The 111,920-nt window shown below is 72.2% G+C and carries 108 protein-coding genes and 1 pseudogene (1 of these 109 running past the window's edge); 63 read left to right on the top strand and 46 right to left on the bottom strand.

The window, feature by feature from the left end; all coding sequences use genetic code 11:
• A protein-coding gene (locus tag ACFYPH_RS25860) for an AraC family transcriptional regulator (protein WP_355137716.1) crosses the window boundary here: on the top strand, positions 1-417 show its 3' portion. The gene continues 411 nt to the left of window position 1, outside the view; the window shows 417 of its 828 coding nt (coding positions 412-828); its start codon lies off the left edge, out of view; its stop codon occupies positions 415-417.
• Positions 418-502: 85 nt separating this feature from the next.
• On the opposite strand, the gene ACFYPH_RS25855 is transcribed toward ACFYPH_RS25860, so the two are convergent.
• The 5 genes from ACFYPH_RS25855 to ACFYPH_RS25835 are packed head-to-tail and all read right to left on the bottom strand — an operon-like array spanning position 503 to position 4,611.
• The gene (locus tag ACFYPH_RS25855; RefSeq protein WP_354859101.1) at positions 503-1,468 is read right to left on the bottom strand and encodes a zinc-binding alcohol dehydrogenase family protein; all 966 of its coding nucleotides are present in this window, start codon (positions 1,466-1,468) and stop codon (positions 503-505) included.
• Positions 1,465-1,827, bottom strand: a complete 363-nt coding sequence (locus tag ACFYPH_RS25850) for a hypothetical protein (protein WP_354859104.1) — start codon at positions 1,825-1,827, stop codon at positions 1,465-1,467. Before ACFYPH_RS25850 ends, ACFYPH_RS25855 begins: the two co-directional genes overlap by 4 nt.
• Positions 1,824-2,687 carry an extradiol ring-cleavage dioxygenase gene (locus tag ACFYPH_RS25845; RefSeq protein WP_139583672.1) on the bottom strand — a complete coding sequence of 288 codons (864 nt, stop codon included), beginning with the start codon at positions 2,685-2,687 and terminating at the stop codon, positions 1,824-1,826. The genes ACFYPH_RS25850 and ACFYPH_RS25845 overlap by 4 nt, the downstream gene beginning before the upstream one ends.
• 32 nt (positions 2,688-2,719) lie before the next feature.
• Complete coding sequence (locus tag ACFYPH_RS25840) at positions 2,720-3,490, bottom strand: citryl-CoA lyase (protein WP_354859107.1); 771 nt, start codon at positions 3,488-3,490, stop codon at positions 2,720-2,722.
• Positions 3,475-4,611, bottom strand: a complete 1,137-nt coding sequence (locus ACFYPH_RS25835) for a CoA transferase (RefSeq protein ID WP_354859109.1) — start codon at positions 4,609-4,611, stop codon at positions 3,475-3,477. The genes ACFYPH_RS25840 and ACFYPH_RS25835 overlap by 16 nt, the downstream gene beginning before the upstream one ends.
• Positions 4,612-4,806: 195 nt before the next feature.
• On the opposite strand from ACFYPH_RS25835, the gene ACFYPH_RS25830 reads away from it, so the two are divergent.
• The 4 genes from ACFYPH_RS25830 (at position 4,807) to ACFYPH_RS25815 (ending at position 9,073) form a co-directional block, all read left to right on the top strand.
• The gene (locus ACFYPH_RS25830; protein ID WP_354859111.1) at positions 4,807-6,243 is read left to right on the top strand and encodes an amidohydrolase family protein; all 1,437 of its coding nucleotides are present in this window, start codon (positions 4,807-4,809) and stop codon (positions 6,241-6,243) included.
• Positions 6,244-6,246: 3 nt separating this feature from the next.
• Positions 6,247-7,050 carry an IclR family transcriptional regulator C-terminal domain-containing protein gene (locus ACFYPH_RS25825; RefSeq protein WP_354859114.1) on the top strand — a complete coding sequence of 268 codons (804 nt, stop codon included), beginning with the start codon at positions 6,247-6,249 and terminating at the stop codon, positions 7,048-7,050.
• Positions 7,051-7,127: 77 nt separating this feature from the next.
• On the top strand, positions 7,128-7,712 hold the full coding sequence (locus tag ACFYPH_RS25820) for a DinB family protein (RefSeq protein ID WP_387185293.1): 585 nt from the start codon (positions 7,128-7,130) through the stop codon (positions 7,710-7,712).
• A 110-nt stretch (positions 7,713-7,822) separates the two neighbouring features.
• The gene (locus ACFYPH_RS25815) at positions 7,823-9,073 is read left to right on the top strand and encodes a DUF222 domain-containing protein (protein WP_387185290.1); all 1,251 of its coding nucleotides are present in this window, start codon (positions 7,823-7,825) and stop codon (positions 9,071-9,073) included.
• 16 nt (positions 9,074-9,089) lie between these two features.
• On the opposite strand, the gene ACFYPH_RS25810 is transcribed toward ACFYPH_RS25815, so the two are convergent.
• The gene (locus tag ACFYPH_RS25810; protein ID WP_355066479.1) at positions 9,090-9,344 is read right to left on the bottom strand and encodes a hypothetical protein; all 255 of its coding nucleotides are present in this window, start codon (positions 9,342-9,344) and stop codon (positions 9,090-9,092) included.
• A gap of 143 nt (positions 9,345-9,487) precedes the next feature.
• Here ACFYPH_RS25810 and ACFYPH_RS25805 point away from each other — a divergent pair, with 143 nt between their 5' ends.
• Positions 9,488-11,068 carry a DHA2 family efflux MFS transporter permease subunit gene (locus ACFYPH_RS25805; RefSeq protein ID WP_354859121.1) on the top strand — a complete coding sequence of 527 codons (1,581 nt, stop codon included), beginning with the start codon at positions 9,488-9,490 and terminating at the stop codon, positions 11,066-11,068.
• A gap of 54 nt (positions 11,069-11,122) precedes the next feature.
• On the opposite strand, the gene ACFYPH_RS25800 is transcribed toward ACFYPH_RS25805, so the two are convergent.
• Positions 11,123-11,293, bottom strand: coding sequence for a DUF5709 domain-containing protein (locus ACFYPH_RS25800; protein WP_354859124.1), 171 nt, complete (start codon positions 11,291-11,293; stop codon positions 11,123-11,125).
• Between ACFYPH_RS25800 and ACFYPH_RS25795 the strand changes: the two genes are divergently transcribed.
• Positions 11,270-12,013: a YqjF family protein gene (locus ACFYPH_RS25795; RefSeq protein ID WP_387185285.1), complete on the top strand. Its 744-nt coding sequence runs from the start codon at positions 11,270-11,272 to the stop codon at positions 12,011-12,013. The genes ACFYPH_RS25800 and ACFYPH_RS25795 overlap by 24 nt on opposite strands.
• A gap of 19 nt (positions 12,014-12,032) precedes the next feature.
• Here the strand turns inward: ACFYPH_RS25795 and ACFYPH_RS25790 are convergent, their stop codons facing one another.
• The gene (locus tag ACFYPH_RS25790; protein WP_387185282.1) at positions 12,033-13,010 is read right to left on the bottom strand and encodes an aldo/keto reductase; all 978 of its coding nucleotides are present in this window, start codon (positions 13,008-13,010) and stop codon (positions 12,033-12,035) included.
• Here ACFYPH_RS25790 and ACFYPH_RS25785 point away from each other — a divergent pair.
• The 8 genes from ACFYPH_RS25785 (at position 12,936) to ACFYPH_RS25750 (ending at position 24,209) form a co-directional block, all read left to right on the top strand.
• The gene (locus ACFYPH_RS25785; RefSeq protein ID WP_387185402.1) at positions 12,936-13,526 is read left to right on the top strand and encodes a dihydrofolate reductase family protein; all 591 of its coding nucleotides are present in this window, start codon (positions 12,936-12,938) and stop codon (positions 13,524-13,526) included. The genes ACFYPH_RS25790 and ACFYPH_RS25785 overlap by 75 nt on opposite strands.
• 252 nt (positions 13,527-13,778) lie before the next feature.
• Entirely contained in the window at positions 13,779-14,642 is an 864-nt protein-coding gene (locus ACFYPH_RS25780) for a hypothetical protein (RefSeq protein WP_387185279.1), read from the top strand.
• Positions 14,643-14,758: 116 nt separating this feature from the next.
• Positions 14,759-16,174: a cellulase family glycosylhydrolase gene (locus tag ACFYPH_RS25775; RefSeq protein WP_387185276.1), complete on the top strand. Its 1,416-nt coding sequence runs from the start codon at positions 14,759-14,761 to the stop codon at positions 16,172-16,174.
• 468 nt (positions 16,175-16,642) lie between these two features.
• On the top strand, positions 16,643-19,309 hold the full coding sequence (locus ACFYPH_RS25770; RefSeq protein ID WP_387185396.1) for a glutamate--cysteine ligase: 2,667 nt from the start codon (positions 16,643-16,645) through the stop codon (positions 19,307-19,309).
• Positions 19,310-19,408: 99 nt separating this feature from the next.
• A complete protein-coding gene (locus ACFYPH_RS25765; RefSeq protein ID WP_387185273.1) occupies positions 19,409-21,187 on the top strand; it encodes an N-acetylglutaminylglutamine amidotransferase in 1,779 nt (592 codons plus the stop codon).
• Positions 21,188-23,023, top strand: coding sequence for a S9 family peptidase (locus ACFYPH_RS25760; protein ID WP_387185271.1), 1,836 nt, complete (start codon positions 21,188-21,190; stop codon positions 23,021-23,023). It begins immediately after the preceding gene.
• Positions 23,024-23,040: 17 nt separating this feature from the next.
• Positions 23,041-23,583, top strand: coding sequence for a hypothetical protein (locus ACFYPH_RS25755; protein ID WP_354859146.1), 543 nt, complete (start codon positions 23,041-23,043; stop codon positions 23,581-23,583).
• A 71-nt stretch (positions 23,584-23,654) separates the two neighbouring features.
• On the top strand, positions 23,655-24,209 hold the full coding sequence (locus ACFYPH_RS25750) for a dihydrofolate reductase family protein (protein WP_354859149.1): 555 nt from the start codon (positions 23,655-23,657) through the stop codon (positions 24,207-24,209).
• Positions 24,210-24,245: 36 nt separating this feature from the next.
• On the opposite strand, the gene ACFYPH_RS25745 is transcribed toward ACFYPH_RS25750, so the two are convergent.
• Positions 24,246-27,287 (bottom strand): BTAD domain-containing putative transcriptional regulator, encoded by a 3,042-nt coding sequence (locus ACFYPH_RS25745; RefSeq protein WP_387185267.1) that lies wholly within the window; start codon positions 27,285-27,287, stop codon positions 24,246-24,248.
• Between the two features lie 59 nt (positions 27,288-27,346).
• On the opposite strand from ACFYPH_RS25745, the gene ACFYPH_RS25740 reads away from it, so the two are divergent.
• Positions 27,347-28,114: an alpha/beta fold hydrolase gene (locus tag ACFYPH_RS25740; RefSeq protein ID WP_387185264.1), complete on the top strand. Its 768-nt coding sequence runs from the start codon at positions 27,347-27,349 to the stop codon at positions 28,112-28,114.
• 129 nt (positions 28,115-28,243) lie between these two features.
• Here the strand turns inward: ACFYPH_RS25740 and ACFYPH_RS25735 are convergent, their stop codons facing one another.
• Complete coding sequence (locus ACFYPH_RS25735) at positions 28,244-28,432, bottom strand: hypothetical protein (protein ID WP_354859154.1); 189 nt, start codon at positions 28,430-28,432, stop codon at positions 28,244-28,246.
• 137 nt (positions 28,433-28,569) lie between these two features.
• Positions 28,570-29,511: a DJ-1/PfpI family protein gene (locus tag ACFYPH_RS25730; protein ID WP_355066490.1), complete on the bottom strand. Its 942-nt coding sequence runs from the start codon at positions 29,509-29,511 to the stop codon at positions 28,570-28,572.
• Positions 29,512-29,564: 53 nt separating this feature from the next.
• Here ACFYPH_RS25730 and ACFYPH_RS25725 point away from each other — a divergent pair, with 53 nt between their 5' ends.
• Together ACFYPH_RS25725 and ACFYPH_RS25720 are read left to right on the top strand one after the other, a co-directional pair.
• Positions 29,565-30,161 (top strand): DJ-1/PfpI family protein, encoded by a 597-nt coding sequence (locus ACFYPH_RS25725; protein ID WP_387185260.1) that lies wholly within the window; start codon positions 29,565-29,567, stop codon positions 30,159-30,161.
• Positions 30,154-30,390 (top strand): hypothetical protein, encoded by a 237-nt coding sequence (locus ACFYPH_RS25720; protein WP_354859160.1) that lies wholly within the window; start codon positions 30,154-30,156, stop codon positions 30,388-30,390. The genes ACFYPH_RS25725 and ACFYPH_RS25720 overlap by 8 nt, the downstream gene beginning before the upstream one ends.
• A 15-nt stretch (positions 30,391-30,405) precedes the next feature.
• On the opposite strand, the gene ACFYPH_RS25715 is transcribed toward ACFYPH_RS25720, so the two are convergent.
• A complete protein-coding gene (locus tag ACFYPH_RS25715; RefSeq protein ID WP_363936866.1) occupies positions 30,406-31,047 on the bottom strand; it encodes a GNAT family N-acetyltransferase in 642 nt (213 codons plus the stop codon).
• A 171-nt stretch (positions 31,048-31,218) separates the two neighbouring features.
• Between ACFYPH_RS25715 and ACFYPH_RS25710 the strand changes: the two genes are divergently transcribed.
• The gene (locus ACFYPH_RS25710; protein WP_387185256.1) at positions 31,219-33,072 is read left to right on the top strand and encodes an adenylyl cyclase; all 1,854 of its coding nucleotides are present in this window, start codon (positions 31,219-31,221) and stop codon (positions 33,070-33,072) included.
• Between the two features lie 193 nt (positions 33,073-33,265).
• Positions 33,266-35,653 (top strand): discoidin domain-containing protein, encoded by a 2,388-nt coding sequence (locus tag ACFYPH_RS25705; RefSeq protein ID WP_387185253.1) that lies wholly within the window; start codon positions 33,266-33,268, stop codon positions 35,651-35,653.
• A gap of 102 nt (positions 35,654-35,755) precedes the next feature.
• On the opposite strand, the gene ACFYPH_RS25700 is transcribed toward ACFYPH_RS25705, so the two are convergent.
• Together ACFYPH_RS25700 and ACFYPH_RS25695 are read right to left on the bottom strand one after the other, a co-directional pair.
• Positions 35,756-36,133, bottom strand: a complete 378-nt coding sequence (locus tag ACFYPH_RS25700; protein ID WP_387185250.1) for a DUF4265 domain-containing protein — start codon at positions 36,131-36,133, stop codon at positions 35,756-35,758.
• A gap of 260 nt (positions 36,134-36,393) precedes the next feature.
• Positions 36,394-38,043 carry an ATP-binding protein gene (locus ACFYPH_RS25695; protein ID WP_387185247.1) on the bottom strand — a complete coding sequence of 550 codons (1,650 nt, stop codon included), beginning with the start codon at positions 38,041-38,043 and terminating at the stop codon, positions 36,394-36,396.
• 1,225 nt (positions 38,044-39,268) lie between these two features.
• On the opposite strand from ACFYPH_RS25695, the gene ACFYPH_RS25690 reads away from it, so the two are divergent.
• The 4 genes from ACFYPH_RS25690 (at position 39,269) to ACFYPH_RS25675 (ending at position 43,390) form a co-directional block, all read left to right on the top strand.
• Positions 39,269-40,390: a pentapeptide repeat-containing protein gene (locus ACFYPH_RS25690; protein ID WP_387185243.1), complete on the top strand. Its 1,122-nt coding sequence runs from the start codon at positions 39,269-39,271 to the stop codon at positions 40,388-40,390.
• 220 nt (positions 40,391-40,610) lie between these two features.
• On the top strand, positions 40,611-41,921 hold the full coding sequence (locus ACFYPH_RS25685; RefSeq protein WP_387185240.1) for a helix-turn-helix domain-containing protein: 1,311 nt from the start codon (positions 40,611-40,613) through the stop codon (positions 41,919-41,921).
• Positions 41,922-42,069: 148 nt separating this feature from the next.
• Entirely contained in the window at positions 42,070-42,249 is a 180-nt protein-coding gene (locus ACFYPH_RS25680) for a hypothetical protein (RefSeq protein WP_387185237.1), read from the top strand.
• Positions 42,236-43,390: a helix-turn-helix domain-containing protein gene (locus ACFYPH_RS25675; protein WP_363939162.1), complete on the top strand. Its 1,155-nt coding sequence runs from the start codon at positions 42,236-42,238 to the stop codon at positions 43,388-43,390. Before ACFYPH_RS25680 ends, ACFYPH_RS25675 begins: the two co-directional genes overlap by 14 nt.
• Here ACFYPH_RS25675 and ACFYPH_RS25670 read toward each other — a convergent pair.
• The 3 genes from ACFYPH_RS25670 to ACFYPH_RS25660 form a co-directional block, all read right to left on the bottom strand.
• Positions 43,380-44,246, bottom strand: a complete 867-nt coding sequence (locus ACFYPH_RS25670; protein WP_363939161.1) for a metallophosphoesterase — start codon at positions 44,244-44,246, stop codon at positions 43,380-43,382. The two genes, ACFYPH_RS25675 and ACFYPH_RS25670, sit on opposite strands and share 11 nt — an antisense overlap.
• A 67-nt stretch (positions 44,247-44,313) precedes the next feature.
• Positions 44,314-44,580, bottom strand: coding sequence for a hypothetical protein (locus tag ACFYPH_RS25665; protein ID WP_363939159.1), 267 nt, complete (start codon positions 44,578-44,580; stop codon positions 44,314-44,316).
• An 11-nt stretch (positions 44,581-44,591) separates the two neighbouring features.
• The gene (locus ACFYPH_RS25660) at positions 44,592-44,903 is read right to left on the bottom strand and encodes a hypothetical protein (protein ID WP_354860551.1); all 312 of its coding nucleotides are present in this window, start codon (positions 44,901-44,903) and stop codon (positions 44,592-44,594) included.
• A gap of 189 nt (positions 44,904-45,092) precedes the next feature.
• Here ACFYPH_RS25660 and ACFYPH_RS25655 point away from each other — a divergent pair, with 189 nt between their 5' ends.
• Entirely contained in the window at positions 45,093-45,944 is an 852-nt protein-coding gene (locus tag ACFYPH_RS25655; RefSeq protein WP_355137652.1) for an alpha/beta hydrolase, read from the top strand.
• Positions 45,945-46,028: 84 nt separating this feature from the next.
• Here the strand turns inward: ACFYPH_RS25655 and ACFYPH_RS25650 are convergent, their stop codons facing one another.
• From ACFYPH_RS25650 to ACFYPH_RS25625, 6 genes are read right to left on the bottom strand one after another with little or no spacing between them, the layout of a single operon-like run.
• Complete coding sequence (locus tag ACFYPH_RS25650) at positions 46,029-47,045, bottom strand: methyltransferase (protein ID WP_387185233.1); 1,017 nt, start codon at positions 47,043-47,045, stop codon at positions 46,029-46,031.
• Between the two features lie 43 nt (positions 47,046-47,088).
• Entirely contained in the window at positions 47,089-47,718 is a 630-nt protein-coding gene (locus ACFYPH_RS25645) for a hypothetical protein (protein WP_387185230.1), read from the bottom strand.
• Positions 47,715-49,121, bottom strand: coding sequence for a selenium-binding family protein (locus ACFYPH_RS25640; RefSeq protein WP_354860544.1), 1,407 nt, complete (start codon positions 49,119-49,121; stop codon positions 47,715-47,717). The genes ACFYPH_RS25645 and ACFYPH_RS25640 overlap by 4 nt, the downstream gene beginning before the upstream one ends.
• 15 nt (positions 49,122-49,136) lie before the next feature.
• Positions 49,137-49,868 carry an ABC transporter ATP-binding protein gene (locus ACFYPH_RS25635; protein WP_387185227.1) on the bottom strand — a complete coding sequence of 244 codons (732 nt, stop codon included), beginning with the start codon at positions 49,866-49,868 and terminating at the stop codon, positions 49,137-49,139.
• Complete coding sequence (locus ACFYPH_RS25630) at positions 49,841-50,674, bottom strand: ABC transporter permease subunit (RefSeq protein ID WP_355137643.1); 834 nt, start codon at positions 50,672-50,674, stop codon at positions 49,841-49,843. The genes ACFYPH_RS25635 and ACFYPH_RS25630 overlap by 28 nt, the downstream gene beginning before the upstream one ends.
• Complete coding sequence (locus tag ACFYPH_RS25625) at positions 50,671-51,648, bottom strand: aliphatic sulfonate ABC transporter substrate-binding protein (protein ID WP_387185224.1); 978 nt, start codon at positions 51,646-51,648, stop codon at positions 50,671-50,673. Before ACFYPH_RS25625 ends, ACFYPH_RS25630 begins: the two co-directional genes overlap by 4 nt.
• 191 nt (positions 51,649-51,839) lie before the next feature.
• Here ACFYPH_RS25625 and ACFYPH_RS25620 point away from each other — a divergent pair, with 191 nt between their 5' ends.
• Positions 51,840-53,027: an LLM class flavin-dependent oxidoreductase gene (locus tag ACFYPH_RS25620; protein WP_387185221.1), complete on the top strand. Its 1,188-nt coding sequence runs from the start codon at positions 51,840-51,842 to the stop codon at positions 53,025-53,027.
• Positions 53,028-53,122: 95 nt separating this feature from the next.
• Positions 53,123-54,577, top strand: coding sequence for a hypothetical protein (locus tag ACFYPH_RS25615; protein WP_387185218.1), 1,455 nt, complete (start codon positions 53,123-53,125; stop codon positions 54,575-54,577).
• Between the two features lie 35 nt (positions 54,578-54,612).
• On the opposite strand, the gene ACFYPH_RS25610 is transcribed toward ACFYPH_RS25615, so the two are convergent.
• Together ACFYPH_RS25610 and ACFYPH_RS25605 are read right to left on the bottom strand one after the other, a co-directional pair.
• The gene (locus ACFYPH_RS25610) at positions 54,613-55,017 is read right to left on the bottom strand and encodes a hypothetical protein (protein WP_354860535.1); all 405 of its coding nucleotides are present in this window, start codon (positions 55,015-55,017) and stop codon (positions 54,613-54,615) included.
• Positions 55,018-55,082: 65 nt separating this feature from the next.
• Positions 55,083-55,895 carry a hypothetical protein gene (locus ACFYPH_RS25605; RefSeq protein ID WP_387185215.1) on the bottom strand — a complete coding sequence of 271 codons (813 nt, stop codon included), beginning with the start codon at positions 55,893-55,895 and terminating at the stop codon, positions 55,083-55,085.
• 422 nt (positions 55,896-56,317) lie between these two features.
• Here ACFYPH_RS25605 and ACFYPH_RS25600 point away from each other — a divergent pair, with 422 nt between their 5' ends.
• From ACFYPH_RS25600 to ACFYPH_RS25570, 7 genes and pseudogenes are all read left to right on the top strand, one after another.
• Positions 56,318-56,620, top strand: a complete 303-nt coding sequence (locus ACFYPH_RS25600) for an urease subunit gamma (protein WP_354860532.1) — start codon at positions 56,318-56,320, stop codon at positions 56,618-56,620.
• A pseudogene (locus ACFYPH_RS25595) lies at positions 56,617-56,922 on the top strand (urease subunit beta); the annotation flags it as partial. The gene ACFYPH_RS25600 and the pseudogene ACFYPH_RS25595, both read left to right, overlap by 4 nt.
• Before the next feature lie 101 nt (positions 56,923-57,023).
• Positions 57,024-58,727 (top strand): urease subunit alpha, encoded by a 1,704-nt coding sequence (locus ACFYPH_RS25590; RefSeq protein WP_387185211.1) that lies wholly within the window; start codon positions 57,024-57,026, stop codon positions 58,725-58,727.
• Positions 58,727-59,563 (top strand): urease accessory protein UreF, encoded by an 837-nt coding sequence (locus ACFYPH_RS25585; RefSeq protein ID WP_387185208.1) that lies wholly within the window; start codon positions 58,727-58,729, stop codon positions 59,561-59,563. Before ACFYPH_RS25590 ends, ACFYPH_RS25585 begins: the two co-directional genes overlap by 1 nt.
• Positions 59,553-60,326 (top strand): urease accessory protein UreG, encoded by a 774-nt coding sequence (ureG, locus tag ACFYPH_RS25580; protein ID WP_387185205.1) that lies wholly within the window; start codon positions 59,553-59,555, stop codon positions 60,324-60,326. Before ACFYPH_RS25585 ends, ureG begins: the two co-directional genes overlap by 11 nt.
• A complete protein-coding gene (locus tag ACFYPH_RS25575; protein ID WP_354860646.1) occupies positions 60,326-61,042 on the top strand; it encodes an urease accessory protein UreD in 717 nt (238 codons plus the stop codon). The genes ureG and ACFYPH_RS25575 overlap by 1 nt, the downstream gene beginning before the upstream one ends.
• 115 nt (positions 61,043-61,157) lie before the next feature.
• The gene (locus ACFYPH_RS25570) at positions 61,158-61,532 is read left to right on the top strand and encodes a cupin domain-containing protein (RefSeq protein ID WP_387185201.1); all 375 of its coding nucleotides are present in this window, start codon (positions 61,158-61,160) and stop codon (positions 61,530-61,532) included.
• A gap of 15 nt (positions 61,533-61,547) precedes the next feature.
• Here the strand turns inward: ACFYPH_RS25570 and ACFYPH_RS25565 are convergent, their stop codons facing one another.
• Positions 61,548-62,012, bottom strand: a complete 465-nt coding sequence (locus ACFYPH_RS25565) for a MarR family transcriptional regulator (protein WP_355066514.1) — start codon at positions 62,010-62,012, stop codon at positions 61,548-61,550.
• Positions 62,013-62,108: 96 nt separating this feature from the next.
• Here ACFYPH_RS25565 and ACFYPH_RS25560 point away from each other — a divergent pair, with 96 nt between their 5' ends.
• From ACFYPH_RS25560 to urtE, 6 genes are all read left to right on the top strand, one after another.
• A complete protein-coding gene (locus tag ACFYPH_RS25560; RefSeq protein ID WP_354860651.1) occupies positions 62,109-63,191 on the top strand; it encodes a substrate-binding domain-containing protein in 1,083 nt (360 codons plus the stop codon).
• Positions 63,192-63,595: 404 nt separating this feature from the next.
• On the top strand, positions 63,596-64,840 hold the full coding sequence (urtA, locus tag ACFYPH_RS25555) for an urea ABC transporter substrate-binding protein (RefSeq protein WP_354860653.1): 1,245 nt from the start codon (positions 63,596-63,598) through the stop codon (positions 64,838-64,840).
• A gap of 72 nt (positions 64,841-64,912) precedes the next feature.
• Positions 64,913-65,800: an urea ABC transporter permease subunit UrtB gene (gene urtB / locus ACFYPH_RS25550; protein WP_387185196.1), complete on the top strand. Its 888-nt coding sequence runs from the start codon at positions 64,913-64,915 to the stop codon at positions 65,798-65,800.
• A complete protein-coding gene (gene urtC / locus ACFYPH_RS25545; protein ID WP_387185192.1) occupies positions 65,797-66,984 on the top strand; it encodes an urea ABC transporter permease subunit UrtC in 1,188 nt (395 codons plus the stop codon). The genes urtB and urtC overlap by 4 nt, the downstream gene beginning before the upstream one ends.
• Positions 66,981-67,814, top strand: coding sequence for an urea ABC transporter ATP-binding protein UrtD (gene urtD, locus ACFYPH_RS25540; RefSeq protein WP_387185189.1), 834 nt, complete (start codon positions 66,981-66,983; stop codon positions 67,812-67,814). Before urtC ends, urtD begins: the two co-directional genes overlap by 4 nt.
• Complete coding sequence (gene urtE / locus ACFYPH_RS25535; protein ID WP_354860659.1) at positions 67,811-68,506, top strand: urea ABC transporter ATP-binding subunit UrtE; 696 nt, start codon at positions 67,811-67,813, stop codon at positions 68,504-68,506. Before urtD ends, urtE begins: the two co-directional genes overlap by 4 nt.
• An 18-nt stretch (positions 68,507-68,524) precedes the next feature.
• On the opposite strand, the gene ACFYPH_RS25530 is transcribed toward urtE, so the two are convergent.
• Complete coding sequence (locus ACFYPH_RS25530; RefSeq protein WP_387185186.1) at positions 68,525-69,559, bottom strand: LacI family DNA-binding transcriptional regulator; 1,035 nt, start codon at positions 69,557-69,559, stop codon at positions 68,525-68,527.
• A 127-nt stretch (positions 69,560-69,686) separates the two neighbouring features.
• On the opposite strand from ACFYPH_RS25530, the gene ACFYPH_RS25525 reads away from it, so the two are divergent.
• The 3 genes from ACFYPH_RS25525 (at position 69,687) to ACFYPH_RS25515 (ending at position 72,536) form a co-directional block, all read left to right on the top strand.
• Positions 69,687-70,625 carry a LamG-like jellyroll fold domain-containing protein gene (locus ACFYPH_RS25525; RefSeq protein WP_387185183.1) on the top strand — a complete coding sequence of 313 codons (939 nt, stop codon included), beginning with the start codon at positions 69,687-69,689 and terminating at the stop codon, positions 70,623-70,625.
• Between the two features lie 107 nt (positions 70,626-70,732).
• Positions 70,733-71,965 (top strand): PQQ-dependent sugar dehydrogenase, encoded by a 1,233-nt coding sequence (locus ACFYPH_RS25520; RefSeq protein ID WP_387185393.1) that lies wholly within the window; start codon positions 70,733-70,735, stop codon positions 71,963-71,965.
• 100 nt (positions 71,966-72,065) lie between these two features.
• Positions 72,066-72,536: a molybdenum cofactor biosysynthesis protein gene (locus tag ACFYPH_RS25515; protein WP_354860665.1), complete on the top strand. Its 471-nt coding sequence runs from the start codon at positions 72,066-72,068 to the stop codon at positions 72,534-72,536.
• Between the two features lie 88 nt (positions 72,537-72,624).
• On the opposite strand, the gene ACFYPH_RS25510 is transcribed toward ACFYPH_RS25515, so the two are convergent.
• On the bottom strand, positions 72,625-73,002 hold the full coding sequence (locus ACFYPH_RS25510) for a nuclear transport factor 2 family protein (RefSeq protein ID WP_354860666.1): 378 nt from the start codon (positions 73,000-73,002) through the stop codon (positions 72,625-72,627).
• A 190-nt stretch (positions 73,003-73,192) separates the two neighbouring features.
• On the opposite strand from ACFYPH_RS25510, the gene ACFYPH_RS25505 reads away from it, so the two are divergent.
• Entirely contained in the window at positions 73,193-74,737 is a 1,545-nt protein-coding gene (locus tag ACFYPH_RS25505; protein ID WP_387185180.1) for a PP2C family protein-serine/threonine phosphatase, read from the top strand.
• 10 nt (positions 74,738-74,747) lie between these two features.
• Here ACFYPH_RS25505 and ACFYPH_RS25500 read toward each other — a convergent pair whose 3' ends face one another.
• From ACFYPH_RS25500 to ACFYPH_RS25490, 3 genes are all read right to left on the bottom strand, one after another.
• Complete coding sequence (locus ACFYPH_RS25500) at positions 74,748-75,143, bottom strand: ATP-binding protein (RefSeq protein ID WP_354860669.1); 396 nt, start codon at positions 75,141-75,143, stop codon at positions 74,748-74,750.
• A gap of 29 nt (positions 75,144-75,172) precedes the next feature.
• A complete protein-coding gene (locus tag ACFYPH_RS25495) occupies positions 75,173-75,505 on the bottom strand; it encodes an STAS domain-containing protein (RefSeq protein ID WP_355066522.1) in 333 nt (110 codons plus the stop codon).
• A 252-nt stretch (positions 75,506-75,757) separates the two neighbouring features.
• Positions 75,758-76,090, bottom strand: coding sequence for a nuclear transport factor 2 family protein (locus tag ACFYPH_RS25490; RefSeq protein WP_354860672.1), 333 nt, complete (start codon positions 76,088-76,090; stop codon positions 75,758-75,760).
• Positions 76,091-76,269: 179 nt separating this feature from the next.
• Between ACFYPH_RS25490 and ACFYPH_RS25485 the strand changes: the two genes are divergently transcribed.
• Complete coding sequence (locus tag ACFYPH_RS25485; protein WP_354860673.1) at positions 76,270-76,656, top strand: DUF2267 domain-containing protein; 387 nt, start codon at positions 76,270-76,272, stop codon at positions 76,654-76,656.
• Between the two features lie 87 nt (positions 76,657-76,743).
• On the opposite strand, the gene ACFYPH_RS25480 is transcribed toward ACFYPH_RS25485, so the two are convergent.
• A complete protein-coding gene (locus ACFYPH_RS25480) occupies positions 76,744-79,575 on the bottom strand; it encodes a ricin-type beta-trefoil lectin domain protein (RefSeq protein WP_354860675.1) in 2,832 nt (943 codons plus the stop codon).
• 371 nt (positions 79,576-79,946) lie between these two features.
• A complete protein-coding gene (locus ACFYPH_RS25475) occupies positions 79,947-80,774 on the bottom strand; it encodes a copper resistance protein CopC (protein ID WP_387185174.1) in 828 nt (275 codons plus the stop codon).
• Between the two features lie 101 nt (positions 80,775-80,875).
• On the opposite strand from ACFYPH_RS25475, the gene ACFYPH_RS25470 reads away from it, so the two are divergent.
• Genes ACFYPH_RS25470 through ACFYPH_RS25460 form a run of 3 tightly spaced genes read left to right on the top strand, consistent with a single transcriptional unit; the run spans position 80,876 to position 83,573 of the window.
• Entirely contained in the window at positions 80,876-81,358 is a 483-nt protein-coding gene (locus ACFYPH_RS25470) for a hypothetical protein (protein WP_354860679.1), read from the top strand.
• A gap of 5 nt (positions 81,359-81,363) precedes the next feature.
• A complete protein-coding gene (locus ACFYPH_RS25465) occupies positions 81,364-82,749 on the top strand; it encodes a hypothetical protein (RefSeq protein WP_387185171.1) in 1,386 nt (461 codons plus the stop codon).
• Between the two features lie 50 nt (positions 82,750-82,799).
• On the top strand, positions 82,800-83,573 hold the full coding sequence (locus tag ACFYPH_RS25460; RefSeq protein WP_387185169.1) for a nucleotidyltransferase domain-containing protein: 774 nt from the start codon (positions 82,800-82,802) through the stop codon (positions 83,571-83,573).
• Between the two features lie 7 nt (positions 83,574-83,580).
• Here the strand turns inward: ACFYPH_RS25460 and ACFYPH_RS25455 are convergent, their stop codons facing one another.
• From ACFYPH_RS25455 to ACFYPH_RS25440, 4 genes are all read right to left on the bottom strand, one after another.
• Positions 83,581-84,975, bottom strand: a complete 1,395-nt coding sequence (locus ACFYPH_RS25455; RefSeq protein ID WP_387185167.1) for a dihydrolipoyl dehydrogenase family protein — start codon at positions 84,973-84,975, stop codon at positions 83,581-83,583.
• 188 nt (positions 84,976-85,163) lie between these two features.
• Positions 85,164-85,940 carry a methyltransferase domain-containing protein gene (locus ACFYPH_RS25450; RefSeq protein ID WP_387185164.1) on the bottom strand — a complete coding sequence of 259 codons (777 nt, stop codon included), beginning with the start codon at positions 85,938-85,940 and terminating at the stop codon, positions 85,164-85,166.
• Positions 85,941-86,191: 251 nt separating this feature from the next.
• Positions 86,192-87,871 (bottom strand): hypothetical protein, encoded by a 1,680-nt coding sequence (locus ACFYPH_RS25445; protein WP_387185161.1) that lies wholly within the window; start codon positions 87,869-87,871, stop codon positions 86,192-86,194.
• 211 nt (positions 87,872-88,082) lie between these two features.
• A complete protein-coding gene (locus ACFYPH_RS25440; RefSeq protein ID WP_355137595.1) occupies positions 88,083-89,645 on the bottom strand; it encodes a bifunctional NAD(P)/FAD-dependent oxidoreductase/class I SAM-dependent methyltransferase in 1,563 nt (520 codons plus the stop codon).
• Between the two features lie 74 nt (positions 89,646-89,719).
• Here ACFYPH_RS25440 and ACFYPH_RS25435 point away from each other — a divergent pair, with 74 nt between their 5' ends.
• Entirely contained in the window at positions 89,720-90,313 is a 594-nt protein-coding gene (locus tag ACFYPH_RS25435) for a helix-turn-helix domain-containing protein (RefSeq protein WP_387185158.1), read from the top strand.
• A 28-nt stretch (positions 90,314-90,341) separates the two neighbouring features.
• Here the strand turns inward: ACFYPH_RS25435 and ACFYPH_RS25430 are convergent, their stop codons facing one another.
• Entirely contained in the window at positions 90,342-92,087 is a 1,746-nt protein-coding gene (locus tag ACFYPH_RS25430; protein ID WP_387185155.1) for a sulfatase-like hydrolase/transferase, read from the bottom strand.
• On the bottom strand, positions 92,087-92,995 hold the full coding sequence (locus ACFYPH_RS25425; protein ID WP_387185152.1) for a CDP-alcohol phosphatidyltransferase family protein: 909 nt from the start codon (positions 92,993-92,995) through the stop codon (positions 92,087-92,089). Before ACFYPH_RS25425 ends, ACFYPH_RS25430 begins: the two co-directional genes overlap by 1 nt.
• Positions 92,996-93,088: 93 nt before the next feature.
• On the opposite strand from ACFYPH_RS25425, the gene ACFYPH_RS25420 reads away from it, so the two are divergent.
• The 7 genes from ACFYPH_RS25420 (at position 93,089) to ACFYPH_RS25390 (ending at position 98,848) form a co-directional block, all read left to right on the top strand.
• On the top strand, positions 93,089-94,072 hold the full coding sequence (locus tag ACFYPH_RS25420) for an NAD(P)-binding protein (protein WP_354860844.1): 984 nt from the start codon (positions 93,089-93,091) through the stop codon (positions 94,070-94,072).
• Between the two features lie 2 nt (positions 94,073-94,074).
• Positions 94,075-94,473 (top strand): 6-carboxytetrahydropterin synthase, encoded by a 399-nt coding sequence (locus ACFYPH_RS25415; protein ID WP_354860845.1) that lies wholly within the window; start codon positions 94,075-94,077, stop codon positions 94,471-94,473.
• Between the two features lie 62 nt (positions 94,474-94,535).
• The gene (locus tag ACFYPH_RS25410; protein WP_387185390.1) at positions 94,536-95,564 is read left to right on the top strand and encodes a glycosyltransferase family 4 protein; all 1,029 of its coding nucleotides are present in this window, start codon (positions 94,536-94,538) and stop codon (positions 95,562-95,564) included.
• A complete protein-coding gene (locus ACFYPH_RS25405) occupies positions 95,561-96,385 on the top strand; it encodes a class I SAM-dependent methyltransferase (protein WP_363940000.1) in 825 nt (274 codons plus the stop codon). The genes ACFYPH_RS25410 and ACFYPH_RS25405 overlap by 4 nt, the downstream gene beginning before the upstream one ends.
• A 64-nt stretch (positions 96,386-96,449) precedes the next feature.
• On the top strand, positions 96,450-97,388 hold the full coding sequence (locus ACFYPH_RS25400; protein ID WP_363939998.1) for a lysylphosphatidylglycerol synthase transmembrane domain-containing protein: 939 nt from the start codon (positions 96,450-96,452) through the stop codon (positions 97,386-97,388).
• A gap of 57 nt (positions 97,389-97,445) precedes the next feature.
• Positions 97,446-98,159, top strand: a complete 714-nt coding sequence (gene ribA, locus ACFYPH_RS25395; RefSeq protein WP_387185147.1) for a GTP cyclohydrolase II — start codon at positions 97,446-97,448, stop codon at positions 98,157-98,159.
• Positions 98,156-98,848 carry a dihydrofolate reductase family protein gene (locus tag ACFYPH_RS25390; protein WP_354860850.1) on the top strand — a complete coding sequence of 231 codons (693 nt, stop codon included), beginning with the start codon at positions 98,156-98,158 and terminating at the stop codon, positions 98,846-98,848. The genes ribA and ACFYPH_RS25390 overlap by 4 nt, the downstream gene beginning before the upstream one ends.
• Before the next feature lie 10 nt (positions 98,849-98,858).
• On the opposite strand, the gene ACFYPH_RS25385 is transcribed toward ACFYPH_RS25390, so the two are convergent.
• Complete coding sequence (locus ACFYPH_RS25385; protein ID WP_387185144.1) at positions 98,859-99,830, bottom strand: RNA polymerase subunit sigma-70; 972 nt, start codon at positions 99,828-99,830, stop codon at positions 98,859-98,861.
• A gap of 212 nt (positions 99,831-100,042) precedes the next feature.
• On the opposite strand from ACFYPH_RS25385, the gene ACFYPH_RS25380 reads away from it, so the two are divergent.
• A complete protein-coding gene (locus ACFYPH_RS25380; RefSeq protein WP_387185141.1) occupies positions 100,043-100,459 on the top strand; it encodes an SgcJ/EcaC family oxidoreductase in 417 nt (138 codons plus the stop codon).
• Between the two features lie 42 nt (positions 100,460-100,501).
• Here the strand turns inward: ACFYPH_RS25380 and ACFYPH_RS25375 are convergent, their stop codons facing one another.
• Both ACFYPH_RS25375 and ACFYPH_RS25370 read right to left on the bottom strand, forming a co-directional pair.
• Positions 100,502-101,032 (bottom strand): hypothetical protein, encoded by a 531-nt coding sequence (locus ACFYPH_RS25375; RefSeq protein WP_387185138.1) that lies wholly within the window; start codon positions 101,030-101,032, stop codon positions 100,502-100,504.
• Positions 101,025-102,392 carry a molybdopterin-dependent oxidoreductase gene (locus ACFYPH_RS25370; protein ID WP_387185135.1) on the bottom strand — a complete coding sequence of 456 codons (1,368 nt, stop codon included), beginning with the start codon at positions 102,390-102,392 and terminating at the stop codon, positions 101,025-101,027. The genes ACFYPH_RS25375 and ACFYPH_RS25370 overlap by 8 nt, the downstream gene beginning before the upstream one ends.
• Before the next feature lie 237 nt (positions 102,393-102,629).
• On the opposite strand from ACFYPH_RS25370, the gene ACFYPH_RS25365 reads away from it, so the two are divergent.
• Positions 102,630-103,694, top strand: coding sequence for an NAD-dependent epimerase/dehydratase family protein (locus ACFYPH_RS25365; RefSeq protein ID WP_355069211.1), 1,065 nt, complete (start codon positions 102,630-102,632; stop codon positions 103,692-103,694).
• 378 nt (positions 103,695-104,072) lie between these two features.
• Here the strand turns inward: ACFYPH_RS25365 and ACFYPH_RS25360 are convergent, their stop codons facing one another.
• Positions 104,073-105,566 carry a hypothetical protein gene (locus ACFYPH_RS25360; RefSeq protein WP_387185132.1) on the bottom strand — a complete coding sequence of 498 codons (1,494 nt, stop codon included), beginning with the start codon at positions 105,564-105,566 and terminating at the stop codon, positions 104,073-104,075.
• Positions 105,567-105,711: 145 nt separating this feature from the next.
• Between ACFYPH_RS25360 and ACFYPH_RS25355 the strand changes: the two genes are divergently transcribed.
• The 3 genes from ACFYPH_RS25355 to ACFYPH_RS25345 are packed head-to-tail and all read left to right on the top strand — an operon-like array spanning position 105,712 to position 107,794.
• Positions 105,712-106,386 (top strand): glycosyltransferase family 2 protein, encoded by a 675-nt coding sequence (locus tag ACFYPH_RS25355; protein WP_354860861.1) that lies wholly within the window; start codon positions 105,712-105,714, stop codon positions 106,384-106,386.
• Complete coding sequence (locus tag ACFYPH_RS25350) at positions 106,383-107,063, top strand: DUF2064 domain-containing protein (RefSeq protein WP_354860863.1); 681 nt, start codon at positions 106,383-106,385, stop codon at positions 107,061-107,063. Before ACFYPH_RS25355 ends, ACFYPH_RS25350 begins: the two co-directional genes overlap by 4 nt.
• On the top strand, positions 107,060-107,794 hold the full coding sequence (locus tag ACFYPH_RS25345) for a class I SAM-dependent methyltransferase (protein ID WP_387185129.1): 735 nt from the start codon (positions 107,060-107,062) through the stop codon (positions 107,792-107,794). Before ACFYPH_RS25350 ends, ACFYPH_RS25345 begins: the two co-directional genes overlap by 4 nt.
• Before the next feature lie 12 nt (positions 107,795-107,806).
• Here the strand turns inward: ACFYPH_RS25345 and ACFYPH_RS25340 are convergent, their stop codons facing one another.
• The 3 genes from ACFYPH_RS25340 to ACFYPH_RS25330 all read right to left on the bottom strand — a co-directional run bounded on the left by ACFYPH_RS25340 (position 107,807) and on the right by ACFYPH_RS25330 (position 110,344).
• Positions 107,807-108,820, bottom strand: a complete 1,014-nt coding sequence (locus tag ACFYPH_RS25340; protein ID WP_354856116.1) for a HAMP domain-containing sensor histidine kinase — start codon at positions 108,818-108,820, stop codon at positions 107,807-107,809.
• Entirely contained in the window at positions 108,813-109,505 is a 693-nt protein-coding gene (locus ACFYPH_RS25335; protein ID WP_007461060.1) for a response regulator transcription factor, read from the bottom strand. Before ACFYPH_RS25335 ends, ACFYPH_RS25340 begins: the two co-directional genes overlap by 8 nt.
• 68 nt (positions 109,506-109,573) lie before the next feature.
• Positions 109,574-110,344 (bottom strand): HAD family hydrolase, encoded by a 771-nt coding sequence (locus ACFYPH_RS25330; protein WP_355069184.1) that lies wholly within the window; start codon positions 110,342-110,344, stop codon positions 109,574-109,576.
• A gap of 152 nt (positions 110,345-110,496) precedes the next feature.
• Here ACFYPH_RS25330 and ACFYPH_RS25325 point away from each other — a divergent pair, with 152 nt between their 5' ends.
• Together ACFYPH_RS25325 and ACFYPH_RS25320 are read left to right on the top strand one after the other, a co-directional pair.
• A complete protein-coding gene (locus ACFYPH_RS25325) occupies positions 110,497-111,231 on the top strand; it encodes a hypothetical protein (protein ID WP_354856114.1) in 735 nt (244 codons plus the stop codon).
• Between the two features lie 16 nt (positions 111,232-111,247).
• On the top strand, positions 111,248-111,829 hold the full coding sequence (locus ACFYPH_RS25320) for an SLATT domain-containing protein (RefSeq protein ID WP_354856113.1): 582 nt from the start codon (positions 111,248-111,250) through the stop codon (positions 111,827-111,829).
• Positions 111,830-111,920 lie beyond the last annotated feature (91 nt).

Genomic DNA, 111,920 nt, shown 5'->3' with positions numbered 1-111,920 from the left:
GAGAGCCGACTCGCGCTCATCCTGGACCGGCTGCGCACGCAACTCCGCGGACGGGCGCCGGTCAGCACCGCGCCGGGGATGCCCGGCCTCGCCGACCGGCTACGTGAGCTGCTGGACGCCCGGACCGTCGACGGCGTCACACTGCGCGAGGCCGCCGAGCTGCTGCACGCCCACCCGACCCACCTGGTCCGGGCCTTCACACGCGCACACGGGCTGCCACCACACTCGTACCTGACCGGTCGCCGGGTCGAGCTGGCGCGTCGCCTGCTCCTCGCGGGTCAGCGCCCCGCCGAGGCCGCCACCGCCGCCGGGTTCTTCGACCAGGCGCACCTGAGCCGTCACTTCCGGCGTTTCCTGGGCGTCAGCCCGGCCCGCTACCCGGCGGCCCCCGGGCTCAGAGGCGCTGACCGCCGATGACCGCGAGCAGCCGCAGCTTCTCGTTGCTCTCCGAGCCGGGCACGGCGGTGAAGCTCGGCGGGGGTGTCGTGCATCCGGTCGAGGCTCAGAGCGCGAGGACGATGCGGCCGGCGGCGGTGCCGGAGCTCTGGCGTTCCCAGGCATCGGCGACCGAGTCGAACGGCACGATCTCGTGGTCGACGGTGAGCCGGCCGGCTGCGGCGTGCCCGGCCACCAGCGCCAGCGACGCCGCCCGATCGTCGGTCGACAGGCCGTTGTTGGTGTAGCCGACCATGCGCAGCGACCCGCCGCGCAGCACGGCCGACTCGATCGGCGCGGTCGCGTCGGCCGCGCTGCCCAGGTTGACCAGGCGGCCACCGGGGCGCAGCACCCGCAGCGCCGCCGCGGCCGGCACACCGAACACCGGATCGAGGACGAGGTCGACCGGGCCGTCGGCGCCGTCCCGCAGCCGCTCGGCCATCGACGCGACGTCGTCGTCGGGAAGCAGCGGGATCGCGACCGCCGCGCCGAGCTCCTCGGCACGGGACCGCGCCGCCGCCGAGCGGGCCACCGCGACGACCCGGCGGGCCCCGCCGAGCAGGGCCAGCTGGATGGCCGCCTGGCCGACCACACCACCGGCGCCGAGCACGACGACCTGGTTGCCGGCCGCCAGGCCACCGGCGTACGTCAGGGCGGCGTGCGCGGCGACGGCGGAGAGGCCCAGGGCCGCGAGCAGGGTCAGCGGTACGCCGGTCGGCAGCGTCACCACGTCGGCGGCGGGCACCGCGACAGTTGTCGCCATGCTGCCGTCCACCCCGGACCGCATCCCGGCCGACGTGCCGAACCAGACGGGCGTGCCGTCGACGAGACGGCCGACGCCCTGCACACCCGGCACGTACGGGGTGGCCGGCCTGCCGAAGTAGCTGGTGCCGCTGGCACAGAGCACGTCCAGCGGGGTGATCGGCACGGCCTCGACGGTGACCGTCAGCTCGCCGTCGGCCAGCTCGGGGGCCAGTCGCTCGACGACCGTCGGTGGGGCGCCGCAGGTGGTGAGCACTGCCGCGCGGATCACGTCGCGATGTCCGGGTAGGGCATCGAGAAGTGGGCCAGCCGCGCGCCGTACGACTTCTGGTACTCCAGCGGCTCGGTGTTGTCCCGCTCGAAGAGGGCGATGAAGAGCGTCAGGGTGAGGAACGGGTGCGCCCCCAACTCGAAGAGCTTCACGTGGTCGTGGGTGGCCAACGCCTCCCGCTCCGTGTCGTCGAAGCGCAGCCAGGTGCTCGCCTCGCCGGTGTGGCAGTTCAGCACCGTGTTGGCGCACTCGGCCTCCCACCAGGCGACCAGCTCGCGCGCCTCGCTGCGGTAGCGCTCAACCAGGTCGGGGTCCCGGTCGACCATGAACAGGAACTTGTTCAGCAGGTACTTGCTCACGCCGCTGCTCCGTTCGGGTACCAGGTGAAGTACGCCTCCATGGTGTGGAACAGGTCGAGGGTGTCGACGTAGTCGGCCTTCACGCCGGCGCCGGCCACACCCATCATCAGCATGAAGTCCATGAAGCCGTGGGTGGCGTTGCCGGGCGAGTGCAGGCTGTCCAGGGTGACCTCGCGTAGGCACCCGTCGAGGTCCCCGTTGGCGATCCACTCGACGGCCCGCCTGTCGAACTCCGGGTCCGGGCCGTGCGGGCCGAACTGCCGGGGGCCGCCCAGCTCCAGGGAGAGGTGACCGGTGCCGATGACGGCCACCCGCAGGTGCGACGGCCAGGACTCGACGATCTCCCGGATGGCCGCACCGAGCTGGACGAAGCGCTTCGGCTGCGGCAGCGGCGGAGCGAAGATGTTCGTGTAGATCGGCACGATCGGCAGGTCGGCCTCGGGCCGCAGCGTGATGATCGGGCAGGTGATGCTGTGGTCGATGCGCAGCTCGTTGCTGAACGCCAGGTCGAAACCGGAGTCCAGGCCCGCCCGCAGGATGTGCGCGGACAGGTCCTCCTGGCCGGTGAGCAGCATCCGCGGCAGCCCGAACTCGCGCTCCTCGTTGTACCAGTTGGCGTCGTAGAAGGGCGCCTTGCCGACCAGGAACTGCGGCATGTTGTCCAACCAGAGCTGGTGGAAGTGGTCGGAGCCGACCATCACCAGCACGTCGGGTCGGGCCCGGGTCAACGTCTCCCGGAAGGCCAGGATCTTGCGGGTCCACTCGTCGGCGAACGGTGGCCGGTCCTCGCCGGTCGCGGTGCTGGCCCGGTAGTAGAAGGGGTGGTGGGTGGAGGCGATGACCGCGACGATGGAGGCCATTCCCACTCCTTTCGGGGGCGGAAGAGGGGGAGTCAGGGTTCGTAGACGGCGTTGCGGTCCACGGTGCGGTAGATGTCCATGCCGAGCGGCCGTCGGCGCTCCTCGGCGAGGTGCCCGAGCAGCCCCGCCGCGCGGGCCAGCAGGGCGAAGCCGCGCAGCATCTCGACGGGGAGCCCGAGGTCGGCGAGCGCCGCGCCGCACACCCCGGCGCCGTTGAGCGGCAGGGTACGACCGAGCACCTGCGGGTGTACGCGGCCGATCGCCTCGAACAGCCGCAGGTGCTGGCCGTGCAGGCCCTCCTCGGTGGCGATCCGGATCAGCACGGGGGTGCGCGGGTCCTGGTCCTTGTGCACGGGGTGCCCGAGGCCGGGGACCAGCCGGCGCTCCCGCTTCGCCCGGGTGACGGCGTCGAGGGCCAGCGCGTCGTAGTCGGTCACGTCACCGGCCTGCGCGAGCGTGTCGGCGAGGAACCGTCCACAGTCCTCGGTGACGCCGAGGAAGCGGGAGCCGCCGCCGAGCAGCCCGGCGGCGAGCGCGCCCTGCAACGACTCGGGCGCGGACAGATACGTCAGTCGGGCGGCGATGGCCGTCGGGGTGAAGCCGTGGTCGGCGAGCGCCACCAGCACCGCCTCGAAGACCCGTACCTCACCGGGGGTGGGTCGGCGGCCGGCGACCAGCCAGTACGCCAGCTCGCCGAAGCCCACCGTGCCCATCAGGTCGGCGGCCAGGTCCTGCCCGAGCAGGGAGATGGTGGTCGGGTCGGAGGTGCCGATCCCGGTGGGGAAGCTCAGCTCTTCAGCCACGCGCGGATCTCCTCGCCGTGTTCGTCGAGCCCGGGCGGCGGCAGCTCGTACCGGGCCGGGGTGTCGGAGAAGGTGATCGGGTTGCGGACGCCGGGCACGGCGCCGACGGTGACGACCGGGTCGAGCCCAAGCTCCTCGGCGAGGGCCACGCCGCCGTCGATGGTGTTGATCGGCGCGCAGGGGACACCGGCGGCGAGCAGGTCCCGGAACCACTCGTCCTTGGTCCGCTTGGCGAGCCGTTCGACAAGCAGGGGCCGCAGCTCCTCCCGGTTGGCGGTGCGGTCCTGGTTGCGCCCGAAACGCCTGTCGTCCGGCAGGCCGGGCAGGTCGAGCACCTGGCAGAGCTTGCGGAACTGCCCGTCGTTGCCGGCGATGACGATGAGTTCGCCGTCGGCGGTGGGCAGTGGCTCGTACGGGAAGAGGCTGGGGTGCGCGTTGCCCATCCGGAACGGGACGGCGCCGCCGGCGACGTAGCCGCTGGAGTGGTTGACCAGGCCGGACAGCGCCGAGCTGAGCAGGTTGACCTCGACGTGCTGTCCGCGTCCGGTCTCTCCACGATGGTGCAGCGCGGCGAGGATGCCGATGCTCGCGTGCAGCCCCGCCATCACGTCGAAGACCGAGATCCCGGCCCGGTATGGCGAGCCGTCCGGGTCGCCGGTGAGGCTCATCAGGCCGGAGATCGCCTGCACCATCAGGTCGTAGCCGGGGAAGTCCCGCCCGGCGCCGGTGCCGAAGCCGCTGATGCTCGCGTACACGATCTTCTCGTTGTTCGCGGTGACGGTGTCGTAGTCGAGGCCGAACCGGGCGAGGCCGCCGGGCCGGAAGTTCTCGATCAGCACGTCGGCGCGGCGGGCCAGCTCCTGGGCGGCGGCCAGGTCGTCCGGCTGTTTGAGGTCCAGGGCGACCGACCGCTTGTTGCGGTTGATGCCGAGGTAGTACGTCGAAACGCCGTCGCGGGTGGGTGGCATCCAGGTGCGGGTGTCGTCGCCGCCCGGGCTCTCCACTTTGATCACCTGTGCGCCCAGGTCCGCCAGGAGCATCGTCGCGTACGGCCCGGCGAGGATCCGGGAGAAGTCCGCGACGAGCAGGCCGGCCAGCGGCCCGGTCGATTGCTGCACCATGTTTCCGCCCGTTCTACGGACACCTGTCCGCCGAGTCAGCTTGCGGCACCACGCGAGCACTGTCAACGGGCAATTCATCGCGATGAAACACGCTCTTGACACGAATCGTGGCCGGGACCACACTTGCGCCACTCGGGCTGGCCGCACAGCGGACAACAGTCCGGAAAACTCGTACCCGGAGAGGAATGGGTGGCGATGAGCGCAACCGACCGGCCGGTGATCTTCCGCAACGGCCTGGTTCTCACCATGGACGACGCCCACACGGTGCTGCCCGGCGCCGACGTGCTGGTCGTCGGCGACCGGATCGCGGAGGTCGGCGTCGGTCTCACCGCGCCCGACGACGCCCTGGAGATCGACGCGACCGACGGCATCCTCATGCCGGGCATGGTCGACACCCACCGGCACATGTGGCAGACCGCCATGCGCGGGTACGGCGCCGACTGGACGCTGACGCAGTACTTCGTCTGGTACTACCTCGAATCCGGCAAGCTGTTCCGCCCCGAGGACGTGTACGCGGGAAACCTGCTCGGCGCCATCGAGGCGATCGACGCCGGCGTGACCACCACTGTCGACTGGTCACACGGCCTGCAGACGCCCGATCACGCGGACGCGGCCGTCGACGCCCTCGAAGCGGTGCCGGGCCGGTTCGTGCTGGCCTACGGCAACATCCAGCAGGGGCCGTGGGAGTGGGCCACCTCGCCGGAGTTCCGCGACTTCCACCGCCGGCGGATCGACGGCGGCAAGCTGGCCGGCTTCCAGATGGCGTTCGACGTCACCGGCGATCCCGCGTTCCCCGAGCGGGCCGCGTTCGAGGTGGCCCGGGAGTTGGGCGCCGCGGTGACCACGCACGCCGGCGTGTGGGGCGCCACCAACGACGACGGCATCCGGCTCATGCACGAGGGCGGCTTCATGACCCCGTCGACCGTGTACGTGCACGCGGCCACGCTCACCCACGACTCGTACAACCGGATCGCCGCGACCGGCGGCTCCGTCTCCGTCTCCACCGAGAGCGAGCAGAGCGCCGGGCAGGGGTACCCGCCCACCTGGCAGCTGCGCCACCACGACATTCCGGTGTCGCTGTCGATGGACACCAGCGTGTGGTGGAGCGGTGACCTCTTCTCGGCGATGCGGAGCACGCTCGGCGCCGACCGCTCCCGTGAGCACCTGGAGGCGCACGCCAAGCAGGACACGATCACCCACTGCCACCTGCGCGCCGAGCAGGTCGTCGAGTGGGCCACCCGGGGCGGCGCCCGTGCCCTCGGCATGGACTCCACGGTCGGCGCCTTGACCCCCGGCCGGCAGGCCGACATCGTTCTGATCAAGAACGACGCCTCCCCGGTGATGTTCCCGATCCTGAACCCGCACGGTCACGTCGTCTTCCAGGCCCAGCGCGGCGACGTGCACACCGTGCTGGTGGGTGGCCGGGTCGTGAAGCGGGACGGCCGCCTCGTCGGTGTCGACCTGGCCGCCGCGCGGGCCCGGGTGGCGGCGACCATCGACCACCTGCGCGAGACGATGGGGGAGGAGGCGTGGCAGCGTGGCATGAACCCGGACGTCCCGGAGACCGCCATCCTGGAGAACCCGTACCAGTACACCGAGTGGGACGCCGGCTCGGCCCAATGGAAGCATTAGGACATGAGTGACAACGGAAGGGGCGCCGGGCCCGACTTCATCGAGGCTCTCGCCCGTGGCCTCGACGTCCTGCGCTCCTTCCGTCCCGCCTGCCCGTCGATGACGCTCAGCGAGATCGCCGCCGCCACCGGCCTGGCCCGGCCCACCGTCCGACGCATCCTCATCACGCTCGAGTCGCTGGGCTACGTCCGCGCGGTCGGCCGTGGCCACGCCCTCACCCCGCGCGTCCTGGAGCTGGGGATGGCGTACGTCAACGCGCTGAACATGTGGGACGTGGCCCGCCCGCACATGGAGAAGCTCGTCGCGCAGACCAACGAGTCGACCTCGATGGCCCAGCTCGACGGCAGCGACATCGTCTACGTCGCCCGGGTGGCCGTCCCGAAGATCGTCACGCTCGGTGTCACCATCGGCACCCGCTTCCCCGCGCCCGCGACGTCGATGGGCAAGGTGCTGCTCGCGGCGCTGCCACCGGAGACCCTGGCCGCCGTACTCGCTGAGCCGACGCGCTCCGGCATCACGCCACGCTGGCAGCCCTCGCCCGGCGAACTCGACGCGGTGCTGCGGGAGGCTCGGGCGAAGGGCTGGGCACTCGCCGACCAGGACCTGGCCCCGGGAATTCGGTCCGTCGCCACCGGCGTGCGCGACGGCGACGGGCGGGTCGTCGCGGCGATCAACGTGACCGTGCACGCGGCCGAGACCTCCCTGGAGACCCTGCGCGAGGAGCACCTTCCGAGGTTGCTCCGCGCGGCGGCCGACATCGGGCACGACTGGGCGCTGACCGCCGCCGTCCCGGTGGTCACCGCCTAGCTGCGCTTCGGGTGCCCATGAGCTCCGCGGATCGTCCGGGGCAACGCCGACACCCAACAGATGCCATAGTGCCGGCCATGAAGGCAGACCTGCACAGCTACTTGAAGGGCGGCCGCGACTCGCTGCTGTGGAAGCTCGACGGGCTCGGCGAATACGACATTCGGTGGCCGTTGACCCCGACCGCGACCAACCTGCTCGGTCTGGTGAAGCACTCGGCGGCCATGGAGATCCTCTACTTCGGCGTCGTGTTCGGCCGACCGTTCGAGCAGGAGCTGCCGTACATCGGCGATGGTGCGGAGACCAATGCCGACATGTGGGCGAGCGCGGATGAGACCCGCGAGGAGATCGTCGAACTGTATCGCCGCGCGATCGTCCACGCCGACACCACCATTGACGCCCTTGCGCTGGATGAGGTCGGACGCGTGCCGTGGTGGGGCGACGCAGCGGTCACGTTGCACCACGTCCTGGTCCACGTCATCGCGGAAACCCAACGGCACGCCGGCCACGCCGACATCGTGCGCGAACTCATCGACGGCGCGGCCGGGCTGCTGCCCAGCAACGACAACCTGCCCACCGGGGACGAGTCATGGTGGCTGGACCACCGCCGGCGAGTGGAGCAGGCAGCCCTCGACGCCAGCAAACTCCCACCGATGCTGCCCTAGCCGGGCGGTGGGCGCCCTGGTCCGAGCGTTCCGGGATGATGGCGGACTGCCCCCGCGACCAATCGATCATGGTGACTGAAAGTGTCGTACACCCGTTCTAGTCTCGGGTCATGGTCGAGGAGTTGGCGCAGGCAGAGGACGCGATCGCAGCCTGCGCCGACGCCGCCGCCTGGGCTCTGCCCGAGCAGGAGTTGATCGCGGCGCTCGACGCCGCGCACCGCATTGAGCAGCGCCTCGCCGCCGTGACTCTCGCCCTGGTCCGTGAGCTCGACGGCCGCGGCACGGCCCGCACCCAGGGCGCGTCGTCCACCGCGGTGTGGCTGCGCGAACGGCTGCACCTCACCATCCCGGCCGCCCGCCGGCTCGTCGATCTCGCCGCCGCCCTCGCCGCCGCACCGCCCGCCGTGCGGGACGCCCTCGCGGCCGGGACGGTCACCGCCGAGCAGGCCCGCGTCATCACCGACACGATTGGCGCGGCGGCGGCGTCGGCCGGCGCCGAGGCCGCCGACAAAGCCGTCAGTGTTCTGGTGCAGTGGGCCGGGCAGTTCGACCCCACCCTGCTGCGCAAACTCGGCACCCGCATCCTCGACCACGTCGCACCCGAGGCCGCCGACGCGGTCGCCGCCGCGGCACTCAAGGCCGAGACCGACCGGGCTGCGCGCGACCGGCACCTCACCATCTCCGAACGGACCGACGGACGACTGCGGCTCAGCGGCATCCTCGACACCGAAACCGCCGGCCTGCTGCGCGCCGCCATCGACCCGCTGACCGTGCCCACCGGCCCCGACGACGCACGCAACCCCGGCCAACGGCGGCATGACGCCCTGGCCGACGTGTGCCGCCTCGCCCTGCGCACCGGCGAACTACCCGACAACGGCGGCGACCCCGCCCAGATCGTCGTCACCACCAGCTACGACGGGTTGACCCGGCAGTTGGGCAGCGGTTCCCTCGACACCGGCCCGCAACTCACCCCCGAGACGGTGCGTCGGCTCGCCTGCGACGCCGCGATCCTCCCCGCCGTCCTCGGCAGCGCCAGCCAACCACTCGACGTGGGCCGACAACGCCGCCTCATCACCGGACCCCTACGCCGCGCACTCGTCCTGCGCGACCGAGGCTGCGCCTTCCCCGGCTGCGACCGACCACCACGCTGGTGCGACGCCCACCACATCCACCACTGGGCCGACGGCGGCACCACCACCCTCCACAACGCCGTCCTCCTCTGCGGCCACCACCACCGACACCTGCACCACACCGACTGGGTGGTGCGCCTCGGCGGCGACGGCCACCCCGAATTCGTACCACCCGCCTGGCTCGACCCCGACCAGATCCCCCGCCGCAACCAGTACCACCGACGAACGTAACCACCACCACCACCGATCACCCGGAAAAGCAGGCCGACCGAGTGACGCCGATCACGTTGGTCTCCATCGCCGTGCGTCCGACCGCGAGGTCGACCGTGGTGGGTTCCTGCGGCATTCCGCCGGTCACGCCGGCGTTGTTGACGAGCACGTCGAGGCCGCGAGTGTGACGACGGTCAGCCCAACGACCTGATTGCCAGCCCCACGACCTGGTCGCCACCCCGACGACCGGCTGTAAATCCACGGCCATTCGGATGCGCGGCCGGGCGGTCACGAATCCGGCGGCAAATCGTCACCACCGGCGGTTAGTCTTCCTGCGCGCGTCGTCGTCCTGGCACGCCGCGCCCCGCGCCTGGTCGGCGCGGCTTCGCCGCCACCGCCCACCAATGGCCGGCTCAATCGACTTCAGGAGAATTTGTGACACAGCAATCCGTCGCGACATCGGACAAACTCGACGCCGCGGTGCTCAAGGTGGCCGGCGTCGTCGTCCTCGGCGCGATCATGTCGATCCTCGACGTGACGGTGGTCAGCGTGGCGCTGCCCACATTCCAGAACGAGTTCGACGCGTCCTACGCCCGCGTCGCGTGGACGATGACCGGCTACACCCTCGCCCTGGCCACCGTGATCCCGCTCAGTGGCTGGGCCGCCGACCGGTTCGGCACCAAACGGCTCTACATGGTGGCGCTGGCGCTGTTCACGATCGGGTCGGGGCTCTGCGCCACCGCCGACTCGATCGGCGAGCTGATCGGCTACCGCGTGCTGCAGGGCCTCGGCGGTGGCATGCTCATGCCGCTGGGCATGACCATCATGACCCGCGCGGCCGGGCCCCACCGGATCGGCCGGCTGATGGCCGTCCTCGGCATTCCGATGCTGCTCGGGCCGATCGGCGGCCCGATCCTCGGCGGCTGGCTGATCGACACCGCGAGCTGGCACTGGATCTTCCTGATCAACCTGCCGATCGGTGTCGTCGCGCTGATCTACGCACAGTTCGCGCTTCCGAAGGACGCGCCCGAGCCCTCCGAGTCCTTCGACTTCGTCGGCATGCTGATGCTCTCGCCGGGTCTCGCGCTGTTCCTCTACGGCGTCTCGTCGCTGCCGGAGGCGGGCACCTTCGCCGAGGCCAAGGTGTGGGCGCCGATGCTGGTCGGCGGCGCGCTGGTGGTGGCGTTCGTGCTCTACTCGTTCAAGCCCCGGCACCCGCTGCTCGATCTGCGGCTGTTCCGCAACCGCAGCCTGACCATCGCCTCGGTGACGCTGTTCGTGTTCATCATCGCGTTCATGGGCGCCGGCCTGCTGTTCCCGAGCTACTTCCTGCAGGTGCGCGGTGAGTCGACGCTGGCCGCCGGCCTGCTGATGGCCCCGCAGGGCATCGGCGCGATGCTCACCATGCCGATCGCGGGCACGCTTGCCGACCGGGTGCCGATCGGCCGTACCGTTCCGTTCGCGTTGGCGCTCATCGTCGTCGGGTTCTTCAGTTTCACCCAGGTCGACCCGCAGACCTCGTACTGGCTGCTCGGCGGGTCGCTGTTCGTGATGGGTCTGGGCATGGGCGGCACGATGATGCCGATCATGACGTCGGCGCTGCGGACGTTGCAGGCGCAGGAGGTGGCCCGCGGCTCGACGCTGGTCAACATCCTCCAGCAGATCGGCGGCTCGGTCGGCGCCGCCGTCATGTCGGTGATCCTCACCAACGAGCTCAACGGATCCCGGCCGATCCCCGGACTGGTGGACGAGAGCGGCAAGCCGATCACCGAGGCCGGGCTGGCCATCGCCTCCCAGCAGCGGCCGGAGCTGCTGCAGCAGATGCCGGTGGACCCGTCGATCATCGAGCGCGGGCTCGACTTCGCCGCGAAGTCGTTCGCCACCACGTTCTGGGTCGCGTTCGCGCTTGTCGTGCTCACGTTCATCCCGGCCGCGCTGCTGCCGCGCCGGCGTCAGCCGGCGCAGCTCGACGACCCGCAGGGCGAGCAGGTCAAGACGCCCGTCGTCATCCACTGACCGACCCGCCGCGCTCAGCGTCCCTTCCGGATGCTGAGCGCGGCGGGTACGGCGTCAGCGCAGTGGACCGTCGCCGGGTCCGTCCGGGTCCTCGACCAGGTGGATCGCCGCTTCCTCCGCGCTGGCGGCGCCCGTGTCGATCCCGTCCCAGGCGACCGAGTCGGCCTCGTCGTCCTCGCGGACGCCGGGCAGGATGAGGGGGTGGACATCGAACCGGTCGACCACTCACCCCGGCAGGTGTTCCCCTGGTCGATGCTGCGGCAGCGCTGGGAGGACCTCACCTTCCTGCACTGGGCCGTCGACCCGGCACTCGTCGCGCCGCTGCTGCCCGCCGGCACTCGTCCGGACACGCTGGACGGTGTGAGCTACGTCGGCCTGATCGGCTTCCGGATGGTCGGGCTGGGCTTCGGTCGCGGCCCGGGGGTGCCGTACTTCGGCACCTTCGCCGAGACGAACGTCCGGCTCTACTCGGTCGACGACACCGGCCGGCGGGCCGTCGTGTTCCGGTCGCTCGACGCGTCCCGCCTGGTGCCGGTGCTGGTGGCGCGGGCGACGCTGCGTCTGCCGTACCTCTGGTCGTCGATGCGGCTGGACCGCGACGGCGACCGACTCACCTACCGGTGCCGGCGTCGCTGGCCCGGCCCGGCGGGTACGACGAGTCGGATGGCGGTCCGGGTGGGGGAGCCGATCGCCGACCCCGCCCCCCTGGACCATTTCCTCACCGCCCGGTGGGGGCTGCACACCCGGGCGTACGGTCGCCCGCTGCACCTGCCGAACTGGCATCCCCGCTGGCCGCTGCACCGCGCCGAGCTCCTGCACCTGGACGACGGGCTGGTCGCCGCCGCCGGGCTGCCGGCGCCGGTCGGACCGCCGGTCAGCGTGCTCTACTCGCCCGGTGTCGGGGTGCGGTTCGGCCCGCCGGTGACGCTCCGGCGGCCCGGCTGAGCGCCGGGCCGCCGGACGCTCAGTAGCGACCGCCCTCGGGGGCGGGCAGCGCGTCGAGGTCGGCCAGTTCCTCGGCGCCGAGCTGCACGTCGCCGGCCGCGCAGTTGTCCACCAGGTACTTCGGCGTCTTGGTGCCGGGGATCGGGATGACCCGGTCGCCCTGGGCGATCACCCACGCGAGCGCGACCTGCGCGGGAGTGACGCCGGCCCGGTCGGCGATCTCCCGGACCCGGGCGACGATGGCCAGGTTGGCCCGCAGCGCGTCCTGCTGAAAGCGCGGCAGGCCGCGTCGGAAGTCGTCGGCCGGCAGGTCGTCGAACGACGAGAACCGGCCGGTCAGGAAACCCCGGCCCAGCGGGGAGAACGGCAGGAAGGCGATGCCGTGCGCGACGCAGTACGGCAGAACCTCGGCCAGCGGGTCCCGGGTCCACAGGGACAGCTCGGACTGCACCGACGCCACCGGGTGCACGGCCTGGGCCCGCGCGATCTGGTCCACCGTCACCTCGGACAGGCCGATCTGACGGGTCTTGCCCGCCGCGACGACCTCGGCCATCGCGCCCCAGGACTCCTCGATGGGCACCTCGGGGTCGACGCGGTGCAGCTGGTAGAGGTCGACATGGTCGGTGTTGAGGCGGCGCAGGCTGTCGTCGATCGCCGCGCGGATGTGCTCCGGCCGGCCGTTGTTGCCGATCTTCGGCGAGTTGCCGGGGCCTCCGGTCAGGGACGTGGCCACCAGCCCGACCTTGGTCGCCAGGACGGCCCGCTCCCGGTGGCCGTCGGCCAGCGCCCGGCCGACCAGCTCCTCGTTGGTGTACGGCCCGTATACGTCGGACGTGTCGATCAGCGTGGCGCCCAGGTCCAGCGCCTGCCGGATCACCGAGATCGAGGTGTCGTCGTCGCGGGGGCCGGTGATGTCGTATCCGTGGCTCATGCCCATGCACCCGAGACCGATGACGCCGACCTCGGGCCCTGCACTGCCCAGCGTGGTGGTTCTCATGGGCACCACGCTACGACCGTCCTCCGCCTGCCGCCCGGCGGCATCCAGCGGCGGTCCAACCAGGCTCATGGCGGCTTCGAACACCTCTTCCAGTGGTACGGCAGCGGCGACGTCGAGACGCCGACGGCCAACCCCGAGATGACGTTCCGGACGTCCGCCGCGAGCGCGCGCCACCTGCGGGACCTCACCGAACGAACCGGCGCGCTTGTCGTCGGCCGGCGGCTGTTCGACATGACCGGCGGGTGGGGCGGCCGGCACCCGATGGACGTACCCGTCGTGGTCGTCACGCACACCGTGCCGCAGGGCTGGGAGCCGGAGAATGACTCGTTCGTCTTCGTCACCGACGGCATCGCCAGCGCCATCGACCGCGCGAAGGCGCTCGCCGGTGACAAGGAGGTCGGCGTCAACGGCGGCACCATCGCGGCCCAGGTCGTCGCGGCCGGCCTGCTCGACGAGGTGCACGTCGACCTCGTCCCGGTCGTGCTCGGCGCCGGCATACCGTTCTCGCCGGCCTGACGATCGCGCCGCTGCACCTCGACGGCCCCTTCCGCGTCGTCGAGGGCGACGGCGTCACGCACCTGGCCTACCGCGTACGCCCGGCGGCCTGACCACCTCGGGACCGGGCGTCGTGGAGCGAGGAGGTGGACCGCGTACCGAACGCGCCGCCGCAGTGGGCGCGGGGGTGACCATCGGGGCGACCTAGAATCGACGAGTCTCACTGCTTTTGGCGGTGTGGGCTGGGGGCGACCACGAAGGGCGGTGCGCACGATGGGACCGGACGAGCGGCGACGGTTGTTCGAGCAGGCGCGGGAGCGTTCAACGCGACAGGACACCTGGGCGGAGGCGGACCGGTTGTGGGTCCGGGTCATCGAGGCGTACCGGGAGGCTGTGCGCGGTCCGGGTGGGGTCCGCGAGGACCAGCAGCAGTTGGCCCGGGCGCTGTGGCGGCACAGCATGCTGCTCTCGGCGCGCGGCAGGGCCGCCGACGGGATGGCGCCCGGCGGCGAGGCGGTGGTCGTCTTCGAGCGGGTGTACGACGCCGTGGCGGCCGAGGGCGGGAACGTGGCGGCGGCACCCCGGGACGACGCCCTCGCCGAGCTGATCACCGCACTGGTGGACCTGGCCGAGGTCTCGTTCGCCGCCGGTCAGCCCGCCACGCGCAGGGACCTGCTGGAACGGGCCGTGACGGTGGGTCTGACCTCCGCCGGATCTCCGCCGTCCGCCGGGCCCCGCACCCGGGAGGCGATGGGCACGGCCTACCACAACCAGGCGACGGCGCTGCTGCACCGGCACCTCACGCGGCCGTCGTCGGGCGACGGTGCCCAGGAGGCGGCGCTGGCGGCGTCGCGGGCCTGCGAGCTGCGGCAGGGGCTGCTCGACCTGGCGCGTCCGCTGACCTTCTGGGAGATGGCCAACACCTACGGGGTGTACGCCCAGTGCCTGGTCCTGATCGGCGACCTCGACCGGGCGGCCATGGTGCTGGCGATGGGCAACCGCTTCGTGGAGACGCTGGGCCCGGCCGCCGCGGAGCCCGCCCAGAAGCTGCGGGTCGCGGCCGAGATGCTGGCCCGGGAGAAGGGTGGGTCGGGGCACGCGACCGGTTCGCGCCGTTGGGGCTGGCGGCGGGGTTGACCTGCCGAGCGGCGGGCACCGCGTCCCGTCTTGCCGGACATCGTCGTTGATCGATACTGTGCGTGAAGGCGCCGCCCCGCCTCAGACCATCACCGTCGAAGAGAAGCGGGTTCCGCATGCGCACACTGAGACTTGTCACGTCGCTGGCCGTCGCCGGCCTGCTCGCCGGCGCGGTGGCGATGATCGCCACGCCGGCCAGCGCGGCAACCGTCGTGTTCTCCGTGACCAACAACTGGGGCAGTGGCTATCAGGGCCAGGTCACGGTCACCAACGACACCTCCGCGCCGATCAGCAGTTGGCGGGTCGAGTTCGACCTGCCGGCCGGGTCGAGCATCAGCCAGTCGTGGAACGCCCAGCAGGTGACCTCGGGCAACCACTACACCTTCAGCAACGTGTCGTGGAATGGCGCCCTCGGGGCCGGCGCCTCGACGTCGTTCGGCTTCCTCGTCAACGGCTCCGGCACTCCGGTGAACTGCACCGTCAACGGCAACAGCGTGTCCTGCACCGGCGGCACACCGCCCACGACCCGGCCGCCGACCACCCCGCCGCCCACGACCCGGCCGCCGACCACCCCGCCGCCCACGACCCCGCCACCGACCACCCCGCCGCCCACCACACCGCCGCCGACGACCGGCACACCCGTGCAGCGGTACGGGCAGCTGCGGGTCTGCGGCACCACGATGTGCGACAAGTTCGGCGCGCGGGTGCAGCTGCGCGGCGTCAGCAGCATGTGGCTCAACTGGGAGACCGCTCCCTACGCCGAGAACCTGTCCGCGCTGACCTGGATGCGCGACAACTGGAACCTCCAGGTGATCCGCGCGGCGATGGGCGTGGAGCCCGCCGGGGCGTACCTCAGCGATCCGGGCAGGGCGCGGGCGCAGGTGGAGACGATCATCAACAACGCGGTCACCGCCGGGGTGTACGTGATCGTCGACTGGCACGCGCACGAGGCGCAGAACAACCAGTCCCAGGCGGTGGCGTTCTTCGGTGACCTGGCACGTCGCTACGGTCACCTGCCCAACGTGATCTGGGAGACGTGGAACGAGCCGCTGCAGTTCAGCTGGACCGGCGTCATCAAGCCGTACCACCAGGCGGTCGTGTCCGCGATCCGCGCCGCGGATCCGGACAACATCGTCGTGCTCGGGACGCCGACCTGGTCGCAGGACGTGGACGCCGCCGCGGCCAGCCCCGTTGCCGGCACCAACCTCATGTACACGCTGCACTTCTACTCCTGCACCCACGGCGGGTCACTGCGCGCCAAGGGCGACGCGGCGATCCGGGCCGGCCTGGCGCTGTTCGTCACCGAGTGGGGCGCCAGCAACGCCGACGGCGGCCTCGACGGCCGGGCCTGCCTGCCGGAGGCGCAGTCCTGGATCGACTGGATGAAGGCGAACAACATCTCCTGGACCGCCTGGAAGCTCGACGTCGGCACCGACACCACCAACCTGCTCAGCCCCGGCGCACCGGTGACCGGCGGGTGGAACAACTACCTGCACGGCCACGCGCCGTTCGTGGTCGCCAACATGAGGTGACCTGACCGCTTGATCACCTCCAGATCGCCGATGTCGGGGTATCCGGGCCAGTGGGATGCCCCGACATCGGCGATCCCGTGTCGATCACTCACGGGCTGCCCTCGCCGGGGCGGTCGCTTCGGCAAGCGATATACCTGTCAGTCATATTCATACCTCTGAGGTATATCGCTCTCGACCAGATCCGATCCCCGAGCGTCAGTTCAGGGTGTGCAGGCACGCCGGTACGCGGTAGCAGTGGTGGCGAAGGCCCGCTGGAAAATGAGCGCGCAGGTTGGTGCCCGTGACCGAGCCCGGAGAAAGCGCGCTGTCCGAAGAGGATCAGCGGTACACCCCGTGCCGCCGTCGTCGACGCTGAGCCAACCCGGCCAGAACGGCGCGTCACCTTAACGCGCCGGAAACGCCCCCGGTACCAAGCCTGGGAACGCTCGTCGGACAGTCGAGACCACCGAGACGCGAACCGGGGTGACCATGGTCGACAACACCACGAACGCGGCGACGTTCGACGGGCCGGTGGGCCGGTCCGGCAACGGCCGGGCCGTGCCCACGTCCCGTCCCGCCCCGGCGATGGCGGTGCACGACGACCCGGCCGACCTCGCCACCATCGGCGTGGAGGAGGAGTTCCACGTCGTCGACCTGCACACCCGGGAGCTGGTGCCCCGGGCCGGGGAGCTGCTCGACCGGCTGCCGGCCACGTCGTTCACCGCCGAGCTGCACCGCAGCGTGGTGGAGACCAACACCGCGGTCTGCCGCACCCTGGACGAGATCCGCGCCGAGCTGACCCGGCTGCGCCAGTCGGCGGTCCAGGTCGCCGACCGGGCCGGGCTGGGCATCGTGGCGGCCGGCACGGTGCCGCTGCGCGCCGACGGCGACCCGAGCGTCACCCCCACCTCGCGCTACCGACGGATGCTCGACGAGTACCAGATGCTCGCCCGGGAGCAGTTGATCTGCGGCGCGCAGGTGCACGTCGGGGTCTTGGACCGGGACCTGGCGGTGGCCGTCACCCGGCGGGTACAGCCGTGGCTGCCGGTGCTGCTCGCCCTGTCCACCAGCTCGCCGTACTGGATGGGTCAGGACAGCGGCTACGCAAGCGTCCGCTCGCTGGTCTGGCAGCGCTGGCCCACGGCCGGTGACCCGGGCGAGGTGACCAGCGCGGCCGACCACGAGGCCCTCGTAGCCGAGCTGATCTCCTCGGAGACCATCACCGACCCCGCGATGATCTACTTCGACGTTCGGCCGTCGGCGCACGTGCCCACCGTGGAGCTGCGCATCACCGACGCCAACGCCGACGTGGAGACCATCGTCCTGCTCACCGGGCTGTTCCGGGCGCTGGTGCGCCGGGAGGTCGCCGCCCTGCGCGCCGGAGTCGAGCGCACCGCCGTCCGGCCGCCGGTGCTGCGCGCCGCCGTGTGGCGGGCCGCCCGCTCCGGGCTGGAAGGCGACCTGCTCGACCTGCCTCGCTCGGCCCGGCCGGTGCCGGCCGCCGAGGCGGTCGGCCGCCTGGTGACCGACCTGCGCCCACAGTTGGAGGCGACCGGTGACTGGGAGCAGGTCCGCGAGCTGACCCGGTACGCGCTGGAGCGCGGCAGCTCCGCGGCGCGGCAGCGGCGGGCGTACGAGCGGCGGGGCCGGTTGGCCGACGTGGTCGACCTGCTGCTCGACGAGACGCGGGGCCGGGTGCGTACGCCCCTGCCCGGTGTGCCGCCACCGCCCGCGCTGTCCGCGTACGCCGACGCCGGCGACGAGGTCTTCGGCCCGGACGGGCCGGAGCCGACGTTCCGTCCGCTGCTCGCCGCCCTGCGCACCCTCGGCGCCGCTGGCCTGCGCCAACGCGAGCACGACCGGGACGAGGAGCAGCGCGCCCGGGGCGTGACGTTCAGCGTGGCCGGTGAGGCCAGCACCCGGCTCTTCCCGGTCGACCTGGTGCCCCGGGTCGTGCCCGCCGACGACTGGCGGGCGCTGCGGACCGGCCTGGTGCAGCGCGCCCGCGCGCTCGACGCGTTCCTGCGCGACGTGTACGCCGACCGGGCGGTGGTCGCCGACGGGGTCGTCCCGGCCTGGGTGGTGGAGTCCTCGCCGGGGCTGCGCCCGACCGGTGCGCTGATGGGCCGGCGTGGCGCGCGGGCCCAGGTGTCCGGAACCGATCTCGTCCGCGACCCGGCCGGCGGCTGGTACGTGCTGGAGGACAACCTCCGGGTGCCCTCGGGCATCGGCTACGCCGTGCAGAACCGCCGGCTCACTAGGGCGGTGCTGCCCGAGCTGCCGGTGCCCGATGACCTGCTGCCCGCCGACGAGACACCCGCGATGCTGCACCGGGCGCTGCTCGCCGCCGCTCCCGCCGCCGCCGACGACCCCGCCGTGGTGGTGCTCAGCAGCGGTCCGGGCGACCCGGCCTGGTTCGAGCACCGGCTCCTCGCCGACGAGATGGGCGTGCCGCTGACCGAGAGCGGCGACCTGCTGGTGTCCGACGGCCGCGTTCACCTGGTCCGAGAGGGCCGCCGCAGCCAGGTCGACGTGCTCTACCTGCGGATGGACGAGGACGCGTTGCTGCACGCCCCGGGCGCCGACGGCGTGCCGCTGGGCTGGCCGCTGCTGGCCGCGGTGCACGCCGGGCGGCTCACGCTGGCCAACGCGCTGGGCAACGGCGTCGGCGACGACAAGGCGCTGTACGCGTACGTGCCTCGGCTCATCGAGTACTACCTGGGGGAGAAGGCGCTGCTCGGCGACGTGCCGACGTACCTGTGCGGGCTGCCCGAGCAGCGCGCCGAGGTGCTGGGCCGGCTCGACGAGTTGGTGCTCAAGCCGGTCGACGGGTACGGCGGGGACCGCGTGGTGATCGGCCCGCGCGCCGAGGCCGAGGAGCTGGACGCCGTCCGGGAGCAGATCCTCGCCGCGCCGCACCGGTGGATCGCCCAGGAGGTGGTCGCGCTCACCACCCACCCGGTCTTCGACGGTACGGCCCTCGCGCCGCGCCACGTTGACCTGCGGGCGTTCGTGTTCCTCGGCGAGACTGCGGAGGTGGCCCCGGTGGCGCTGACCCGGGTCGCGCCGGCCGGAAGCATGATCGTCAATTCCTCGCGGGGAGGTGGCTCGAAGGACACCTGGCTCCTCGGCGGAGCCGGGGAGCCCCCGGTGTAACCCACGCTTGATGCGGATGTCATCGGGACGCAACCGGGTCCACCAAGCCTGGACCGGTCAGCGGCCCGAGCGGACCCGAGCCGATGAGAGGTGTGTGCCATGTGCGGTATCGGAGGCGAGTTCCGCCTCGACGGGGCGCCACCGGATCTGGCGGCGCTGGAGCGGATGCTCCCCGTCCTGTCCTCCCGGGGCCCGGACGGCGAGGGGCGATGGCAGCACGGCCCAGCGGCGCTGGTGCACCGTCGGCTGCGCATCATCGATCTGTCCGACGCCGGCGCCCAGCCGATGGTCGATCCCGAACTGGGCCTCGCCATGGTCTTCAACGGCTGCATCTACAACTACCGGGAGCTGCGCGACGAGCTGACCGCCGCCGGCTACTCCTTCCGGTCCACCTCGGACACGGAGGTGATCCTCAAGGCGTACCACCGGTGGGGGACGGCCTGCGTCGAGCGGTTCTACGGGATGTTCGCGTTCGCCCTGGTCGAGCTGGCCACGAACACCCTGGTGCTGGCGCGCGACCGGCTCGGCATCAAGCCCCTCTACCTGGCCGAGACGCCGGGCCGGATCCGCTTCGCGTCGACCCTGCCGGCGCTGCTCGCCGCCGGTGACGTGGACACCGATCTCGACCCGGTAGCGCTGCACCACTACATGAGCTTCCACTCGGTGGTGCCACCACCGCGCACCATCCTGGCCGGCGTCCGCAAGCTGCCCCCGGCCACCGTGCGGGTGATCACCGGCGACGGCCGTAGCACCGACACCGTCTACTGGCGGCCGGAGTTCACCCGCGCCGCCGCGCCGGCCATGTCCCCCGACGAGTGGCAGGAACGGATCATGGCGGCGCTGCGCACCGCCGTACGCCGGCGGATGGTCGCCGACGTGCCGGTCGGCGTGCTGCTCTCCGGCGGCCTGGACTCCAGCCTGATCGTCGCCCTGCTCGCCGAGCAGGGCCAGACCGGCCTCGCCACCTTCAGCATCGGCTTCGAGGCGGCGGCGGGGGAGAGCGGCGACGAGTTCCACTACTCCGACCTGGTGGCCCGCGAGTACGACACCGACCACCACCAGATCCGCATCGGCGCGGCCCGGTTCGTGCCGGGAGTGCACGAGGCCATCGCGGCGATGAGCGAGCCGATGGTCAGCCACGACTGCGTGGCGTTCCACCTGCTCTCCGAGGAGGTCTCGCAGCGGATCACTGTGGTGCAGTCCGGGCAGGGCGCCGACGAGATCTTCGCCGGCTACGACTGGTACCCGCCAATGGCCAACGTGGCCCGCGCGGACGCCGTCGAGGCGTACGCCCGGGTGTTCTTCGACCGTCGCCACGACGCGCTCGCCGGGCACCTGGCGCCCGAGTGGATGCTCGACCGCGACGCGAGCCTGGAGTTCGTCACCGCCCACTTCGGCGCGCCCGGGGCGGACACCGCGCTCGACGCGGCGCTGCGCCAGGACAGCCTGGTGATGCTTGTCGACGACCCGGTCAAGCGGGTCGACAACATGACGATGGCGTGGGGGCTGGAGGCCCGGGTGCCGTTCCTCGACCACGAGGTGGTCGAGCTGGCCGCCGCCTGCCCACCGGCGCTCAAGCTGGCCCAGGGTGGCAAGGGCGTGCTCAAGGCCGCGAGCCGGGGCATCGTGCCCGACGAGGTGATCGACCGGCCGAAGGGCTACTTCCCGGTGCCCGCCATCCGGCACCTGTCCGGTCCGCTGCTCGACGACGTCCGTGACGCGCTGACCGCGCGGCCGGCGCGCGAGCGCGGCCTGTTCCGCAAGGACTACCTGGAGGAGTTGCTGGACGCGCCGAACGCCCAGCGGACCACGTTGGGCTCCAACGCGCTCTGGCAGCTCGGGCTGCTGGAGCTCTGGTTGCAGCGGATCGGGGTTTAGATGAGCGTACGGATCGAGGTGCCGCGGCGGGTCCGACCCGTGCGCCACCGGCCGGCGGTGATCCTGCCCCCCGGCGAGGACTTCGCGCCCGCTCCGTCGCCGGACGGCCGACGGGTGGCGTACCTGTCCGACCGGGCCGGAATCCCGGCCGTCTGGGTCCGCGACGTCGACGCGGCCGAGGCCGTCGCGCTGCCCAGCGGCGACGAACCGGTCCTGGCGGTGAGCTGGTCCCCGGACGGGCAGTGGCTGGCCTGCGTCGTCGCGCCCGGCGGCGCACCCCGCACCGAGCTGTGGGTGCTGCGCCCGGACGGCACGCAGCGCCGCCAGGTCGCCGGGTTCGGTCGCCACAGTGCGGCCCTGGCCGGTTGGCTGCCCGACGGCGCGCTGCTGGCGGTCACCGAGACCGCCGAGCGGGGTGCCGCCGTGCTGGTCGACGCGGGCACCGGGCACCGGCGGGTGCTCGCCGAGGGCGACCTGCTCACCCTCCTGGACGTCAGCCCGGACGGCGGGTCCGCCCTGCTGCGTCGCGGTCCGCGTAACGCCCGCTGGCTGGAGCTGCTGGACGTGGCCACCGGCGACCGGGTACGGCTGCTGCCGGACACCGGCCGGGGCAGCACCGACCAGGGCTGCTTCGGCCCCGACGGGACGAGCGTGCTGGCGCGTACCGACGCGTTCTCGGAGCTGGCCGCGCTGGTGCGCGTCGACCTCGCGCGACCGACGCTGGCCCCGACGCGGCTCGCGGCGCGTCCGGACGCCGAGCTGGAGCACGTCGCGCTCTGCGCCGACCGGCGACGTGCCGCGCTGTTGTGGAACACCTACGGCGGGCGCAGCGAGCTGAGCCTGCTGGACCTCGCCAGCGGCGTGCAGCGGGCCGTCGCCGCCCCGGGTGAGGTGCTCGACGGCGCCGTCTTCGCCGCCGACGGCGACCTGCTCTGCGTCACCGCGCAGGGGCCGGTGCAGCCCCGGGAGATCTGGCTGGTCGATCCGGTGACCGGCACGCCCCGCCCGCTGCGGCCGGACACCGGCGCCGCGCGTACGGGCGACAGCGGTGTCGCCCCGCAGCTTGTCGACCTGCGCGCCCGCGATGGGTTGCCGCTGTCCGGCTGGCTCTACCGCCCGCCCGGTCCGGGCCCCTGGCCGACCGCGATCAGCCTGCACGGTGGCCCGGAGGCGCAGGAGCGTCCCGGCTACAACCCGCTGTTCCAGGCCCTCGTCGCGCAGGGCGTCGCGGTGTTCGCGCCCAACGTGCGCGGCTCGTCGGGTTTCGGCCGCACCTTCGTCGCCGCGGACAACCTCGCCGGCCGCTACGGGGCCATCGCCGACGTGGCGGCGTGCGCCGACCACCTGCTCGACAGCGGTGTCGCGATCCCGGGCCGGCTCGGCTGCCTGGGCCGCTCCTACGGCGGCTACCTGGTCCTGGCGGTGCTGGTGAACTTCCCGGGGTTGTTCGCCGCGGGTGTGGCCGAGTGCGGCATCTCGGACTTCCGTACGTTCTACGCCGGCACCGAACCGTGGATCGCCGCCGCCGCCGTCAGCAAGTACGGCGACCCGGTGCGCGACGCCGACCTGCTGCGGGACCTGTCGCCGATGACCCACATCGACCAGCTCGACGTGCCGGTGCTGCTCATCCACGGCGCCAACGACACCAACGTGCCGGCCGGCGAGTCGGCGCAGGTGGCGCGGGCCCTCGCCGCGCGGGACGTCCCGCACGGGCACCTCGTGCTCACCGGCGAGGGGCACGACTTCCTGGCCCGCGACAACGCCGAGACGGCGCGTACGGCCACCACCGCCTGGCTCACCCGGCACCTCGCCGCGACGCCGGCCACCCTCGGCTGAGGCGTTATCCTGCGCCGGTGGACGTCACGGAGCAGGGTGAGCGGCTGGCCGCCGACCTGAGCCGATGGCTGACCGACGTGACCTTCGTCGACCTGGACACCGACGAGGTGACCGCGCGGATCATCGACGCGGTGGTGGGGTGGGGTCAGGCGCACCGCTGGCGGGTCTACCGGCGTGCGCCCAGCGTCGTACCGCTGCCACCGCCGATGCAGCAGCGACACTCCGTCCTCGACGTGGCGTGCGCCCGACCGGACGGCCCGCCGGTGGTGATCGAGGTCGACCACACCGACCGGGCGCGTACGGTGCAGAAGCTGACCGCCGAGGCCGACGCCGGCCGGATCCCGATCTGGGTGCGCTGGGGCGTCGGCCGCTTCACCGCGCCGCCACCGCCGGTGCGGATGGTGACCGTCGAGGTGACCCGCCGCGCCGGGCCGGCCGGGCGCGGACGCCTGCACAGCCGCACCGGCGACCGGCCCGCGCCGGCGCACTCGCCCGGCGGCGGCACGGCGGCCCCGCAGGCGCTGCCGATCCCGCTGACCGACCCGGGTAAGGGCATCTGAAGCGAATCGTAAGCGGAGGCCTGCAGTGTTCCGGGTGTCAGCAGAACACGACAGACACCCAGGAGATTCCGATGCGCAAGCTCATCAACTCGACCTACCTCACCCTCGACGGCGTCATCGAGAACCCGGTGTGGACCGGCCCGTACTTCGACGAGGAGTCCATCGTCGTAGCCGGCGAGCTGACCGACGGGGCGGACGCGATGCTGATGGGCCGGGCCACCTACGACGGCATGTCCGTCGCCTGGCCGCAGCAGGACGAGAGCGACCCGATGACCGGGGCCGCCTACTTCAACAACGTCAAGAAGTACGTCGCCTCGACCACCCTCACCAATCCCACCTGGAACAACACGGAGGTGCTCCAGGGCGACCTGGTCGAGGCGGTCACAGCGCTCAAGGCCCAGGACGGCAAGAACATCATCCAGTACGGCTTCGGCTCGGTCACCGCCCAACTGATCACCGCGGGCCTGGTGGACGAGGTCCGCTTCTGGATCCACCCGGTGCTGCAGGGCACGCCAAGCCTGACGGTGCCGCTGACGGACTTCACGGCCTCGTTCGACCTCGTCGACACCCGGGTGCACAAGAGCGGCGTGATCGTCGCCTCGTACCGGCCGAAGTCGGCGAGCTGAGCGGCTGAGCGGCGAGCTGAGCGACTGAGCGGCTGATCAGAGCTGGGCCCGGGCCTCGCCCGGGCTCAGCTTCGCGCCCTCGGCGACCAGCGCGTCGAACCGTTCCCGGCCGAGCACGGCGAGCACCCGCTCGGTCACCCGGTCGGTGTCGTCGCGCTCCGCCGGCGCGGCCGGAACGCCGGCGGCCTGCCGGGCGGCGGCCGCGGCGCCGAGCAGCCGGGCCGCAACCTCGGGCGACCGCACCGCCGACGCCATCCCCTCCAGCGGGCCGAGCACGTCGCGCGCGGTGGCCATGGCCTCGGCGACGTCGAACGCCTCGAGGTGCAGGGCCAGCGCGGCGGCGGGGTCGCCACTCTGCTCGACCGCGTAACCCAACTCCACGAGGACCATCGGCAGGTAGAGCGCCGGCTGGGCCTCGTTGCGCCCCTGCTCGGCGAGGCGGGTGAGGTGGGTGGTGGCCAGGTCGAGCTTGCCGTCGCGGCGGGCGGCGAAGCCGAGGCCGAGCTCGGCAAAGACGATCGCGCTCGGCGAACCCTGTTCCACCGCCAGCTGGTACGCGCGCTCGGCCAGCTCCCGGGCCTGCGCGTAGTCGCGGGTCTGCACCGCGATCCAGGCCAGCCAGGACAGCTTGCCGGCCACGTGCGGCCACAGCCCAAGCTCCTCGGCCCAGCGCAGCCCCTCCCGGTGCAGGGCTGCCGCGCGTTCGTACTCACCGCGAATCTCGGCCAGCCCACCCACCCAGTCGCTCGCCTGGAGGCGGCCCCACCGGTCATCCACCTCGGCGAACAGCGCGGTGCTGCGCGTCGCCGCGCTCTCCAACGCGGCCAGGTCACCGCCGGCGTGCGCGATCATGGCCCGGGAGCTGAGCACTGCGGCCTCGGTCCACGGATCGGTGGCGGCGGTGGGCAGCAGCTCCGACGCCAGCGGCAGGTCACTGCTCCCGAGTACCGCGTTCGCCGCGAACCAGACGGCTCGGGCGTCGGTGACACCAGCCAGGACGGCGCGCACCTCGGCCGGTGGGATCTGCTCGCCCTGCAACAGCGCGAAGCCGATCCGCCAGGCTGCGGCGCGGCTCTCCTGCGTCGGATCGCCGGGCGTCGCGAGGGCTCGCCGCGCCTCGGTGAGCCGGCCCCGCAGGTACCAGTACCAGCTCAGCGCGACGGCCAGCCGCAACCCGCCGCCGTGCACCAGCGCCGCGCGCAGGTTCACCGTCTCCGCGTCGAGCAGCGCCAGCCACCGCTGCTGGTCGGGGCCGCGCAGCTGCGGGTCGGCCTGTTCGGCCAGGTCGGTGTAGTACGCGGCGTGCCGCGCCCGGGTGTCGTCGCCGTCGACCAGGTGGTCCAGGCAGAACGCGGCGACCGACTCGAGCAGCCGGTAACGGGGGCTGGTGCCGGAGTCGTCGAGCACCACCAGCGACCGGTCCACCAGGCGAGCCAGTGTGTCGAGATCGGTCCGGCAGACGAACTCGGCCGCCTCCGGGGTGCAGCCGTCGCCGAACACCGCGAGCCGGGCCAGCACCGCGCGGTCGGCGTCGTCGAGCAGGTCCCAGCTCCAGCCGATCACCGCGGTCAGCGTCCGCTGTCGCGGCGGCACGTCGCGCTGAGACGTGGTGAGCAGCCGGAACCGATCGTCGAGCCGGTCCACCACACCCCGCAGACCCAGCGCGCGGACGCGGGTCGCGGCCAGCTCCAACGCCAGCGGCAGGCCGTCCAGGCGACGGCAGAGCTGGGCGACCGCCGGCGCGGTGCGCTCGTCGAGTCGGAAACCGCGATGCTGGGCGGCGGCACGGGCGGCGAACAGTCGGGCGGCCGCCGAGCGCCGCACCGCATCCGGGTCGCTGTCCGAGGGCAGCGACAGCGGGGGTACCTCCCAGAGCAGCTCCCCGGTCAGGCCGAGCGACTCCCGGCTGGTGGCCAGCACGTGCACCCCGGGCGCGTCGCGCAGCAGCCGGGCCACCAGCGCGGCGACCGGCTCGATGACGTGTTCGCAGTTGTCCAGCACGAGCAGCAGGTGTCGCGCCCGCAGCGCCGCGACGAGTCGGTCGGTGGCCGACAGGCTCGTGCCGGCGGCCTCGCGGGCGTCCAGCGCGCCGAGCACCTGCTCGGCGACGCCCGGGTCGCCGGCCGGCAGCGGCGCCAGCTCGACCAGCAGGACGCCGTCCGGAAAGGACTGGCCGCGGGCGGTCTCGGTGGCCAGCCGGGTCTTGCCGACGCCGCCCGGCCCGATCAGCGTGACCAGGCGCTGCGCGGGCAGCAGGGCTCGCAGCTCGGTCAGCGCCTCGGCCCGGCCGACCAGCTCGTCGAGCTGGGCCGGCAGGCTGTTGCGGATGATCGCGGCCTTCGGCGGCGCGCTCAGGCCGGCGTCCTGTTCGAGGATCCTGCGGTGCAGGGCGACCAGTTCGGGGCCGGGGTCGAGGCCCAGCTCGTCGGCGAGCCGGTCCCGCAGGTCGGCGTAGCTGTCCAGGGCCTCGGACTGGCGACCGGCCGCGTACAGCGCCCGCAGCTGCACCGCCCGCAGGCCCTCGCGCAGCGGGTGTCGGGCGACCAGTTCGGCCAGGTCGGCCGCAACCAGGTCGTGTTCACCCCGGGCCACCCGGGCCTCGGCGAGCCGCTCGTGCACGGCGAGGTGCTGCTCGGCGAGTCGGGTCGCCTCGGCGCGGACGAACTCGGCGTCGGCCACGTCGGCGTACGCCTCGCCCCGCCACAGCCCGAGGGCCTCGGTCAACCGGTCGACGTCGGTGTGCCGGGCCAGCTCGGCGAACCGGTCGGCGTCCACCGTGCCGGCCCGCAGCAGGTAGCCGGGAGCGCGGGACTCGACCAGGTCGCGGGCGCCCGGCTCGGCGTCGTTGAGCGCCTTGCGCAGCTGCGACACCCGCACCTGGAGCGCGCCCGCGGGGTTGGCGGGGGAGTCGTCACCCCACAGGTCGTCGATGAGCCGGTCGGCGGAGACGACCTGGTTGCGGTTGGTCAGCAGGTCCGCCAGGAGGGCGCGCACCTTGGTGCCGGGCACCACCACCGGCTCGCCGGCGTCCGTCGTGACGGCGAGCGGCCCGAGCACCCCGAACTGCACGGCGGACATCTTAGCGCCGGTAAGACGACCTGAAGCAGACCGTAAGCGCGCCGGCGCACCGTGTGGGCATGGAGATCTATCACGAGACACATGGCAGTGACGAGGGCTGGCCGCTGGTGCTCATCCACGGCGCGCTCTCCGGCATCGGCACCTCGTTCGGCACGATCCTGCCGTTCCTGGCGAAGTCGCGGCGGGTGATCGCCGTGGAGTTGCAGGCGCACGGCCACACCCCGGACGTCGACCGTCCGCTGACCGTGGAGCACTTCGCCGCCGACGTGGTCGAGCTGCTCGACCGGTTGGGTGTCGAGCGGGCGGACGTGTTCGGCTGGAGCATGGGCTCGGCGGTGGCGCTGCGCCTGGGCACCGACCACGCCGAGCGGGTCGGGCGGCTCGTCCTCGCCTCGGTGAGCTTCGACGAGGACGGCCTGCACCCCGGGCTGCTCGACGGGATCCAGGACCTGCAACCGGAGCATCTGCACGGCTCGGAGTTCCACGAGGAGTACCTGCGGACCGCGCCGGACCCGGCGGGCTGGGCCACCCTGGTCACCAAAATGAAGGTCCTGGACGCGAACCTGCCGCGCTGGACGTCCGAGCAGATCCGGGCCCTGGCCGCGCCCGCCATGATCGTGCTGGCCGACTCGGACATCGTCCAGCCCGAGCACGCGGTGCGGATGTTCCGGCTGCTCGGCGGCGGGGTGCCCGGCGACCTGACCGGTCTGCCGGCCTGCCGGCTGGCCATCCTGCCGGGCACCACCCACACCACGATCCCGCAGCGCGCCGACTGGCTGGCCCCGATGATCGACGAGTTCCTGGCCGAGCCGGTGCCAGCCCGGTGACCCACACTCCCAGCGGCCCCGGGCTGCGGCGTCGATCATGGACTTGTGGTGGCCACCTTAGCCGCCAAAGTCCCTTTTGCGCACCACCACAACTTCATGATCGACGGAGCGGGAGGTGGAGCGGGTGGGTTACTGCTGTTCGGGGGAGCGTCGGAGCCACAGCCAGACGCCACCGAGGCCGCACGCCACGCCGAGAACCACGATCGCCGTTCGTGCCGCCAGCGGGGCGTCGTCCAGGAACGGCGCGGCCTTCGAAGCGGCCAGGCTGAGCAGTGCGACTACCAGCAACAGTCCCGCGATGATCCGATCACGCGTCATGGTTGCTTTGTATAGCAGCAACACGCCCAAGCCCTTCGGTGCGCCCCCCACGCCGATCTTGCACTTTCTGCGGTGATATAAGGCGCGAAAGCCGCGTGACAGCCGCACAAAGTGCAAGATCGCGGGAGGCGCGGGGTTCAGGGGTTGAAGGCTTGGCGATAGGCGGTGGGGGTGGCGGCGAAGGCCCGGCGGAAGTGGGCGCGCAGATTGGTGGCGGTGCCCAGCCCGGTCCGTCGGGCCACCTCGTCGATGGTGACCGTGCCGTCTTCGAGCAGGCCACACGCCGCACGAAGTCGTTGCTGCGTCAGCCAGGCCTGCGGGCTCATGCCGAAGCGCCGCCGGAAGTTGCGGTGCAGCGTACGGGTCGACTGGTGGCCGCGCCGGGCCAGGTCCCCGACGGTCAGTGGCAGGTGCAGGTGGGCGTTCGCCCATTCGGTGACCACGGTCAGGTCAGCGGCATCGGTGGGTTGGAGGGGAATGAACTGCGCCTGACCGCCGGCCCGGTGCAGGGGAGTGACCATGACGCGGGCGCGCTCGATGGCCGCCGTCTGGCCGTGGTCCCGGCCGACCAGGTAGAGGCACAGGTCGAGGCCGGCGGCCAGCCCGGCGCTGGTTAACACCTGTCCCTCGTCGACGTACAGCGCGTTCGCATCGACGGTGACCGTGGGGTGTTCGCGGGCCAGCGCCTCGGCGTGGACCCAATGGGTGGTGGCCCGCCGGCCGTCGAGCAGCCCGGCCTGGGCGAGCGCGAACGCGCCGGTGCAGATCGACGCGACACGAGCACCCCGTTCGTACGCGGCGACCAGGGCGTCGAGCGCTCGGGCCGGCGCGGCTCCGCGCCTGAAGCCGGGCACGATGACGGTGTCCGCGTTGCGCACGGCTTCAAGACCTGCGTCGACGGTCATGCCGAGTCCCGCCGTCGTGGTCGGCACGGCGCCGCCGTCCGGGGAGCAGACGACGGTCGTGTACCGGCCCTGGCCCTCGTGACCGAAGACGTGCGTCGCGATGGTCAGGTCGAAAGCGACGACCGGCGGTAGGGCGAGTACGGCGACCCGGTGCGTGGCGGATTGCTTGTGCACAGTGGCAAGAATGCCACTCGTCAGGGCCGACGACCGGACGAGATCCTGGCCCGGTGCGAGTAGAGATCGTGGTTTTCGATGGCTTCGACGAACTGGACGTGTTCGGACCCTTCGAGGTGCTGGCGATGGCGGGGTTCACCGTCGAGCTGGTCGCCGTCGAGCGGCCGGGGCCGGTACGCAGCATGCGGGGGGTCCAGCTCAATGTGCCGGTGGTGCTCGGGCAGGCCGAGGGTGTCGTCGTACCGGGCGGGGGATGGCTGAATCGGGCCGCTGCGGGGTCCTGGGCGCAGGCGCAGCACGGGGTGCTGCCTGCCCGGCTGGCCGCGCTGGCCCCCTCGACGCGCTGGATGGCGTCGGTGTGCACCGGTAGCCTCCTGCTCGCCGCCGCCGGACTGTTGACCGGCCGGCGCGCGACCACCAACCGCAACGCCTACGAGGAGTTACGGGCGTACGGCGTCACTGTCCTCGATCAGCGGGTGGTCGACGACGGCGACCGCATCACCGCAGGCGCGCTCTCCGCCGGGCTGGACCTGGCCCTGTGGATCACGGAACGCGAGATGGATGCAGCCACTGCGGACCGGGTCGCCGCGACGATCGAGTACCAGCGAGCGGTCGGAACCGTCGGCGGCACAATGGTGGACGGTGACTGACGATGCCCTGGCCGCGCCCGCCATGATTGTGCTGGCCGACTCGGACATCGTCCAGCCCGAGCACGCGGTGCGGATGTTCCGGCTGCTCGGCGGCGGGGTGCCCGGCGACCTGACCGGTCTGCCGGCCTGCCGGCTGGCCATCCTGCCGGGCACCACCCACACCACGATCCCGCAGCGCGCCGACTGGCTGGCCCCGATGATCGACGAGTTCCTGGGCGCGGACCTGTAGGGGCGCCCGGAGAGGCTACTTCTCCAGGAGCAGCGCTTCGGCGCCCACCGGTCGGAAGCCGGCCGCCTGGAAGGCACGCACACTGCGCGCGTTGCCGGCGGCCTGCTGTGCCCAGACCGGCTGGCCATCGGGCACCAGATGCCGGGCGGCCGTCGCCAGCGCCCGGCCCAGACCCCGGTGGCGAACGTCCTCGTCGACCTCGATCGCCGCCTCCCAGCGACCCGCCACGCCACGGCCGAGTACGACCACACCGCCCTCGGCCGCCCAGACGCGGACGTCGTCACGGCGCCTGCGCGCCCTGGCCTCGCGGGGATGATCGGCGTCGGTCAGCTCGCGCAGCGCCAGCGGGGGCGCACCGGCGAGCGGAGAGGCGACGGTCAGCAGGTCGATGGTGTCCGTCGACCGTCCGGTGCGGTCGAGCAGAGCGCTCAAAAAACGCGGATTCATCGTGGCCGCCAGAGCGTCGCAGTCGAGGGCGGCCAGGGTACGGCGGACCCAGTCGGGGTCCTCGTCGGTGAACACCACGGAGTGGGCGGTGAACGCGATCACCCCGGCGTCCCGACGGCTGTGCTGCGGCACGATGGTGGTCCCGCCGTCCGGCGGCGGGAAGTGCCCGCGTGCCGCCGCGTCCAGGACGTCGGCCAACGTGCTACCCACGATCGTCGCCTCCTTGAGTTGCGAGCCACCGTCCATTCTCACCGGTCCGGCCCGAAGTTCGCCGTCCCCGGTCATGGCGTGGGGCCGCCGGACCGGGTAGAAACACCAGAGAGCGCTCTCACGCCCCAGCTGCGCCGGGAGTACGACCCGGTCGCGGAGAGGACGAACCACATGACAACCCCGTCCCGACGTACCCTCCTGCTCGCCCTTCTGGTCACCACAGCCCTCACGACGACCGGCACCGCCGCTGCCGCCGGTCGCCCCACGCCTGGCGCGCCCGACTTCGGGCCGAACGTGACGATCTTCGACCCGACCATGCCGGCCAGCGAGATCCAGCAGACCCTCGACGCCGCGCACGCCCGCCAGGTCGACAACGAGATGGGCACCGAGCGGCACGCCTACCTGTTCAAGCCCGGCGCCTACGGCACGGCCGAGCAGCCGTTGCAGGCCAAGGTCGGCTACTACACCGAGGTCGCCGGCCTGGGCGCGTCGCCCACCGACGTCGCCGTCAACGGCAAACTGGAGGTCTACAACCGCTGCCTGGCCGACGGCGGCACCGGCAACTGCCTCGCGCTGGTCAACTTCTGGCGCACCCTGTCCAACCTCTCGCTCACCGTCAACGCCGCCGGCCAGGACGGCTGCCGGTCGACGGCGAACTTCTGGGCCGTGTCCCAGGCGGTCTCGATGCGCCGGCTGAACATCACCGGCGGCGGGCTGTCCCTGATGGACTACTGCACGGCCGGCCCGCAGTACGCCAGCGGCGGCTTCATCGCCGACTCGCGGCTGCCGGCCACCACCAACGGCTCGCAGCAGCAGTGGCTCACCCGCAACAGCGAGGTCGCCGGGTGGTCCAACGCCGTGTGGAACCAGGTCTTCGCGGGCGTCGAGGGCGCACCGGACGACGCCACGTTCCCGGACCCGCCGTACACCACCCTCGACACCACGCCGGTGAGCCGGGAGAAGCCGTACCTGTTCGTCGACGGCAAGGGCCGCTACAACGTGCGGGTGCCGTCGGCGCAGCGCGACAGCCGGGGCGTCTCGTGGGCCGACGGCCTGACCCCCGGGCGGACCATCGGGATCGACGACTTCTTCATCGCGAAGCCGTCCGACCCGGTTCGCGTCATCAACAGCCAGCTCGCGCGCGGCAAGCACCTGCTGCTCACCCCGGGCGTCTACGACATCGCCCGGAGCATCGAGATCCGACGCGCCAACACGGTGGTGCTCGGCATCGGCCACGCCACCCTCACCGCGGTGAACGGCGCCGTTCCGCTGGACGTCGCAGGAGTGCCCGGCGTGATCGTCGCCGGCGTCACGATCGACGCCGGCACCGTCGAATCGCCGGTCCTGCTGCGGGTGGGCCGGCAGCACGGGCACGACGCCAGCAGCCCGGCCAACCCGACCACGCTGTCCGACGTGTACTTCCGGGTCGGCGGCCCGCACATCGGCCGGACCAACACGGCGCTGGAGGTCAACAGCGACAACGTGCTCATCGACCACACCTGGGTGTGGCGCGGCGACCACGGCGTCGAGGGCTTCACCGCGGGCGTCAACGGCGACACCGACCGCTGGCGCACCAACACCGGCCGCTACGGCGCTGTCATCAACGGCGACCACGTGACCGCCACCGGCCTGTTCGTCGAGCACTTCCAGCGCTACAACACGGTCTGGAACGGCGAGCACGGCACCACGATCCTCTACCAGAACGAGCTGCCGTACGACCCGCCGACGCAGGCCGACTGGATGAACGGCCCGGTCGAGGGGTTCGCCGGCTACAAGGTCGGCGACCGGGTGCGCCACCACGACCTCTACGGCGGCGGGGTGTACGTCTTCAACCAGAACAACCCGTCGATCCACACCGAGAACGGCTTCGAGGTCCCGAACCGGCCGGGCGTGCGACTGCACCACATCATGACCGTCAACCTCAGCGCGGGCACGATCGATCACGTGGTCAACGGCGTCGGCGACGCGGCCGACACGACGAAGATCGGCGTGCCGGTCTACATCGCGCAGTACCCGGCCTCGTAACGCTTCGGGGCGTACCACCGAAAGGGCCGGCGCCGGTGTGCGGCGCCGGCCCTCCGCGTGTTCCCGACCGTGACGCTCGGATCCTTCCGACTACCTGACTTACATTTTCATCGATCAGTCGCACTCTTGCGGTGCGGCAACCGCTCCTGCCACGATGGCCGTCAATGCCTTCCGTCCCGAAGGAGTGGTCCTCATGGCGGTCTCCCGCCGCAGGTTCGTCACGTCCGTGCTGGCCGGGTCCGCCCTCGCCGCCACCTCCACCACCGAGCTGCTCACCACCCTCGCCAGCCCCGCGTACGCCGCCAGCCCGGTAGGCGACGTGGTCGGCAAGGTGACGGTCGGCTACCAGGGCTGGTTCAGCGCTCCCGGCGACTCCGCGCCCATCGGCGGCTGGTGGCACTGGAGCCGCGACCGCTTCCAGCCGCCGTCGCCGTCCAACACCACAATCGTGTCCTGGCCGGACATGCGCGAGTACACGCGCAGCTATCCCACCGCGTACCCCAACCTCGGCAACGGCTCGCCGGCCACCCTCTTCTCCTCCTACGACCAGCAGACCGTGGACACCCACTTTCGCTGGATGCAGGAGTACGGCTGTGACACCGCCGCGCTGCAACGGTTCAACCCGACCGGCGACGAGGGGCCGACCCGCGACGCGATGACGCAGAAGGTCCGCGCGGCGGCCGAGCGCTACGGCCGCAAGTTCTACATCATGTACGACGTCACCGACTGGCTGACCATGCAGACGGACATCAAGACCGACTGGACGACGAAGATGTCCGCGCACACCGCGTCGGGCGCGTACGCCCGCCAGAACGGCAAGCCGGTCGTCTGCATCTGGGGCTTCGGCTTCAGCGAATCCAGCCGGCCCTTCACCCCCGGGCCGTGCCTGGAGGTCGTCAACTGGTTCAAGGCGCAGGGCTGCTACGTCATCGGTGGCGTGCCCACCTGGTGGCGGCAGGGCATCGAGGACTCCCGCGCCGGCTTCCTCGACGTCTACCACGCGTTCCACGCCATCTCGCCGTGGATGGTCTACCGGGCCAGGACGGTGGAGGAGCTCGACTCGTACTACAACAACGTCAACGTCGGCGACATGGCCGACTGCGCTGCGCGCGGCATCGACTACCTGCCCTGCGTGATGCCCGGCGACCTGGCCGGTGGGCACCGCAAGCACGGCGACTTCTACTGGCGGCACATCTACAACATGGTCCGGCTCGGCTCCCAGGGCCTCTACGTGTCCATGTTCGACGAGTACAACGAGGGCAACCAGATCGCCAAGACGTCCGAGACCCAGGCCACCACCCCGGCCGGCGCGAACATCCGCGCCCTGGACGAGGACGGCGTCGCCTGCTCCTCCGACTACTACCTGCGCATCACCGCCGACGGCGGCCGGATGCTCAAGGGGCAGCTCGCGCTCACCGCCGTACGCCCGACGTCGCCGACGCTCGGCACCCCGCCGCCGGCCAGCGGAAACCTGGCCGCGGGCCGGTCCACCTCGGCGAGCAGCCAGAACGGCCCCTTCGTCGCGTCGAACGCGGTGGACTCCGACGCCGGCACCTACTGGGAGAGCGGCGGAGTCTCGTTCCCGCACTGGTGGCAGGTCGACCTCGGCGCCAGCCACCAGGTCAACAAGCTCGTGGTGCGGCTGCCCGCGAGCTGGGGCGCGCGTACCCAGACCATCACCGTGCTGGGCAGCGTCGACGGCAGCTCCTTCGCCACCATCGCCGGGGCCTCCGCGTTCGCCTTCGACCCGGCGACCGGCAACACCGTCACCCGCACGCTGACGACCACCACGGCCCGCCACATCCGGCTGAGCATCGCCGGCAACACCGGCTGGCCGGCGGGCCAGCTCGCCCAGGTCGAGGTGTACGCCGCCAGCGGCACCACGGACAACCCGCCGACCGCGCCGAGTGGCCTCACGGTGACCGGCCGGACGGCGAGCAGTGTGTCCCTGGCGTGGACGGCGTCGACCGACGACAACGGCGTGACCGGCTACCAGGTACGCCAGGGCGGCACCGTGGTCAGCACGGTCACGGGCACCACCGCGACCGTGAGCGGGCTCAACGCGTCCACCTCGTACACTTTCACCGTCACCGCGCGCGACGCCGCCGGCAACACCTCGGCGGCCTCGAACGCGGTCACCGTCACCACCGACGCCCCGGCCAACGCCGACCTCGCCCGCGGCCGGTCCACCAGCGAGAGCAGCCACGTCCAGAGCTACGGCTCGGGAAACGTGGTCGACGGCGACGCGAACAGCTACTGGGAGAGCGCCAACAACGCCTTCCCGCAGTGGGTGCAGGTCGACCTGGGCGCGACGCGCACGGTCGGGCGGGTGGTGCTCAAACTGCCGCCGTCATCGGCTTGGGGCGCCCGGACACAGACCCTCGCCGTGGCGGGCAGCACCGACGGGGGCAGCTTCGGCACGCTGGTCAGCTCGGCGGCGCGCACCTTCGACCCGTCGACGGGTAACCAGGTGAGCCTCTCGTTCACCGGTACGCAGACCCGTTACGTACGGATCACCGTGACCGGTAACGCCGGCTGGCCGGCCGGGCAACTGGCGGCACTGGAGGTGTACGCCAGCTGACCGGACGTGGGGCGGCCGCCGGACGCCGACCGGCGGCCCCCCGCCCGTCGCGCTGTTAGCTTTTGGGCAACGGGCTCGGTCAGTACACCGCCGATGGATACGTCACTGTGGAGCGGCTGCCTGCCACGCGGCGGTGACACACAGCTCGTCGACGGTCCAGCGTCCAGCCCGTTTATCGTCTCGGAGGAGCTGCTGCACCCGTGGCAGATCTGCTGTCGGCGGAACATTGAGGACAACAATTCCGAACATGCCCTCTCCACTCACCTGAAGCGGGGCGAACTCAGCCAGAACACTGTCCTCAAAGTGTTCAAGGTCGGCGTCATCAGGGGCCCAGATGGGGGTCGCGCAGTAGCCCGATGCCGTCACCTTCTCCTCGACCCACCACCGACCATCGCGGTCATGCTCAACCCGGAAGATGTCATGCTTCGCTGCGTCGAATGCAGCCCATGGTGCGCTCGGCAGCCGCACGGTGCCACCCATTCCGCGCTCACCTCAATGCTCGTCGCATTGCTGCCCGGCGGCATGAGAAACCACACCTGCACCAGCCCATCCGGCGGGCCGGGCATCAACTCCTCCTTGCCGCTGATCGATCAGCGTTCTGCAACGTGCACCCCTCAGAGCGCGGAAATTGCCTGTCGCGAAGACCAGGACATTCTGAGTTGGTGGCGACGAGCTAGCCGGCCTGAGGAAGACGCATGCACCGCGCTGGCATGCAAGAACGTGCGGACCGGACCGCTGGCCTAGTTCAGCCTCCCGCAACAACGCTTAAACTTGACGCCGCTGCCACAGCCGCAGGGATCGTTCCTTCCCTGCCGCCCATCTCGGTGATTAAACTTCTTCTTTGCCCTGCCATACGAATTAGCTAAGACTCGAAACGCGGTAGGCGTTTCGGTGCTTTCGTCACGTCTGGCCTCCTCGCCTGAGGCAGGCAAATCTGCCTCAGGCTCCACCAGAGAAGCTAAGCCCTCTATCTCTATCGCAGCCGGCTCCTCAAGGTTGATCATTTTTCGCCAAGCAGACCGACTGCCCTTCTTGCCAGGCACCATTTCTAGGATGCCGGATTGCCGTAGGGAGTAGAAGACATCCTTCATCGAGTTTTCAGACGTAATTCCCGTAAGTTCCCTGCCTATGGCGTTAGTGATTTCCTCGTGAGCCTCAAGGTATTCTAAGACAATCTCCTGAGGTCGCGCCAAAGGCGTGTGCCCAATCTCAACCACAAACTGATTATTGACTACCGAAAACTTCGGAGGCTGGAGCCGGGCTTCCTTCATCTTGTTCAGAACTGTCCGCAACCCCTCTCCGATGTCCTTATTAGGCGGGTCTGGATACTTGTTGAGTAGCTGAACAATCTTTGGATTCCTAGAAGCCCGTTCATCGGAGAATAGATTGTCTAGCGTCATATGACCCGGGAGTCCGCCAGGACTGCGAACCTCCACCCGATTATTGAAGACATACACACGAATGTCATCAGAGATGTTGTAGTCACGATGGATTACCGCATTTACGACAATCTCCTTGAGTACTTCGGGTGGATATCGCAGCGGCTCCAACTTCCCATCAGGCGTCAAAGTGGAAACGGACTCAATAAGTTTCGAAACCTCTTTCAAGGTCTCTTCAATGAGAACGCGCGCAGGCCCCTCGATAGTTTTTGGCACGTCCACCAAATGCACGCGGAGTGGTTCTTGCTCCTTGGTGTTGTACCTGGCAACCTTGACAGCGCATCTCTTTGGAACAACAGCGGAAGGAATTTCCGCGTACAGAATAGCGGCACAAACTCGTGCACGGCCGCTCTGGCGATCGATCAACCTTCGAGATCGGACCAGACTGGCCGCACTCGTAGCAGGACTGTAGCCCTGCAAGAAGGTATCTATCTCCGGCTCTTCCACTAGATCGTCGAGAAAGTAGTCTTCCAGGAGTTGATCCTCGTAACTTCGAGCCCCTTTGGACAAGCTAAGATCAGTGACCGCGTTACCCGAGATCGCAACCGACGACGCGCCCCGCCGAATGTAGACCTTCTTATCGGCCGCATAGTGCACGCTGCTACTTTTGGCGACCTGGATAAGGCAAACCATACCAGAAGACTCGTATCCCTGAACCACAAGAAATTCAACGCTATACGGAACCGGGGGGCTTACATCTCTACTAAGAGCTTCCAGGACAGGTGTCGCATCCTCGATTACGGAGAATCCTTGCCACCGATCGATGCCAACGCCCTTTGCGCGATCCTCAATGCCGACTACGAAGTCACCTCCGTCGGTATTGGCAAGGGCTGCGCCAATTTTTTGAATAGCCGAACCGCCACTCTTTGCACTCTTGCAATCCCAAAAGGGGGATTCATCGCGTTCCACGAGAGCTAGCGCTTCCTCGTAGGAAATGGGCCGCTTGTCCATCCGGACACTGTACTTACTACAGGGCGAACATTCCACCGACAGGCTACCCAGCTCTCGAGGCAACGGGTAGCGCGTGAAGCGACACAGCGCACCTATCGGGCAACCTGACTGTCGAGCCGCAGACGTGAAGCGAACAAACCTTCTCCAGCTGGTTGCCGAATCGATAGTGAGTCACGCACCGCTCCCCATGCGATGCGTGGCGGCAGGCCCGGCTGGCGGCAAGCCGTCTCAGCCGCCTACTGCGCCGGGGCGGTGAGCCGCCGACGGCCGCTGGGATACTGCCCCGGACGGGGAAAAAACCCAGCCCCCGGGAGGCCGTCACGGAAGCCTGCCTTTTCGCAGTGGGTGCAGGTCGTCTTGGGCGCGCGGCGCATGATTGGTGCTGAAGCTGCCGCCGTCTGGCCGCCGAACGCTGACTGGAGGCCGTCCATCCCATCGAGCCCTTGGTCGGCGGGCAAAGTGGTTGCCCGGCTAACGACGAAGTCCGACGCCAAGACTGAGCGCGGCGGCGGCCACCGGCGATGCCCAGAACGATACCGCGAGCTGCCACCGACACGGCGGTGGCTAGAACGGCCGCCAAAACAACGCTCCTCACGACGATGCCGCCAAAGATCGCCCGCGGGCTCACCGACGCGCTGGCTGCCGAAGGCCAAAGGCGTGCCCGCGCGCCTTGGGCCCGGCCCAAGTGCGGCGGTGCGAGAGTCCTGCGAAGCGGGCCGTCTGATTTCGTACAGAAAGTCTCGCGCAGACACTTGAGGTCCAACGGTCGATGACCGAGGCTGATGGGATGCATGAGCGGCGCAGGAGCACCCCTTCCGCATTCGCGGCATTCCTGAGTTTTGGAGCTCTCGGACTTTTTCTTGCGCTCCTATTAGGGCCGGTCGCCGGGTGGTCGACTCCAAGCAGCAAGGACAGAGCCGCCGCCGTTAACAGCACTCGCCAAACCTTCTTGGCAGCTACCGCTGGAACAGCGGCAGCTGTCGGCTTGGCCTTTACGGCGGGGACTTACTACCTGAGTCGGCGGGGGCAGCAAGCAGACCGCTACATGAAAACTATCCCACACCTCGCGTCCGAGAGCTTGACTGAACGGCTAGGGGCGATACATGCACTTGAGCACCTGATGCGGGAGTCACCCGTAGACCACATGACAATAGTTGAGATTCTCGCAACCTTTATCAGGGAGTCCACTAGGGCCGCCAGCGGCAGCGCCTGCAGCGGAGATCGAATGTCTGCAGACATTCAAACCGCGCTCACCGTTCTAGGAAGAAGGCCTCAAAGGCCAGAGTCGGAAAGGCTCGATTTCTCAGGCACCTGCCTCCGGGGTGCAGACCTCAGAGGGTTGAACTTTCGAGGCGCGAGTTTCGCCTCGACTTGCCTCGAAGGCGCAGACCTATTTAGCGCTTTCCTGCAGAGCGCGACACTGACCGGCGCATGCATGATGCGTGCCGACCTTTCTAACGCGAATCTTCAGTGGGCGCATATGGCAGGGGTGAACCTGCAAGGAGCAACCCTCTTCGCCGCTCAACTCGGGGGCGGAATTTTGACGCGAGCGAGGATGCAGGAAGCTAATTTGCTCGGAGCGGATCTGCAGCGCACGAACCTCCTGCAAGCCCGGCTTGAGGGAGCTAACCTGAACAGCGCTAACCTGTCAGAGGCAGGTCTCGTAACAACACAACTCCAATCATGCCGCTTGGTGGGCGCACGACTTTTGGGAGCAAGCCTCCGAGGAGCGAGGCTAGACAGGGCAGATTTGACGGACGCTGACTTCAGCGGTGCCAACTTGAATAACTGCAGTATGCGCCAGGCGACGACGAAAGGAGCAACCTTTGCGGATACCAATCTAAGCTATGACCAACTAAGTCAGATCGATCCTGAAATCTGGCCCAAAATTTGTCCTACCCATGCGACAGACGCCCACAACGTAGAACGAAATCAGCGCTGGGCGCAACTTTCCAATTTCCAAAGACATCGTGACATGCGCTTTGCGTCGTCAGCAAGAGAAGGTTTGCGAAACCTCGTTTTCACAATCGAGGATTTAGACGAAGCTGGCATTTGGCCACGCGACATAGACGACCGATCGCTTCGGGATCTTGTCGTACAAGTTGCCAATTGGGCAAACAGTCTTCCGGATGTTGGATTTGCCGAAGAGTGGACAACAAGTTTGGGGCAGATAATTGACCAATGGTGGCCCAGCTACCCGCGTCCGGTCCAGGGCCTGTACCGAGAGGTTCAGGAGATTCGTCGCACCGTTAAGGAGTATCAACAGACTGCTGCAATGCCGTCTGCGTCCGCGGCGAATCGGCCGTCGAAGGATTCGAAAACTGGGCATCGTCTCGTGGATCGGTAGATCGTCAAGTTCACCTTTTGGCACTCAGCGTTCGTCCAGCACACCCCAGGGATACTCGTGGGTGGCCGTCAACTGCACATGCCGGGAATCAGCCCGACATCCGTTTGTGCCCCACGTGCCATACGGCCAGGAGCTGTGCTTTCGGTCATGGCCGATGTACTGTTCGAAGCGGCGATTGCCGGCGATGGTATTCGCCTACCGCCGCCCGTCGGGAGCTTTGATGTTCGAATCCGCTTCGCCTTTCGCCGAACGACTCAGGGCTTTGATCAAGAGTCGCGGCGTCAGCTACCGTGCGCTAGCTGGAAAGACTTTCTACAGCAAGAGCTACCTCCATGACCTCGCCTGCGGTCGGAAGACGCCGACCTTGAACACTGCTCAGCGCTTGGACAGTGCTTTGGAAGCGGGCGGGATGCTGGCTGCGCTTGCACCGGTCCCTGGCGCTGAGAAGGAGTGGGCGGTCACCGATGGGATGCGGTGCGCCTCAGAACAGCTCGCCGACCTGCTCGTCACGCAGACGCCCAACCCTGGGAACGCTGCCGCGCTGGCCCATCAGTGGCTGATCGCCGAGCCACCACAGCGATATGAGCTGAGCGCGGGCCGGCGTGTCGGGGACGAGACGGTGGCTCGCATCGAAAGTCGAATCCGTCAGCTTCGACGGCTGGATGACCACGTGGGCGGTACAGAGACCTACACGATGGTCTCCGCCGAGTTGGCCGCCACCGCTGATCTGCTTCGTGAGGGCAGCTATCGGGAGGCAGCCCATCGGAGGCTACTCGTCGTCATCGCTGACCTCTGTCAGTTGGCGGGCTTCGTCGCCGAGGACGCCGGCCGGGTCACCGAGGCACGCCAGCACTATCTGACTGGGTTGAGGGCTGCACACGCTGGTGGCGACACTGCGAGTGCGGCTAACTGCCTCAGCAGCCTTTCCTACCTCGAGGCGAATCTGGGCGATCGACGCGCCGCCGTCACGCTGGCGCGATCGGCGTACGTCGGTGGCCGGCACGCGGCCGAGGCCACCGGCCAGGCTCTGCTGCTGGAGAGGGTTGCCTGGGCGCACGCACGGATGGGTGAGGCGAATCTTGCCGAGCGGGCACTGGGCGATGTCCGGGAGATTTATCAGCACTGCGACCTGGACGAAGCACCTTCGTGGGCGTACTGGTTGACCCAGGATGAGGTTCAGGTCATGGCGGGGCGGGTTTGGACGGAGTTGCGCCGACCGCTCAGAGCGGTGCCCATCTTGGAAGATGCGGTTCTTCGTTACGGCGACGACTCGCCCCGCGAGACGTCCTTGTATCTCAGTTGGCTCACGGAGGCGCTGTTGCAAGCCGGGGAGGTTGAGCACGCTATCGCCGTGGCAAAACGTTCCGTGGCTTTGGCGCGCTCGGCGCGCTCGGCGCGTGCCGTTGAGCGCATCGCTGAGCTGCGTCGCATGATCACCGCCGCCGCGGGCAGGACGGGCGCTGCCGACGAGTTTCTGGAGCTGTCCGCCGACCTGTCCGCCGCCCCAGGCGGACACCTCGGAGGACAGTAGCGGACGCGATCTGCCTGGATCGCAACCAATGATTGTCACAGGCTGTCACGTAGGCATCGCCGAATGACCCGTTCGAAGGTCACGGCGAGTCGGGTGCGGCGGCCAACTCCTTCATGCGCACGTCGCGCCCCGACCCGTGAGGTGGGGAATGAGCGGCAGGCAACATGGGCACAGCGACGAGACGGTAAGCAAGGGTGAACAGGCCGAGGCGGCTGAGCGGGAGGCTGCTAAGCAGCGACTCCTGGATCAGGCCGAGGCGGAGCGCGTACCCCTCGACGACACGACCCGAGCGCTCCCGGACCGGCGGTGGCGGCGTGACCAGCGATGACCTGCCGATCGGCCGACGCGTGGCGAGCTGGCGGGTGCGGCGGTCAATGACGCAGCAGATGTTCGCCGACCGGCTGCGCAGGTCGAAGAGCTGGGTGGACAAGGTCGAGCGGGGCGTCCGCCCTCTGGATCGGTACTCGGTGATCCAGGAGGTGGCCGGCGTTCTGAGGGTCGATCCGGAGGTCCTGCTCGGCCAGCCGCCCAGCGGCGCCCCGGCGGGCACACCGGCCGAAGTGGAGAACATCCGGGCCGCGCTGGCCCGCTACGACACCCCGCCGGCTCCACCTCAGACGCCTGAGCTGAGGCGTCAGGTCGGGCATGCCTGGTTGGCATACCAGCACGCGCACTATCCGCAGTTGACGCGCACGCTGCCGGGGATGCTCGACGCGGCTCAGGGCGCGCGGTCGGTGGACCTGCTGGTGCAGGCGTACCGGATCACCTCGTTGCTGCTGGTCAAACTCGGTGAGGCCGACCTCGCCTGGCTGGCCGCCGACCGGGCCATGGGCGCTGCCGGCGATGACCCACTGCTCGCGGCGACGGCGGCCGTCGCGGTGGCCCAGGCGCTACGCGCGTCGGGCCGCGACCGGCTGGCCCTCTCCGCGACCCTCGCCGCCGCCCACCGGGGCCAGGGCGGAGGCGAGGGCGAGCAGAGAGGGAGCGCTGTGGGTGGGACGTTGCTGCTTCAGGCCGCCCTCGCCGCCGCCGGCTGCGGCGAGCACCGCCACGCTGACGAGCTGACCGACCGGGCCGCGGGCGTCGCCGCCAGCCTGCGGGGGTACGACGATCAGCACCGCACCAGCTTCGGACCGGTTGCCGTGGAGATGGCGCGCGTGCTGCTGGCAATGCAACGAGGTGACGCCGACGCCGCACTGATCAGGCACTCGACGATCGTTCGGCGGGAGGCGTGGCGGCGGCTGCCGGCGGAGTATCGGGGCGCCTATCTGCTCGACGTCGCGCGGGCGTACCTCCACTCGGGTGACCTGCGCGGGGCGGCGCGCGCCCTGGTCGACGCGGACAGTGTCGCGCCGGCTGAGGTTCGGTGGCGGCCGGTGGCGCGTACTCTCATCGCCGATGTTGCCCGCGCGCAGCCGGCGCCGGCCGGTGTGGCGCGACTGGCGACGCTGGTCGGCCTCACCCGCTGACGGACTCGCGCCGGCGCAGGTCGTCGGCGGGGTTGATGGTGCGGACCGGGTTCGGGACCGGGCCGCGTCGCCGCCACTCGCGCGGGTAGCCCAGCGAGACCTCCTCGAACCGCACCCCGTCGTAGAACGTCGTGCGGGGGATGTGCAGGTGCCCGTAGACCATCGTGGACGCGCCGAAGCGCAGGTGCCAGTCGCGGGTGCGGACGGTGCCGCACCACTGGGCGAACTCCGGGAACCACAGCACGTCGGTGGGTTCGCGCACCAGCGGGTAGTGGTTGACCAGCACGGTCGGCAGCGCCGGGTCGCGCTCGGCCAGCCGGCGCTCGGTCTCGGTGATGCGGGCATCGCACCACGTCTCCCGGCTCGGGTACGGGTCGGGGTGCAGCAGCGCCTCGTCGGTGCAGACCACCCCCGCCGCGTACGCCAGGTCCAGCGACTCCTGTTTGGTACGGGCCTGGGGCACCCGGAACGTGTAGTCGTAGAGCACGAACAGCGGGGCGATGGTGGCGGGGCCGCCCTCGCCGTCCCACACCGGGTACGGGTCCTCGGGCGTGAGGACTCCCAGCCGTCGGCACAGCTCGACCAACTCGCGGTAGCGGACCTCGCCGCGCAGGTGCGCCGGGTCGCCCGGTGGCGTCCACAGCTCGTGGTTGCCGGGCGCCCAGACCACCGTGGCGAACCGGCTGCTCAGCAGGCCGAGAGTCCACTCGATGTCGGCGTACCGCTCGGCCACGTCACCGGCGACGAGCAGCCAGTCGCCGGGGTGGTCCGGCCGTAGCTCCTGGACGAACGCGCGGTTCTCCGCATAGCTGATGTGCAGGTCGCTGACGGCTCGCAGTCGGGGCGAAGGGCTCACCGTTCGAGGCTAGGCCGCCGCGGCCGGATCGGGGCACTCCGATCCGGTCGCGTCGCCGGCCGACCGCTCAGCAGAACCAGCCGTCCTGCACCCAGCCGCGCCGGTTGATGTACCCGTAGGCGAAGCCGTAGACGTAGCCGCCGCTGCGGGGACCTTCGACCAGGAACGTCTGACCCTGGTAGAGGGTGCCCATCCAGGCGCCGTTGGGCTGCGTGCGGACGAACAGGTCGCTCGCGCACACCGTCTCCCGCTGGCCGATCGTGCCGTTGGCGGCCTGCGCCGGCGCCGGCGCGGCGAGGGTCGCGGCGACGATCCCGCCCAGCACGCCAGCCATCACCCGGGTCCTCACCATGAGTCGTACCCGCCGATGCACTCGGCGCGCAGGTAACCCCAGTCGTTCGGGCCGAAGTCGAAGGAGGCCGCCCACCCGTTGTAGACCGGATGCGCGCCCGGGGTGTGGCCGATCTTGTTTCCGTAGCCGAGCGTGCGCTTCAGGCCGGTGGGGCCGCCGGCGGAGTCGTAGTTGGCGTAGAAGCTGGCGCTCTGACAGACCACGATGGCGTGCCGTGGCACCACCGGGTCGGCCTGGGCCGGCGTGGCGCCCAGGGCGGCCACGGCCGCTCCGACGGCCAGCGCTGCGAGATTTCTTCGAAGCATGCCCACCTCCCGTACGCCGAAACTTTCCTACCGGCGACCCTACCGACGAGGTTGATAGATGTCGATGCCGGACTCGGTCGCCCGGAGCCGCGGGCGGCTGACCTGGGCGACGACGGTCGGCCGCATATCCGGCGACTCGACGGGAAAGCGCGGGGCGTCCGACAGCCCAAACCGGAGCAGGAGAAAAACATGCCTTTCGTTACCGTGGGGACGGAAAACTCCGCACCCATCGACCTGTACTACGAGGACCACGGATCGGGTCAGCCCGTGGTGCTGATCCACGGCTTCCCGTTCAACGGGGCAACGTGGGAGAAGGAGACCAGCGCGCTGCTCAACGCCGGATACCGGACGATCACTTACGATCGACGCGGTTACGGCAACTCGGCGCAGGCGGCCTTCGGCTACGACTACAACACGTTCGCCGCGGACCTCGACGTGCTGATGACCGAGTTGGACCTGCGCGACGTCACCCTGGTGGGTCACTCGATGGGCACCGGTGAGGTCGTCCGCTACCTGGGCAACTACGGCTCCCAGCGGGTCAGCAAGGCCGTGCTGCTGAGCCCGCTGCAGCCGATGTTGGCCAAGGCCGACGACAACCCGGAGGGCGTCGACCGGAACCTCTTCAAGGGTTTCCAGGACGCCATCATGAAGGACCGCTTCGCCTACCTGACGTCGTTCTGCGACGCGTTCTTCAACCCGGACCAGAACATGGGCAAGCGGGTCAGCGAGGAGGCGTACCGGGCGCACTGGCAGATCGGCGCGATGGCCTCCGGCAAGGCCACCCACGACAGTGTGAACGCCTGGCAGGAGGACTTCCGACAGGACCTACCGAAGATCAATATTCCGGTGTTGATAGTGCAGGGTGACCAGGACCGGGTGCTGCCCTACCCGGTGACCGGCCAGCGGCTCGGCCCGATGATGCCGACCGGCACGCTCGTCACGCTCAAGGGCGCGCCGCACGGCATCCCGTGGACGCACGCCGACGAGGTCAACAAGGCGATCATGGACTTCATGAAGCAGCCCGCCATGGCTAACGCCTGACCCGTACCGGTAGCCGATCGGACACCAGCGTCACGATGACGCTGCGGCACCCGACCCTCTCTGGGGTCGGGTGCCGTCGGCTGTTCAGGGCCGGCGGGCCACGACCGCGCCGTTGGCGCCGGGAGCGTCGAACGGCACGGTACGGACGTCGACGAACCCGGCGTCGCTGAGCCACGCGCGGTACTCGGCTGCCGAGTAGTTCCGGCCGCCCTCGGTCTCGACCAACATGTTCATGCCCATCAGAGCCGCCTCCGGTGGCCCGGTGCGCTCGTCGTTGAGCAGCAGCTCGCAGACGACGATGGCGCCGCCGGACGGCAGCGCCGCGTGACAGCGGGCCAGCAGTGCCCGGTTCGTCGGCTCGTCCCAGTCGTGCAGGATCATGCTGAGCAGGATGACGTCGTGCCCACCCGGCAACGCGGGATCGGCGAGGAAGTCGCCGGGCACCGCGTCGATCCGACCGGTCAGACCGGCCTCCGCTATCCGCTCCCGCGCCCGTACGCAGACGTGCGGCAGGTCCAGGACGGTCGCCCGCAGCTCGGGCAGGCGGCGGCAGAACTCGATCGGGAACGCGCCGGCCCCGCCGCCCACGTCGAGCAGTCGGCGGTACGCGGAGAAGTCGTACGCGTCGGCCAGCGCGGTCGCCGTGAAGCTCGACGTCGCATACATGGCGTCCCAGAACTGCGCCAGCATCTCCGGGTCGGCGGTGTCGAACATGGACTGTTGGGACTCGGGGTCCCAGGTCAACGGTCGATCGGTGCGCAGCGCCTCGCCGATGCGGTGCCACGGCAGGTAGGTGCGCAGGTCGGAGTAGCGGATCTGGGCGCCGAAATAGTAGGGGCGACCCTCGACCAGGAACTGCTCGGCCAACTCGGAGTTGCGGTAGCCGTCGCCGGCCTTCTCCAACAGGCCGAGCGAGGCGCACGCGGCGAGCAGCAGGTCCGCCGGCCGGTCCGGCAGCCCGAACTCGGCCGCGGCCTGCTCGACGGTCATCGTCCGCCCACCGGCGAGCCGGGTGAACAGACCGAGGTCGACGCCGGCCGCGAGGGTCTTGAACCCCCACACACCGGCCACCAGCTGCATGAGGGGAGTCGGAGTGACCATGGCGACATGAGATCACAGATCTCGACCGTCCACGATGGGCGGTCTACGCCCGCAGTAGGGTGACCAGCCCGGCGGCCACCAGCACGCCGGCCCAGAGCCGATCGACGTTGAACCACGCCCGACGCAGCACCCCGACCCCGAGCACCTGGTAGACCAGCATCGCCACGACCAGGGCGGTGCCGAGCATCGCCACGGTGTGCACGCCCGCCGCGGCCAACCCGGGCAGCGCACCGACCGGCGCGGCGGCCAGGTGCCCGGAGTGACCTCCGGGCACCGGCTCGGCGACCAGCACCGGCAGCAGCATCAGCCCCGCGCCGTGCGCCGACGACATGAGGAACGACCAGCCGGCGAGCTGTGCCGCGGACAGCCGCATCCCCGCCCAGCGAAAGTGCCGCTCGGAGAGCAACCGCCACAGCCCGAAGCCGACCAGCAGCACGCCGCCGACCACCGCCAGGGCCGTGCTCGCCGTCACCGACCTGGTCGCGGTGACCAGGGCGGCGACGATCGCCACCGAGGCGAGATGCCCCGCCGCGATCGGCGGCAGGGCGCGCAGCAGCGCCGCCTGGCTGCGCTCCTGCAGGCCCCGGGCCACCGCGAACAGCCACCCCATCGCCGGGTTCAGACCGTGGAACGCGCCGAGCGCCGCCAGCGTCGCCAGGGTCGCGAGGGTCACGGGAAGCAGTACGAGTCGGAGGACGCGTCCCCGCCCTGCAACCGGGTCTGGTGCACCCGCAGCCCTCGGAACTCCTCGCCGTGCGGGAAGAACCGCTCGTCGGGGGTGAGCCCGCCGCCCTCGACGTCGACGTCGAGCTTGGCCAGCCAGGCGCCCACCCCGTCGGGATAGAACTGGTCGTCCCAGGCGCCGTAGAGCGAGTTGCTGACGTACACCCGCCGCCCGTCCCGGCTCACCTCCACCATCTGCGGCCCACCCGCGAGGGCCTCGTCCGGTGCGGACGGGTGCGCGGTCCGGCGGACGATCCCGCCGAGGTGCACCGAGCCCGTCTGCACCGGGTGCAGCGGGTCGGTGACGTCGTACTGGCGCAACTCACCCGTGCCCCAGCAGGAGACGTAGAGGAACCGGTCGTCCACCGACAGGTCGATGTCGGTCACCAGCGGCGGCACCGCGCCGAACGGCTTGAGCAGGTCGGGCAGATCCGCCGGGTCGGCCGGCTCGGCCGGGATGTCGATCACCTTGGTGACCGCCCAGGAGTCCCCGTCGCGGTGCCACAGCCAGACTGAGGCGGACAGGTCCTCGACGCTGATCACCACCCCGACGAACCCGTACGACTTCGTCGGATCGTGCGCCGGGCGCAGCTCCAGCGGCATCTGGTACTGATCACCCAGGTCGACCCGCTGCACGTGCCGGCGTTTCGCGAGGTCCCAGAAGTGGATCGCATGGCCGTAGCGCCGGCCCAGCAGCAGCTCACCGATGATCCCGTCCTCGATCATGGACGGGGTGCCCCACTCACTGGTGACGAGCACGTCCTGGGTGAGGTGCCACCACACGTCGTACGCCAGGAACTGCGGCCCCCGGTCGGCCTCCCACGCCCCGCGGACGTCGAACGTGGTGTGGTCCAGGATGGCGATGCCACCCGGACCCTCCTCGCCGTCCGCGCCGCCGAGAGCCGAGAGGTAGATGCCGTCCGGGCCGCAGTGCACGGTGTGCGGCCGGGAGTAGCCGGCCCGCTTCGCCAGCTCCTCCGGCCCGATCACCTTGACGACCTGCGGCTGGCGCGGGTCGGGCTGCGTGTCGAGAACGTGGATCCGCGACGAGCGCAGGCCGGGCACGATCAGGTAGCGCCGCTCGACGTGCGGGTGCGGGGCGGTCGGGCAGAGCGCGCTGCTGCACGCGTTCCACCCGAAGTGGTGCACCTCGTCGCCGACGTACGGCAGGTCGGTCCAGCCGACGACCCGGCCGTAGTCGGGGGAGTCGGGATCGGTGTCCAGCACCGCGATGGCGTCCGGGCGGCTGGCCGTACGGTCGAAGGCCGCCACGTAGGCGAGCTTCTCCGCCGGAGCGGTCGCCGCCTCGCGGGGTGACGGGTAGAAGGTGGGGTCGGGGGTCCAGCGGGTCATCGGGTCTCCGCTTCCTCAGGTGGTGGGAACGCCGAGTCGGTCGAGCAGGTGGCGGCGCAGCGCGCCGAAGCCCGGGTCGTCCGGCGTACGGGTGGGTGTCAGGTCGACGGGCAACTCCGCGGCGATGCGGCAGTCGTCGAGGAGCAGGATCCGGTCGGCCAGCAGGAGCGCCTCCTCCACGTCGTGGGTGACCAGTAGGGCGGCGAAGCCGTGCTCGGCGCGCAGTCGGCGCAGCAGCACCTGCATCCTCAGCCGGGTGAGCGCGTCGAGAGCGCCGAACGGTTCGTCGAGCAGCAGCAGGTCCGGTTCGCGGACCAGGGCGCGCGCGACGGCCACCCGCTGCGCCTGCCCGCCGGACAGCTCGGCCGGCCAGGCCCGGTGCCGCTCGGCCAGCCCGACCTCGGTCAACGCCCGATCGATCCGACCGGCGGTGTCCGGGCCGGACAGGCCGAGCCCGACGTTGGCCGCCACCCGCTTCCAGGGCAGCAGCCGGTGTTCCTGGAAGACCACGGCGGCGGTGCCGTGCACGACGGTGTCGCCGCTGGCGTCGCCGTCCAGGCCGGCGAGGATGCGCAGGAGGGTGCTCTTGCCCGAGCCGCTGCCGCCGAGCAGGGCCACCACCTCGCCCCGCGCGATGGTCAGGTCGACCCCAGCCAGCACGACCGTCGGCCCGAAGGACCGGCGGATCGCGTGGGCGGTCAGCACCGGGGTCGCGCCGATCAGGTGGCCCGCAGTCCGCGTCGCCATGTCAACATCCTCCTCTCCGCAACGCGCAGGGCAAGGTCGGATATCAGCCCGAGCAGCGCGTAGACGAGCAGGCCGAGGACCACGACGTCGGTCTGGCTGAACTCCCGCGCCTCCATCATCAGGAAGCCTATGCCGGTCTGGGCGTTGACCTGCTCGCCGACGACGAGGCTGAGCCAGGCCGCCCCGATCGCGAGGCGCAGGCCGAGAAAGAGCGACGGCAGCGCGCCGGGCAGCACCACGTGGCGCAGCCGGGCGGCCTGCCCGAGCCCGCAGGCGCGGGCCGCCTCCACCAACCGTTCGTCGATGTCCCGGATGCCGGCGTAGGTGTTGAAGTAGATGGGGAAGAACGCGCCCAGGGCCACCAGGCTGATCTTCAGCGACTCGCCGATGCCGACCCAGATGATCAGCAGCGGCACGAGGCCCAGGTGCGGCAGCATCCGGGCCATCTGCACCGGCGGGTCGACCAGGTCGTCGCCGAGTCGTAGCAGCCCGGCCACCGTGCCCAGGACCAGCGCCAGGACGCCGCCGATGAGCAGCCCCGCTCCGGCCCGGGTGAGGGAGTCCACGAGGTGGACGGCGAGCGTTCCGTCGCGGGACAGTCGCCAGCCGGTGGCCAGCACGTCGCTCGGCGCGGGCAGCTTCTCCGGCGCCAGCACCCCGGTCCGGGCGGCCAGTTCCCAGCCCAGCACCAGCACGACCGGGCTGACCAGCCGCCGCCACCGCCGGGTCGGCCGGGGGCGGCGGGGGTCGGGCGGCGCGACGGCCGCGGCCTCGGGCGGCGTTTCCAGCAGAGGTGTACGGCTCACTGGAACACCGCGCTGAAGCGGTCGTCCAGCCGGCTCCTGATGTCGACCGGGCCCGGTATGAGGTCCAGCGCGATGAAGCTGTCGGTGATCGCCTGGAGTTCGTCGCCGATGGCCGGCGTGATCGGGGCGAGCGGCTTGGCGCTGCGGTCCAGGGCGCGGCTGGTGACGTCCTGCGGGATCTTCAGCTCCGGCGCCAGCGTGCTGGCCCGCTCCTGCGGGTTCGCGATGCCCCAGTCGGTCACCTCGCGGTAGCGCTGCAGGAACGCCCGGATGTCGTCCGAGCGCTGGGCGACCGCGTCGGGGGCGGCCAGCACGTACTCGCGGTTGCTGGCCAGGCCGGTCGCGTCGGCGAGCACCCGGACGCCCGGCTGCTCGGCCAGCGCGAAGTACGGGTCCCAGATCACCCAGGCGTCGACCTGCCCGCTGTCGAACGCGGGCCGCCCCTCGGCCGGCTTGAGGTACGTGACCTTGATGTCGTTCAACGTCATCTTGTTGGCCTGCAGCAGCCGGACCAGCAGCCAGTGCACGTTGGAGCCCTTGTTGAGGGCGATCGTCCTGCCCTTGAGGTCGGCGACGCTGCGGTAGCCGCTGTCGGCCTTGACCAGCACGGCCTCGCCCTGCGGGATCGGCGCCGAGGTGCCGATGATGGAGAACGGGATCTTTCCGGCGGCGGCGAAGACGGGTGGCGCCTCGCCGACCTGTCCGATGTCGATCGAGCCGGCCTTGAGCGCCTCGGTGAGCGCCGGCCCGCTCTCGAACAGCGACCACTCGACGCCCGGGGTGCCACCGCGGGCCTTGACCAGGCTGAGCCCTCCGAAACGCTGGTAGCCCACCCGTAGCTTGCCGGCGTTGCCTCCGGCGTCGGCGGGCCCGCCGCAGGCGCTCACGCCGGCGGTGGCGAGCAGGACCACGGCGGTGAACGCGGCCGTCAGCAGACGGCGACGCGGGGGATGACTCGTCGAGGGGGTGCGCATGGCGGCTCCTTGGGTCGGGCAGGTGTGCCGGGCCGCATCGACCGGCGTGGGTGACCGTGCGCGGTAGCCTACTAACCCGATAGGTTTTATGGGTAGGCTGTCGGCGGGATCGTCCCACCCCTCAGGAGATGCCGCCTCACCGCCCGCGCCGCCCGCACCCGCTCCGCCGCGTACTGGAGGAAAGAGCCCCGATGACCCTCACCTTCCACTGGTTCCTGCCCACCAACGGCGACAGCCGCGACATCGTCGGCGGTGGCCACGGCGTGCCGACCGGGGCGGCCGGCGGCGCTCGCCCGGCCAGCGTGGCGTACCTCGGGCAGATCGCCCGCAGCGCCGAGCAGCTCGGCTTCGTCGGCGCGCTCACCCCGACCGGCGCGTGGTGCGAGGACGCCTGGCTGTCCACGGCGATGCTCACCGAGGTCACCGAACGCCTCAGGTTCCTGGTGGCCTTCCGGCCCGGCCTGACCTCACCCACCCTCGCCGCCCAGATGGCCTCGACGTTCCAGCGGCTGTCCCGGGGCCGCCTGCTGCTCAACGTGGTCACCGGCGGCGAGTCGCAGGAGCAGCGGGCGTACGGCGACTTCCTGGACAAGGACGCCCGGTACGCGCGGGCCGACGAGTTCCTGCACGTCGTCCGCGCGTTGTGGCGGGGTGAGACGGTCGACCACCACGGCGCGCACCTGCACGTCGAGCAGGCGCGGCTGCACCGGCTGCCCGACCCGGCGCCGCCGGTCTACTTCGGCGGCTCGTCCGCCGCCGCCCTGCCGGTGGCGGTACGCCACAGCGACGTCTACCTCACCTGGGGCGAGCTGCCGGCCCAGGTCGCCGACAAACTGGGCCGGGTGCGGGCGCTGGCCGCCGACGCCGGCCGGGAGCTGCGGTTCGGCATCCGGCTGCACGTCATCGCCCGGGACACCGCCGACGAGGCGTGGGCACAGGCCCGCCGCCTGCTCAACGGCATCGCCGAGGCCGACATCCGGGCCGTGCAGGACGGGCTGCGCCGCAGCGAGTCCGAGGGGCAGCGCCGGATGCTCGACCTGCACGGCGGCTCCCGCGACAGCCTGGAGGTCTCACCCAACCTGTGGGCCGGCGTCGGACTGGTCCGGGGCGGCGCGGGCACGGCGCTCGTCGGCAGTCACAGCGAGATCGCCGACCGGATCGCCGAGTACCACGCGCTCGGCATCGACGAGTTCATCCTCTCCGGCTATCCGCACCTGGAGGAGGCGTACTGGTTCGGCGAGGGCGTCCTGCCGATCCTGCGCGAGCGCGGACTGTGGCGGCACCCCGACGGCCAGCCGGGTCCGGCGGACGCCGTCGACATCCCCTTCGCCGGGACGTCGACACCCCGCTCGGCGCCGGAGCCCGCGGTGGCCCGCTGACCGGCCCACCCGCGGTTGTGGGCGCCCCGGCGGGCATCGTCGGCTTGTCGTGGCGTGCTAAGACGGAGGCACATCCGCGACCTGGTGGTGATCGCGTGGACGAATGGGCAGCCGACGCGCCCGCACCTGTAGACCCGCCGCTGCCGCGACGCGCGCGGTCGCGGCTGGCGGACGTGTTCGACGACGACCTGGTCGAGGTCGCGGACGAACGCCCGCCGTATCAACGTCGGTGGTCTGAACCACCCGCTGATGAGGACCTACTGCTCGGTGACGAAGAGCCTGACAGCACGCGGGCCGACGTCGATTGGTCGGACGCCGGCAACCCGGTCGACGCGGTAGATGTCGCCGACAAGCCGGATGCGGTGCCGTGGTGGGTCACCCGAGGGGAACAAATCAGCGCGACGACGCTGTCCAACCACAAGAGGGAGCGTGGGCACAGGCTGCACGGTTTTGCCGTCGGCTACGACACATTCTGGGATCACGTCGACGATGATCCAGTGTCGGTGGTCCCCACGGTACGAGCCGCCGAGCTCGCACTGGCCTGGCGGCACTGCGCGCTGCGCTCACTGTGGACGCCAGGACTGCTACCGCTCCTGTTCGGCGCGGTGGTGGCCGCCGTCGCGGCGTTCGGCATCGTCGGTGGGCCATTGGCTCACCGGCTGGTGGCCTTCGCCACGAGCCTGCTGTTCGGGTTCATCGTCGCGCTGGTCGTCTCGCGCCTCGCCATCCAGTGTCGCGGCGTGGCCGTCGTCGGCGGCGCCGTGGCCGCGGCGTGCGTCGCGGTGTCGACCGTCCCGACGATCCACGGGACTCGCTGGTACGACGTCCTGGTAGGGCTCGCGTTCGCGGGTGCTGGGCTGCTCTTCGTCGCGCTGTGGCCGATCGTGCGGGAGTGGCGCATCGAGCGGGACCACTGGACCCGTCCCGACGTGGCCCTGATCGCCGCTCTCCTGGAGTTTGCCGACTGGGTCGAGTTGAATCCGGCAACAGAGGACCGGCGTCGTGCCGTGGAGGCCCTGGACCGCGCCGCCACCACGTTCGAGTTCGCGTGGCACCGCGTCAACCGGACGGGTGTCGACGTCACCGACCGGCAGTTGCGTGCCTGGGCCGGCCGGATCCGCGCCGAGACCCGGGAGCTGCAACGGTGGTGCGCGTTCGGCGCTCCATCGAAGGTCTACCTGCTCCTGCGCACCTACCTGCTCATCCAGGCGATCGTCAACCGCTACTCCCTCGACGACCACGAGGAGAGCTGGGTACGGCACGGGAGCTGGCGTCGGCCACCGACGTCGGCGATCGCCCGGCTGTGGGTACGCGGCAGGCGGTCCGCTCGGTACGTGCGCCAGTGCCTGCTCGCCGCCGTCATCGCCAGCGTCGCCCTGCTGCTGCTCGCGGTCACGGTGTGGAGCGCCGTGCCGACCTTCGTCGGCGTGCACATCTCCCGTGACCTCGGCTCGGCGCTGAACTTCGACCCGACGATGCGGGTGTTCGTCGCCACGATCAGCGTGTCGTTGTTCGCGGTGGCCGGGCGCGCGTTCACCCACCGGCACTGAACCGACGAGTCGGTGCGTGGTCGACAGGACACGTCCTAGTCGGAACGGCCGGCCCGACCACGGGCGACCCGGCGTGCGGCGAGGCTCACCGCCGTACTGCCCACCGCCATCCCGACCAGCACCAGAACCGCCCCGACGACCCACAGCCCGCTGTCGTCGCGCGACGCGGCCTGGCGTGACCAGGCAGCGGTGAACGCGACAGTCATCACGGGGGCCACCAGCCACGGGCTGAGTCGCCACGCGGCCAGGGCGGCCAGCAGCACGAGCGTCAGCACGCAGCCGATCACCTGCCACGGCTCGTACGGGCCGCTGGTCGCGCCGGTCCGCGCGTCGACCGTGTAACCGGTGTCCCAGCCCAGCCAGAGCAGCCACACCCCGACCGTGGCCACCGCCAGGAACAGCGCACCGAACAGTGCGTGCGTACGCCTCATCGCCGTCATCGGGCGATCATCTCCCGCAATGACTCGCGCGGGAATGAGTACGCGTACCTGTCGACAGCCCGGCGTCAGGCCCCCGTGGCGTCCCACACCACGACGTGGACGACGAACGCCTGATCCGCCCGGGTGGTGGTGATGGTGGCGAACCCCAACCGCCCCTCGGAGGTACGGAAACAGAAGTCGGCGCCGTCCGTGAACGAGTCCCGCGCCGACCCGGTGGCCGACGCGACGCAGCCCGGGTACGCCTGGGCGGGGTTGCCGCCGGAGTACGGGTACACGTTCGGCGCGTTGGCGACCTGGATGTTGTCCGAGCGCACCTGCCCCCAGTCGTGGTACAGGTCCAGCCCATCGGTCGCACCGTTCGAGTGGTGCGCGACGACCTGCTGATCGGGCTGGTCGACGTCGACCGCGGCGGCGCGGGGCAGCACGACGTTTCGGTCCACGAGGGTGCGGGGCGCGTCCGGGTCCGTCGCCGTCGTACCCCCGGTGGTCGGGGTGGCCTGCCCCGCGGACGGCGTGGCGGGGTCGGTGGCCGGCGGGGGCGCGGCGGCCGACGTCCCCGTCGGGGAGCCGGCGGTGGGCGGCGACGTCGACTGGCGGTTGAGCTGGGTCGCCACGACACCGCCGAGCAGCAGGCAGCCCAGCGCCAGCAGAGCGACCGCGAGACGGGTCCGCCGATACCACAGCCAGAACCCGGCGAGCAGCAGGACCGCGGTGAGGGTGAGGACGAACAGCAGCACGTCCCGGCGCAGCACGCTCTCCACCGCGGTCACCACACCGAGGACGTTGGCCGCCACGCCGATCACGGCGAGCGTCCGGATCCGGTGATCGCCGCTGCCGCTGCCACTCGTTGCGGACGGCGTGGCCGACTCTCCCAACACGTGCCTCCACTGTGGACGTCGCGCGACTGCGCGGGAGTGGGCGGGACGACGGGACGGACCCGCCCTGTCATGATCCCATCGACGCGCTCGTGCGCCAGGCGCCGCACACCGCGAGCATGTGCGGGGGGCGAGTCGGCTATCCGACGGGCCGCGGCGTCACCGCTGATCCCGAACGGACTGTTGCCCCTGCCGGTGACAATCCTCTACGGTCTGCTCAAGCGGTGGGCGGTGCGGTCCGCATCCGACCGGACACCGCCGGATGCCCGTCGCGCGGGCCGGGATGGTGGAGTCCCGGGCCACCCCGTCGACGGTGGTTCCGGCGGTCGTGTGACTCCAGCTCGTCCCCGGGTGACTGCTGCCCGGCGCGGCTCCGTACGGGGCCGACGGCGAGCCGGACACGCCGATCCCCACCGGAGAGTCCCGTGTTCCTCAGCCCGCACGAGCAGGACCGCCTGCTCGTCCACGTCGCGGCCGATGTCGCCCGCCGCCGCCGCGAACGCGGCCTGCGCCTCAACTACCCCGAAGCCGTCGCGATGATCACCGCCTTCCTGCTCGAAGGCGCCCGCGACGGTCGGTCGGTGGTCGACCTCATGTCGGCCGGCCGGAGCGTGCTCGGCCGCGACGACGTCCAGGACGGCATCCCCGAGCTGCTGAGGGAGGTGCAGGTGGAGGCGACGTTCCCGGACGGCACCAAGCTCGTAACGGTGCACCACCCGATCCCGTGATCCCGGGGGAGATCCTGCCGGCGGCCGACCCGGTCGAGATCAACGCGGGCCGGCCGGTGACCACCCTGGTCGTGGTCAACACCGCCGACCGGCCGGTGCAGGTGGGCTCGCACTACCACTTCGCCGAGACCAACCCGGCCCTGGCCTTCGACCGGGTCGCGGCCTGGGGGCAGCGCCTCGCCGTACCGGCGGGCACCTCGGTCCGTTTCGAACCGGGCGTGAGCCGCAGCGTGGACCTGGTCCCGCTCGGCGGCGCGCGCGTCGTGCCGGGCCTGCGCGGGGAGTGCGCCGGGCCGCTGGACGAGGCGTTCCCGGCCGCGCCGACCACAGACGCGCCGACGACAGACGCGCCGACAAATGAGGCGCCGACGAGCGAGGCGCCGACTAGCAACAGGCCGGCGCGATGAGCGCCGTGCGGCGGGACCGCTACATCGACCTGTACGGACCCACCACCGGTGACCGCATCCGGCTGGCCGACACGAGCCTGCTGATCGAGGTGGAGACCGACCACTGCGTCGGCGGCGACGAGGCCGTCTTCGGCGGTGGGAAGGTGATCCGCGAGTCGATGGGGCAGTCGCGGGCCACCCGCGCCGAAGGAGCCCTCGACACCGTCATCACCGGCGCGGTCGTGCTCGACCACTGGGGTGTGGTCAAGGCCGACGTGGGGCTGCGCGACGGGCGGATCGTCGCCCTCGGCCGGGCCGGCAACCCGGACACCATGTCGGGCGTCCACCCCGACCTGGTCATCGGTCCGGCCACCGAGGTGATCGCCGGCAACGGCCGGATCCTCACCGCCGGCGCCGTCGACACCCACGTGCACTTCATCTGCCCGCAGATCGTCACCGAGGCGCTCGCCAGCGGCGTCACCACACTCGTCGGGGGCGGCACTGGCCCCGCCGAGGGCACCCGGGCCACGACGGTCACGCCCAACGCCTGGCACCTGGCCCGGATGCACGAGGCGCTGGACACGCTGCCGGTCAACGTGCTGCTGCTCGGCAAGGGCAACACTGTCTCGGAAGAGGCGCTCTGGGAGCAACTGCGGGCCGGCGCGGGCGGTTTCAAGCTGCACGAGGACTGGGGCACCACCCCGGCGGCGATCGACGCCTGCCTGCGGGTGGCGGACGCCTCCGGGGTCCAGGTGTCGATCCACACCGACACCCTCAACGAGGCCGGATTCGTGGCCGACACGCTGCGCGCGATCGGCGGGCGGGCGATCCACTCGTACCACACCGAGGGAGCCGGAGGCGGGCACGCGCCGGACATCATCACGGTCGCCAGCGAGCCGAACGTGCTGCCGTCGTCGACCAACCCGACCCGCCCGTACACCCGCAACACACTCGCCGAGCACCTGGACATGCTGATGGTCTGCCACCATCTCAACCCGTCCGTGCCGGAGGACCTGGCCTTCGCCGAGAGCCGGATCCGACCGTCCACCATGGCCGCCGAGGACCTGCTGCACGACCTCGGGGCGATCTCCATCATCGGCTCCGACGCGCAGGCGATGGGCCGGGTCGGCGAGGTGATCCTGCGGACCTGGCAGAGCGCCCACGTCATGAAGGAGCGGGTGGGCACGCTGCCGGGCGACGGCGCGGCCGACAACCACCGCGCGCGACGGTACGTGGCGAAGTACACCATCTGCGCGGCGATGGCCAACGGGCTGGAACGGGAGATCGGCTCGGTCGAGCCGGGCAAGCTCGCCGACCTGGTGCTCTGGGACCCGGCGTTCTTCGGCGTACGACCGCACCTCGTGCTCAAGGGCGGCATGATCGCGTACGCCCAGATGGGTGACGCCAACGCGTCGATCCCCACCCCGCAGCCGATGCTGCCGCGCCCGATGTTCGGGGCGTACGGGGCCGCGGCGGCCGCCACCAGTCTGACGTTCGTCGCGCCGGCGGCCCTGGACGCCGGACTGCGCCTGGACGTGCGGCGGCGGGTCGTGCCGGTCGCCGACGTGCGGTCCCGGGGCAAGGCCGACCTGCCGGAGAACAACGCGATGCCGCACATCGAGGTGGACCCGGACACCTTCACCGTGCGGATCGACGGCGAGGTGGTGGAGCCGGACCCGGTGCCTTACCTGCCGATGGCCCAGCGGTACTTCCTGTTCTGATGGCGACGTCGAGCCTGCTCCTGCTGCTGGCCGACGGGCGCTTTCCGGCCGGCGCGCACGCGCACTCCGGCGGCCTGGAGGCGGCCGTCGCCGCCGGCCGGGTCAGCGACCTGGCCTCGTTGGAGTCGTTCCTGGTCGGCCGGCTGACCACCGCCGGGCTGGTCGGCGCGGCGTTCGCGGCGGCGGCACACCGGGTGGCGCTGCCAGCCTGCGGCACCGCAACCGAACCAGCCCGGGCCACCGCACGGTCGCTCGGACGCGGCCATCCCGCCGGCCGGCCGGGTGCGCCAGCCGATTCCGCGGACCGGTCGCGTGCGCCGGCCGATTCCGCCGTGCGGTCGCGTGCGCCGGCCGATTCGGCCGCGCGGTCGGACGCCCTGGCCCGGCTCGACGCGGAGCTGGACGCGCGGACCGCCGCCCCGGCGCTGCGCGCGGTGTCCCGCCGCCAGGGACGGGCGCTGCTGCGCGCCGGACGGGCCATCTGGCCGCAGGCGCCGTTTGGTGACCTGCCCGCCACACCCGGGGGAGCGCACCAGCCGCTGGTGCTCGGGCTGCTCTGCGCCGCCGCCGGGTTGAGCCGCACCGAGACCGCAACGGTCGCCGCGTACGGGACGGTGACCGGTGCGGCCAGTGCCGGCGTACGTCTGCTCGGCCTCGACCCGTACCAGGTCCAGGCCCTGCTGGTCGGCCTCGCCGACCTCTGTGACGGCACCGCCGCCGACGCGGCCCGTGCCGCCGACGACCCACCCGAGCGGCTGCCGGCCGCCGCCGCCCCGCTCGCCGACATCTCTGCCGAAGTCCACGCCACCTGGGAGGTGCGTCTCTTTGCGTCCTGACGCTGTTGAGCCGACCGATGTATCCGCCGCTGCACCCGCTGCCGGGCCGCCGCACGACGAGACCGTTCCGCACACCCATCCCGAGCCGGGGGTGGACCCGCACCCGCAGCTGGCACCCTCGGGCCGAGCGCTGCGGGTCGGCATCGGCGGGCCGGTCGGGTCCGGTAAGACCGCGCTGGTGGCCGCCCTGTGCCGGGCGTTCGCCGACGAGTTGCGGCTCGGCGTGGTGACCAACGACATCTACACCACCGAGGACGCCGACTTCCTCAAGCGGGCCGGCGTCCTGGACCCGGCCCGGATCCGCGCCGTGGAGACCGGCTGCTGCCCCCACACCGCCATCCGCGACGACATCGGCGCCAACCTCGACGCCGTGGACGAACTGGCCGAGGCGCTCGGTCCGCTGGACCTGGTGCTGGTGGAGAGCGGCGGCGACAACCTCACCGCCACGTTCAGCCGGGGCCTGGTCGACCGGCAGATCTTCGTGGTCGACGTGGCCGGCGGGGACAAGGTGCCGCGCAAGGGCGGGCCCGGGGTCACGTCCGCCGACCTCCTCGTGATCAACAAGACCGACCTGGCGCCCATGGTGGGCGCCGACCTCGCGGTGATGGACCGGGACGCGCGGGCCCGGCGCGGCGACCTCCCGACCGTCTTCCTGTCGATCGTCGGCGACCCGACGGCGGGTCGGGTCGCCGACTGGATCCGCCACGAGTTGGCCCACCACGCGGCTCTGCACCCCGTCGCCGCGCCGGCCGGCCCGGCCTGATGCGAGCGTTCGCCCGGCTGGTGGCCCGGGCCGACGGCCGGGGCGGCACGGTCCTGACCGAGCTGCACGGCGAGACGCCGCTGCTGTTGCGGCAGACGCCGGGCGACGGTGGCGTCGCGACCGTGCACGTCGTGGGCGGGGCCGCCGGCCCGCTCGCCGGCGACGACCTCCGTCTGGAGATCGACGTGGGGCCGGGAGCGGCGGTACGGGTGCACAGCGTCGCCGCCTCGGTCGCCCTGCCCGGCCGGCCCGGCGCGGTGTCGCGGATGGCGGTGCGGGCGGTGGTGCACGACGGCGCAGCGCTGCACTGGCTGCCCGAGCAACTCATCGCGGCGGCCGGCTGCGCCCACCTGGCCGAATCCCGGATCGAGCTGGCCGCCGGGGCGAGGCTGAGCTGGCGGGACGAGTTGATCTGCGGCCGGTACGGCGAGTCGCCCGGCGGTGCGGTCGTGCACACCCGGGTCGACTACGACGGCCGGCCGCTGCTGCGCCAGTCGTTGGCGGTGGGACCGCAGGCGCCCGGCTGGGCCGGCCCCGCCGTGCTCGGCGGGGCGCCGGCCACCGGCTCGTTGCTGCTGGTGGACCCGTCGCGGCCCGTCGAGCCGGCGACGGTCGACGGGACCGTCGCCCGACTGCCGCTGGCCGGGGGCCCGGCGACACTGTGGACCGCGACCGCCCCCGACGCGCACACCCTGCGCGCCCACCTCAGCGGGTAGGTGGACCCCTGTTGTTCGGCATCTCGGCCCATCAGGGGTGGGGAGCCTCCTATCCTCGAGGGGATGTGCCAACCGGAGCGACCGCCGTTCGGATGACGGCTCACAGGAGGCCGTGATGAGTGGGAAAGATCGCCCCGAGGGCATCAGCCCGACAGCCTTGGAGGGCGCGCCCGGGCTGTGGCGTGTCGATCTCCAGCGACACGATCTCAGCATCGAGGGCCGTGAGGTCATCCAGAGTCGGGTGGAATTCACGCCGGACTCACCGCCGTTCAAGCACTTCCATCCCGGCGAAGAGATCATCTGCGTACTCCAGGGATCGCTGGAGTACACCCTTGAGGGCCAGCCACCGGTGGTGTGCAACGTCGGTGACGCTCTCACCGTGCCGTACGGCGTCCATCACCAGGCACGCAACGTCGGCGACGGCGTCGCCGTCGAACTGGCCACGTACGTCGTCGAGAAGGGTAAGCCGCTTCTCACCAAGGTGGAGTGAGCCGCCGAGATCGGGTCAGTGGCGCGGACCGGCTGCGTCGGCGTGGTCGCGGCGACGGGTCGGGTCGAGGCGGGCGATCAGGTCGTCGAGGTGGTCGATCAGGGCGGGGTCGGCCGGTACGCCCAGGTCGGCGAGGCTGGCCCGAATCCGCTCGTCGAGGCGGGCGTGTTCGCCGCGGCCCCGGGCCGTCAGGTAGGCCCGGATGCGTCGGCGGTCCAGGGGGTCGATCCGCCGGAAGACGAGGTTGCGGTCGACGAGCTGGTCGACCAGCTTGGTGAGGGTGCCCGGCGGGAGCGACGCCTCAACGGACACCTCGCTCATCGGGTGACCCTGACCGTCGGCGAGCAGGCAGAGCACCCGCCACGCCTCGGTGGTCAGCTCGTCGTCGGCCAGGACGGCGCCCAACCGGCGGGAGAGCAGCCGTTCGGCGCGGGTGAGCGAGCGCAGCAGGTCGGCTGGCGCCCCGGGCACGTCTGACATGGATCTCCCTGGTGCGGTGGCCCTGCCATGGTACCGAGTCGTCCCGGTCCGTGGTGAGCTCTGGTCTTCCGAGGTGGGCCGGGCAATCATGTGCTCATGTCCGCGCCGGCACCGCCGTGGCTCACCGTCGATCGGGCCGTGGTCAGCATTGCGCTGGTCTATCCGATGCGCGGGCCGGCGGGAATGTTCGGCCCGACCTGCGAACTCTGCGCCCAGCTCGCGGTCGAGGAGATCAACGCCTGTGGCGGGGTGCTGGGTTGCGAGGTGCGGCTGGTGCCGGTCGACGGCGGCGCCCCGCCGGCCGAGGTGGCCGCCGAGGTCGAGGCGCTGGTGTCGGTGGGCGCCGTGCAGGGCGTGACCGGTTGGCACATCTCCTCGGTGCGGCAGGCGCTGGCGCCCCGGGTCGCCCACCGGGTGCCGTACGTCTACACCGCCCTGTACGAGGGCGGTGAGCGTACCGAGGGAGTGTTCCTGACCAGCGAGACACCGGACGCCCAGCTGTGGCCCGCGATGCGGCTGCTCGCCGGGGAGCAGGGCGTACGCCGCTGGTTCGTGGTCGGCAACGACTACGTGTGGCCACGGCGCACCGCGCGGGCCGCCCAGCGGTACGCGGTGCGCGGCGGTGGGCGGGTGGTGGGGCAGGCGTTCCTGCCGTTGGAGACGCACGACTTCGACGACGTGCTGCGCCACATCGAGCGCAGCGAGGCCGACGCGGTGGTGATGCTGCTCGTCGGCGCCGACGCGGTGCGGTTCAACCGGGCGTTCGCCCGCGTCGGGATGGATCAGCGCTGCCTGCGACTGAGCACCCTCATGGACGAGAACATGCTGCTGGCCAGCGGCGTCGGGGCGACGCGGCGGCTCTACAGCACGGCAGGTTTCTTCGCCGGCCTGGTGACGCAGGAAAATCTCGACTTCCACGGTGAGTTCGCCCGCCGGTTCGGGGTGGAGGCGCCGCCGCTGGGCAGCCTGGGGGAGTCCTGCTACGAGGGCGTGATGCTGCTCGCCGCCCTGATCGGGCAGGCCCGCACCCTCGACGTGCGGGCGATCGAGACGGCCGCCGACACGGTGGCGTACCACGGGCCGCGCGGTCGGCTGCGGCTGCGACGGCGGCACGTGCGTCAGCGGATCTACCTCGCCGAGGCAGACGGTCTCGACTTCACGGTGCTCGCCCAGCTCTGACCGCCGCTCCGGCCCTTGACAGCCCCACCCGGCTCGACCCTAAGATGCTTCCTGCGTGAAGTATCTGGCCGAGGGCCGGATACCGCGAATGTGTGTCCACCGTTGGCGCAATCTGTTCGCCGACCATTGTGGTGGCCATTCTTCCTCGGAATTTCCCAAGGCCGGCGCCGTCTCCGACTGACGGTGTCGGCCATTGTGGTGTGCGCCTTCGAACGGGCGCGGGAAACAGTCAATTAAGGACTGGGAAACACTCACGCAATCAAGCCGGTCGACGCTTTGCGTGCCCGTACCCGATGCGATGACCCCAGGCGGCGTCCACCCGTCGACCTCGGCATCGCCCACTCAGCTCCACCGGACCGCACCGACCGTCCATTCGTCACGTGAGTGCACCGCAGGGAGAATAGATGTCACTTCTTTGGAGCCGCCGCATCCTGGCGGGCACCATGACCGTCGTCGCCGCGGCCGCGCTGAGCGCGTGCGGCAGCAAGACCAGTGACGAGGGCGGCGCGGCCGGCGTCACCGCCGATGTCTCCGGCGACACCGTCAAGGTGGGCCTGCTCAACTCGCTCTCCGGCACCATGGCGATCAGTGAGGTCACCGTCCGCGACTCCATCATGCTCGCCGTCGAGGAGATCAACGCGGCCGGCGGCGTGCTCGGCAAGAAGATCCAGCCGGTCGGGGAGGACGGCGCCTCGGACTGGCCGACCTTCGCGGAGAAGGCCGAGAAGCTCATCTCCGAGGACCGGGTCGCCGCCGTCTTCGGCTGCTGGACGTCGGCGAGCCGCAAGGCGGTCAAGCCGGTGTTCGAGAAGAACAAGGCGCTGCTGTTCTACCCGGTGCAGTACGAGGGGTTGGAACAGTCACCCTACATCTTCTACACCGGAGCGACGACCAACCAGCAGATCGTTCCCGGGCTCGACTACCTCAAGGCCGAGGGGGTGAAGTCGGTCTATCTGGTCGGCAGTGACTACGTGTTTCCCCGTACCGCCAACAAAATCATCAAGGCGTACGCGGCCGCGAACGGGATGACCGTCGCCGGTGAGGACTACGCGCCGCTCGGGTCCACCGAATTCGGCACGATCGTCAACAAGGTCAAGTCGTCCGGCGCGGATGCCGTGTTCAACACCCTCAACGGCGACAGCAACGTGGCCTTCTTCAAGGAGTACAAGTCGGCCGGCCTGACCGCCGCGGCGATGCCTGTGGTGTCGGTGTCGATCGCCGAGGAGGAGGTCAAGGGCATCGGCACCCAGTACCTCCAGGGCCAGCTCACCGCCTGGAACTACTACCAGACCACGCCCGGCGCGGCGAATGAGAAGTTCGTGGCCGCGTACAAGGCGAAGTACGGCGCGGACAAGCCGACGAGCGACCCGATGGAGGCCGCGTACGTCAGCGTGTACCTGTGGAAGGCGATGGTCGAGAAGGCCGGCGCGTTCGACGTCGAGAAGGTCCGTACCGCCTCCGACGGGATCACCTTCGACGCGCCGGAGGGCCTGGTCACCGTCGACGGGAAGACCCAGCACATCGCCAAGACCGCCCGGATCGGCAAGATCGGCGCCGACGGTCTGATCACCGAGGTGTGGAACTCCGGCAAGCCGGTCGCGCCGGACCCGTACCTCAAGACCTACCCGTGGGCGAGCGGCCTGAGCTGACGACGCCGGCCCGGGCGGCGCGCGCCTCGCGGCCCGCCCGGGCCACCCGACCAGCAGTACGGAGTACCCACCGTGACAGTCCTCTTCGGTCAACTCTTCACCGGCATCAGCATCGGCGCGGTGCTGCTGCTCATCGCGCTCGGGCTGGCGCTGACCTTCGGCCAGATGAACGTCATCAACATGGCGCACGGCGAGTTCATCATGGCCGGCGCGTACACCACGTACGTCCTGCAGCAGAGCATCACCGGCGCCGGCCTGTCGCTGCTGGTCGCGCTGCCGGTGGCGTTCGCGGTCGCCGGCACGATGGGTGTGCTGCTGGAGATCCTGCTGATCCGCCGGCTCTACGCGCGACCGCTGGACACCCTGCTGGTCACCTGGGGTGTGTCGCTGATGCTGCAACAGCTCGCCCGCGACGTCTTCGGCAGCCCGAACGTGCAGACCCGCGCGCCGGACCTGCTGACCGGCAACGTGGCGTTGCCCGGCGGGCTGACCATCGCCAACAACCGGCTGTTCATCCTGGCCCTGGCCCTGGCCGCCGTCGCGGCGCTCACCCTGGCGCTGCGGCTCACCCCGCTCGGGCGCCGGATCCGCGCGGTGGTGCAGAACCGCGACCTCGCCGCGGTGTCCGGCATTCCCACCGCCCGCGTCGACCGGACGACGTTCTTCCTCGGCTCCGGCCTGGCGGGGCTCGCCGGGGTGGCGCTCACCCTGCTCGGCCCGATCGGCCCGACCATGGGCACCAACCTGATCATCGACGCCTTCCTGGTCGTCGTGGTCGGCGGGATCGGCCAACTCAAGGGCAGCGTGATCGTCGCCTTCGCCCTCGGCGTGCTCCAGGCCACCGGGGAGTACCTCACGACCCTCAGCGTCGCCAAGGTGATCGTGTTCGTGGCGATCGTCGCGTTCCTCCAGTGGCGGCCACAGGGCCTGTTCACCCTGCGGACCAGGAGCCTCGCATGACCGCCGTGACGCCCGCCCCACCGGACACCGCCGTGCGACCGGCACCCGCTGGCGCCGTACCGCCGAACCCGCCGGGGGGACGGTCGCGGCTGCGCGCGGCGGCGGGCTTCGCGTTCGGCGCGGCGCTGCTGTTCGCCGTGGCGCCGCTTGTGCTGTCGGACTTCCGGCTGGCCCTGCTCGCCAAGTACCTCTGCGTCGCCATGGTCGCGGTGGGCATCGGGATCGCCTGGGGCCGGGGCGGGATGCTCACCCTCGGCCAGGGCGTCTTCTTCGGCCTGGGCGGCTACGCGATGGCCATGCACCTCAAGCTCGCCGACGCGGGCCCGGGTGGGATGCCCGACTTCATGCAGCTGTACGGGCAGCTCGACGAACTGCCCCTGTGGTGGCGGCCGTTCGCCAGCCCGTGGTTCGCGCTGCCCGCCACGGTGCTGCTGCCGATGGCTGTCGCCTTCGGGCTCGGTTCGCTGGTGTTCCGCCGCCGCGTGCGGGGCGCGTACTTCGCCATCCTCAGCCAGGCCCTCGCGGCCGCCATGGTGATCCTCCTGATCGGGCAGCAGGGCACCACGGGCGGCACCAACGGGCTCACCGACATCGAGGGCTTCTTCGGCTACGACCTCGACGATCCGGTCAACCAGCGGATGGTCTACTTCATCATCGCCGGCGTCCTGCTGGCGTTGCTCGCGCTGGCCCGTCAGCTCATCCACAGCCGCTACGGCGAGCTGCTGGTGGCGGTCCGCGACGGCGAGGAGCGGGTCCGCTTCCTCGGCTACGACCCGGCGTCGGTCAAGCTGGTGGCGTACGTGGTCGCGGCCGGTATGGCGGGGCTGGCCGGGGCGCTGTTCGTGCCGGCGGTGGGCATCATCTCGCCCGCGCTGATCGGGATCGTCCCGTCGATCGAGTTCGTCATCGGGGTCGCGGTGGGTGGCCGGGCGACGCTGCTGGGCCCGGTGCTCGGCGCGGTGGCGGTGGCCTGGGCGCGTACCGCCCTGTCGGAGCGTTTCCCGGGCACCTGGACGTACCTGCAGGGGTTGCTCTTCGTGGTCGTGGTGGCGTTCCTACCCGGCGGCCTGGCGTCGCTGTGGGCGCTGGCCCGCCGCCGCGACGCCGGCCCGGAGCAGAGCCGGCGCGGCTGGTCAGCGCTGGGCCGACGTCGCGTCGAGCGGACGGAGGTGCCGGCGGCATGAGCGAACGCACCGAGCGCAGCGACGGCCGTGAGCGCATGCCCAGCCAGCACGGCATGAGCGGCGAGCGGCTGGACGGCCTGTCCGTCCGTGACGTGCGGGTCAGCTTCGACGGCTTCACCGCCGTCGACGGCGTCTCGCTGGAGGTGCCGGCCGGCGACATCCGGTTCCTGATCGGCCCGAACGGCGCCGGCAAGACCACCCTCGTCGACGCGGTCACCGGCCTGGTGCGGGCCACCGGCTCGGTGCGGTTCGGCGACCAGGAGCTGCTCGGCCGCCCGGTGCACCGGATCAGCCGGCTGGGCATCGGGCGGACCTTCCAGACGTCGACGGTGTTCGAGGAGCTGTCGGTCGTGCAGAACCTCGACATCGCGGCCGGCGCCCGGCGGAGCTGGGTGACCCTGGCGCGGCGCCGGCGGGGGATCCCCGACGAGGTGGCCGCCGCGCTGGAGACCATCGGCCTGACCGGGCGGGCCGACCAGCTCGCCGGGACGCTCGCGCACGGCCAGAAGCAGTGGCTGGAGATCGGGATGCTGCTGGTGCAGGACGCGCGGCTGCTGCTGCTCGACGAGCCGGTCGCCGGGATGAGCCACGAGGAGCGCGACGCCACCGGCGCGCTGCTGGAGACGGTGAGCCGGGACCGCACGGTGGTGGTGATCGAGCACGACATGGACTTCCTGCGCCGGTTCGCGCGCAGCGTCACGGTGCTGCACGCGGGGAAGGTGCTCAGCGAGGGCACGGTGGCCCAGGTCCAGGCGGACCCGCGCGTGCAGGAGGTCTACCTTGGCCACCCGGTCGCCGCCGGGTCGGCCCCCAGCCCTCTGGAGGCATGATGCTGACCCTGCGCGGGGTGCACGCCGGATACGGGCGTTCAAGGGTGCTGCACGGGGTGGACCTCGCCGTCCCGCCCGACGGGGTGGCCGCGGTGCTCGGGCACAACGGCGCCGGCAAGAGCACCCTGCTGCGGGTCGCGGCGGGTCTGCTGCGACCCAGCGCCGGCACCGTCGAGCTGGACGGCGAGGACGTCACCCGTCTCGCGCCGCACGAGCGGGTGGAGCGCGGGATGGCGTACGTCCCGCAGGGCCAGCAGTGCTTTCCGCACCTGACCGCCGCGGAGAACCTGCGCCTGGTCGCCGACGGCCGGCGCGACGGCGCGGTGGCCACGGCGGAGGTGCTGGACCTGTTCCCGGCGCTGCGCCCGCTGCTGCGCCGACGGGCCGGGCTGCTCTCCGGCGGCCAGCGCCAGCAGTTGGCCATCGCCCGCGCGCTGATCACCCGGCCCCGGCTGCTGATGCTCGACGAGCCGACCGAGGGCATCCAGCCGTCGGTGGTCGCGGAGATCCAGGAGCGGATCGTCGAGCTGACCCGACAGCCCGGCTTCAGCGTGCTGCTCGTCGAGCAGCACCTGGGTTTCGCGCTGCGGGTGGCGAACCGCTACCACGTGCTGGAATCCGGTCGGGTCACCTCGGACGGCGACGGCGGAGTCACCGCGGAGCGGGACGTCCGGGCGGCCCTGGCGGTCTGACCGCACCCCCGCCGCCGGTCAGGTCGTCGGGGCGGGGCCGGTCGAGTCGCGGACGACCAGCAGGTGGCCGGTGCTGCGGCGGCGGGGGCGCGCCGAGCGGGGCTTGAGGGCGAGGGTGAGCGCCGTGCGGCCCATCTCGGTCATCGGCAGCCGGATGGTGGTGAGGCTGGGCGCGAGGTCGGCGGCGACGGAGACGTCGTCGAAGCCGACGACGGAGATCCGCGCGGGCACCGGCACGCGGCGCGACCGCAGCGTCGAGAGCACGCCGATCGCCATGGCGTCGTTCAGCGCGACGATCGCCGTGGTCTCCGGGTGCTCGTTGAGGATCTGCTCGGTGGCGGCCCGTCCGCCGCCGCGGGTGAAGTCCCCGTGCACGACCGTCAGGTCGGCGGGGCGCAGCCCGCGCTGCCGCAGCGCGGACGTCACGCCGGCGAGCCGGTCGGCGACCGTGGTGAGGCCGACGCTGCCGGCGGCGACCGCGATGCGGCGGTGGCCGAGGTCCATCAGGTGCGCGGCGAGCGCGCGGCCGCCGGCCTCGTTGTCCGGCAGGACGGCGTCGACGCCGAGCGCGTGCCGGCCGATGGCGGCGACCCGGCCGCCGTGGTCCTGGAACGCCGCCAGCTCGGCGCGGGCCTCGGCTTCGACCCGCGGGTCGTCGTACCCGGAGCCGCTGATCAGGATGATGCCGACCCGCTGGGCGATGAGGTGGCGCAGCTGTTGCAGCTCGTAGCCCGGGTCCCGGCCGGACTGGCAGATCTGCACCAGCAGCCCCTGCTCGGCGGCGAGCTGGATGACCCCGGCGGCGATCTCGGAGAAGTAGGGGTCGTCGACTTGGTGGACGATCAACCCGACGGTGGACCGGGCGCCTCCGGCCAGGGTGCGGGCGTACGGGTTGGCGACGTAGCCCAGCTCGTGGGCGACCCGCCGGATCCGGTCGGCCACCTCGGTGCTGACCCCCTCGCGGCCGGCGAGGGCCCGGGAGGCGGTCGCCAGTGAGACACCCGCACGTTCGGCCACCTCCACGAGGCGCGGCCGCTGGCCAGCCCTGGGCATCCGCGACTCCCCGAAAACATCCATGTCACCGGATCTATTGCCAGTGACGTTCGACGAAGCCTAGGGTACGTAAGCGCTTACGTAAGCGCTTACGTAGCGGCCGGCGTGCCGCGAAACGAGGTGAACGATGTCCAGAGCCCGAATCGTCGCCGTCTCGCTCCTGGTGGTCGGCGTGCTGACCGGCGTCGGCGGGCCGCCGGCCCAGGCGGACCGCAGCACCGCGCACGACGTCCACCCGGCTCTGCGGGCGCACCTCGTCGCCGCGTACGACTTCGACCACCCGGTGCCGGGCGACCCGGCCCTGGAGCGTGCCCAGGGCCGCTCCGGCACCGAGATCGAGCTGATCAACGGCGGCGCGGCGATGCGGGTGCCCGACCGCGCCTACCGGGGCAGCGGCAACGCGGTGCAGACCCGGCAGGTCGACCCGGCGACCACCGGCAACGACGACTGGAAGGCCGGAACGTGGTCGGCCAGCGGGGTGCGGACGCTGCGCGCCTTCAGCGCCACCACCATCATGGGCTGGTTCAAGCTGAACATGGACAGCCCGGCGCTCAACTCCACCACCGCCGACCCGAACGACCGGTACAACGCGATAGGGCTGGCCGGCCTGCTCACCGGCGACTCCGACGGCCACGGCGTCCGGGCCCTGCTGGAGCTGATCGACGTCGACGGCGAACTGCGCCTCGTCGCGCTCGGCCGCCGCCTCGACGGTGGCAACTCGCAGACCTTCGCCGCGAATCGGGACTGGCGGGACCTGCTGCCGGTGGGGGAGTGGGTGCACCTCGCCGCCACCTTCGACTTCGGCACCGGCGCGCTGGCCCTCTATCGCAACGGCGAACCGGTCGACGGCTTCTACACCCGCACCGACGACCCGTGGCTCGTGTCGGGGCCCGGCCCGCACGTGACCACCGCCTCCGACCCCCGGGGCATCAAGATCGGCGGGAGCTTCCCGCAGGACACGCTGGAGCGCAACCCCTGCGACTGCCGCATGGACGGCCTGCTGTTCCTCGACAGCATGGTCTCCGCGCGCGACGTGCGCAGGCAGTACGACCGCATGGCCCGCTGACCACCCTCGGCACCGTCCCACCGAGAAGGAGACACGCGTGCGCATCCTCCACCGCCGCCCCGGCCGCGTCCGCCGGTCCGCGCTGACGGCCGGCCTCACCGCCCTCGATCTACGCCGTGGGCTTCCGCGACCCGCACCGGTTCAGCTGGGACCGGGCGACCGGCCGGATGTACCTCGGGCACATCGGTGAGCACGCCATCGAGGCGATCTACGAGGTCCGCGCCGGCGACAACTTCGGCTGGAGCGAGCGCGAGGGGTCCTTCGTCTTCGACAAGACGGCCACCAACCCCTGCGACCGGCTGTTCCCGCTGCCCGCCGACGATGAGCGCTACGGCTACACGTACCCCGTCGCCGCGTACGACCACGACCCCGCCGCGGACTGGAACTGCACCGCGGACGTCGGCGTCGCGGTGGCCGGCGGGTTCGTCTACCGCGGGCACGCGGTGCCCGCGCTACGCGGCAAGTACGTCTTCGGCGACCTCGTCGACGGCCGGGTGCTCTACACCGAGGCGAACGAGATGCGCCGCGGTCACGGCCTCGCACCGATCCACCAGCTCGCGCTCTTCGACGCCGCGGGTGGCCCGGTGCGGATGCGGGACCTCTCCGGACCGGGCGCCCCCGGCGACCCCAACCGGGTCGACCTGCGCTTCGGCACCGACGCCGCCGGCGAGCTGTACCTCGTCGCCAAGGCCAACGGCACGATCTGGAAGGTGACCGGCACGAGGGAGTTCGCCAGCGGCGACGTCGGCGACACCACGCTGCGCCACACCTCGGGCGCCGCGAACTGGGCGCCGGTGACGCCCGCGAAGTGGCAGTTCACCCGCGACCAGGTCATCCTCGCCGAGGCCGGCGAGAGCCGGCCGGGCCCGCGCCGGCCCTTCGAGTACGCCGTGCTGACCGCCGGCCCGGCGTGGTCGTCGGTCCTCCTCGACGCTCGGGTACGACTCGACACGCCGGTGGAGGTCAGCAACCGCGACGTGATCATCGTCTTCGGCTGGCGCTCGGACACCGAGTTCTACTACGCCCACCTCTCCACCGACAACACGATCTATCCGCACAACGGCATCTTCAAGGTCAACAACGCCGACCGGGAGCGCATCGACCACCAGTGGAACGGCCGCTCCCGTGGCGCCAACCCGGCCATCACCGACGCCGACTGGCACCGCGTACGCGTCGTGCACCTGCCGGCCACCGGCGAGATCGCCGTCTACGTCGACGGGCACCGGGACCCGCTGCTGACCGCGAAGGACACCACCTTCGGCTCGGGGCGGGTGGGCTTCGGCTCGTTCGACAACGTCGGCCGACTGCGCAACCTCACCGTCACCGGCACACCGGCCTGAGACCGCCGGGGACGGCGGCCTTTCGTGCGGTCGTCCCCGGCGCTGCACCCCGTCCGCCGAGCCGGCCCGCAGGGCACGTCCGGTTCGTAGAATCCGTGCCATGCCGCAGATCGTCGAGTTGCTGGCCTCGCCCGTGCACCGCTTTCGGGGCCGGCCCTCCGACGGCCCGGCGCCGGCCCCGCCCGGCGAGCTGGTCGACACCGTTGCGCTCCGCGCCGGCCTCGGCATCGTCGGCGACCGCTACTTCGGCAAGCCGGCGCACCGCGACGCCAGCGTGACCGTGATCGCCCAGGAGTCCCTGCCGGCCGGCATCGGCCTGGCGCAGGTCCGGCGCAACATCCTCACCGCAGGCATCGCCGTGGACGAGCTGATCGGCCGGGTCCTGATCCTGGACTCCGGCGACGGCCCGGTCAGCCTGCGGGTGAACCGGGCGGCCCGCCCGTGCGCCTGGATGGACGTCACGGTCGGTCCGGGCGCCTGGAAGGCGCTGCGCACCACGGGCGGCATCCGCTGCACCCCGCTCAACGACGGTCTGCTGCGCGTCGGCCCGATCGACGCCACCGTGAGCTGAAGCGAAACTCCACGAGCTCGTGGTCGCGGCCCGGCTGCCGTCCGCTCAGGTTGGCCCTACCAGTCGGCCGGCCGGGATGTAGGGCGGGTCAGACCGGGCTGATGTGTGCGGCGAGGATCCGCCAGCCGTGCGGGTCGTCGTGGATCCAGGTCCGGGTGTAGCGCAGGCGAGCGGCGAACGGCTCACCGTTGAACACCCCGGCCACCCGGCCCAGGAAGAACGTCACACCGGTCCGTCCGACGACGAGCAGGTCCAGTTCCTCCTCGATCAGCTCCTCGATCACCGAGGTCCGGTCCCGGTGCGCGGCCAGGTCCTCGGCCTTGCCGTGCTGGCGGCCGTCGGGGCCGATCGCGATGAGCTGGTCGACCAGCAACTGATCGAGGGCCGCGACGTCACCGGCGCGCTGCGCGGCCTGCAGGGTGCGTTCGGCGTCGAGCAGCTCCGCCTCGCGTTCGCTGTCCGGCATGGCCGTCCTCCTGGTCTCCTCCGTCCGACGCCACCGTCCGGACTGACCGCATTGTGGCAGTCGGCACGCCTCGACGGGGGCGCATCGGCGCGGCGGCGCGTCTCGTCCCACCGTGGGCCCACCCGGCCGGAATGCCACCTCGATGCGCCGGCTGTGTGCCGTTCGCCGGTCGGTGACTAGGCTTCGTGCCATGGCGGACCACGGTGGTCCCGGCGCGCACGCCGCCGAAGCGACGTGGCCGGTCGAGGCGGTCGTCCGGGAGATCCTTGCGGTCGTCCCGGCCGGGTGTACGTGGCTGTTGCCCGTGCCCGACGACCACCGGGCGGTCGCCGACTTCCGGATCGCGGCCACCAGCGGCCAGAGCCACGACATCTACGGTCGGGGTGTGGACCGGGTGGGCGCCCGGCTCAGCGAGCTGTACCCCAGCATGGTCGGCGGACCCCTCTGGCAGCTGTACCAGCAGGTGCTCGCCACCGGTTCGTCCGGCCGCCTGGCCGACTTCCGGTACGTGGAGAAACGCACCGGCGTCGTCGCCGACTCGCTGTTCGACGTCCACGTGCACCGCGTCCTCGGCGGTCTGCTGGTGTCCTGGCAGCGCCTCGACGAGGACCGCCGGCGGATGGACCGTACCGAGCTGCTGGGCAACCTCGGCTGGGCGGAGTACGACCTGGCCAGCGGGGTCAGCCAGTGGTCACCCGGGATGTACCGCATCTTCGAGCGTGATCCGGCGCTCGGCCCGATGTCGCGCGCCGAGCAGGCAGCCGCCCTGCTCCCCGACGACTACATGCTGCGCGAGACGGCGTGGCAGACGCTGGACAGCGGTGCCTCCTCGGACGTGACGGTCCGGTTCCAGGCGGCGGACGCGGTCCGGTACCTGCGGATCCTCTCCGACGTCTCCCGCGACGCGAACGGCGCACCGCTGAAGATCCACGCTGTGGTGCAGGACGTGACCGCCCGGGTGGACTCCCGGACCGCCATCGAGCGACTCAGTGACCAGTTGCGGACGCGGGAGATGACCGCCCTCGCCGAGCACCGGCTGGCCGGGCAGTTGCAGAACCTCATCCAGCCGGTGCCCCGCGACCCGTTTCCGCTGGCCGGCCTGGAGGCGGTGGTCAACTACCTGCCGGCCGAGAGCGCCGCGCGGGTCGGCGGGGACTGGTACCACGCGCAGTCCCTGCCGGACGGAAAGGTCGTGCTCGCCGTCGGCGACGTCACCGGTCACGGGCTGGACGCGGCGAGCGGAATGGCGCACCTGCGCTTCGCCCTGGTGGCCTGGCTGTCGATCGGCATCCGGGACCCGTCGGTGCTGCTGGGGCACCTCAACCGGCTCTGCGGGCAGCTCTCGATCACCGGAACCGCCGTGGTCGCGGTGTACGACCCGGCCACCCGGGTGCTCTGCTGGGGCCGCGCCGGGCACACGGTGCCGCTGCTGTCCCGCGCCGGCGAGACCAAGCCGCTCGACCGCCCCCCGGGTCTGCTGCTGGGCGCCGGTGACGACGCGGTGTACCCGGTGCTCTCCCCGCGCCTGAGCCCCGGCGACCTCGTGCTGTTCTACACCGACGGCCTCATCGAGCGACGCGCGCCCGAGCAGGACCGGTTGCCGCAGGTGCGCGCGACCCTCTCGGCGCTCACCGCGACGCCGGGGGAGCAGCCCCTCGCCCGGCTGCGTGACCTGCTCAACCATCCCAACCCGGACGACGACACGTGCACCCTGGCCGTGCGCGTGCTGCCCTGAGCCGCCCCGCTCACAGCGCCAGCCGGATCCGGACCACGGTGCCCTCACTGGCGGCCAGCACGGCCACCTCGTCGCAGATCTGCTCGACGATGGCCAGCCCGCGACCCCGTACCGCGTCGGCGGCCGGCATGGCCCGGCCGAACGCCCGCGCCGGGCCCTGGTCGACGACGTCGCAGAACAACTGGTCACCCTCGGCCCAGAGCCGGACGCGGCCACCGTCGGCGGTGTGCTGCAACGTGTTCGTGGCCAGCTCGCTGACCGCCAGCGCCAGCAGCTCCACCCGCTCGGCCGACAGGCCCCGGGCGATGGCGCCGGAGCAGACGAACGCGCGCAGCGCCCGCAGGTCGGTCGCCACCTCGTACGCCATGGTGTCCGTCCGCAGGGCTGGCGAGGGCTGCTCGGTCACGCCGCGGGTCTCCCGCCGGTCGGCCGCCATCAGCCCGCCAGCCGCGAGTCGTCGGCGGGTGGGCGCAGCAGGTTGCCGATGCCGGTGATGTCGAGGACTGTCGCGACCGGGCCGGCGGCGTTCACGGCGTACAGATGTCGGCCGTTCGCGCGTGCCTCCTGATGGGCGGTCACCAGGCCGTGCAGGCCGGTGGAGTCGAGGAACCGCAGCTCGCCGACGTCGACCACCACCACCGGCGCGGCGCGTACCGCCGCGGACAGCACGGCCGTCAGCTCAGCCTGGGCGGCCAGGTCACACTCACCCGTCAACGTGACCACGATCCGCCCGGGTGTCGTGGACGTGCGGGCCTCGAAGTGCGCCATCAGACAGCAGCACCCTTCCTCGTAGCGTCAGCTGTTGTCGGCACATCATGTCATCCGTCGGCCGACCGACCACGTCGTCCGTTCGGCGGGTGATCACCATAAGCCGTTCCGGTCCGCTTCCGAGGCCCGACGACGGGACGCGGAGCGTCGGGCGCGGGTCGGCGATTCGCCCTTCGATGAGGTCAGGGCGTCGCCTCGAACGCGACGGACCCGTGGCACGACGTCTCTCCTGGCGGGCGACTCGCGTGGTCGCTACGGGCGGATGTCCAGGGCGCCGATCAGGTCGTCGCGCAGGGTGAACCGGTACCGCAGCTCGATCGGGCTGCCCGGAAACTCGCCCGACACCCGTGCGATGACCAGGTACGAGTCGCCCGCCTGGGGCGTCACCCGCAGCGGTTCGGCGGTGTACGAGGAGGCCGCCATCGTCCGCTGCGCCCAGGAGCGGATCGACGGCCGGTCCTCGTACAACCGGTCCTCGTCGGCCACGCTCGCGGTGTCCGCGAAGCAGGCGACCAAGGCGTCGAGGTCGCCGTCGCGGACGGCCCGGAAGTACCTGTCGATCACGTCGGGCAGGTCGACCGCCATCTGCTCCTCCTGCGGCACGGGCCGCCGCCGGGCGGCCGGCGTGAACCCGGTCCGATCTCACCGTACGAGACGGGGCTGGCCGGGCGCGGGGCAACCGACAGAAGCGACCTCGTCGCGCCCGGGTTTGCCGCCGGTGGGCCGGGGTAGCCACGCGTCTCGGCAACGGAAAGGGCGGGACCATGGCCGATCTGGGATTCGTCGACAAGGTCGCGGCGCGGGCGGGCATCCCGCCCGCGCAGGCACGCCCGCTGACCGAGGCCGTGCTGCGGACGCTCACCGAGCGCCTCAGCGGCGGCGAGGCCGCCGCGCTCGCTCCCCACCTGGCCGTCGAGCTGAGCCCACTGTTGGTCAAGGCCGCCGAGCCGCCGGAAGCGTTCGGGTACGACGAGTTCCTGCGCCGCGTGGCCGACCGCGCCGGGACCGACCGGCCCGGGGCCGAACGGGGCGTACGGGCGGTTCTGCAGACCATGCACCGGGTGGTCGGGCACCGCGAGTTCTCCGACGCCCTGTCCCAACTCCCGGCGGACCTGCGCGCACTGGCCCAACCCCTGCCGCAGGGTCCCTGACCGAAGCCGTGTCCCGTCGGGCTGGCCGACCGACGGTCGGCGCGGAGCGCGGTCTGACCGGCCGGCCAGACCGCGCCCCGACGGGTGTCAGCCGGCGGTGACCACCCACTTCTGGTGTGCGCCACCGACGTACGTGCCGATCTGGATCTGGGTGCCGTCGGCGGTGCCGCCCCCGGCGGCCTGCAACACCTTGCCCGACTGCGGGTTGCGGATCGACCCGTCGGACTGCGGTTGCCACACCTGCGAGCCGGTGCCGTTGCAGGTCCACAACTGCACCTTGGTGCCGTCGGCGGTGCCGGCGTTGTCCACGTCGAGGCACTTGCCCAGCGCCCGGTACGTGTCGCCGGACCGGCTCCACGACTGCGCGCCCGTGCCGTTGCAGGTCCACAACTGCACCTTGGTGCCGTCGGCGGTACCGGCGTTGTCCACGTCCAGGCACTTGCCGCCGATGCCGGTGATGCTGCCCGCGCCGCTGGCGGCGCTGCCGTACACCTCCAACTCGTAGATGCGCGCCGCGGTGTCGCTGGTGCTGGTCGGCGCGGTGACGGCCAACCGGACGTAACGGGCACCGGGCGCGGTGAGGTCGTGCGTCGTGGTGCTCGCCGTGTTGCCGGTCACCGTGGCCCGGGTGGTCCAGCTCGTGCCGTCGGGGCTGGACGCGATCGTGAAGTCCCGGGTGTTCCAGGCGGTGTCCTCACCACCGGCGCCGGCATGCTTGACCACCACCCGGTTCACCGCGTAGCTGCCCCCCAGGTCCACCTGGAGGTACTTCGACGTGCCCTTCGAGCACCACTTGTCGCTGTTTCCGCCGGTGACGCTGCCGTTGACGGCCTTGGCCGGCCCCTCGGTCGTCGAGCAGGAGCTGTCCGCGGTGGCCGGCTTGTTGAGCGCCAGGTTGGTCCCGCCGCTCGGCGGGGTGACGCCCGGGATGGCGTTGAGCGTGTACCACGCCTCGGTGCTCCACAACGACTGCCCGCTGGTCGAGGTGAACGGGCGCGGTGACCGCAGGTAGACCACCCGGCCGGCCTTGCGGCCGTCGACGGTCAGGCTGACCTTCCTGCCGTCCGCCGAGAGGGTGGCCCCGCTGACGGTCAACGTCTCCTCGTCGATCTTCGGGCCGCCGTAGTTGGACGTCGGCTCGTACCGCCACTGCTTGACCTTGTAGTGGGCGGCCAGGTTGGCGGCGGTCTCCGCCGAGACCGGCTGGGTGTACTCCACCTCGAAACCGGCGGTGGTGGCCCGCATGGCCAGCATCTCGAAGGTGCTGGTGCTGTTCGGGGTGAGCTTCTGCAACCCGTACGTCAGCTTGCCGGTCTGCCCCCAGTTGCCGCCCGCGCCGAGCCCGCCGACGTAGATCGCGCCGTCCGGACCGAGGTTGACCTCGGAGACGCCCGCCTCCAGACCCTGGGTGAGCCGGAACAGCGCACCCTGGTACTCGCCGTTGACCTTCTCCACCGACGCGCGCTGGAGGCCGCCGTAGGTGACGTCACCGATCACGAACTGCCCGGCGTAGCGCCCGGTGGTGAGGTAGAGCGGCGTGCTGGGGGAGTTGGCGATCTCGTTCTGCGGCATCCAGAGCACCGGCGGGGTGACCGGGTTGGCGTCGAACGGGCCCGCCGGGGTCATGTAGTGGTTGAAGAAGCGACCCTGCTTGATGTGCACCAGCTTCGACGACGGCAGCCAGCCGCCCTGGTTGTCGGTGACGAAGATGCCGCCCTCCGGGCCCCAGCCGATGCCGTGCGGCGTCCGCAGGCCGCCGGCGATGTAGCTGACCGCGCCGGTGTCCTTGTTGACCTTGATGGTGGTTCCCCGGTTGGCGGCGGGCTGCGGCACCGTGGTCGCGCCGCCGTAGTCGATCGACACCGACAGGTTCACGTAGAAGGAACCGTCCTGGTAGAGCAGACCGAACGCGAACTCGTGGAACTTGCCGCCGTACGGCCAGGTGGCGACGGTGTCGAGGCGGTCGGCCACCTCGTCTCCGGTGGTGTCCACGAGCCGGGTGAGCCGCTGCTTCTCCGACACGTAGACCACGCCGTCGACGACCTTGAGCCCCATCGGCTCCTTGAGGCCGCCGGCGATCTTCTTGGTGGTCACCGACCCGGGACCGGTCGCGCCGCCGGTGTTGCCCATGATGTACACCTCGCCGTCCTGGGAGGTGCCGGACTGGTCGCTGCCACCCCAGGTGCTGATGACCAGCCGGCCGTCGGCCAGCCAGTCCATCCCGGTGACCTTCGGCTGGAAGCCCGAGGGTCGCAGGTTCGTGAGCGTGTAGCCGGGGTGCACGCCGGTGAGCGGCAACCCGTCGCCAGGGGAGTCGGTGACGCCCTCGCACTCCTTGCGCCCCGGTGCGGTCACCCGTACGACTCCGGCGTCGGTGCTCAGCGCCGAGGTCGGTACGACCACGAAGGACGACGAGCCGGGCGTCCGCCACTCCAGCGTGATCTGCTGGCCACCGGCGCGCTCGAAGTGGTCGATGCGCAGTGGGTGCAGCCCGGCGGCGAGGGTGACGGCGCCCTCCTTGGGTGGGGTGGCGCCGTGCAGGCCGTCGTGGTTGATCACGATGGTGTTGTCGATCGTCAGCTTGGACCCGTCGTCGCTGCTGAGCCGGAAGGTGTAGCTCCCGGCCTGGGTGATCGTGATGTTGCCGAGCACCTGCGAGACGAAGTTGTCGTCGAAGCCGAAGTCGGCCGGCGACGTCCAGTTGATCGTGGACATCAGCTTGTCCACGTTCGGGGTCTGCGCGGGCTTGAGCGTGCAGATTTCGGAGAGCGGCACCTGGACGTCGTAGACGCGCAGAGTGACGCCCGGTTCCTGCTCGGGGGCGGCGTCGGCCGGGTCGGCCCAGAAGCCGACCGCGAGGACGAGCGCGAGCGCGCCCAGGACGGGACTGCGGAATCGGCGCAGCAGCGGTGTGCCCATCGTTCCTCCACAGAGGATAGGAATGACCGACGGCCGGCGTGCAGAGATGGTGAGGCGGTGGCCGCCGGCCCGGTCCGTAACGTCCTCGACGCCGACGAGTGACGCTCCGGAAACACCGGGTTGATGGGTCGAGACATTAAGGGGTTTCGATAGGGCTGTCCATGCCTTTGCATCGATACATCAAAAGTTCCCGATGTTCGTGCGAAAGATCGCGGCACTGGTCCCTGGATGTCGGAAATGCGCCAGCGCCGTACGGCGTTTCAGGTCCCGGCCAGGGGGTGGGTGCTCCGGGCGGTACACCCGGCCGCCGATGGTCGTTGCTGGGCAGAAGGCGGACCGCGCCCCGGCCCGGGGCGTCACGTCGGTGCGCCTCAGCGGCGGCCGCGACGAGCGGGCCGGCGGTCCGTTCCACCGCGCGGACGCGAGGCCGCGCCCCGTGGCCGAGGCGCTGCGCCGCGCGGGCGGGTGGTGCCGCCGGACGGCGCCGGCCGGCGGCGGGCCGCCACCACGATGATCGTGCCGACGACCACCACGACGGCGGCGGGCGCCAGCCAGGGCGGAAGCCCTCCCTCCGGTGGGGACGCCGGTGGCGCGGCCGCGGGGGTGGCGTCCGCAGGGAGTGTCGCCGCCGGCACGGCGGAGGCCGAGGGGGTGCCCTCGGCCTGGGCGAGGAGGGCGGGCTCGGGACCGTTCGTCGGTGCCGTCCAGCCGGCCGGGGCGGCTGTGCTCGGGCCCTGGTAGTCGAAGGTGACGGTGCCCCGCACCGCTTCGCCGTCCGAGGCGACCGTGAGGTAGCTGGCGGTGTAGCGGCCCTTCGCCGGCCAGTGGGCGACGGTCACCATGGCGGGGAAGCCGGTGTGGTACAGCCGCGGCTCGAAGACGCCGTTGACCATGAAGTACTCCTGGACCGGCTTGTCCAGCCGCTTCGGCTCGCCGTACGACCAGCCGCTGTCCACCCGTGACCCGTTCGGGCCGGTGAGGGTGAAGTGCGCGTTGGCGGCCGGCTTCTCGGTGAAGTACAACCCGACCTGGGCCAGGGGCTTGCGGACGACGGTGCCGGTCAGCGGCGTGGAGGTCGCCAACTGCCCGTGCGCCGACGCCGGGGCGGCGGGCAGCGCCAGCGACACCACCAGCAGCGCCGCCAGCACCGCGACGGTGCGGCACACAACGTGACAGACAGTGACCAGCCTCGATCGCATTCGTTCATCATGGTCATTTCCCCACCGCCAAACAAGACGTAGAGTTCACCCTCCGACGATCAGCTCGACACCCCGCCCCCCGCGTCGTTCGGAGTCCGCCCGTGCTCGTCCGCGCCCCCGGTGCCCGCCGCGCCGCCGTCCCCACCACCCTCCTCGTCACCGGTCTGCTCAGCGCCCTGCTCACCGCCGGCTGCGGGCAGGACGACGACCCGTCCGGGGCCGCCCCCTCGACGCCGGCCACGTCGGCCGCCGCACCGACCGCCTCCGCGCCGGCCTCGGCGGACAGTCCCACTCCCGCCGCCACCGCCAGCACGCCCGCGGTCGACCGGGAGATCACCGTGACCATCGCCAAACGACGGATCAGCCCGCCCACCGGCCGGGTGACCGTGGCCAAGGGCCAACTCGTCCGGATCACTGTCACCTCGGACGCGGACGACGAACTGCACGTGCACGGCTACGACCTGGGCGCCCGACTGCCAGCCGGCACGCCCGGCTCGGTGGAGTTCCGGGCCGAGAAGACCGGGCTGTTCGAGGTGGAGACGCACGAGACCGAGCTGGTGCTGTTCCAGCTCGTCGTCCGCTGAGCGGGATGTCCGCCGCTCCCGCGCTGCTGGCGCACGGCGTCGGCGGCCGCCAGGACCTGCCGATCACACTGCCCGAACTCGTCGTCGCCGCCGCCCTGACCCTGGTCGTCACGTTCCTCGCCCTGGGCCTGCTCTGGCGCGAGCCACGCCTCGACCGGGACGCCGCCGGTGGCCGACCGGTACCCGACCGGCTGGCCGGCCTCGTCGACGCCCCCGCGTTCCGGTGGGCGCTGCGCGGACTGGGACTGCTCGCCGCCGGCTGGTTCTGCGTGGGCCTGCTCGGCGGGCCGGACACCCCGGACAATCCGACGGCCGGCGCGCTCTACGTGCTCCTCTGGGTCGGGCTGGTACCCGTCTCGCTCCTGTTCGGTCCGGTCTGGCGGGCGGTCAACCCGCTGCGTACCGTGCACCTGCTCGTCGCCCTGGCGGCGCGGCGCGAGCCGGCGCGCGGCGTCCGGGAGCTGCCCGCCGGCCTGGGCCTCTGGCCGGCCGCGCTCACCCTGTTCGGGTTCGTCTGGCTGGAGCTGGTCGCGCCGGACCGGGCCACCCTGCCGGTCATCACCGCGTGGCTGGCCGGGTACGCCGTGGTCATGCTGGGCGGCGCCGCGCTGTTCGGCGCGGGCTGGTTCGACCGGGCCGACCCGTTCGAGGTCTACAGCGCGCTCGTCGGCCAGCTCGCCCCGATCGGCAGGGCCGCCGACGGCGTGCTGGTGTGGCGCAACCCGCTTGACGGGATCGCCGGGCTGCGGCCCCGTCCCGGGCTCGTCGCCGTGGTGATCGTGCTGCTCGGCTCGACCATGTTCGACAGCCTCTCCAACGCGCCGGCGTGGCTGCGCTTCTCCCAGGAGAACGGCCTGCCCCCGGCGGTCACCGGCAGCGCCGGACTGATCGTGGTCATCGGCGTCGTCGCCGTGGCGTACCTCCTCGCCACCGGCGCCGCCGCCCGCGTCGGCCGTGCCAAACCGCCAAGCGCCGCGGAGCCGGCCGACGATGCGGTTCCGGCGGGTGGCGCGGAGTCGCCGCGGGTGCCGAGCGAACTCGCGCACTCGATCGTGCCGATCGCGGTGGGCTACGTGGTGGCGCACTACTACTCGCTGCTGATCCTGGAGGGTCAGCGCACCGTCGCCCTGCTGTCCGACCCCCGCGACACCGGGGCGGACTGGTTCGGCACGGCGGGCTGGCAGCCGCACACCGGGCTGGTCACCCCGTCCGGGGTGGCCAACCTCCAGATCACCGTCATCATCGTCGGGCACCTGCTCGGCACGCTGCTCGCCCACGACCGTGCCCTGTACCTGTTTCCCCGGGCGCGGGCGGTGGCCGGTCAGCTCCCGCTGCTCGCGCTGATGGTCGCGTACACCGTCGCCGGCCTGCTGCTGCTCTACGCCGGTTAGGGCCGCCGGCCCGGTGCCGACGTGCCCGCGTCCACGGGTGAGGATGGGGCGTGGACTCCGAACTTCGGCGCTACCTCGACGACCTCGTGGACACCGCCCGGGACGTGCTCGGCGGCGATCTCGTCGGCGCGTACGCGGCCGGTTCGGTGGGGCTCGGCGCGTACCAGGCCGGCCGGAGCGACGTGGACGTGGCGCTGGTCTGCGCCGGTGCGCTGACCGAGGCCGTCAAGCGGACGTTGGTGGCACGGCTGCGCCACGAGGCGCTGCCCTGCCCGGCGCGCGGGCTGGAACTGGTCGTGTACCAGCGGGCCGTGGCCGCGGCCGGCAGCCCCGAGCCCGGCTTCGAGGTCGAGCTGAACACCGGGCCCGCGATGCCGTTCCGCCGCACCCTCGACCCGGCGGACCGCCCGAGCGCCGACGGCCGCTTCTGGTACGGGCTGGACCGCAGCATCCTGCACCAGAGCGGGGTGGCGCTGCTCGGGCCGCCGGCGGCGGAGGTCTTCGGCGACCTCACCCCGGCCGACCTGAGCCGCCTGCTGATCGAGGCGCTGACCTGGTGGCTAGCCCTGCCGACGCCACCGGGCGACCGGCCCGCGCCCGGCGCGGAGGACGCGGTGCTCGGCGCCTGCCGCTCGCTGGTGCGCCACCGCGACGGTGAGTGGCTGTCCAAGGTGGCCGCCGGCCGGCGTCTCGTCGACACCGGCGACCCGGCCGAGGTGATCCGCCGGGCGATCGCCGCGCGGCACGGTGGGCCACCGCCCACGGGCGCCCAGGCGCGTGCCTTCCAGGAGCGGGTACGCGCCGAGGTCGCCGCCCACCGCTGACGCCGGGTCAGCGCACCGGGCGGGACTTCAGCGACGCGAAGAGCAGGTTGAGGCCCTCGGCCATGGTCGGATGCGTGATGATCGCGTCCCGCAGCGCGGTCCACGGCATGCCGGCGAGCATGGCCAACTGCACCGAGGTGATCACCTCGCCCGCTTCCGCGCCGAGCAGCGCCGCGCCCAGGATCTGGTCGGTGCGGGCGTCGATCACCGCCTTCCACATGCCCTGCGTCTGGCGCAGGGTGCGGGCCCGGGGGATCGCGGCGACGGGCAGCTGGGCCACCTGGACGTCGTACCCGGCGCGGCGCGCGTCGCTCTCGCCGAGACCGACCCGCGCCAGCTCCGGGGTGGTGAAGACGGTGTACGGGATGAGCCGGCCCGCCGTACTGCGCTGCTCACCGGCCAGGTTCGCCCGGATGATCCGATAGTCGTCGAGCGAGGCGTGGGTGAACTGCGGGCTGCCCGCGACGTCCCCGGCGGCCCATGTCCGCTCGGCGCTGGTGCGCAGGTACTCGTCGACAAGCACGAAGCCACGGTCGTCGAGTCGGACACCGGCCGCGTCCAGCCCGAGCCCGTCGGTGACCGGCGCCCGGCCGGCCGCCACGAGCACGTCGTCGCCGGTCACCACGCTGCCGTCGTCGAGCGTGATCCGGACCGTACCGTCGGCGTCGCGGTCGACCCGGGCGACCGTCACCCCGACGCGTACGTCGATGCCGTCGTCGAGGAAGACCCGCATCATCGCGTCGCCGATGTCGGGGTCCTCACGGGTCAGCAGCTGCGGACCGCCCTCGATCACCGTCACCGCGCTGCCGAACGACGCGAACATCTGCGCGAACTCCACCCCGACGGTGCCGCCGCCGAGCACCACCAGTCGTGCCGGCAACCGGTTCAGGCGCAGCAGATCGTCGCTGGTCAGCACTCCGGCCTCGGCCATCCCGGGTACGGACGGCAGGTACGGCCGGGTGCCCGTGTTGATGACCACGTCGTCGCCGCGCAGCAGTCGCTCCCTGCCGTCGGCCAGTGACACCCGCACGGTCCGCGTGGCCACGAGCCGGGCCTGACCGATCACCAGGTGCAGACCCGAGTCGAGGAACTGCTGCCGGTTGGCGGCGACCATCTGATCGACGACGTCCTGCTTGTGCGCCCGCAGCAGGTCCACGTCGACCCGGCCGCCCTCGACCACGACGCCGAGCGCGGCGGCGTGGCGCAGCTGGCGGGCCGCCCGCGCGCTCGTCACCAGCGCCTTCGTGGGGATGCACGCGACGTTGATGCAGCTACCGCCGATCATGCCGCGCTCCACCATCGCCACCCGACGGCCGGACCGGGCAACGTCCATGCTCAGCGTCTTGCCGGCCTTGCCGCCGCCCACGACGAGCAGGTCGAAGTCCTCCGGTTGGTCGGTCACGGGCGCTCCTCTCGGCCGCGAGGCGCTGTCGGGTCGCCGGTCGGGCCGGCGGCCCTCGGTGCGCGTCGGCCAACCCAGCCTGCCAGCAGCGACGGGACGTTCGGGAAGGTTCGGTGCAGAATCGCCCCGGGTACGTCGCGCCCGACGACGGGGGCGACGCCGAGTCGGGACCGGCCCGCCGCGCGGCGTCAGGCTTCGGCCGTGACCAGGTACAGGGTGAAACCCGCCAGCAGGGGACCGTCGGTGAGACGCCGCAGCCACGGCTGAACGTCCGCGTCGGTGAGCTCGCCGGCCGCCACGGCGCGGGCCGAATTGCGCCGCAGCCCCAGAATCCGGTCCGCGGTGTCGAAGTCCCGGAAGACGACGGCGACCGCCTCGACCGATCTCACCCGCAGGCCCACCTGCACCGACAGCCGGACCAGCTCCCGCCCGATCGTCGGGTTCCGCACCCGCCCCGCGACGAAGCGGGCGAAGCCGCGGCTCGTCCGCACGTCCTCGTCCGCGACCACCAGGGTGTCCCAGTCCGGCTCGGCCATCGCGAGCACACCGCCCGGGCGCAGCACCCGACGACCCTCCGTCAGCACCGTCGCGGGATCCTCGACGTGCATGAGGACCCGGTCCATCCTGGCCCGGTCCATGCTGCTGTCGTCCAGCGGAAGCGCGTGCGCGTCGACCGCGCGCAGCTCGATCGTCTCCCGGTCGGCCAGCCGCCGGCCGGCCTCCGCGAGCATCCGCGCGTCACGGTCGACTCCGACGACCCGGCCGCCGGCCTGGACCGCGTCGGCCAGCCGCCCGAGATCGGTCCCCGGGCCGCAGCCGATGTCCACCACGGCGTGCCCCGGCCGCAGGTCGAGGGCGTCGAGGGCACGCCTCTTGTAGTCGCGCCCGACTAAAGTGGCCGCTGCCGTGTCCAGGTACGCGATCTGGTCGGCGGCGGTGGGCGTCGCGCTCGTGAGCTGGCTCATCGGCCCATCCAAACACCGGATTGTGGGCGTACCGCGAACACGGCGCGCAGATTCGGTGTAAGCCGCCGTCGTCGACGGGCCGGCCTGGCCGCGCCGAACCGTGGACCCGGGCCCCGGGGGGGGGGCCCCCCCCGGGGGGGGGGGGGGCCCCCCCGCGGGGGGGGGCGGGGGGGGGGGGGGCCCCCCCCCCCCCGGCCCCCGGGGCCCCCCCCCCCCCCCCCCCCCGGGGCCCGGGTCAGCCACCGGCGAGGTCAGTGCCGGGCGGTGCCGTTGTCGCTGACCGGCTGCCCGAAGGCCAGGAACGGTACGGGCGTCGGGGCCTCGGGTCGCGTGAAGATCCGCTCGGCGTCGTTGGTGGGCATCCCCGACGTGGCCGTCCGGTCGGCCGGCTCCACCGGGTACCGCATGGGCGCCCCACCCGGGCGCTCGCCGTCGGCGTGCTCACCACCGGCGTGCTCAGCATGGGCGTGCTCAGCATCGGCCTGCGTGTCATCGGCGTGCGTGACCTCCGCATGCTCGGCCTCGGCCCGGGTGTCGTCGGCGTCGACCCGGTCGGCGTTCGCGCGGTCGGCGTCGGTCCGGTCGGCGTCGGCGCGGTCGCTCGCGGGCCGGTCCACGGGGAGCAGGTCGACACCTGCACGGGACGGGTTCGACCGGGGGCCGACCATCGGGTACTCGGCGGTCTCCGTGCCGCCGGCCGCGGCGGCCATCACGGCGGCGGCGGCCAGGTCGGCCACCCGCTTCGCCTCGCGCTGCACCCGGGCGCGGACCTCCTTGGCGTGCCGCTCGGCGGAATCCCCGGCCCGTCGGGCCTCGTCCAGCCGGGCCGCCTCGGCGGTCAGGTCCCGGCGCACCTCGCCCAACCGCTGCTGGACGCGGGACAGCTCGTTCTCCAGGGTCTCGCCCTCCTGGCGTACCTCCGCGAGCTGCTGCTGGGCGGTCGCCAGCTCGGCGTGCAGCTGGGCCGACTCCTGCCGGCGCTCCTCGATCTCCTGCTGGAGCGCGGTCAGCTGCTCCTGGTGGCTGGCCGCCTGCTCGTCGGCCCGGTTACGCAGCTCGGTCACGTGCTGCTGCGCCTCGGCCAGCAGCGCGGCGATCTGCTGCTCGGTGGAGCTGCGCTGCTCGGCCAGCTCCTCCTCCGCGGCGGCCTGCAACTCGGCGATCTCCTGCTCGGCGGCGCTGCGCCGCTCGGCGACCTCGCGCTCCACCCCGGCCTGCCACTGGGCCATCTCCTGCTGGTTCTTGGCCCGGGCGGCCTGAACCTCCTGCTGGATCTGGGTGCGGGCCGACTTCATGAGGGCATCGGCGGCGACCCGGGTCTGGTTGAGCTGCTGCGCGCTCTGTTCGGTGATGCGCTTCGCCTCGTGCTGGGCGCGCTCGTGCGCGGCCTCGCCGTCGGCGCGCAACTGCTCGGCGCGCTCCCGGATCGCGGTCAGCTCGGCCTCGGCCACGGCGCGCCGCTCCTCGTACGCCTGTTCCTGCTCAGTGCGCCGCGCGGCCAGCTCCTCCGACAGGTCCTGGCGTGCCTGCGCGGCCCGCTCGCGGGTGTCGGCGAGGATCCGCTCGGCCTCGGTGCGCAGCTCGTTGGCCCGGTCGCTGGCCGACTCGGTGATGAGGGCGGCCTGCTTCTCGGCGAGGGTCAGGATCTCGCCGACCATCGGGCCCAGATCCTGGAACGAGGCGCGGTCCACCTGCACCGGCTGCTCGTGCAGCTCGGACAGCTCGGCGCGCAGCCGCTGCACCTCGGCGGTCAGCTCACGAACCCGCACCGCGGAACGTCCGTGCTCGCCGCTGAGCATCGCGATCTGGCCGTCGAGCTGCTCCAGGTGCCGGTCCACCTGGCGTTTGTCGTAGCCGCGCAGGGCGAGCTCGAAGGTTGGCCGCGAGGCCGCGTCGTCGCGTGCTGCGAGCGGCTCAGCGCCGATGGACATGCACCATCCTCCGTACGATCGGGGGCGTCAGGGCCGGCGGTCAACCGCCCCTGCGGGCCGTGAGTGTGGCGCAACGCTACCGCCGAGCCCACCGGTGTGCGAAGGCCCGTCCCGCCTCCGCTCCACACGGTGGTCGATCGTGGAGCCGCGGTGCCCAAAAGGCCCTGATCCGCGGCTCTTGTCATGCACCACGACTCCACGATCGGCCGGTTCAGCGGCGGCGAGCCAGCAGGACCGCGTCGTGGTGGACGACGTCGTGCGGCCCGGGACGTGGGCGGGTGTCGGTGACGAGCACGTCCCACCGGGTCGGGTCCAGCGAGGCGGCCACGTCCTCGGCGGTGTACATCATGTCGGGCATGTGCATCCGGTGCCCCGGCGTCCACAGGTCCGACGGGTGGTGCCCGACGATCAGCAGCAGGCCGCCCGGGGCCACCGCGTCGGCCAGCCGGGCGAACAACTCCCGCCGCTGCGTCGGCGGCAGGTGCATGAACTGCGCCGACACCAGGTCGTACGCCTCCTCGGCGGGCGGCTTGTCGCGCAGGTCGGCGTGCGTGAACTCGATCCGGTCACCTACCCCGGCGGTCTCGGCGTGCTCGGCGGCCCGGGTCAGCGCGGTGGTCGAGATGTCCACCGCGGTCACCCGCCAGCCGCGCTCGGCCAGCCACACCGCGTCGGCGCCCTCGCCGCTGCCCACGTCCAGCGCCCGCCCCGGAGCAAGATCGGCGGCCTCGGCGACCAATTGTGGGTTCGGGCGCCCACTCCAGACGGCCGGCTTGGCCTGATACCGCTCCTCCCACGCCGGCTCCTCGAAGGTGGTGGCCACCAACTGCCGGTACGCGGTGACCGCGTCGCGGGTGTCCTCGGCGATGAGGTCGGCGTTGATCGCCGCCGCGGCGGTGAGGCCAGCGGCGGCGGACGTGATGACCTGGCCACGCAGGTCGGCCACGTTACCGGCCACCCAGACACCCGGCACGGTCGTCGCCCCGGTCGCGTCGGCCGGGATCTGGGTGCCGATCACGTGCCCACCCATCGTCACCTCCTCCGGGGCCAGGCCCAGCCCCACCAGCAGGTCGGCGCGGGGCGCCGTGCGGGTCGTGACCACGACCACGTCGAGCGCCACCACCCGGCCGTCGGCGAGCCGTACTCCGTTCAGCGCGTCCCCGTTCACCTCCAGCGCGGCGACCGGGCCGGGCACCACCGCGATGCCCCGGGCGGCCAGCCGCTCGGCCGTCTCCTCGTCCGGGGTCGGGGCGTCGTGCAGCAGGAGCAGCACGTCGGAGGTCCACTGCCGCCACATCTCGGCCTGGTGCACGGACATCGGCCCGGTCGCCAGCACGCCGACCCGCCGGTCCCGCGCCTCCCAGCCGTGGCAGTACGGGCAGTGCAGCACGTCACGGCCCCACCGCTGCGCCACCCCGGGCACGTCGGGCAGCTCGTCGGTGAGCCCGGTGGCCACCAGCAGGCGGCGGGCCCGCACCGAATTCCCGTCGTCGAGGGCGAGCCGGAAGCCGTCGTCGTCGCGGGTGGTGGTCTGGACCCGGCCGGCGCGGAACTGCCCGCCGTACCCGGCCACCTCGGCGCGTCCGGCCGCGAGCAGCTCGCCCGGCGGCGTCCCCTCGCGGCCCAGGTAGTTGTGCACGTGGTCGGCCGGCGCGTTACGCGGCTCGCCGGAGTCGATCACCAGCACCGACCGCCGGGCCCGGCTCAGCGCCAGGGCCCCGCTGAGCCCGGCCGCGCCGCCGCCCACCACCACCACGTCATATGTCTCGTCCACCGGAATGTCCCCCTACTTGTCGGCTGAGCCCACCATCCGTCGCCGTAACCCGAGTGGCAAGTATCCTTGCCGTTATGGCAAACGAGGACAGCGCCGCGCTGGCGGCCGTCGGTCCCCGGCTGCGTGCCCTGCGCCACCAGCGCGGCATCACGCTGACCCAGCTCGCCGAGCTGACCGGCATCTCGGTGAGCACCCTGTCCCGGCTGGAGTCCGGCACCCGTCGGCCCACCCTGGAGCTGCTGCTCCCGCTGGCGCGGGCGTACCAGGTGGCGCTGGACGAGCTGGTGGACGCCCCGGCCACCGGCGACCCCCGCGTACGCCCCACGCCGATCGTCAGGCACGGCGTGACGCACCTGCCGCTGACCCGCCGACCGGGCGGCCTCCAGGCGTTCAAGCAGATCTTCCCGCCGGACCCGTCCGCCGGGGGACGGACCCCACAGGTCCACGAGGGGTACGAGTGGCTCTACGTGCTCTCCGGCCGGCTGCGCCTGCTGCTCGGTGAGCGCGACCTCATCCTGACGCCGGGGGAGGTGGCCGAGTTCGACACCCGCGTCCCGCACCTCTTCTTCAATCCCGGCCCCGGCACCGCCGAGGCGCTCAGCCTCTTCGGGCCGCAGGGGGAGCGGCTGCACGTCCGCGCCCGCCCCGCCACCACGGACCGGGGGTAGTCGGGCGAGCTGGCCTGCTGGCCGGTGCTCAGCGCGGGGCGGCGAGGGGTGACGTCGACGGCCCGAAGGTGGTCAGGAACCGGTCGCGGAAGGTGTCCATCGGCCACACCGGCGCCTGCGGGCCGGGCCGCAGGCCGTCCTGCCAGCCCCAACCGGCGACCCGGTCCAGCACCGCCGGATCCCGGGCGACGATGGTGATCGGCACGTCCCGGCTGGCGCCCTCGCCGGTCACCACCGGGGCCGGCTGGTGGTCGCCGAGGAAGACCAGCACCAGATCGTCGTCACCGTAGGTCTGGACGTAGGAGATCAGCGCCTGGAGTGAGTAGGCGACGGCCTGCCGGTAGCCGGCCCGGATCCGACCGGTGTCCCGGTCGTCGGCATTGCCGTCGTCCTTCGCGCCGGCGTCGGCGTGGTAGATCGAACCGTCGCCCACCTCGTCCCAGCCGATCATGCGGGGCACCGCCGTCCACGGCGAGTGGCTGGAGATCAGCGGGATCTCCGCCATGATCGGACGGTCCGCACCGGCGCGGACCCGCCGCTGGAAGAACGACAGCGTGTACTGGTCGGGCATCGGCGCGTAGCTGAACTTCGGGCCCCGGTAGCCGAGCGCCTCGGCGTCGTAGTAGCGGTCGTAGGAGAAGAAACCCTGCTCCGGCCACGGCTGGGTGGCCGCCGGGAGCACCCCGACGGTCTGCCAGCCCGCCCGGCGGAACGCGCCGTTGAGGGTGAGCCGGTCGCTGGCCAGCAGGCTGCGGTGCCGCTGCTCGTTGTCCGTCCACAGACCGGACAGCAGCGTGTCGTGCGCCAACCAGCTGCCCCCGCCGAACGTGGGGGAGGTGAGAAAGCCGCTGCGCGCGCCGTACCCGGCCGCGCGCAGCCGCTCGGTGCCGGTGTCCAGCACGGCGTTGACCTGCGGCGCCAACTGTGGGTCCTCGACGGCGTCGCGCCCGTAGCTCTCCACGAAGGCGAGGACGACGTCCTTGCCGCGCAGCCCGGTCAGGAGCTGGTCACCCGGGACACCCTGGAACGGGTCGGCGTCGATCTGGGCGGTGAACCGTTCCCGGTCGTGCAGCCGCGCGTCCACCTGCTCGGCGTGCGCGCCGACCAGGGCGGTGGTCCCGGCGTCGGCCACCGGCACGCCCGGGACGATCCGCACGCCGACGACGGCGCAGAGGACCCAGGCCACCGTCAGCGCGGCCACCGCCCGGGTCGCCACCCGCTCGTGGCCGACCAGCAGCGCCGCCAGCCGCCGCAACGCCACGGTCGCCACCAGCAGCAGCACACCGACCAGCAGCAGGACGCCGACCACCGCGCCGACCGCGCCGGCCCGCCCCGCCGAGTCCCGCACGAAACCGAACGCGTCGTCCAGCAGCAGCCAGTCCAGCACCAGATCGAACGGCCGGTCGAGTGCCGTGCGAAACCCCAGGTCGGCGAGCTTCACGATGGCCAGCAGGCCCAGCAGCGGCCCGACCACGGCCACCACCACCCGCCGCGGCCGCGGCGGCAGCGCCAGCAGCAGCGCGGCGACCAGCAGACCCTCCAGCGGGATCCGCACAAACGCGCCGGGCGTCAGCTCGCCGAGCCGGTCCGGGCCGACCAGGACGGCGTACACCAGCAGAACCGCCAGCACCGTGCCCACCCACCCCAGCGCCCGCCGCGCACGGCCGCGTGGCACGGGCGCCACCGCGGGAGTACGCGCCGAAGCGTCACCGGTCGACGCGGGGCGCGGACGTTGCCGGCCGGTCAGCCGGCGTAGCCGGGCGGGAAGGGTCATCAGGGCCTCCAGTCGGAGTGGACCGTACCGCCCGAGCGGGCCGCCAGCGCGGGCGTGGGCACCGGCAGCAGCGGCGGTACGACGACGGGTGGGTGCCCGCCCAGCGGCAGCAGGGGCACCGCCACCGGCGCGGCGGGCGGTGCGATCGGCGCGGCGGGCAGGGCGGTGATCGCCGCGCCGGCCGGGCCGGGGACCGGCAGCGGGTCAGCCCGTCGAGGTGCCGGGCGGCGACGCCACAGCCAGGCCACGTCACGGCCGAACGACTCGACCAGCAGCGCCAACGCCGTCACCAGGACCACTGTGGTCCACGGCTCCGGCAGCACCCGTGCGGCGGCGACCGTCAACAACACGCCCTGCGCGGCGGCCACCACCTTGCGCCAGTAGCGCGGCGGCAACGCGCCGCGCAGCCAGGGCAGCACGGCGCTGGCCGCGACGAAGACGTACCGCATCGCGCCGATGGCCAGCACCCAGCTCCCGGCCGCCGGGGCGACGTACACGCTGAGAACCAGGATGAGGAACGCGTCGACCTCCATGTCGAAGCGGGCCCCGAGCGCGCTGACCGTGCCGGTGCGCCGGGCGACCTGACCGTCCACCGCGTCCAGCAGCAGGGCCACCGTGCTCAGCGCGACCAGCAGCCCCACCGGCGTCGGGTGGCCGAACGAGTCCACCACCAGCGCGGTGACCGCGCCGACCAGGACGGCCCGGGCCAGCGTCACCCGGTCGGCGGGGCCGAGCCGCGACGCGCCGGACAGGTGCAGGCCCCGGCTCAACGCGAGGCAGGTGAGCGCCGCGTAGCCGGCCCCGGCCAGCCAGCCCGCCGTGCTCAGACCCACGGTGGCGGCCAGCGCCGCCAGCACGACCAACTGCGCGCTCAGCCCGATCACCGGACCGCTTCGAACTGTGGGCACCGTACCTCCGTGTTTATGATCGACGACCCCGACAGGGAACACGGAAATCAGGGCCGTTCGGTTCGACCGGGACAAAAGGTGAGGTGTGCGAGGGTGATCCGCGAGGCGTACGCCTGCTGGGTGCGCGAGCCCGGCGCGGCGGAGATCCGGCCCGTGTCGCTGCCCGTCCCGGGGCCGGACGAGGTGCTGGTGCGAGCCCGCTACTCCGGGGTCAGCCGGGGCACCGAGACGCTGGTGTTCGCCGGCCGGGTGCCCGCCGACCAGTACGCGGCGATGCGCGCCCCGTTCCAGGAGGGTGACTTCCCCGGCCCGGTGAAGTACGGCTACCTCAGCGTCGGCGTGGTCGAAGAGGGCCCGCCGGAGCTGCTCGGGCGTACGGTGTTCTGCCTGCACCCGCACCAGAGCGCGTACGTCGTGCCGGCGACGGCAGTGGTGCCGGTGCCGGACGACGTGCCGCCCGCCCGCGCCGTGCTCGCCGGCACGGTGGAGACCGCCGTGAACGCCCTGTGGGACGCCGCGCCCCTGGTCGGCGACCGGGTCAGCGTGGTCGGCGCGGGCATGGTCGGCTGCTGCGTCGCAGCGCTACTGGCGCGTTTCCCCGGTGTGGACGTCGAGCTGATCGACACCGACGCGCGCCGGGTCGGGGTGGCCGGGGCGCTCGGTGTGCGGTTCGCCCGGCCGGGCGACGCGACCGGCGACCGGGACCTGGTCGTGCACGCCAGCGCCACGTCCGCCGGGCTGCAACAGGCGCTGGACCTGCTCGCGCCCGAGGGCACGGTGATCGAGCTGAGCTGGTACGGCGACCGCCCGGTGCAGGTGTCGCTGGGCGGGGCGTTCCACTCCCGACGGCTCACCGTGCGCAGCAGCCAGGTCGGCATGGTCGCGCCCGCGCGGCGGGGCCGCCGCAGCTACGCCGACCGGCTGGCGCTGGCCCTGGACCTGCTCGACGACCCGGCCTTCGACGCGCTGATCACCGGCGCGTCCCGGTTCACCGAACTGCCCGACGTACTCGCCCAACTGAGCACGGGTGACCTGCCCGCGCTCTGCCACCTCATCAGCTACGACGACGGGGAGTGACCGTGTTCAGCGTGACCGTTCGGGATCACATGATGATCGCCCACAGTTTCCGGGGCGAGGTGTTCGGCCCGGCCCAGCGCCTGCACGGGGCGACGTTCGTGGTGGACGCGACGTTCCGCCGGCCCGACCTGGACGCCGACGGCATCGTCGTCGACATCGGTCTGGCCACCGAGCAGCTGCGCGCCGTGGTCGGCGAGCTGTCCTACCGCAACCTCGACGACGAGCCCGCGTTCGCCGGGATGAACACCACCACCGAGGTGCTGGCCCGTACCGTCGCCGACCGCCTGGCCGAGCGGGTGCACGCCGGTGAGCTGGGCGCCGGGGCGCGTGAGCTGGCCGGCATCACCGTCACCCTGCACGAGTCACACGTCGCCTGGGCCAGCTACGAGCGGTCGCTGTGATCGACGCGGGCCAGCCGACGCCGGCCCACGCCGCCGGGGTCGTCGGCCCGCACCGCCGTACGGTGCACGTCGTCCTGCCCGGCGACATCGACGACCCGGCAGCGCCCAGCGGCGGCAACACGTACGACCGGCGGGTCTGCGCCGGGCTCGGCGAGCGCGGTTGGGTGGTGCACGAGCATTCGGTGCCCGGAGCGTGGCCGCACCCCGACCCGGCGGCGCTCGCGGCGCTGGCCCGGCTGCTCGCCACCGCGCCGGACGACGCCGTGGTGCTCGTCGACGGCCTGATCGCCTCGACGGTGCCGGACCTGCTCGCCCCGCACGCGACACGGTTGCGCCTCGTCCTCCTGGTGCACATGCCGCTTGACGACGAGGCCGAGGGCCGGGCGCTGGCCACCGCGCGAGCCGTCGTCGCCACCAGCGAGTGGACCCGCCGTCGCCTGCTGGCCCACCACGGGTTGCCGGCCGACCGCGTCCGGGTCGCGCCGCCGGGGGTGACGCCCGCACCGCCGGCGCCCCCCGGCTCGGCAGCCGGCCACCGACTCCTCTGCGTCGCCGCGGTCACCCGCCACAAGGGCCACGACGTGCTGGTCGACGCCCTGTGCGTGCTGGCCGAGATGCCCTGGACGCTGGTCTGCGCCGGCACGCTGACCCGGGAACCCGAACTGGTGCACCGACTCCGCGACCGGCTCGCCGGCGCCGGCCTGTCGGAACGGGTCCGGCTGGCGGGCCCGCTGACCGGCCCGGCGCTCGACGCCGCGTACGCCGCCGCCGACCTGCTGGTGCTGCCGTCGCGGGGCGAGACGTACGGGATGGTCGTCACCGAGGCGCTGGCCCGCGGCGTGCCGGTGCTGGCCACCGAGGTGGGGGGCCTGCCCGAGGCGCTGGGCCGCGCCCCCGACGGTGACCTGCCGGGGCTGCTGGTCCCGCCGGACGACCCGGCCGCCCTGGCCGACGCGCTGAGCCGGTGGTGGGGTGACGACGAGCTGCGGGCCCGGCTGCGGCACGCCGCGCTCGCCCGGCGCGACACCCTGACCGACTGGCCGGTGACGACCGCGCGCCTGGCCGCCGTGCTGGAGGAGGTGGCGGAATGACCGTCGAGGAGACCCTGCCGTTCGCCGACTGGCTGCGTCTGCGTGAGCCGGCCGACGCGGCGGCCCGCGCCGAGGACCTGGTGGACGCCGTCCGGCCCCGACTGACCGGCCACGACCCGATCCTGATCCACGACCTGGGCAGCGGCACCGGCTCGATGAGCCGCTGGCTCGCGGCCCGGCTGACCGGGCCGCAGCACTGGGTGCTGCACGACCGGGACGCCGACCTGCTGGCCCGGGCCGCCGACGGCATGGCCGGGGTGACCGCCGCCGACGGAGCGCCGGTCACCGTCGACACCCGCTGCGGCGACCTGACCCGGCTGAGCGCCGCCGACCTGTCCGACGGCGCGCTGGTCACCGCGTCCGCGCTGCTGGACATGCTGACCGCCGAGGAGGTCGAACGGGTGGTGGCCGCCTGCGTCGACGCCGGCCGCCCCGCCCTGTTCGCGATATCGGTGACCGGCCGGGTCCGGCTCACCCCGGCCGACCCGCTCGACGCCGCCGTCGAGGAGGCGTTCAACGAGCATCAGCGGCGTACCGTCGACGGCCGCCGGCTGCTCGGCCCGGACGCCGCCGAGGCCACCGCCGCCGCGTTCGCCCGGCGGGGCGTGCCGGTGCGGGAGCGGCCCAGCCCGTGGCGGCTCGGCCCGGAGCAGGCCGACCTGGCCGCCGAGTGGTTCCGCGGCTGGCTGGGCGCGGCCTGCGAGCAACGCCCGGAACTGGCCGGCGCGACCGGGGCGTACGCCCAGCGCCGGCTGGCCGACGCCGCCGCCGGCCGGCTCGGCGTGCTGGTCGAGCACCTGGACCTTCTGGCCGGTGGATGAACCGTCGACGCCCTGGGTACGTGCACTAGAGGGAGTGGACGATCTTCAGGGAGGACCGGCGTCGATGGTGTGGGCCTGGGCACGAGTGGTCGGCGGGGTGGGCCTGCTCGCCGCCCTGCTGTGGCAGGTGGGCGGCGGCCCGTTCCTCGCCGGCGTACGGCTGATCAACGCGCCGGCGCTGGCCGCGGCCCTGCTCATCGGCGTGCTCACCACGGTCTGCGCGGCCTGGCGGTGGAGCCTCGTCGCCGGTGGCCTCGGCGTGCGACTGCCGCTGGCGACCGCGGTGGCGCACTGCTACCGGGCGGTGTTCCTCAACGCCACGCTGCCCGGCGGGGTGCTCGGGGACGTGCACCGGGCGGTACGCCACGGCCGCGACGCCGGCGACGTCAGCCGGGGCATCCGGGCGGTGGTCTGGGAGCGTACCGCCGGTCAGGTGGTCCTGGTGGGTGTCGCGCTGGTGGTCCTGGCGGCGTTTCCGTCGCCGGTGCGGCCGTACCTGCCCGCCACCGCCGCCCTGCTGCTCGCGGGCGGGCTGGCCGTCGTGCTGCTGGCGCGGCGCCTGCCCGGCGGCGGCCGGTCCCGGTGGGCCCGAGGCGTACGCACCGCCGTGGCGGACGTGCGGTCCGGGCTGCTGGCCCGGCGTACCTGGCTCGGCGTGCTGGTCGCCTCCGCCGTGATGGTCGCCGGGCACCTGGCCACCTTCCTGGTGGCGGCACGGACCGCCGGTTCGGACGCTCCGCTGACACGGCTGCTGCCGCTGACGCTGCTGGCCCTGCTCGCCATGGGTCTGCCCCTGAACGTCGCCGGGTTCGGACCCCGCGAGGGGGTGGCCGCGTGGGTGTTCGGCGCGGCCGGACTCAGCGCGGCCGAAGGTGTCGCCACCGCCACCGTCTACGGTGCCCTCGTGCTGGTGGCCAGCCTGCCCGGCGCGGCCGTGTTGCTCGCCCGGCGGGCCCGCAATCCCGCCACCGCTCGGGAAGCTGCCTCCGGCGGCGGCTGTTGAGTGGTGGTGAGACGGTACGCGTCGCCGCCTGTTGGCGGCGCCGGACAAAGGAGTCCCATGCCCGAAGCACTGCCGGTCGCCACGGTCCGTACGCAGGTCACGGTGCCGCTGGCGTTTCCCGACGGCTACACCACCACCGTCCGGGTGTTCACGTTCAAGGGCCTCATCGACGGTCGGGAGCACCTCGCTCTCGGCCTGGGTGACTGGGCCGGGGCGCTGGACCGGCTCGCCGCCGGTGGCGAGCCGCCGCTGGTCCGCCCGCACAGCGAGTGCCTCACCGGTGACGTGTTCGGCAGCCAGCGCTGCGACTGCGGGCCGCAGCTGCGCGAGGCGGTGCAGCGGATCGCCGAGACCGGTGGGTTCCTGCTCTACCTGCGCCAGGAGGGCCGGGGCATCGGCCTGTACGCCAAGCTCGACGCGTACGCCCTGCAGGATGCCGGGCTGGACACCTACCAGGCCAACGTGGCGCTGGGCCGGGGCGAGGACGAGCGCGACTACAGCGCCGCCGCGCAGATGCTGGCCACCCTCGGCGTGTCGCGCGTGCGCCTGCTCAGCAGCAATCCGGACAAGGCCGAGCAGTTGACCCGGCTCGGCGTGGACGTCGTCGAACGCGTCCCCACCAGCATCTTCCTCTCCCCGGCCAACGCCGAGTACCTCGCGGCGAAGGCCGCCAAGGCGGCGCAGACCGAGGCGGCGCAGACCGAGGCGGCGGAGACCGAGGCGGCGGAGGCGCCGGCGGGTCGTACCCCTGACCGGCCCGTCTCCCGATGATCAGCCGGCCGTACGTGCTGCTGAGCTGCGCCGCCTCCCTCGACGGGTACATCGACGACGCCTCCGACCAGCGGCTGCTGCTGTCCAACGAGGACGACCTGGACCGCGTCGACGCGGTACGGGCCAGCTGCGACGCGATCCTGGTCGGCGCCGCCACGGTCCGCCGTGACGACCCGCGCCTGCTGGTGCGCTCCGCCGGGCGCCGGGCCGAGCGGGTGGCGTGCGGGCGGCCCGCCTCGCCCACCAAGGTGACCCTGACCGCCCGGGGGGATCTCGATCCGACCGCCCGGTTCTTCACCGCGGGCGATCCCGACCGGCTGGTCTACTGCGCCAGCGGTGTGCTGGACAAGACCCGCGAGCGGGTCGGTCGGCTGGCCACCGTGGTGGACGGGGGCGAGCCGGTCGACCCGGGGTGGGTCCTCGCCGACCTGGCGGCGCGGGGTGTGCGGCGGCTGATGGTGGAGGGCGGCGGGACGGTGCACGCGCAGTTCCTCACGGCGGGCCTCGCCGACGAGTTGCACCTGGTGGTCGCCCCGTTCTTCGTCGGCGACCGCCGGGCGCCCCGGTTCGTCGGCGAGGGAAGCTTCCCCTGGCACGCGGGTCGCCGCGCCCGGCTGGCCGAGGCCCGTCAGATCGGCGACGTGGTGCTGCTGCGCTACGCGCTCTCCGACCGCTTCGGCGAGACCTGACGCCCGCCGCTCAGCCCAGTGTGGTCGGCAGAGCGAAGGCGCGCAGCACCGCCGGGTCCTGGAAGACCACGTTGTGCGCCACCCTGGCCCGAACGACGGTCAGCACCTGCACCGTGTGCAGGCGGTACCCCGGGCCGTCCTGCCGACAGTACGCGGCGAGGGTCGGCTGACCGTTCGCCGCCGTCGGCAGCACCCGCCAGTTACGGCCCCGCAGGGCGAAAACCCGGGACATGAACCGGCCGTACGCCGCCCGGCCCGAATACCAGAGGGGGACCGGCGGCATCTCCAACACCGCCGTGTCGGTGAGCAGGTCGACCAGCGCGGGCACGTCGGCGGCCTCGAACGCCCGCACGTACCGGTCCACCGTGGCGCGTGCCTCGGGATCGTCGGCCTCCCGCACGGCGTCGTCGCGCAGTCCGGTGTCGGCCAGCCCGGCGCGTGCCCGCTGCAGGGCGCTGTTGACGCCGGCGACCGAGGTGCCCAGCTGCCCCGCCACCTCGGCGGCGCTGAACCGCAGCACGTCGCGCAGGATCAGCACCGCGCGCTGCCGCGGCGGCAGCAGCTGCAGGGCCGCCACCAGCGCCAACCGCAGGCTGCTACGCCGCTGCACCACCATCTGGGGGTCATCCGTGCCGGTGAGCCGGGCGTCCGGCAGCGGCTGGAGCCAGGGCACGTCCATGCGCGGAGTCAGCGGCGCGTCCGCGTCCTCGCTGGCCGGGCCGAGACCGGTCGGCAGCGGTCGTCGTCGGCGGCCCTCCAGCGCGGTCAGGCAGGCGTTGGTGGCGATCGCGTAGAGCCAGGTACGCGGCGTGGCCCGGGCGGCGTCGTAGCGGTCCCGCGCCCGCCAGGCCCTCAGCATCGTCTCCTGGACGACATCCTCGGCCTCGTCGACGGCGCCCAGCATCCGGTAGCAGTGCGCCAGCAGTTCGGGTCGCAGCCCGGCCGTCGTCGTCACGAAACCGTCGCCCGCCAGCACATCCATGCGCCACCTCCACCGGCAGCATGCCAGCGCGGCACGCTCCCCGCCCAGCTGCGGGCGCGGTGAGAAATGCCCACCGCCGGCAGCGATGAGTTCACTGCCGCTCGCCGGTATCCCCCTGTGAGACGTGCCGTCGGCCCGCGCCCCGTTGGTGCGGCGCGGCACGTCCAGCGCGGCGTCGGATCGACGGCGCCACCGACAGAGAGGTCACCCGCATGAGCAACACCTCGCTCGCCCCGAAAGGCGACCCGCCAACCGCCACCGATGCCATCCTCGACCTGTTCCGGCGCCTCTACGCCGCCTGGGGCGACAACGACGCGGACGCCTTCGCTGCCCTCTACCGCCCGGACGCCACAGTGGTCATGCCCGGTGTGCTGCACCAGGGCCGCGAGGCGGTGCGGGCGCACATGGCCGCCGGGTTCGCCGGACCGCTGAAGGGATCCCGTGGGGTCGACGAGCCACTGGACATCCGAGTGCTCGGAGAGACCGCGATCGTCGTGAGCGCTGCCGGCATCCTGATGGCCGGTGAGGACGAGCTGCCGACGGAGCGGCGTCGGCACGCCACCTGGGTCCTGCACCGCACGGACGGCGCCTGGGCCGTCGCGGCGTACGCCAACGCGCCGGCGGCCTGACCACTGCGGGCGCCCGACCGGCAGGCCGGGCGCCCGGGGCCGTCAGCGCCGGGCGCGGGACGCCGAACCGCGCCGGCCCAACGCCGCGCGCAGGCCGTACGTCGCGCCGCTGAGCAGGAAGAGCGCCGCGCTGAGCACCAACCAGCGCACCAGGTACGGCCGCTGGGTCAGGCCGGAGGCCGCCTCGTGGGTGGTCTCGCCCCACCGCAGGATGCCGGGGGAGAAGACCACGAACAGCAGCGCCGTGCCGAGCGCCGGCATCCGCAGGTGGTTGAGCAGCGTGACACGATCGCGTACCACCGCGCGCAGCACCCGGTCGGCGCTCGCGTACACCGGGAACAGCACCAGGTCGTGGGCGATGACCGCGCCGACGAACCACAGCAGCATCCGGCTGAACGTCGCCTCCTGCGCCAGCCGCAGCGCCACCCAGCCGGCGAGCACGATGGCCGCCGTCACCAGGACGAAATGCCACGGCGCGGCGCCGTAGGCGGCCCGCCACCGCCCGGCCCGCCCAGCCGTCGGTCCGGCCCGTCCCTCCGTCGGCCCCTCCCGTCCGCCGGCCCGCTCAGCCATCGGCCTGACCCCGGAAGTCGATCTCGGTGACCCACTTCGTGCAGTGCACCCCGGGCAGGGCCGGCACGATGACCCGAGCCGGGTAGCCGTGGTCGGGGGCGAGGTCGACCCCGTTGACCCGCAGGGCGAGCAGCGAATCCGGATTGAGGACCTGGTTGGCGGCGAGCACCGCCGTGCGGAACAGCCCGGCCTGCTCCAGCGACGACACGCGCGCCGAGGCCGGGTCCGCGACCCCGGCGAGCGCGGCCAGGTCACGAAGACGGACGCCGGTCCAGGTCTGCCGGGTGGACCAGCCCTCCACGCAGGAGATGGGTAGGGCGGCGGTGTGCTGCGCCATGGCCAGCAGGCCGGGCCGGTCCAGGGTCACGGTCCGGCCGCCGCCGCGCAGCGTCAGCCGCCAGCTCGCGTCGGTCTGCTCGGGGCGTACGCCGGCGGCGGCGACGGTGCGGTTGACCGGGAAGCCGTTCGGCCCGGTGCCGGGCTGTCGTCCGCGGGGCAGCAGCAGCGCGGTGCGCCGCAGCGGGCCGTCCAGGCTCTGCCCGATGGTGAGGACGGCCAGCAGCAGCGCCCCGCCGCCGACCAGGCCGACCGCGCCGCGCCGGCTGACCGTGGCCGGCCCAGGTTCGGCGGCGACCAGGCCGTCCGGGTCGGGCGGCTCGGGTCGTGTCGCGGCGCGCGGGGTGCGCAGTTCCGTGCCCAGCGGGCGGGACCGCAGCGCGGTCACCAGCCGGGGAAACTTGATGATCACGTGCGCCACGAAGGCGCCGGTGAAGATCCAGGCCCCGAAGTAGTGGGCGGTGTAGAAGTCGAAGCCGAACACGTACGAGTACTGGATGTTGAGCAGGCCGGTGGCGATCTGGAACAGGATCCCGCCGACCAGCAGCAGCAGGGTCAGTCGTTCCAGCACCTGGGCCAGCGAGCGCGCCGGCGGCCAGTCGAACAGCTTCGGCAGCACCGACCACAGCTTGCCCAGCACCACCGGGACGAGCACGATGCCGAGCGTCACGTGCAGCCCCTGGGTGACCCGGAACAGCCAGGACGGCCGGGTCGGCCAGTCGAAGGCGGGCAGCCGCAGCCAGCCCACGTTCGCCGGGAACGCCTGGTCGAACTGCGGGCTGTAGGCGGCGTAGTCGAGCAGCCCGGTGATGATCACCAGTGGCAGCGCCACCAGCAGCACCGACCCGTAGACGGCGGTGAGCCAGGGGCCGCGCAACGGGCTGCGCCAGCTCCGTTTGACGGCGTCCACACCCGGTGGGCCGTGCTGGGCCAGCCCGCGCCAGAGCCGGCGCGGAGCGCCGTAGCCGTCCGCGTCCGTTGCCCGGGTTTCGCTGCCGCTCGGGCCGGGTCTGCTAACCGGCACCCGCTGCCCCTTCCTCGCCGTCACGCGCCGTTGTCGTCCACACCGGTCGGCCCGGCCGGGCGCGTGGGCCGGTGGCGGGCACTGCCGGCAGGTTAGACCGCAGGGGTACGGCCGGGCCGGGTTTATCGCATTACCGAACGCTTACCGGGGCGTCGGCGCCCGCCGAGCTGTTGCGAACTCCTTACGGGTCCGCCGAACCGGCCCGCCGGGCGTCCCGTCCGCCCTACCGTGACCGGCATGCGCGTACTGGTCACCGGCGCGGCCGGGTTCATCGGGTCGCAGGTCGTCGACCTGCTCGTGGAGCAGGGCCACGAGGTGGTGGCGCTGGACGCGCTGCTGCCCCAGGCACACGGCGGCGAGCTGCCTGCCTGGTCACGCGGGCACCAGGTGGTCCGCGGCGACGTCCGGGACGGCCCTCTGCTGGACCGGCTGCTGACCGGCGTGGACGCGGTCTGTCACCAGGCGGCGATGGTCGGCCACGGCCTCGATCCGTCGGACGCCCCCGACTACGTCACGCACAACGACTACGGCACGGCGGTGCTGCTGGCGGCGCTGCACCGGGCGGGGATCGGTCGGTTGGTGCTGGCCAGCTCGATGGTGGTCTACGGGGAGGGGCGCTACGCCTGCCCCGAGCATGCCACGGTGCGCCCCGCGCCCCGCCGGCCCGAGGACGTGACGGCCGGCCGGTACGACCCGACCTGCCCACACTGCGGCCGCGGACTCGATCCGGTGCTCGTGCCGGAGGACGCGCCGTTGGAACCCCGCAGCACGTACGCCGCGAGCAAGCTCGCCCAGGAGCACCTGGCCGCCGCCTGGGCCCGGCAGACCGGCGGCGCCGTGTGGGCGCTGCGGTACCACAACGTCTACGGCCCCCGGATGCCCCGCGACACCCCGTACGCCGGAGTGGCATCGATCTTCCGGTCGGCGCTGGCGGCCGGCGTGGCGCCGCGGGTGTTGGAGGACGGCCGGCAACGGCGCGACTTCGTGCACGTCACCGACGTGGCGCGGGCCAACCTGCTGGCCCTCACCAGCAGCGCGCCGCCGGCCACGCTGGTGCCGGTGAACGTCTGCTCGGGCGAGCCGCACACGGTCGGAGAGCTGGCGGTCACCCTGGCCGAGGCGATGGGCGGGCCGGCCCCGCAGGTGGTGGGTGGGGCCCGCGCGGCCGACGTGCGGCACGTGGTCGCCGACCCCCGCCGGGCCGTGGAACTGCTCGGCTACACGGCCCGGGTCGGCTTCGCCGAGGGCGTGGCCGGCTTCGCCACCGACCCGCTACGGGAACCAGCCGCCGTCGCAGGCTGACCGCCCGCCGCCCGCCGCCCGCCGCCCGCCGCTGGTCCACGCCGAGTGGTACGCGCGGCGGTGATGCTCGCGCGGCGCGGTGTGCTTGGCCGGCGGGGGTGCTCGCTCGGGCGGGGGTGCTCGCTCCGGCGGTGGTGGCTCGCGGTGGTCGGCGCGCGCGACGAGCGGGTACCGACAATGAGCGGTATGACTGTGAGTCATATTTATGACTCACAGTCATACCGCTCAACGGAGTGGCAGGCCGGGCGGCGCGGGTGGCGGCGCGGCCGGGCGGTGCGGCGCGGGTTGCGGCGCGGCCGGGCGGTGCGGCGGTGCGGCGCGGGTTGCGGCGCGGCCGGGCGGTGCGGCGGTGTGGCCGGGGCGGTGCGGCCGGGGTGGTCAGGAGACAGTCCAGACCAGGTGGTTGACGGCCAGCGCGGTGAGCGCCTGCGCGGCCAGCCACCAGCGCCGGGACCCCGTCGGCAGGCGGGCGGTGGCCACCAGCAGCCACACGACGAACGGCAGCCAGATCCGCTCCACCTCGGCCTTGCTCAGCCCGGACAGGTCCGCGCCGAGCACCGCCACCAGGGCGGCCAGCGGTAGCAGCACGGTGGGGCCGGCTGCGCGTACCGCTGCTGCCGCAGGCGTGGCCAGCCGGCCGACGGCCCGCCACCCGCGCGCGGCCGCGCCCGGCCCGAAGCGCGGCCCACCCGGCGCCGGTCCGCCCGGCGGGGTGGGGGCACGCGCCGGCAGCGCCGCGCGCAGCCCTGGCCACGGCGACCGTGCGGCCGGCAGCACGCGGCGCAGCGCCGGCCCGAGCACGGGCCCGGCGCTGAGCAGCAGCGCGGCCAGGTTGGCCCACACCCAGTAGGCGTACGGGCGGTCGGCGGCCCAGCCCTGGTAGTACCGCTCGACGACCAACTGGTAGCCGACCCACCAGTGAAAGCCCGCCGCGCTGAAGGCCGCCGTCACGGCCGCGACCCCGACGGCGGCGGCGAGCAGCGCGCCCCCACGGTGCGTACGGCGCAGCGTCACCACGGCCAGCGCGAGCACGCCGACCAGGAGGAACCCGTACGACAGGTACAGCGCGAACCCGAGCACCGCCCCGCCGGCCAGAGCGGCGACGCGGCCACGGACCGCCAGCAGCGCCAGGCCGGCCGCGACCACGGCGGCGAAGATGCCGTCGGCCGAGGCGCCCACCCAGACCGCCCCCGGCAGCAGCACCAGGAACGGGAGCACCGCGCGGGCCGCGTCGGGCGCGCCGAGCGCCCGCAGGGTCACCGGCACCGACACCGCGACCGTGGCGCCGACCAGCACGCAGGCCAGCGCGGCGGCGGCGCCTCCGCCGAGGCCGATGCGGTCCAGCCAGACGAAGATGAGCAGCGCGCCCGGAGGGTGCCCGGCGGTGTGGGTGGACCACGCGTCGGGTTGGAAGTCGACGATCCGGCCGGTGAAGCCGGCCAGCATCGCCGGGATGTCGGTCACCCCGGGGACCTCGTGCAGGTACTCGGCCTGCGGGGTGAGCCGCCGGGTCAGCCCCGCCGTCCAGCCGTCCACCAGGGCCAACGACAACGTCCAGGCGACCGCGGTCAGCCACGCGGCAGCCAGCAGGACACCCCACCGGGCGGTGCGGGCCCACCGCGCTCCCCACCCCACCACCGCGACCGCTACGGCCAGCGCGGCGGGGCTGCCCCAGCCGACGTGCGGCCGCCACGTCGCGTACAGCGGAGCGGCGTCGGCGTGCAGCCCGGCGCCACGCGCGTTGAGCAGGGCGCCCACCAGCACGGCGGCGGCGAGCAGCGCCGCCTCCACGCCCAGCACCAGGAGGTCCCCGGCCCGGCGGCGGGGCGGGGTCCGCCCGGGGGCGGCGGCGAGAGTGGTGGTCGAGGCCATGACCACCGGACGGTACGGCGACAGCCCGCCCTCGCGCTCGCCAATCGGCGGCCCGTCACCGGACGGTAAGAAATGCCCAGGTGGTAAGGGTTCGGTAAGCACATTTCGGCCTCCGCCGCGGGCTTGCCGCCCTAGCGTCGGCGGTATGCCGACTGAGATCGACGTGGTGCTGCCCTGCCTGGACGAGGCGGCCGCCCTGCCCGGCGTGCTGACCGCGCTGCCGCCCGGCTACCGGGCCATCGTGGTGGACAACGGCTCGCGCGACGGCTCGCCCGAGGTGGCCGCGCGGCACGGCGCCCGGGTGGTGCACGAGCCCCGGCGCGGCTACGGCGCGGCGGTGCACGCCGGCCTGGAGGCCGCCGACGCCGAGGTGGTGTGCGTCCTCGACGCCGACGGGTCGTTCGATCCCACCGAGTTGCCGGCCCTGGTCGCCCCGGTGCTGGCCGGCACCGCCGACCTCAGCGTGGGCCGGCGACGGCCGGTCGGGGCCGGGGTGTGGCCGTGGCACGCCCGCGCCGGTACGGCGCTGGTCGCCGCGCTGCTGCGCCGTCGGGGCGTACCGCTGCGGGACCTCAGCCCGATCCGGGTGGCCCGCCGGGAGGCGCTGCTCGACCTCGGCGTCACCGACCGGGCCTTCGGCTACCCCCTCGAACTGCTGATCCGGGCCGCCGCCGCCGGCTGGCGGATCTACGAGCTGGACGTCACCTACGCGCCCCGGGCCGCCGGCACCCGGTCCAAGGTGTCCGGTTCGGTGCGCGGCACCCTGCGCGCGACCCGTGACTTCGCCGGGGTGCTGCGTACCGTGGAGGGCCCCCGGTGACCGTCCTGTTGGTGGTCGCCAAGGCGCCAGTCGCGGGGGCGGTGAAGACGCGGCTCTGCCCACCGGCCACCCCGGCGCAGGCGGCCCGGATCGCGGCCGCCGCGCTGCGCGACACCCTCGACGCCGTCCGCGCCACCCCCGGTGTCACGCCGGTGCTGGCCTGGACGGGTCGGCTGACCGAGGCGGAGGACGCCGCCGCGTTGACCGCCGCGCTGGCCGGCTGGGTGGTGCTCGACCAGCGCGGCGTCGGCCTGGGCGATCGGCTCGCCAACGCGTACGCCGAGGTCGCGGCGGCGTACCCGGGTCGGCCGGTGCTCCAGATCGGGATGGACACCCCGCAGGTGACGCCGACCGGGCTGGCCGCGGCGGTGGTGCGGCTGGGCGCCACCGACGCGGTGCTCGGCCGGGCGCGCGACGGCGGCTGGTGGTCGCTCGGGCTGCGCGACCCCCGGCACGCCCGGGTGTTGCGCGACGTGCCGATGTCGACGCCGGACACCGGCCACGACACGTGGGCGGCCCTGACCGGGCGCGGCCTGCGTACCGCGCCGTTGCCGGTGCTGCGCGACGTCGACGAGTGGTCCGACGCCCTCGCGGTGGCCGTCGAGGCGCCCGAGGGTCGGTTCGCCCGACAGGTCGCGGCGGTCCGCCTCGCCCTGCAGCCGGGAGGTCGGCGGTGAACCCCGTCGACACCGCCCCGATCGAGGCGCTGTCGACGTCGCCTGCGGTGCCGCCGCGTGGGCACGACGGGTCGTCGGCGGGCACGGGGGCGGATCCGTTCGCTGCCGCCCTCGCCGACCGTGCGGCCCGGAGGCGGTGGCTCGTGCACGGCGACGGTGTCCGCAGCCGGCTACCGGTGGACCGCTGGCACGGACCGGCCGAGCCGGCGGTCGCCGGGCTGGTCGAGCGGTGCGCCGGGCCGACACTCGACCTCGGTTGCGGGCCGGGGCGGCTCACCGTGGCGCTGACCCGGGCCGGGCGGACGGCGGTCGGTGTGGACGTCTCCGCGACGGCGGTGCGGCTGACGCGGGCCCGGGGCGCGGTGGCGGTGCACGGCGACCTGTTCGAGCCGCTGCCCGGCGAGGGCCGGTGGGCGCACGCGGTGCTGATCGACGGGAACATCGGCATCGGCGGTGAACCGGTCGCGCTGCTGCGCCGCTGCCGGGAGCTGCTCGCACCCGATGGCACGGTGCTGGTCGAGCTGGAGCCGCCCGGCGCGGGGCTGTGGCAGGGCCTGGCCCGGGTGGCCGCCGAGCAGCGCGCCGGCCGGTTGCTGCTCGGCCCGGCGTTCCGCTGGGCCCGGCTGGACGCGCGCGCCGTGCACCCGGTCGCCGACGCCGCCGGCCTGGCGGTGCGGGACGTCTTCCGGCGGGGGCGACGCTGGTTCGGCGAGCTGGCAGCGGGACGCTGACGCCGCGGGGCGTCAGGCCGTCGGGAGGCGGACCACGAATCGGCAGCCGCCGACGACGTTCTGCACGTCCACCCGGCCGCCGTGCGCCTCGACCAGGCCGCGCACGATCGCCAGCCCCAGCCCGCCGGAGCCCTCCCCACCGGAGCGGGGCGTACGGGCCGGCTCACCCCGGAACGCCACGTCGAACAGCCGGGGCAGGTCGTCTTCCGGAATGCCGCCGCAGGTGTCGGCGATCGCCAGCCAGGCGGCGTCGCTCTCGCATCCGGCGTCCACCCGTACCGTGCCGTCGCTCGGCGTGTAGTGCACCGCGTTGAGCAGCAGGTTGCCCACGACCCGGGCCAGCTCGGGCTCGCTGGCCAGCACGGTGGGCCAGCCCGACTCGGCGGCCACCAGGCGGATGCGGCGGGCCTTGGCCAGCGGCGCGGTGCCGGCCAACGCGTCGGAGACCACCTCACCGAGCGGCACCGCCGACAGTGTCAGGCGCAGCGCCCCGGCGTTGATCCGGGACAGCTCGAACAGGTCGTCGACGAGTCGGGTCATCCGGTCGGTCTGCAGGCGGATCCGCCGGTGGTACTCGGCGACCGTCTCCGGGTCGTCGACCACCCGGTCCTCCAGCGCCTCGGCCATCGCCCGCAGGCCGGCCAGCGGCGTCCGCAGGTCGTGTGACACCCAGGCCACCAGGTCCCGGCGGCCCTTCTCGACCCGCCGTTCCCGCTCCCGGGCCTGGGCCGCCCAGACCGCGGCCACGGCCAGTCGCCGCCCGAAGTACCAGCCGACGCCGAGGCTCACGACCGCCGCCGCGGCGACGGTGAGCAGGACGACCTGGAGGTCGTGCGGAGACAGGAACATCGCCTGGGCGACCACCACCACTCCGGCCACCACGGCGGCCACGGTGACGGTGAGCAGGACGCACACGTGCACGGTGATCGACCGGTGGCGCAGCAGCCGCAGGGTGAGCGCGCCCAGCAGGCCCACGCCGAGCGCGGCCGTGAGCGCCGCTCCGAAGATCAGCGCCAGGTCACGCATCGGCTGGCTCGTACCGGTAGCCGACGCCCCAGACCGTGACGATCCGTCGCGGCTCGGCCGGGTCGTCCTCGATCTTCTCCCGCAGCCGTCGCACGTGCACGGTCACCGTGGACTGGTCGCCGAAGTTCCACCCCCACACCCGTTCCAGCAGCTCGGTGCGTTTGAACGCCCGCGTCGGGTGCCGCATGAGGTGTGCCAGCAGATCGAACTCGCGCAATGTCAGGGCCAGCTCGCGGCCGTGCAGCCGGGCGATCCGTGGCCCGGTGGCCACCTCCAGCCCCGCGTCGGCCAGCAGCTCGGCTGCCGGCGCGGCCGGCTCACCGGCCCGACGCAGCACCGAACCGACCCGCAGCACCAGCTCGCGCGGAGAGAACGGTTTGCCCAGGTAGTCGTCGGCGCCCAGTTGCAGGCCGAGCACCCGGTCCGCCTCGTCGCCGCGTGCGGTCAGCATGATGATAGGTACGCCGTCCGGCCGCTCCCGCAGCCGCCGGCACACCTGCAACCCGTCCAGCCCGGGGAGCATCAGGTCCAGCACGACCAGGTGCGGCGGCCGGTCCTGGACGGCCTCCAGGGCGGCCAGCCCGTCCCCGACGTGGCTCACCTCGTACCCGGCGTGCTCCAGGTAGCGGCACACCACGTCGCTGACGGTGCGATCGTCGTCAACCACGAGCACCCGCTGCGCCACCGGCCACCTCCCGGGCCAGCCTAGCCAGCGGAGCCGACGGCCCCGCAGGGGCAGATCTTGCGGTTCGCTTACGGTGCCGCGACCGCCGTGCCCCACACCTGTCGAAGCAGCGCGAGCAGACCGTGCCCGTCCTCGATCACGGCATCGGGAACGAGTTCGGGATGTGGCGGCTCCCGGTCGGTCCGGGGCGACCGCATGAGGATCGCCGCCTGAGCACCGGCGCGGCGGGCACAGGCGATGTCCCGGTGCACGGTGTCACCCACGAACCAGCATTCGTCGATGGACACGTCGATGGCCCGCGCCGCCAGAAGGGCGAGCTGTGGGTTGGGTTTGCGGGGCCCGGCTTCGTCGCTGTAGAACTCGGCGGCGAACAGCTCGGACAAGCCGGCGGTGTTCAGGTAGTCCCGGTGGGCGGCGCCGCACAGCGTGTTGCTGACCACCGCCAGCCGCAGGCCGGCAGCAGCGGCGGCACGCAGCGCCTCCGGGATGCCCGGGCGGACCTCCCACTCGGCTCGCGAGGTCCAGGCGTACGCCAGTGCGGTCGCCTCCCGCTCGACGGCCGCACGGGCCGCAGGCGGCCATCGTGGCGTCACGAACTCGGCCCATACCCGCGCGTGCGGCAGCTCGACCGGGTCGCCTGTCGTGCCCACCTCGTCACGCCAATGCGCGTACGCGGTCGTGCCCTCGCTCAGGTCGGCGGCGATCTGCGCGTCGGAGACCAGCCCACCCAGGAGGTGCGAGAACCGGTCGACCAGCGCGGGCGGCGCCGGGGGCTGTGGCGGCGCGTCGACCAAGACGCCACCGAAGTCCAGCAGGAGCGCGCGAGGTGAGCGAAGCATGTCGGCAATCCTGCACCAGTACGCACGGGAAGGGGAGGCGAGCACGAGGTCGACCGTTTCGGAGGATGTGGAGCAGGGTCGCCTTGCCTACTCATCGGTGTCGCTGCAAGCTAGGCGTAGGGCACGCCGTAGGGGCACGGTGGGAGGTTCAGTTGGATCATTCGGTCGTCCGCTCGCGACTTGAGGGCCTGGTCGATGACGCGGCGTACCTTCCCGAGCGCGCTCTGGGCGTTCTGGCCACCATTCCGGCGATCGAGGAACAGCTCCGGGGAAGGAATTCCCGAAAGCGTGACTATTCGCTCCGGGACCACACGATCATGGTCTGTTCCCTGTTCGAAAAGTGGTTCAGTGCCGTCCCGCTGCCGCTTGGCCTGCGGCTGCGGGCGCTCCGACTCATGCTGTGCCTTCACGACATCGGTAAGCCCCGCGCTCTGGCCGAGGAGCAGAAGGGCCTGCAGCACGAATACACCCTGGCGGTCTGGTCGGATCTGCGGGACGCGCTGCCGATCAGTGATCGGGAGTGGGCCATCTGCCGAGGGCTCCTGTCCGACGACGCCCTCGGTCTGTACGTGCGGGAGAAGATCTCTCTGGACGAGTCCTGCGACCGGATCACGACCATGGCGTCCGTCGGTGGTCGTGCCGAGCCGGGGCCCTTCGTCGACCTGTTGACCATCTATTACCAGGTCGATGCCGGCGCCTACACGCGCGCGGCGTTCCTGCTCGATCCCGGCGAGTTCATCGAGAAGCCGAAACTTGAGGCGGTGTTCCTCAAGGACGCTGCGGGAGACCTCTGCTTCTCGCCCCAGAAGAACAGGTTCGTCTTCGCAGCGCCCGTCGAAGAACGACACCGGCGGTTGCGTGACCGCCTGAGCGCGGGCACTTCTTGACATCCGGAGGTCGGGAATGGACGACTCGACCAAGAAGCTCATCGCCGACTGGCATCGACGCAGCAGGCAGAGTCAGCGTGTGCAGTACGACACCGGTAACCACTACTCCCGCCTGAACAGCCTGATCGGCGGCACGACGATCGCGCTCTCCGCCGTCGTGAGCACGGGAATCTTCGCAACCCTCGCGGCCGACCCGGCACTCTGGATACGGATCGCGACCGGTGTCCTGAGTCTGTGTTCCGTGGTCCTGTCCAGTCTCCAGACGTTCCTCCGCTTCGAGCAGCGGGCCGATCGCTACCGCGCGGATTCGGCCAGGTACGGCGCCATCCGCCGGGAGTTGGAACAGATCATGGCGATCCCACCCGGACGTGACTCTGATCTGCGGGACGCGCTCGGTGCCATCAAGAAACAAATGGATGACCTGGCCCAGGGTTCGCTGACCATACCTGCCCGTGTGAAGCGTCGGGCAGTCCGGGATCTGTCCGCCAAACCGCGGCAGAACGTCCTGTTCACGCCGTTCGACGAGCGCCGTGCGGCGGAGTCCGATGCGCTCGCGCTCGACACCGGGCCCAAGGAGGTCGGTGCGGGATCGAACTAGGCCGTGTTTCGTAGGGCCTCGATATTGGGCGTGGCGGTGGTCGCTAATTGAAGAGGTCTCCGGTAGTTGGTTCAGCGACCAAGCTAGAACT

The organism is Micromonospora sp. NPDC005252 (assembly GCF_042872475.1).
GTDB lineage: Bacteria > Actinomycetota > Actinomycetes > Mycobacteriales > Micromonosporaceae > Micromonospora.
The sequence above is the reverse complement of the archived record's forward strand: the minus strand, read 5'-3'. Positions and strand labels throughout refer to the sequence as shown.

Bases quoted from the DNA above. Each gene is read 5' to 3' on its own strand.
- ACFYPH_RS25490 (WP_354860672.1), bottom strand. From the start codon at position 76,090: ATGGCGGTCGACCTGCCCGACGTGATCGACAGGTACTTCCGGGCCGTC.
- ACFYPH_RS25480 (WP_354860675.1), bottom strand. From the start codon at position 79,575: ATGGGCACACCGCTGCTGCGCCGATTCCGCAGTCCCGTCCTGGGCGCG.
- ACFYPH_RS25625 (WP_387185224.1), bottom strand. From the start codon at position 51,648: ATGCGCACCCCCTCGACGAGTCATCCCCCGCGTCGCCGTCTGCTGACG.
- ACFYPH_RS25655 (WP_355137652.1), top strand. From the start codon at position 45,093: ATGCCTTTCGTTACCGTGGGGACGGAAAACTCCGCACCCATCGACCTG.
- ACFYPH_RS25510 (WP_354860666.1), bottom strand. From the start codon at position 73,002: ATGCCGGACAGCGAACGCGAGGCGGAGCTGCTCGACGCCGAACGCACC.
- ACFYPH_RS25590 (WP_387185211.1), top strand. From the start codon at position 57,024: ATGAGCGCCGTGCGGCGGGACCGCTACATCGACCTGTACGGACCCACC.
- ACFYPH_RS25565 (WP_355066514.1), bottom strand. From the start codon at position 62,012: ATGTCAGACGTGCCCGGGGCGCCAGCCGACCTGCTGCGCTCGCTCACC.
- ACFYPH_RS25445 (WP_387185161.1), bottom strand. From the start codon at position 87,871: ATGTCCATCGGCGCTGAGCCGCTCGCAGCACGCGACGACGCGGCCTCG.
- ACFYPH_RS25685 (WP_387185240.1), top strand. From the start codon at position 40,611: ATGTTCGAATCCGCTTCGCCTTTCGCCGAACGACTCAGGGCTTTGATC.
- ACFYPH_RS25740 (WP_387185264.1), top strand. From the start codon at position 27,347: ATGGAGATCTATCACGAGACACATGGCAGTGACGAGGGCTGGCCGCTG.
- ACFYPH_RS25375 (WP_387185138.1), bottom strand. From the start codon at position 101,032: ATGGCTGAGCGGGCCGGCGGACGGGAGGGGCCGACGGAGGGACGGGCC.
- ACFYPH_RS25320 (WP_354856113.1), top strand. From the start codon at position 111,248: ATGGACGACTCGACCAAGAAGCTCATCGCCGACTGGCATCGACGCAGC.
- ACFYPH_RS25700 (WP_387185250.1), bottom strand. From the start codon at position 36,133: ATGGGTGGCACCGTGCGGCTGCCGAGCGCACCATGGGCTGCATTCGAC.
- ACFYPH_RS25585 (WP_387185208.1), top strand. From the start codon at position 58,727: ATGGCGACGTCGAGCCTGCTCCTGCTGCTGGCCGACGGGCGCTTTCCG.
- ACFYPH_RS25695 (WP_387185247.1), bottom strand. From the start codon at position 38,043: ATGGACAAGCGGCCCATTTCCTACGAGGAAGCGCTAGCTCTCGTGGAA.
- ACFYPH_RS25475 (WP_387185174.1), bottom strand. From the start codon at position 80,774: ATGCGATCGAGGCTGGTCACTGTCTGTCACGTTGTGTGCCGCACCGTC.
- ACFYPH_RS25575 (WP_354860646.1), top strand. From the start codon at position 60,326: ATGCGAGCGTTCGCCCGGCTGGTGGCCCGGGCCGACGGCCGGGGCGGC.
- ACFYPH_RS25365 (WP_355069211.1), top strand. From the start codon at position 102,630: ATGCGCGTACTGGTCACCGGCGCGGCCGGGTTCATCGGGTCGCAGGTC.
- ACFYPH_RS25400 (WP_363939998.1), top strand. From the start codon at position 96,450: ATGGTGTGGGCCTGGGCACGAGTGGTCGGCGGGGTGGGCCTGCTCGCC.
- ACFYPH_RS25665 (WP_363939159.1), bottom strand. From the start codon at position 44,580: ATGGCTGGCGTGCTGGGCGGGATCGTCGCCGCGACCCTCGCCGCGCCG.
- urtA (WP_354860653.1), top strand. From the start codon at position 63,596: ATGTCACTTCTTTGGAGCCGCCGCATCCTGGCGGGCACCATGACCGTC.
- ACFYPH_RS25750 (WP_354859149.1), top strand. From the start codon at position 23,655: ATGCGCAAGCTCATCAACTCGACCTACCTCACCCTCGACGGCGTCATC.
- ACFYPH_RS25390 (WP_354860850.1), top strand. From the start codon at position 98,156: ATGATCAGCCGGCCGTACGTGCTGCTGAGCTGCGCCGCCTCCCTCGAC.
- ACFYPH_RS25835 (WP_354859109.1), bottom strand. From the start codon at position 4,611: ATGGTGCAGCAATCGACCGGGCCGCTGGCCGGCCTGCTCGTCGCGGAC.
- ACFYPH_RS25660 (WP_354860551.1), bottom strand. From the start codon at position 44,903: ATGCTTCGAAGAAATCTCGCAGCGCTGGCCGTCGGAGCGGCCGTGGCC.
- ACFYPH_RS25780 (WP_387185279.1), top strand. From the start codon at position 13,779: ATGGGACCGGACGAGCGGCGACGGTTGTTCGAGCAGGCGCGGGAGCGT.
- ACFYPH_RS25765 (WP_387185273.1), top strand. From the start codon at position 19,409: ATGTGCGGTATCGGAGGCGAGTTCCGCCTCGACGGGGCGCCACCGGAT.
- urtD (WP_387185189.1), top strand. From the start codon at position 66,981: ATGAGCGAACGCACCGAGCGCAGCGACGGCCGTGAGCGCATGCCCAGC.
- ACFYPH_RS25495 (WP_355066522.1), bottom strand. From the start codon at position 75,505: ATGGCGCACTTCGAGGCCCGCACGTCCACGACACCCGGGCGGATCGTG.
- ACFYPH_RS25530 (WP_387185186.1), bottom strand. From the start codon at position 69,559: ATGCCCAGGGCTGGCCAGCGGCCGCGCCTCGTGGAGGTGGCCGAACGT.
- ACFYPH_RS25385 (WP_387185144.1), bottom strand. From the start codon at position 99,830: ATGGATGTGCTGGCGGGCGACGGTTTCGTGACGACGACGGCCGGGCTG.
- ACFYPH_RS25830 (WP_354859111.1), top strand. From the start codon at position 4,807: ATGAGCGCAACCGACCGGCCGGTGATCTTCCGCAACGGCCTGGTTCTC.
- ACFYPH_RS25435 (WP_387185158.1), top strand. From the start codon at position 89,720: ATGGCAAACGAGGACAGCGCCGCGCTGGCGGCCGTCGGTCCCCGGCTG.
- ACFYPH_RS25360 (WP_387185132.1), bottom strand. From the start codon at position 105,566: ATGGCCTCGACCACCACTCTCGCCGCCGCCCCCGGGCGGACCCCGCCC.
- urtE (WP_354860659.1), top strand. From the start codon at position 67,811: ATGATGCTGACCCTGCGCGGGGTGCACGCCGGATACGGGCGTTCAAGG.
- ACFYPH_RS25825 (WP_354859114.1), top strand. From the start codon at position 6,247: ATGAGTGACAACGGAAGGGGCGCCGGGCCCGACTTCATCGAGGCTCTC.
- ACFYPH_RS25735 (WP_354859154.1), bottom strand. From the start codon at position 28,432: ATGACGCGTGATCGGATCATCGCGGGACTGTTGCTGGTAGTCGCACTG.
- ACFYPH_RS25635 (WP_387185227.1), bottom strand. From the start codon at position 49,868: ATGGCGACGCGGACTGCGGGCCACCTGATCGGCGCGACCCCGGTGCTG.
- ACFYPH_RS25690 (WP_387185243.1), top strand. From the start codon at position 39,269: ATGTCTGCAGACATTCAAACCGCGCTCACCGTTCTAGGAAGAAGGCCT.
- ACFYPH_RS25710 (WP_387185256.1), top strand. From the start codon at position 31,219: ATGACAACCCCGTCCCGACGTACCCTCCTGCTCGCCCTTCTGGTCACC.
- ACFYPH_RS25845 (WP_139583672.1), bottom strand. From the start codon at position 2,687: ATGGCCTCCATCGTCGCGGTCATCGCCTCCACCCACCACCCCTTCTAC.
- urtC (WP_387185192.1), top strand. From the start codon at position 65,797: ATGACCGCCGTGACGCCCGCCCCACCGGACACCGCCGTGCGACCGGCA.
- ACFYPH_RS25680 (WP_387185237.1), top strand. From the start codon at position 42,070: ATGAGCGGCAGGCAACATGGGCACAGCGACGAGACGGTAAGCAAGGGT.
- ACFYPH_RS25570 (WP_387185201.1), top strand. From the start codon at position 61,158: ATGAGTGGGAAAGATCGCCCCGAGGGCATCAGCCCGACAGCCTTGGAG.
- ACFYPH_RS25815 (WP_387185290.1), top strand. From the start codon at position 7,823: ATGGTCGAGGAGTTGGCGCAGGCAGAGGACGCGATCGCAGCCTGCGCC.
- ACFYPH_RS25450 (WP_387185164.1), bottom strand. From the start codon at position 85,940: ATGAGCCAGCTCACGAGCGCGACGCCCACCGCCGCCGACCAGATCGCG.
- ACFYPH_RS25355 (WP_354860861.1), top strand. From the start codon at position 105,712: ATGCCGACTGAGATCGACGTGGTGCTGCCCTGCCTGGACGAGGCGGCC.
- ACFYPH_RS25485 (WP_354860673.1), top strand. From the start codon at position 76,270: ATGGCCGATCTGGGATTCGTCGACAAGGTCGCGGCGCGGGCGGGCATC.
- ACFYPH_RS25380 (WP_387185141.1), top strand. From the start codon at position 100,043: ATGAGCAACACCTCGCTCGCCCCGAAAGGCGACCCGCCAACCGCCACC.
- ACFYPH_RS25340 (WP_354856116.1), bottom strand. From the start codon at position 108,820: ATGCGTGACCTGGCGCTGATCTTCGGAGCGGCGCTCACGGCCGCGCTC.
- ACFYPH_RS25770 (WP_387185396.1), top strand. From the start codon at position 16,643: ATGGTCGACAACACCACGAACGCGGCGACGTTCGACGGGCCGGTGGGC.
- ACFYPH_RS25650 (WP_387185233.1), bottom strand. From the start codon at position 47,045: ATGGTCACTCCGACTCCCCTCATGCAGCTGGTGGCCGGTGTGTGGGGG.
- ACFYPH_RS25705 (WP_387185253.1), top strand. From the start codon at position 33,266: ATGGCGGTCTCCCGCCGCAGGTTCGTCACGTCCGTGCTGGCCGGGTCC.
- ACFYPH_RS25505 (WP_387185180.1), top strand. From the start codon at position 73,193: ATGGCGGACCACGGTGGTCCCGGCGCGCACGCCGCCGAAGCGACGTGG.
- ribA (WP_387185147.1), top strand. From the start codon at position 97,446: ATGCCCGAAGCACTGCCGGTCGCCACGGTCCGTACGCAGGTCACGGTG.
- ACFYPH_RS25620 (WP_387185221.1), top strand. From the start codon at position 51,840: ATGACCCTCACCTTCCACTGGTTCCTGCCCACCAACGGCGACAGCCGC.
- ACFYPH_RS25525 (WP_387185183.1), top strand. From the start codon at position 69,687: ATGTCCAGAGCCCGAATCGTCGCCGTCTCGCTCCTGGTGGTCGGCGTG.
- ACFYPH_RS25640 (WP_354860544.1), bottom strand. From the start codon at position 49,121: ATGACCCGCTGGACCCCCGACCCCACCTTCTACCCGTCACCCCGCGAG.
- ACFYPH_RS25515 (WP_354860665.1), top strand. From the start codon at position 72,066: ATGCCGCAGATCGTCGAGTTGCTGGCCTCGCCCGTGCACCGCTTTCGG.
- ACFYPH_RS25405 (WP_363940000.1), top strand. From the start codon at position 95,561: ATGACCGTCGAGGAGACCCTGCCGTTCGCCGACTGGCTGCGTCTGCGT.
- ACFYPH_RS25560 (WP_354860651.1), top strand. From the start codon at position 62,109: ATGTCCGCGCCGGCACCGCCGTGGCTCACCGTCGATCGGGCCGTGGTC.
- ACFYPH_RS25760 (WP_387185271.1), top strand. From the start codon at position 21,188: ATGAGCGTACGGATCGAGGTGCCGCGGCGGGTCCGACCCGTGCGCCAC.
- ACFYPH_RS25745 (WP_387185267.1), bottom strand. From the start codon at position 27,287: ATGTCCGCCGTGCAGTTCGGGGTGCTCGGGCCGCTCGCCGTCACGACG.
- ACFYPH_RS25330 (WP_355069184.1), bottom strand. From the start codon at position 110,344: ATGCTTCGCTCACCTCGCGCGCTCCTGCTGGACTTCGGTGGCGTCTTG.
- ACFYPH_RS25610 (WP_354860535.1), bottom strand. From the start codon at position 55,017: ATGACGGCGATGAGGCGTACGCACGCACTGTTCGGTGCGCTGTTCCTG.
- ACFYPH_RS25775 (WP_387185276.1), top strand. From the start codon at position 14,759: ATGCGCACACTGAGACTTGTCACGTCGCTGGCCGTCGCCGGCCTGCTC.
- ACFYPH_RS25465 (WP_387185171.1), top strand. From the start codon at position 81,364: ATGTCCGCCGCTCCCGCGCTGCTGGCGCACGGCGTCGGCGGCCGCCAG.
- ACFYPH_RS25430 (WP_387185155.1), bottom strand. From the start codon at position 92,087: ATGACCCTTCCCGCCCGGCTACGCCGGCTGACCGGCCGGCAACGTCCG.
- ACFYPH_RS25790 (WP_387185282.1), bottom strand. From the start codon at position 13,010: ATGAGAACCACCACGCTGGGCAGTGCAGGGCCCGAGGTCGGCGTCATC.
- ACFYPH_RS25820 (WP_387185293.1), top strand. From the start codon at position 7,128: ATGAAGGCAGACCTGCACAGCTACTTGAAGGGCGGCCGCGACTCGCTG.